Annotated in this window: 103 protein-coding genes (2 of these 103 running past the window's edge); 47 read left to right on the top strand and 56 right to left on the bottom strand. The window is 72.1% G+C overall.

Annotated elements, in window-relative coordinates; genetic code table 11:
• The 5 genes in view from ACZ6YG_RS21095 to ACZ6YG_RS21075 are tightly spaced (at most 45 nt apart) and all read left to right on the top strand, a layout consistent with a single transcriptional unit that may run on beyond the window.
• Window positions 1-4018, top strand: the 3' portion of a protein-coding gene (locus ACZ6YG_RS21095) for a type I polyketide synthase (RefSeq protein ID WP_466018957.1). The gene continues 1190 nt to the left of window position 1, outside the view; only the last 4018 of its 5208 coding nucleotides appear in the window; its start codon lies beyond the left edge, outside the window; its stop codon occupies window positions 4016-4018.
• The gene (locus ACZ6YG_RS21090) at window positions 4015-4455 is read left to right on the top strand and encodes an acyl-CoA thioesterase (RefSeq protein ID WP_466018956.1); all 441 of its coding nucleotides are present in this window, start codon (window positions 4015-4017) and stop codon (window positions 4453-4455) included. Before ACZ6YG_RS21095 ends, ACZ6YG_RS21090 begins: the two co-directional genes overlap by 4 nt.
• 12 nt (window positions 4456-4467) lie before the next feature.
• A complete protein-coding gene (locus tag ACZ6YG_RS21085; RefSeq protein WP_271278816.1) occupies window positions 4468-5079 on the top strand; it encodes an NADPH-dependent F420 reductase in 612 nt (203 codons plus the stop codon).
• A gap of 45 nt (window positions 5080-5124) precedes the next feature.
• Window positions 5125-5667: a hypothetical protein gene (locus ACZ6YG_RS21080; RefSeq protein ID WP_148030981.1), complete on the top strand. Its 543-nt coding sequence runs from the start codon at window positions 5125-5127 to the stop codon at window positions 5665-5667.
• Window positions 5664-6167: a hypothetical protein gene (locus ACZ6YG_RS21075; RefSeq protein ID WP_219548111.1), complete on the top strand. Its 504-nt coding sequence runs from the start codon at window positions 5664-5666 to the stop codon at window positions 6165-6167. The genes ACZ6YG_RS21080 and ACZ6YG_RS21075 overlap by 4 nt, the downstream gene beginning before the upstream one ends.
• Here the strand turns inward: ACZ6YG_RS21075 and ACZ6YG_RS21070 are convergent.
• Window positions 6123-7145 carry an LLM class flavin-dependent oxidoreductase gene (locus ACZ6YG_RS21070; protein WP_148030979.1) on the bottom strand — a complete coding sequence of 341 codons (1023 nt, stop codon included), beginning with the start codon at window positions 7143-7145 and terminating at the stop codon, window positions 6123-6125. The genes ACZ6YG_RS21075 and ACZ6YG_RS21070 overlap by 45 nt on opposite strands.
• Window positions 7146-7195: 50 nt before the next feature.
• Window positions 7196-7324, bottom strand: coding sequence for a hypothetical protein (locus tag ACZ6YG_RS21065; RefSeq protein ID WP_261808479.1), 129 nt, complete (start codon window positions 7322-7324; stop codon window positions 7196-7198).
• On the opposite strand from ACZ6YG_RS21065, the gene ACZ6YG_RS21060 reads away from it, so the two are divergent.
• Window positions 7323-8039 (top strand): helix-turn-helix transcriptional regulator, encoded by a 717-nt coding sequence (locus ACZ6YG_RS21060; protein ID WP_148030978.1) that lies wholly within the window; start codon window positions 7323-7325, stop codon window positions 8037-8039. The two genes, ACZ6YG_RS21065 and ACZ6YG_RS21060, sit on opposite strands and share 2 nt — an antisense overlap.
• Window positions 8040-8320: 281 nt before the next feature.
• On the opposite strand, the gene ACZ6YG_RS21055 is transcribed toward ACZ6YG_RS21060, so the two are convergent.
• Window positions 8321-9727, bottom strand: a complete 1407-nt coding sequence (locus ACZ6YG_RS21055) for an MFS transporter (protein ID WP_466018955.1) — start codon at window positions 9725-9727, stop codon at window positions 8321-8323.
• Window positions 9728-9816: 89 nt separating this feature from the next.
• Between ACZ6YG_RS21055 and ACZ6YG_RS21050 the strand changes: the two genes are divergently transcribed.
• Window positions 9817-10410 (top strand): TetR/AcrR family transcriptional regulator, encoded by a 594-nt coding sequence (locus ACZ6YG_RS21050; protein ID WP_466018954.1) that lies wholly within the window; start codon window positions 9817-9819, stop codon window positions 10408-10410.
• A 172-nt stretch (window positions 10411-10582) separates the two neighbouring features.
• On the top strand, window positions 10583-11482 hold the full coding sequence (locus ACZ6YG_RS21045) for an SDR family NAD(P)-dependent oxidoreductase (RefSeq protein WP_466018953.1): 900 nt from the start codon (window positions 10583-10585) through the stop codon (window positions 11480-11482).
• 162 nt (window positions 11483-11644) lie between these two features.
• On the opposite strand, the gene ACZ6YG_RS21040 is transcribed toward ACZ6YG_RS21045, so the two are convergent.
• From ACZ6YG_RS21040 to ACZ6YG_RS21010, 7 genes are all read right to left on the bottom strand, one after another.
• Window positions 11645-12523 (bottom strand): ABC transporter ATP-binding protein, encoded by an 879-nt coding sequence (locus ACZ6YG_RS21040; RefSeq protein ID WP_466018952.1) that lies wholly within the window; start codon window positions 12521-12523, stop codon window positions 11645-11647.
• A 52-nt stretch (window positions 12524-12575) separates the two neighbouring features.
• On the bottom strand, window positions 12576-13343 hold the full coding sequence (locus ACZ6YG_RS21035; RefSeq protein WP_466018951.1) for an enoyl-CoA hydratase/isomerase family protein: 768 nt from the start codon (window positions 13341-13343) through the stop codon (window positions 12576-12578).
• Window positions 13340-13951 carry a carboxymuconolactone decarboxylase family protein gene (locus ACZ6YG_RS21030; protein WP_466018950.1) on the bottom strand — a complete coding sequence of 204 codons (612 nt, stop codon included), beginning with the start codon at window positions 13949-13951 and terminating at the stop codon, window positions 13340-13342. Before ACZ6YG_RS21030 ends, ACZ6YG_RS21035 begins: the two co-directional genes overlap by 4 nt.
• Window positions 13952-13980: 29 nt before the next feature.
• A complete protein-coding gene (locus tag ACZ6YG_RS21025; protein ID WP_466018949.1) occupies window positions 13981-14823 on the bottom strand; it encodes an ABC transporter permease in 843 nt (280 codons plus the stop codon).
• On the bottom strand, window positions 14820-15884 hold the full coding sequence (locus ACZ6YG_RS21020) for an ABC transporter substrate-binding protein (RefSeq protein WP_466018948.1): 1065 nt from the start codon (window positions 15882-15884) through the stop codon (window positions 14820-14822). The genes ACZ6YG_RS21025 and ACZ6YG_RS21020 overlap by 4 nt, the downstream gene beginning before the upstream one ends.
• Before the next feature lie 217 nt (window positions 15885-16101).
• Complete coding sequence (locus tag ACZ6YG_RS21015; RefSeq protein WP_466018947.1) at window positions 16102-17865, bottom strand: CocE/NonD family hydrolase; 1764 nt, start codon at window positions 17863-17865, stop codon at window positions 16102-16104.
• Window positions 17865-18881, bottom strand: a complete 1017-nt coding sequence (locus ACZ6YG_RS21010; RefSeq protein ID WP_271279434.1) for a fumarylacetoacetate hydrolase family protein — start codon at window positions 18879-18881, stop codon at window positions 17865-17867. Before ACZ6YG_RS21010 ends, ACZ6YG_RS21015 begins: the two co-directional genes overlap by 1 nt.
• Window positions 18882-19048: 167 nt before the next feature.
• On the opposite strand from ACZ6YG_RS21010, the gene ACZ6YG_RS21005 reads away from it, so the two are divergent.
• The gene (locus ACZ6YG_RS21005) at window positions 19049-20293 is read left to right on the top strand and encodes an LLM class flavin-dependent oxidoreductase (RefSeq protein ID WP_187281101.1); all 1245 of its coding nucleotides are present in this window, start codon (window positions 19049-19051) and stop codon (window positions 20291-20293) included.
• Window positions 20294-20441: 148 nt separating this feature from the next.
• On the top strand, window positions 20442-21587 hold the full coding sequence (locus ACZ6YG_RS21000; protein WP_148030967.1) for an alpha/beta hydrolase family protein: 1146 nt from the start codon (window positions 20442-20444) through the stop codon (window positions 21585-21587).
• A 66-nt stretch (window positions 21588-21653) separates the two neighbouring features.
• On the opposite strand, the gene ACZ6YG_RS20995 is transcribed toward ACZ6YG_RS21000, so the two are convergent.
• The 5 genes from ACZ6YG_RS20995 to ACZ6YG_RS20975 form a co-directional block, all read right to left on the bottom strand.
• Window positions 21654-22082, bottom strand: a complete 429-nt coding sequence (locus ACZ6YG_RS20995; protein WP_148030966.1) for a Zn-ribbon domain-containing OB-fold protein — start codon at window positions 22080-22082, stop codon at window positions 21654-21656.
• Window positions 22079-23248, bottom strand: a complete 1170-nt coding sequence (locus ACZ6YG_RS20990) for an acetyl-CoA acetyltransferase (protein ID WP_148030965.1) — start codon at window positions 23246-23248, stop codon at window positions 22079-22081. The genes ACZ6YG_RS20995 and ACZ6YG_RS20990 overlap by 4 nt, the downstream gene beginning before the upstream one ends.
• 66 nt (window positions 23249-23314) lie before the next feature.
• Window positions 23315-24532, bottom strand: a complete 1218-nt coding sequence (locus tag ACZ6YG_RS20985) for an acyl-CoA dehydrogenase family protein (RefSeq protein WP_187281100.1) — start codon at window positions 24530-24532, stop codon at window positions 23315-23317.
• Window positions 24529-26109, bottom strand: a complete 1581-nt coding sequence (locus ACZ6YG_RS20980) for a class I adenylate-forming enzyme family protein (RefSeq protein WP_466018946.1) — start codon at window positions 26107-26109, stop codon at window positions 24529-24531. Before ACZ6YG_RS20980 ends, ACZ6YG_RS20985 begins: the two co-directional genes overlap by 4 nt.
• A gap of 1 nt (window position 26110) precedes the next feature.
• Complete coding sequence (locus ACZ6YG_RS20975) at window positions 26111-27004, bottom strand: SDR family NAD(P)-dependent oxidoreductase (RefSeq protein ID WP_148030962.1); 894 nt, start codon at window positions 27002-27004, stop codon at window positions 26111-26113.
• A gap of 138 nt (window positions 27005-27142) precedes the next feature.
• Here ACZ6YG_RS20975 and ACZ6YG_RS20970 point away from each other — a divergent pair, with 138 nt between their 5' ends.
• The 4 genes from ACZ6YG_RS20970 to ACZ6YG_RS20955 all read left to right on the top strand — a co-directional run bounded on the left by ACZ6YG_RS20970 (window position 27143) and on the right by ACZ6YG_RS20955 (window position 31241).
• Window positions 27143-28294, top strand: a complete 1152-nt coding sequence (locus ACZ6YG_RS20970; protein WP_148030961.1) for an acyl-CoA dehydrogenase family protein — start codon at window positions 27143-27145, stop codon at window positions 28292-28294.
• The gene (locus ACZ6YG_RS20965) at window positions 28291-28773 is read left to right on the top strand and encodes a flavin reductase family protein (protein ID WP_261808478.1); all 483 of its coding nucleotides are present in this window, start codon (window positions 28291-28293) and stop codon (window positions 28771-28773) included. The genes ACZ6YG_RS20970 and ACZ6YG_RS20965 overlap by 4 nt, the downstream gene beginning before the upstream one ends.
• A gap of 44 nt (window positions 28774-28817) precedes the next feature.
• Complete coding sequence (locus tag ACZ6YG_RS20960) at window positions 28818-30005, top strand: alpha/beta hydrolase family protein (protein ID WP_397197265.1); 1188 nt, start codon at window positions 28818-28820, stop codon at window positions 30003-30005.
• Window positions 30006-30092: 87 nt separating this feature from the next.
• Window positions 30093-31241, top strand: a complete 1149-nt coding sequence (locus ACZ6YG_RS20955; RefSeq protein ID WP_466018945.1) for an amidohydrolase family protein — start codon at window positions 30093-30095, stop codon at window positions 31239-31241.
• Window positions 31242-31310: 69 nt separating this feature from the next.
• Here the strand turns inward: ACZ6YG_RS20955 and ACZ6YG_RS20950 are convergent, their stop codons facing one another.
• Window positions 31311-34307, bottom strand: a complete 2997-nt coding sequence (locus ACZ6YG_RS20950; protein ID WP_466018944.1) for a winged helix-turn-helix domain-containing protein — start codon at window positions 34305-34307, stop codon at window positions 31311-31313.
• Between the two features lie 327 nt (window positions 34308-34634).
• Between ACZ6YG_RS20950 and ACZ6YG_RS20945 the strand changes: the two genes are divergently transcribed.
• From ACZ6YG_RS20945 to ACZ6YG_RS20935, 3 genes are read left to right on the top strand one after another with little or no spacing between them, the layout of a single operon-like run.
• Complete coding sequence (locus ACZ6YG_RS20945) at window positions 34635-35768, top strand: alpha/beta hydrolase family protein (protein WP_271279670.1); 1134 nt, start codon at window positions 34635-34637, stop codon at window positions 35766-35768.
• Between the two features lie 32 nt (window positions 35769-35800).
• The gene (locus tag ACZ6YG_RS20940) at window positions 35801-36814 is read left to right on the top strand and encodes a cyclase family protein (RefSeq protein ID WP_466018943.1); all 1014 of its coding nucleotides are present in this window, start codon (window positions 35801-35803) and stop codon (window positions 36812-36814) included.
• A 25-nt stretch (window positions 36815-36839) separates the two neighbouring features.
• A complete protein-coding gene (locus ACZ6YG_RS20935) occupies window positions 36840-38798 on the top strand; it encodes an AMP-binding protein (protein WP_466018942.1) in 1959 nt (652 codons plus the stop codon).
• Between the two features lie 66 nt (window positions 38799-38864).
• Here ACZ6YG_RS20935 and ACZ6YG_RS20930 read toward each other — a convergent pair whose 3' ends face one another.
• The 3 genes from ACZ6YG_RS20930 to ACZ6YG_RS20920 are packed head-to-tail and all read right to left on the bottom strand — an operon-like array spanning window position 38865 to window position 41628.
• Window positions 38865-39797, bottom strand: a complete 933-nt coding sequence (locus ACZ6YG_RS20930; RefSeq protein WP_466018941.1) for an NAD-dependent epimerase/dehydratase family protein — start codon at window positions 39795-39797, stop codon at window positions 38865-38867.
• A 56-nt stretch (window positions 39798-39853) separates the two neighbouring features.
• A complete protein-coding gene (locus tag ACZ6YG_RS20925) occupies window positions 39854-40630 on the bottom strand; it encodes an SDR family NAD(P)-dependent oxidoreductase (RefSeq protein ID WP_466018940.1) in 777 nt (258 codons plus the stop codon).
• Window positions 40627-41628 (bottom strand): alpha/beta hydrolase, encoded by a 1002-nt coding sequence (locus tag ACZ6YG_RS20920; protein ID WP_466018939.1) that lies wholly within the window; start codon window positions 41626-41628, stop codon window positions 40627-40629. Before ACZ6YG_RS20920 ends, ACZ6YG_RS20925 begins: the two co-directional genes overlap by 4 nt.
• Before the next feature lie 175 nt (window positions 41629-41803).
• Here ACZ6YG_RS20920 and ACZ6YG_RS20915 point away from each other — a divergent pair, with 175 nt between their 5' ends.
• Window positions 41804-42265 carry a pyridoxamine 5'-phosphate oxidase family protein gene (locus ACZ6YG_RS20915; RefSeq protein WP_466018938.1) on the top strand — a complete coding sequence of 154 codons (462 nt, stop codon included), beginning with the start codon at window positions 41804-41806 and terminating at the stop codon, window positions 42263-42265.
• Here the strand turns inward: ACZ6YG_RS20915 and ACZ6YG_RS20910 are convergent.
• Window positions 42262-43200: an LLM class flavin-dependent oxidoreductase gene (locus ACZ6YG_RS20910; RefSeq protein ID WP_466018937.1), complete on the bottom strand. Its 939-nt coding sequence runs from the start codon at window positions 43198-43200 to the stop codon at window positions 42262-42264. The two genes, ACZ6YG_RS20915 and ACZ6YG_RS20910, sit on opposite strands and share 4 nt — an antisense overlap.
• Window positions 43201-43352: 152 nt before the next feature.
• Here ACZ6YG_RS20910 and ACZ6YG_RS20905 point away from each other — a divergent pair, with 152 nt between their 5' ends.
• The 9 genes from ACZ6YG_RS20905 to ACZ6YG_RS20865 all read left to right on the top strand — a co-directional run bounded on the left by ACZ6YG_RS20905 (window position 43353) and on the right by ACZ6YG_RS20865 (window position 50485).
• Window positions 43353-43823 carry an FAS1-like dehydratase domain-containing protein gene (locus tag ACZ6YG_RS20905; RefSeq protein WP_271279677.1) on the top strand — a complete coding sequence of 157 codons (471 nt, stop codon included), beginning with the start codon at window positions 43353-43355 and terminating at the stop codon, window positions 43821-43823.
• Window positions 43820-44230 carry a MaoC/PaaZ C-terminal domain-containing protein gene (locus tag ACZ6YG_RS20900; RefSeq protein ID WP_219548170.1) on the top strand — a complete coding sequence of 137 codons (411 nt, stop codon included), beginning with the start codon at window positions 43820-43822 and terminating at the stop codon, window positions 44228-44230. Before ACZ6YG_RS20905 ends, ACZ6YG_RS20900 begins: the two co-directional genes overlap by 4 nt.
• 26 nt (window positions 44231-44256) lie before the next feature.
• Window positions 44257-45246, top strand: coding sequence for an aldo/keto reductase (locus ACZ6YG_RS20895; protein ID WP_466018936.1), 990 nt, complete (start codon window positions 44257-44259; stop codon window positions 45244-45246).
• A gap of 127 nt (window positions 45247-45373) precedes the next feature.
• Window positions 45374-46555, top strand: coding sequence for an ABC transporter substrate-binding protein (locus ACZ6YG_RS20890; protein ID WP_148030947.1), 1182 nt, complete (start codon window positions 45374-45376; stop codon window positions 46553-46555).
• 87 nt (window positions 46556-46642) lie between these two features.
• The gene (locus tag ACZ6YG_RS20885; protein WP_271280498.1) at window positions 46643-47128 is read left to right on the top strand and encodes a VOC family protein; all 486 of its coding nucleotides are present in this window, start codon (window positions 46643-46645) and stop codon (window positions 47126-47128) included.
• Window positions 47129-47265: 137 nt separating this feature from the next.
• Window positions 47266-48117: a branched-chain amino acid ABC transporter permease gene (locus ACZ6YG_RS20880; RefSeq protein ID WP_271280497.1), complete on the top strand. Its 852-nt coding sequence runs from the start codon at window positions 47266-47268 to the stop codon at window positions 48115-48117.
• Window positions 48110-49018 carry a branched-chain amino acid ABC transporter permease gene (locus ACZ6YG_RS20875; RefSeq protein ID WP_219547143.1) on the top strand — a complete coding sequence of 303 codons (909 nt, stop codon included), beginning with the start codon at window positions 48110-48112 and terminating at the stop codon, window positions 49016-49018. The genes ACZ6YG_RS20880 and ACZ6YG_RS20875 overlap by 8 nt, the downstream gene beginning before the upstream one ends.
• The gene (locus tag ACZ6YG_RS20870; RefSeq protein ID WP_148030943.1) at window positions 49015-49803 is read left to right on the top strand and encodes an ABC transporter ATP-binding protein; all 789 of its coding nucleotides are present in this window, start codon (window positions 49015-49017) and stop codon (window positions 49801-49803) included. Before ACZ6YG_RS20875 ends, ACZ6YG_RS20870 begins: the two co-directional genes overlap by 4 nt.
• Window positions 49790-50485 carry an ABC transporter ATP-binding protein gene (locus ACZ6YG_RS20865; RefSeq protein WP_148030942.1) on the top strand — a complete coding sequence of 232 codons (696 nt, stop codon included), beginning with the start codon at window positions 49790-49792 and terminating at the stop codon, window positions 50483-50485. Before ACZ6YG_RS20870 ends, ACZ6YG_RS20865 begins: the two co-directional genes overlap by 14 nt.
• 80 nt (window positions 50486-50565) lie before the next feature.
• On the opposite strand, the gene ACZ6YG_RS20860 is transcribed toward ACZ6YG_RS20865, so the two are convergent.
• The 8 genes from ACZ6YG_RS20860 to ACZ6YG_RS20825 all read right to left on the bottom strand — a co-directional run bounded on the left by ACZ6YG_RS20860 (window position 50566) and on the right by ACZ6YG_RS20825 (window position 58238).
• Window positions 50566-51714, bottom strand: coding sequence for an acetyl-CoA C-acetyltransferase (locus ACZ6YG_RS20860; protein WP_148030941.1), 1149 nt, complete (start codon window positions 51712-51714; stop codon window positions 50566-50568).
• Between the two features lie 81 nt (window positions 51715-51795).
• Complete coding sequence (locus ACZ6YG_RS20855) at window positions 51796-52950, bottom strand: acyl-CoA dehydrogenase family protein (RefSeq protein WP_466018935.1); 1155 nt, start codon at window positions 52948-52950, stop codon at window positions 51796-51798.
• Between the two features lie 29 nt (window positions 52951-52979).
• Entirely contained in the window at window positions 52980-54158 is a 1179-nt protein-coding gene (locus tag ACZ6YG_RS20850) for a CaiB/BaiF CoA transferase family protein (protein WP_466018934.1), read from the bottom strand.
• Window positions 54159-54306: 148 nt separating this feature from the next.
• On the bottom strand, window positions 54307-54990 hold the full coding sequence (locus tag ACZ6YG_RS20845; protein WP_148030938.1) for a GntR family transcriptional regulator: 684 nt from the start codon (window positions 54988-54990) through the stop codon (window positions 54307-54309).
• Between the two features lie 186 nt (window positions 54991-55176).
• Window positions 55177-55920, bottom strand: coding sequence for a sulfite exporter TauE/SafE family protein (locus ACZ6YG_RS20840; protein WP_148030937.1), 744 nt, complete (start codon window positions 55918-55920; stop codon window positions 55177-55179).
• Between the two features lie 43 nt (window positions 55921-55963).
• Window positions 55964-56533, bottom strand: a complete 570-nt coding sequence (locus ACZ6YG_RS20835) for a rhodanese-like domain-containing protein (RefSeq protein ID WP_271280314.1) — start codon at window positions 56531-56533, stop codon at window positions 55964-55966.
• 24 nt (window positions 56534-56557) lie between these two features.
• Window positions 56558-57892, bottom strand: coding sequence for an MBL fold metallo-hydrolase (locus ACZ6YG_RS20830; protein WP_271280315.1), 1335 nt, complete (start codon window positions 57890-57892; stop codon window positions 56558-56560).
• Between the two features lie 76 nt (window positions 57893-57968).
• A complete protein-coding gene (locus ACZ6YG_RS20825; RefSeq protein WP_148030934.1) occupies window positions 57969-58238 on the bottom strand; it encodes a metal-sensitive transcriptional regulator in 270 nt (89 codons plus the stop codon).
• A gap of 179 nt (window positions 58239-58417) precedes the next feature.
• Between ACZ6YG_RS20825 and ACZ6YG_RS20820 the strand changes: the two genes are divergently transcribed.
• Window positions 58418-60931 carry a cation-translocating P-type ATPase gene (locus ACZ6YG_RS20820; protein ID WP_466018933.1) on the top strand — a complete coding sequence of 838 codons (2514 nt, stop codon included), beginning with the start codon at window positions 58418-58420 and terminating at the stop codon, window positions 60929-60931.
• A gap of 820 nt (window positions 60932-61751) precedes the next feature.
• On the opposite strand, the gene ACZ6YG_RS20815 is transcribed toward ACZ6YG_RS20820, so the two are convergent.
• Window positions 61752-62600, bottom strand: a complete 849-nt coding sequence (locus tag ACZ6YG_RS20815; protein WP_466018932.1) for a universal stress protein — start codon at window positions 62598-62600, stop codon at window positions 61752-61754.
• A gap of 187 nt (window positions 62601-62787) precedes the next feature.
• On the opposite strand from ACZ6YG_RS20815, the gene ACZ6YG_RS20810 reads away from it, so the two are divergent.
• From ACZ6YG_RS20810 to ACZ6YG_RS20795, 4 genes are all read left to right on the top strand, one after another.
• Window positions 62788-65511 carry a cation-translocating P-type ATPase gene (locus ACZ6YG_RS20810; protein ID WP_466018931.1) on the top strand — a complete coding sequence of 908 codons (2724 nt, stop codon included), beginning with the start codon at window positions 62788-62790 and terminating at the stop codon, window positions 65509-65511.
• 155 nt (window positions 65512-65666) lie between these two features.
• A complete protein-coding gene (locus tag ACZ6YG_RS20805) occupies window positions 65667-67274 on the top strand; it encodes an NAD(P)H-dependent oxidoreductase subunit E (RefSeq protein WP_466018930.1) in 1608 nt (535 codons plus the stop codon).
• Entirely contained in the window at window positions 67271-69967 is a 2697-nt protein-coding gene (fdhF, locus tag ACZ6YG_RS20800; protein ID WP_466018929.1) for a formate dehydrogenase subunit alpha, read from the top strand. The genes ACZ6YG_RS20805 and fdhF overlap by 4 nt, the downstream gene beginning before the upstream one ends.
• Entirely contained in the window at window positions 69964-70842 is an 879-nt protein-coding gene (locus tag ACZ6YG_RS20795) for a universal stress protein (RefSeq protein WP_148030927.1), read from the top strand. Before fdhF ends, ACZ6YG_RS20795 begins: the two co-directional genes overlap by 4 nt.
• 80 nt (window positions 70843-70922) lie before the next feature.
• Here ACZ6YG_RS20795 and ACZ6YG_RS20790 read toward each other — a convergent pair whose 3' ends face one another.
• Window positions 70923-72233, bottom strand: coding sequence for an aminotransferase class V-fold PLP-dependent enzyme (locus ACZ6YG_RS20790; RefSeq protein ID WP_466018928.1), 1311 nt, complete (start codon window positions 72231-72233; stop codon window positions 70923-70925).
• Between the two features lie 242 nt (window positions 72234-72475).
• On the opposite strand from ACZ6YG_RS20790, the gene ACZ6YG_RS20785 reads away from it, so the two are divergent.
• From ACZ6YG_RS20785 to ACZ6YG_RS20770, 4 genes are all read left to right on the top strand, one after another.
• Window positions 72476-72913: a hypothetical protein gene (locus tag ACZ6YG_RS20785; RefSeq protein ID WP_219547172.1), complete on the top strand. Its 438-nt coding sequence runs from the start codon at window positions 72476-72478 to the stop codon at window positions 72911-72913.
• A 56-nt stretch (window positions 72914-72969) separates the two neighbouring features.
• Window positions 72970-74061 (top strand): PLP-dependent cysteine synthase family protein, encoded by a 1092-nt coding sequence (locus ACZ6YG_RS20780; RefSeq protein ID WP_271275124.1) that lies wholly within the window; start codon window positions 72970-72972, stop codon window positions 74059-74061.
• Entirely contained in the window at window positions 74058-75299 is a 1242-nt protein-coding gene (locus tag ACZ6YG_RS20775) for an MFS transporter (protein WP_397197277.1), read from the top strand. The genes ACZ6YG_RS20780 and ACZ6YG_RS20775 overlap by 4 nt, the downstream gene beginning before the upstream one ends.
• A gap of 103 nt (window positions 75300-75402) precedes the next feature.
• Window positions 75403-76206, top strand: a complete 804-nt coding sequence (locus tag ACZ6YG_RS20770) for a hemerythrin domain-containing protein (protein WP_466018927.1) — start codon at window positions 75403-75405, stop codon at window positions 76204-76206.
• Window positions 76207-76288: 82 nt separating this feature from the next.
• Here ACZ6YG_RS20770 and ACZ6YG_RS20765 read toward each other — a convergent pair whose 3' ends face one another.
• Genes ACZ6YG_RS20765 through ACZ6YG_RS20750 form a run of 4 tightly spaced genes read right to left on the bottom strand, consistent with a single transcriptional unit; the run spans window position 76289 to window position 79371 of the window.
• Window positions 76289-77320 carry an ABC transporter ATP-binding protein gene (locus ACZ6YG_RS20765; protein ID WP_466018926.1) on the bottom strand — a complete coding sequence of 344 codons (1032 nt, stop codon included), beginning with the start codon at window positions 77318-77320 and terminating at the stop codon, window positions 76289-76291.
• On the bottom strand, window positions 77317-78150 hold the full coding sequence (locus ACZ6YG_RS20760) for an ABC transporter permease (RefSeq protein WP_148030922.1): 834 nt from the start codon (window positions 78148-78150) through the stop codon (window positions 77317-77319). Before ACZ6YG_RS20760 ends, ACZ6YG_RS20765 begins: the two co-directional genes overlap by 4 nt.
• Before the next feature lie 6 nt (window positions 78151-78156).
• Window positions 78157-78948, bottom strand: coding sequence for a molybdate ABC transporter substrate-binding protein (gene modA, locus ACZ6YG_RS20755; protein ID WP_397197279.1), 792 nt, complete (start codon window positions 78946-78948; stop codon window positions 78157-78159).
• Window positions 78949-78957: 9 nt separating this feature from the next.
• A complete protein-coding gene (locus tag ACZ6YG_RS20750) occupies window positions 78958-79371 on the bottom strand; it encodes a TOBE domain-containing protein (protein ID WP_148030920.1) in 414 nt (137 codons plus the stop codon).
• A gap of 218 nt (window positions 79372-79589) precedes the next feature.
• Here ACZ6YG_RS20750 and ACZ6YG_RS20745 point away from each other — a divergent pair, with 218 nt between their 5' ends.
• Window positions 79590-81419 carry a glycoside hydrolase family 15 protein gene (locus ACZ6YG_RS20745; protein WP_364235552.1) on the top strand — a complete coding sequence of 610 codons (1830 nt, stop codon included), beginning with the start codon at window positions 79590-79592 and terminating at the stop codon, window positions 81417-81419.
• Window positions 81420-81427: 8 nt separating this feature from the next.
• Here ACZ6YG_RS20745 and ACZ6YG_RS20740 read toward each other — a convergent pair whose 3' ends face one another.
• Together ACZ6YG_RS20740 and ACZ6YG_RS20735 are read right to left on the bottom strand one after the other, a co-directional pair.
• The gene (locus ACZ6YG_RS20740; protein WP_466018925.1) at window positions 81428-82018 is read right to left on the bottom strand and encodes an HD domain-containing protein; all 591 of its coding nucleotides are present in this window, start codon (window positions 82016-82018) and stop codon (window positions 81428-81430) included.
• A 111-nt stretch (window positions 82019-82129) separates the two neighbouring features.
• The gene (locus ACZ6YG_RS20735; protein WP_466018924.1) at window positions 82130-82687 is read right to left on the bottom strand and encodes a cupin domain-containing protein; all 558 of its coding nucleotides are present in this window, start codon (window positions 82685-82687) and stop codon (window positions 82130-82132) included.
• Between the two features lie 34 nt (window positions 82688-82721).
• Here ACZ6YG_RS20735 and nhaA point away from each other — a divergent pair, with 34 nt between their 5' ends.
• The gene (nhaA, locus tag ACZ6YG_RS20730) at window positions 82722-84038 is read left to right on the top strand and encodes a Na+/H+ antiporter NhaA (protein WP_466018923.1); all 1317 of its coding nucleotides are present in this window, start codon (window positions 82722-82724) and stop codon (window positions 84036-84038) included.
• 6 nt (window positions 84039-84044) lie between these two features.
• Here the strand turns inward: nhaA and ACZ6YG_RS20725 are convergent, their stop codons facing one another.
• Window positions 84045-84488, bottom strand: coding sequence for a CBS domain-containing protein (locus ACZ6YG_RS20725; RefSeq protein WP_466018922.1), 444 nt, complete (start codon window positions 84486-84488; stop codon window positions 84045-84047).
• Window positions 84489-84631: 143 nt separating this feature from the next.
• Here ACZ6YG_RS20725 and ACZ6YG_RS20720 point away from each other — a divergent pair, with 143 nt between their 5' ends.
• Window positions 84632-84802, top strand: coding sequence for a hypothetical protein (locus tag ACZ6YG_RS20720; protein ID WP_271275112.1), 171 nt, complete (start codon window positions 84632-84634; stop codon window positions 84800-84802).
• Window positions 84803-84851: 49 nt separating this feature from the next.
• On the opposite strand, the gene ACZ6YG_RS20715 is transcribed toward ACZ6YG_RS20720, so the two are convergent.
• From ACZ6YG_RS20715 to ACZ6YG_RS20660, 12 genes are all read right to left on the bottom strand, one after another.
• Window positions 84852-86165 carry a M24 family metallopeptidase gene (locus tag ACZ6YG_RS20715; protein WP_466018921.1) on the bottom strand — a complete coding sequence of 438 codons (1314 nt, stop codon included), beginning with the start codon at window positions 86163-86165 and terminating at the stop codon, window positions 84852-84854.
• 33 nt (window positions 86166-86198) lie between these two features.
• Window positions 86199-86915: an ABC transporter ATP-binding protein gene (locus tag ACZ6YG_RS20710; RefSeq protein WP_187281094.1), complete on the bottom strand. Its 717-nt coding sequence runs from the start codon at window positions 86913-86915 to the stop codon at window positions 86199-86201.
• A complete protein-coding gene (locus ACZ6YG_RS20705) occupies window positions 86912-87682 on the bottom strand; it encodes an ABC transporter ATP-binding protein (protein ID WP_148030913.1) in 771 nt (256 codons plus the stop codon). Before ACZ6YG_RS20705 ends, ACZ6YG_RS20710 begins: the two co-directional genes overlap by 4 nt.
• Window positions 87682-88638: a branched-chain amino acid ABC transporter permease gene (locus ACZ6YG_RS20700; RefSeq protein WP_466018920.1), complete on the bottom strand. Its 957-nt coding sequence runs from the start codon at window positions 88636-88638 to the stop codon at window positions 87682-87684. Before ACZ6YG_RS20700 ends, ACZ6YG_RS20705 begins: the two co-directional genes overlap by 1 nt.
• 32 nt (window positions 88639-88670) lie before the next feature.
• Window positions 88671-89552, bottom strand: coding sequence for a branched-chain amino acid ABC transporter permease (locus ACZ6YG_RS20695; RefSeq protein WP_271275109.1), 882 nt, complete (start codon window positions 89550-89552; stop codon window positions 88671-88673).
• Window positions 89553-89567: 15 nt separating this feature from the next.
• Window positions 89568-90743 (bottom strand): ABC transporter substrate-binding protein, encoded by a 1176-nt coding sequence (locus tag ACZ6YG_RS20690; protein ID WP_271275108.1) that lies wholly within the window; start codon window positions 90741-90743, stop codon window positions 89568-89570.
• Window positions 90744-90780: 37 nt separating this feature from the next.
• The gene (locus ACZ6YG_RS20685; RefSeq protein WP_148030909.1) at window positions 90781-92067 is read right to left on the bottom strand and encodes an Nramp family divalent metal transporter; all 1287 of its coding nucleotides are present in this window, start codon (window positions 92065-92067) and stop codon (window positions 90781-90783) included.
• A gap of 2 nt (window positions 92068-92069) precedes the next feature.
• Complete coding sequence (locus ACZ6YG_RS20680) at window positions 92070-93302, bottom strand: M24 family metallopeptidase (RefSeq protein ID WP_466018919.1); 1233 nt, start codon at window positions 93300-93302, stop codon at window positions 92070-92072.
• A 410-nt stretch (window positions 93303-93712) separates the two neighbouring features.
• On the bottom strand, window positions 93713-94684 hold the full coding sequence (locus tag ACZ6YG_RS20675) for an LLM class flavin-dependent oxidoreductase (RefSeq protein ID WP_466018918.1): 972 nt from the start codon (window positions 94682-94684) through the stop codon (window positions 93713-93715).
• 39 nt (window positions 94685-94723) lie between these two features.
• The gene (locus ACZ6YG_RS20670) at window positions 94724-96034 is read right to left on the bottom strand and encodes a M24 family metallopeptidase (protein ID WP_466018917.1); all 1311 of its coding nucleotides are present in this window, start codon (window positions 96032-96034) and stop codon (window positions 94724-94726) included.
• 28 nt (window positions 96035-96062) lie between these two features.
• A complete protein-coding gene (locus ACZ6YG_RS20665; RefSeq protein WP_466018916.1) occupies window positions 96063-98144 on the bottom strand; it encodes an acetate--CoA ligase family protein in 2082 nt (693 codons plus the stop codon).
• Window positions 98141-99817 carry a thiamine pyrophosphate-binding protein gene (locus ACZ6YG_RS20660; protein ID WP_466018915.1) on the bottom strand — a complete coding sequence of 559 codons (1677 nt, stop codon included), beginning with the start codon at window positions 99815-99817 and terminating at the stop codon, window positions 98141-98143. The genes ACZ6YG_RS20665 and ACZ6YG_RS20660 overlap by 4 nt, the downstream gene beginning before the upstream one ends.
• Window positions 99818-100082: 265 nt before the next feature.
• Between ACZ6YG_RS20660 and ACZ6YG_RS20655 the strand changes: the two genes are divergently transcribed.
• From ACZ6YG_RS20655 to ACZ6YG_RS20630, 6 genes are all read left to right on the top strand, one after another.
• The gene (locus tag ACZ6YG_RS20655; RefSeq protein WP_148030903.1) at window positions 100083-101255 is read left to right on the top strand and encodes an FAS1-like dehydratase domain-containing protein; all 1173 of its coding nucleotides are present in this window, start codon (window positions 100083-100085) and stop codon (window positions 101253-101255) included.
• Window positions 101252-101818: an SRPBCC domain-containing protein gene (locus ACZ6YG_RS20650; RefSeq protein WP_364235592.1), complete on the top strand. Its 567-nt coding sequence runs from the start codon at window positions 101252-101254 to the stop codon at window positions 101816-101818. Before ACZ6YG_RS20655 ends, ACZ6YG_RS20650 begins: the two co-directional genes overlap by 4 nt.
• A gap of 119 nt (window positions 101819-101937) precedes the next feature.
• Window positions 101938-102234: an AMP-binding enzyme gene (locus tag ACZ6YG_RS20645; protein ID WP_466018914.1), complete on the top strand. Its 297-nt coding sequence runs from the start codon at window positions 101938-101940 to the stop codon at window positions 102232-102234.
• Window positions 102235-102275: 41 nt separating this feature from the next.
• Window positions 102276-102881: a helix-turn-helix domain-containing protein gene (locus ACZ6YG_RS20640; protein WP_271275098.1), complete on the top strand. Its 606-nt coding sequence runs from the start codon at window positions 102276-102278 to the stop codon at window positions 102879-102881.
• Between the two features lie 121 nt (window positions 102882-103002).
• Window positions 103003-103362, top strand: a complete 360-nt coding sequence (locus ACZ6YG_RS20635) for a DoxX family protein (RefSeq protein WP_148030899.1) — start codon at window positions 103003-103005, stop codon at window positions 103360-103362.
• 47 nt (window positions 103363-103409) lie between these two features.
• Window positions 103410-103982 (top strand): TetR/AcrR family transcriptional regulator, encoded by a 573-nt coding sequence (locus ACZ6YG_RS20630; RefSeq protein ID WP_466018913.1) that lies wholly within the window; start codon window positions 103410-103412, stop codon window positions 103980-103982.
• Between the two features lie 10 nt (window positions 103983-103992).
• Here ACZ6YG_RS20630 and ACZ6YG_RS20625 read toward each other — a convergent pair whose 3' ends face one another.
• The 3 genes from ACZ6YG_RS20625 to ACZ6YG_RS20615 form a co-directional block, all read right to left on the bottom strand.
• Complete coding sequence (locus ACZ6YG_RS20625; protein ID WP_466018912.1) at window positions 103993-105162, bottom strand: ArgE/DapE family deacylase; 1170 nt, start codon at window positions 105160-105162, stop codon at window positions 103993-103995.
• Window positions 105163-105275: 113 nt separating this feature from the next.
• Window positions 105276-106175, bottom strand: a complete 900-nt coding sequence (locus ACZ6YG_RS20620) for a dioxygenase family protein (RefSeq protein ID WP_466018911.1) — start codon at window positions 106173-106175, stop codon at window positions 105276-105278.
• A 98-nt stretch (window positions 106176-106273) separates the two neighbouring features.
• Complete coding sequence (locus ACZ6YG_RS20615; RefSeq protein ID WP_219547208.1) at window positions 106274-106849, bottom strand: NADPH-dependent F420 reductase; 576 nt, start codon at window positions 106847-106849, stop codon at window positions 106274-106276.
• 89 nt (window positions 106850-106938) lie between these two features.
• Here ACZ6YG_RS20615 and ACZ6YG_RS20610 point away from each other — a divergent pair, with 89 nt between their 5' ends.
• On the top strand, window positions 106939-107508 hold the full coding sequence (locus tag ACZ6YG_RS20610; RefSeq protein ID WP_466018910.1) for a MarR family winged helix-turn-helix transcriptional regulator: 570 nt from the start codon (window positions 106939-106941) through the stop codon (window positions 107506-107508).
• A gap of 69 nt (window positions 107509-107577) precedes the next feature.
• Here the strand turns inward: ACZ6YG_RS20610 and ACZ6YG_RS20605 are convergent, their stop codons facing one another.
• A complete protein-coding gene (locus ACZ6YG_RS20605; protein ID WP_466018909.1) occupies window positions 107578-108732 on the bottom strand; it encodes a hypothetical protein in 1155 nt (384 codons plus the stop codon).
• Window positions 108729-109202, bottom strand: a complete 474-nt coding sequence (locus ACZ6YG_RS20600) for a SigE family RNA polymerase sigma factor (RefSeq protein ID WP_261808476.1) — start codon at window positions 109200-109202, stop codon at window positions 108729-108731. The genes ACZ6YG_RS20605 and ACZ6YG_RS20600 overlap by 4 nt, the downstream gene beginning before the upstream one ends.
• A 359-nt stretch (window positions 109203-109561) precedes the next feature.
• On the opposite strand from ACZ6YG_RS20600, the gene ACZ6YG_RS20595 reads away from it, so the two are divergent.
• Window positions 109562-111190, top strand: coding sequence for an ABC-F family ATP-binding cassette domain-containing protein (locus ACZ6YG_RS20595; protein WP_222708895.1), 1629 nt, complete (start codon window positions 109562-109564; stop codon window positions 111188-111190).
• A gap of 26 nt (window positions 111191-111216) precedes the next feature.
• Here the strand turns inward: ACZ6YG_RS20595 and ACZ6YG_RS20590 are convergent, their stop codons facing one another.
• The gene (locus ACZ6YG_RS20590) at window positions 111217-113421 is read right to left on the bottom strand and encodes a xanthine dehydrogenase family protein molybdopterin-binding subunit (protein WP_466018908.1); all 2205 of its coding nucleotides are present in this window, start codon (window positions 113419-113421) and stop codon (window positions 111217-111219) included.
• Window positions 113418-113665, bottom strand: partial view of an FAD binding domain-containing protein gene (locus ACZ6YG_RS20585; RefSeq protein ID WP_148030889.1) — the final stretch only. It continues 742 nt past the right edge of the window; the window shows 248 of its 990 coding nt (coding positions 743-990); its start codon lies beyond the right edge, outside the window — the gene reads right to left on this strand; its stop codon occupies window positions 113418-113420. The genes ACZ6YG_RS20590 and ACZ6YG_RS20585 overlap by 4 nt, the downstream gene beginning before the upstream one ends.

The raw sequence follows: 113665 nt of genomic DNA, 5'->3' as shown, positions 1-113665 counted from the left end.
TCAGATCGTCCCGCCGACCACCGGTTCGCACACGCCGCACGAACTCCTCGGGGACGGGCTCACCGTCGCGGAGGGGCCCGTCCCCTGGCCCTCGGCCCCCGTACGGGCAGCGGTCAGCGCGATGGGGTTCGGCGGGATCAACACCCATCTGGTGGTGGAGAGGGCGGGATCGGCCCGTCGAACCCGGTTGTCCGCCGTACAGGAGCGGATGGCGCGCACGCCGACGGACACGGAGGTCTTCGCCGTGACGGCGGACAACACCGCCGCGCTCACCGGGAAGCTCCGGCACGTCGCCCGGCTGGCGGAGACCCTGTCCTTCTCCGAACTCACCGACCTGGCCGCCCGGCTGGCCGGCGAGCCGCAGGGGAGCCACCGGGTCGCCTTCACGGCCCACCATCCGGGTCAGCTGGCCCGCCGGGCCGAGCGGGCCGCCGCCCTGGCGGGCCGCGCCGCCGCCGAGTCCGGCGTCTTCAGCGGGGTGGGCCCGCCCGGGAAGGTCGGCCTGCTGTTCACCGGCCAGGGCGGACCGGCCCGCGGCGACGCCGGCGCCCTGGGCCAGCTGTACGACGGGGCGCGGGCGTACTTCACCGGGGAAGAAGGCATCGACACGGCGATCGTGCAGCCGGCCGTCTTCCGGGCCTCCATGGCCGCGCTGCGGTGGCTGGACAGCCTCGGGGTGGCCGCCGTCGCCGCGCTCGGCCACAGCGTCGGCGAGATAGCGGCGTTGACCTGGTCCGGGGCCATCGACGAGGAAGCCGCGCTGGAGCTGGTGACCGAGCGCGGCCGGATCATGGGCGAGGTGGGCGCGCCAGGCACCGGCATGGCCTCCGTCTCCGCCCCCGCGAGCCGGGCCGCCGCCCTGATCGAAGGGCTGGACCTGGTCGTCGCGGCTGACAACGGCGCCTCCACGGTCGTCGCCGGGCCGTGGACCGAGGTCGAGACCCTGGTGCGGCGGGCCGGCGCGGACGGTGTCACGGCGACGCGACTGGAGGTGAGCCACGCCTTCCACTCCCCCGCCGTGCGGCAGGCCGTCGCGCCGTTCACCATCTGCCTGGACAAGGCGCCGTTCACCGTGCCGGTGGGACCGGTCTACTCGACGGTCACCGGCACTGAGCTGAGCGCGGGCACCGATCTGCGCCGGCACCTGGCCGCCCAGATCACCGATCCGGTGCGGTTCCGTGAGGCGCTGGATCTGCTCGCCGCCGAGTGCGACCTGCTGGTCGAAGCCGGTCCTGGACATTCGCTGGCGACCCTGGCCACCGCCCACCTCGGCGGCTCGCCTCCGGCCGTCTCCGTCGACGCCGGCGCGGCCGGCGCGCGGGGCCCGCTGGAGACCGCCGCCGCCCTGTTCGCGGCAGGCGCGACCGACTCGTTGCGCACCCTGTTCGACCAGCGCTTCCACCGGCCCTTCGAGCTGGACCGGGAGCCCGTGTTCCTGACGAATCCCTGCGAGACGGCGCCGGAGCCCGCCCCGTCCGCCGCGCCGGAACGGCCGCGGCCGGAAGGCGGCGGCGTGGCCGAGATCGTGCGCGAGCTGGTCGGTGCAGCCCTGGAGCTGGAGCCTGACGCGATCGCGGACGACGACCACCTCCTGGCCGACCTGCACATGAACTCTCTGCAGGTCGTCCAGCTCGCCGCCGAGTCGGCGTCGGCTTGCGGGAAGGCGCTGCCGCCGGTCCTGCCCTCGATCGCCGAGGCCACGGTCGGTGACCTGATCGCCGCCGTCGAGGCGTTCCCCCGGGCCGAGGAGCACACGCTGGACCTGCCCGACTGGTTCCGCCTGTTCACCGAGCACCAGGAGCCCGTCCAGCCGCCCGAGCCGGAAGGCGCGCTGCGCGCGCACGTCCCCGCCGCGCCCACGGACGCCGACCTGGCCGCCTTGGTCGCCACGGCGCGCCGGGCGATCGCCGGTGGGCTGCCCCTCGTCGTCACCGACGAGGCCGACTGCGCCTCCGGGTTCGTCGCCGCCCTGCGCCAGGAGCATCCGGACGCCGACGTCCATTGGCTCGGCGTGGACCGCGCGGGCCGGACCTACGAAGTCCGGCACTCGCCCATGGCCCGCCCGCGCAGCGATCCACCGCTGCGGCGGGACGACGTGGTCGTCATCACCGGCGGAGGCAAGGGGATCGGGCTGGAAGCCGGGCTCACCCTCGCGAAGGCGTACGGGGTCCGGCTGGCGCTGATCGGCCGGTCGGATCCCGGCACGGACCTCGAACTGGCCGGCGGCCTGGAGAGGCTGCGGGCCGCCGGGGTGGTGGCCGCCTACCGCAGGGCGGACGTCACCGACGCCGCCGCTGTCACGCGGGCCATGGCGGAGCTGTCCGAGCTCGGCCCGATCGCCGGGGTGGTGCATGCCAGCGGGATCAACCGGCCCGCCCTCTTCGGCGAGCTCACGGACGAGGACTTCGCCGAGCACGCCCGTACGAAATGTGCCGGTCTGGCCAACGTGCTCGCCGCCGTCGATCTCGGCGGGCTGCGGCTCCTCCTCGCGTACGGCTCCGTGATCGGGCGGTTCGGGCTGGCCGGCGAGACGCACTACGCCCTGGCCAACGGACGGCTCCAGGCCATGGTGCGCGCCCTCGCGCCCCGGCTGCCCGACGGCTGCGTCAGCGCGACGCTGGCCTGGACCGTGTGGTCCGGGGCGGGGATGGCCGAACGGCTCGGCGTGGTCGATCACCTCGCCGGCGCCGGGATCGGCACCCTGCCCGCGGAACGGGGCGCCGAGCTGCTGCTGGACGCCATAGCGGCAGGTCCGGCCGGGGAGACCATCGTCATCAGCGGCCGGCTTCCCCAGCTCGACCGCGCGCAGGTCACCGCGCCGCGGCATCCGCTCCTGCACCGCCTGCTCAGGTTCGTCCCGGGGGTCGAGCTGGCGGCCGAATGCGAGCTGGACGCGTCGCGCGCGTTCCTGGCCGACCACCAGCTCCACGGGGTGCGGCTGCTGCCCGCCGTCTGCGCTCTGGAGGCCATGGCCCAGGCCGCGGAGATGCTCGGCACTCCCGCTCGCACGATCACGGACGCCCGGTTCGAACGACCGGTCATCGTGCCCGCCGACGGGACGCGGACCATCCGGATCCACGCCCTGCGCCACCCCGACGGCAGCGTGGCGGTCACCGTCCGCAGCGCGGAGACCGACTTCTCCGCCGACCACTTCGCCGGCCGGGTCGGCCCCGGGCCGGCCGATCCCCCGGACGTCGCGGTCCCCGCCGGTGACCCGCCCGGCCACGAACCGGCCGAGCTGTACGAATCGCTGTTCTTCCACGGGCCGGCGTTCCGGCGCCTGACCCGTTTCGAGTCCCTCTTCCCCACCGGCTGCCGGGCGGTGCTGTCCGGGGCCGGCGAGGACCTGGGGCTGGGCGAGCCGGTCCTGGGGGACGCCGCCCTGCACGACGCGGCCATCCACGTCCTGCAGGCGTGCGTGCCCCACCGGCGCCTCCTGCCGGTCGCCTGCGATCGCTTCGAGGTGCACGACGGCGCCCGGTCCGCCGACGTGGTCGTCGAGGCGGTCGAACGGGAGCACCAGGGCGTCGACTACACCTACGACGTCCTGGCCCGGTCCGTGGACGGGCGTCCCCTGTTCAGCTGGTCGGGGTTGCGGCTGCGCGACACCGGGCCGCTGCGCCTGGACGCCGTCCCGCCGCTGCTGACCGGCCCGTACCTCGAACGCGTGGTGGGGGACCTGTGCCCGGGGGCGGCCGCCGTGACCCAGGAGTGGGTGGAGCTGGACGGCCCGCCGCTCCCGCTCGGTCCCGAGTGGACGGATCAGGCCGAGCAGCTGGCGCGCCTGACCGGCGAGTCCCGCACCTCTCTGAACTCGCGGCTGAGTGCGGTGCTCAAGTGTCTGCCCGAAGCGGGCCAGGCCAGGTCGCTCCAGGTCGAGGCCGCGTACGAGCACGGCTGGATCAAACTCAGCGGCCCCTCCGGGTCGGCCGTCCTGTCCGGCCTGCTCACCCTGAACGATTCCGGCGGCCCGCCACGACCCATGGTCGTCGCCGTGCTCACCCAGGAGAGGCGATGAATCCTTTCTACGAACACCGCCAGGTGGTGACCTTCGCGGACACCAACGTGATCGGGAACGTGTACTTCACCCATTACTTCGAGTGGCAGGGCCGCTGCCGGGAACGGTTTCTCGCCGACCAGGCGCCGGAGGTCCTCCAGGAGCTCACCCGCGACCTCGCCCTGGTGACGGCCGACTGCGCGTGCGAGTTCTTCGCCGAGCTGTACGCGCTCGACGAGGTGTCGATCCGCATGTCGCTGGGCGGCATCGAGGCCAACCGGGTGACCATGGAGTTCCACTACTACCGGCTGGGCGCCGGTCCGGCTCTGCTCGTCGCCCGGGGACGGCAGACGATCGCGTGCATGCGCCGCGGCTCCGGCGGCGCCCTCCACCCGACGGAGATCCCCGGCCCGCTCAGGCGGGCGCTCGACCCTTACCGTCCCGTCCCGGCAGCCTAGGAGGACCGCCCCGTGGATCCGCGGATCGGCATCATCGGGTGCGGGCGGATGGGCACGGCCCTGGCCCGGCTCATCGACCTGCACCGGATACCGCTGCTGCTGGCCAACCGGACGCCCGGACGGGCCGCCGCGCTCGCCGCCGAGCTGTCGTGCGCGCGGGCCGTGCCGCCGCAGGAGGCCGCCGCCGAATCCGATCTGACCATCCTGGCCACGCCCATCGACGCCACCTGCCGTGACGTGGCGCCCCAGCTGCGGCGGACTCGGTCCGTCATCGTCGACGTGTCCAACCCGTGCTTCGGTGAGCCGGCCGCGCCGCCCTACGCCTCGGCGGCGCAGCGGATCGCCGCGGCGCTGCCCGGTTGCGCCGTGGTGAAGGCGTTCAACTGCCTGTCGGCACGATGGATCAGCGCCTACATCCGCGCGCCCGGCCTGGTCACGATCCCCATCGCGGGCGACGACCCCGATGCCAAGCTGCTCGTCACCCGGTTCTGCAAGCAGCTGGGATTCGACATCGCCGACGCCGGGCCCCTGGCCAACAGCCGGTGCATCGAAAGCCTGACCGAGCTGCTGCTGTGCCTCGACGCCGACTCGATCGGCGTGAAGCTCGTGCCGGCCCTCCCCTGACCGCGGCCGCGCCGTCCCCCCACGAAACCGATCCCAGGAGTCGTCATGTCCGCTCCCGCCATCAGCCGTTCGACGCTCAACGAGCGACACCACAAGACGGCTCTCGGTGTCTTCCTCGTGATCGTCCTCGCGCACTGGGCGGAACACGTCGTCCAGGCGATCCAGATCTACGCGCTGGGCTGGCCGGTCCCCGAGGCGCGCGGACTGCTCGGGCTGCCGTTCCCCTGGCTCGTCACCTCGGAATGGATGCACTACGGCTACGCCCTGGTCATGCTCGTGGGGCTGATCCTGCTGCGCCCGGGCTTCACCGGCCGTTCCAGGACCTGGTGGACCGTCGCGCTGGCCATCCAGTTCTGGCATCACATCGAGCACCTGCTCCTGCTGATCCAGGCGCTGTCGGGGACGTACCTGGCCGGGCGGGCCGCGCCCACCAGCGTCATCCAGCTCGTGATCCCCCGCGTCGAGCTGCATCTGTTCTACAACGCCGTGGTCTTCGCGCCGATGGTGGTGGCCATGGTGCTGCACCGGCGTCCGCGCCTGGAAGAACGCGCCGTCATGCGGTGCGACTGCGCGCTCCAGCCCGCATGAGGTTCCGCCCCTCCCCGCCGATGGCCGTCGTCCTGCTGCTGGTCGCCGCGCTCGCGCTGTCCTGGACGCTGCCCGGGATCGGCCCGGCGCTACGGCTCGCCACCGGCCACGGCCTGCGGGGCACCTTCACCGCGCAGCGCCTGGACTGCCTGCGCCATCCCGGGCACGAGAGCTGCGCCTGGACCGGCGCGTTCCGCTCCCGCGACGGCCTCGTCCAGCGCACGGAGGTCACCCTCGCGGGCAGCGACCGGGGCACCCATCGAGCGGGCCAGCGGGTCGAGGCGGTCGACGTGGGGCTGACCAACCGCGTCTACGGTCCGGGCGGCTCCGCCGAATGGGTCTTCACCGTACTGCTGGCCCTGGCCGAGCTGGCGCTCCTGGCCTTCGCCCTCATGGCGATCGCCGGAGCAATCCGGCGCGGTGAAGGGACGCGTTCCGCCGCCGGGGCGTCGCCGTCAGCGCCAGCCGAGTGCGGGGGCGACGTGGGTCAGGACCGATGAGAGCAGGTGGGCGTTGTAGTCCACGCCGAGCTGGCTGGGCACCGTCAGCAGGAGCGTGTCGGCCGCGGCTATCGCCTCGTCGGCGGCCAGCTCCTTGACGAGCACGTCGGGCTCGGCGGCGTACGTGCGCCCGAAAACCGCCCTGGTGGTGGCGTCGATGAAGCCGACCTGGTCGGAGCTGGTGCGCTCGTGGCCGAAGTACGCGCGGTCGGTCTCGTTGACGATCGGCATGATCGAGCGGCTCACCGACACCCGCGGCTCGCCCTCGTGGCCGGCCTCCTTCCACGCCTCCCGGTAGGCCGCGATCTGCTCGGCCTGCTGCACGTGGAACGGCTTGCCGTTCTCGTCGTCCTTGAGCGTGGAGCTCATCAGGTGCATGCCGAGCCCGGCGGCCCACTTCGCGGTGGCGTTCGAGCCGGAACCCCACCAGACGCGCCGGCGCAGCCCTTCCGAGTGCGGTTCGAGACGGAGCAGTCCGGGCGGGTTGGGGAACATCGGCCGCGGGTTCGGCTGGGCGAACCCCTCGCCCTCCAGCACCTTGAGGAAGACCTCCGCGTGCCTGCGCGCCATGTCCGCCTCGGTCTCGCCCTCGGCCGGCTCGTAGCCGAAGTAGCGCCAGCCGTCGATCACCTGCTCGGGTGATCCGCGGCTGATGCCGAGCTGGAGCCGCCCGCCCGCGATGAGGTCGGCCGCGCCGGCGTCCTCGGCCATGTAGAGGGCGTTCTCGTACCGCATGTCGATGACGCCCGTGCCGATCTCGATCCGGCTGGTCCGCGCGCCGACGGCCGCCAGCAGCGGGAACGGGCTCGCGAGCTGCCGGGCGAAGTGGTGGACGCGGAAGTAGGCGCCGTCGGCCCCGAGCTCCTCGGCGGCGACCGCCAGCTCGATCGACTGCAGCAGGGTGTCGGACGCGCTGCGCGCCTTGGAGTACGGCGAGGACGACCAGTGCCCGAAGCTCAGAAAACCGATCTTCTTCATACGCACTTCAACATTCCGCACGTCAAAGAGATTCCATCACCGCCCGGCGGTCAGTCGCCGTATTTCTTCACAGCCTCGTAGGACGCGTAGTAGCCCCGGCTGAACGTGGAGTCGTACCACCAGGCCCGCCCGTCGGCGCCGAACGCCATCAGCTGGTTGTACATCTGACGCTTCGGCATGAGCAGCATCGCCGTCCGGACGACGCTGTCGCGCTACGCCTCGGCTCTGGACCGGCTGACCGGCGGCTGGTCGGGCAGCTCGCTCATCGCCGCCTACCTCTCGGCCCCCGACCAGGTCGAGGCCGCGGTGCGCTGCGCCCAGCCGGAGAGGGCTCGCGCGACGTTCCACCGCTTCGACGCCTGGGCCGCCCAGACCGGCCGGCCCACCCCCGAAGCGCTCGCCCACCGCTGCCGGGCGCTCCTCATGCCTCCGGGCTCCCCGGACGACGACCGCCAGGCCTGCTTCGAAGCCGCCCTGCGCGCTCATCACCGCGACCCGCAACCGTACGAACAGGCCAGGACCGAGCTCGTCTACGGCCAGTGGCTGCGCCGCACCCGCCGCAAGCGCGCGGCGCGCGAGTTGCTGGAAGCCTCCCGCGAACGTTTCGACCAGCTCGGCGCCCGTCCTTGGGCCCGCCGCGCCGCCGCCGAGCTGCGCGCCACCGGCGACCCGCGTCACGGCCGCGCGGCCGGGCACGTCCCCCGGAACCTGCTCACCGCCCAGGAACGCCAGATCGCCAGGCTCGCCTCGCGCGGCGTCCGCAACCGCGACATCGCCGCCCAGCTCTTCCTCAGCCCTCGCACGGTCGGCAACCACCTGTACAACGTCTTCCGCAAGCTCGGCATCACCTCCCGCCGCGACCTCGGCACCGCTCTCGGCCTCGACACGCCCTGACAGGCGCCGAACACGCCGGCGCCCTCGCCGCGCAGGCCGGGTACGCGCCGGCGCCCTCGCCGCGCAAGCCGGGTACGCACCGGCGCCCTCGCCGCGCAAGCCGGGTACGCGCCGACGCCCCTCGCCGCGCAAGCCGGGTACGCGCCGACGCCCCTCGCCGCGCAAGCCGGGTACGCGCCGACGCCCCTCGCCGCGCAAGCCGGGTACGCACCGGCGCCCTCGCCGCGCAGGCCGGGTACGCGCCGAGCGGTCTTCCCGGCCTGATCCGCGTCATCACGTGCCTAGTTCGGCGTGGAGGGGATGGGATCTCCTTGTCTCGACCGGCCGGGTGTCACCAGGGCGGCGACGACGACGGCGGCGCCCGCCGCGACGGCGGCCACGGTGAACCCGCCGGCGAAGCCGCTCAGCGTGGTTCCCGCCAGGCTCGCGGCGGCGACGCTGGAGACGACCGCGGCGCCGAGTGAGGCGCCGAACTCGTGGAAGGTGCTCACGATGCCGGACGCGATCCCGGCCTCATGGGGCGCCACCTGGCCGAGCGCGGTCGCCGAGGCGACGACGAACAGCGCGCCGGTGCCCGCGGCGGCGACGGAGACGCCGACCACGACGACGGCGGGATGCATCGACACGGCCGGTGCGGCCAGGCCGAGAGCCGCGACCGCCAGTCCGGCGACGGCCGGCGCGCGTCCGCCCCAGCGGCCGATCACGCGGCCGGTCAGGTTGGCCCCGAGCATCGTGGCCACCGCCACGGGGAGGAACAACAGGCCCGTGTGCAGCGCGCCGTATCCCTGCGCCTGCTGGAAATAGAAGGTGCCCAGGAAGAACACGGCGATCATCAGGGCCGTCGCCATCAGGATGAGGAACGCGCCCGCCGCCACGGGCCGCCGCGCGAGCAACCGGACGTCCATCAGGGGCGACCGCGCCCGCCGCTGCCACACGACGAACAGGACGTAACCCACCGCGGCGGCCAGGACGAGCCAGCCGGTGAACGGCGTGAGCCAGCCCTGCTCGCCGGCGGCGATGAAAGCGTAGATCAGCGAGGCGGTGGAGGCCGTCACCAGGATCGCGCCGAGGACGTCCAGCCGTGACCGTTCGGCCCCCCAGGTCGGCAGCCGCGGCACGAGGGCGGCGAGCACCACGGCGATCACCAGCCCGATGGGCACGTTGACGTAGAAGACCCACGACCATCCCGGGCCCGCCGTGAGGAGGCCGCCGACCAGGACGCCGAGTGCGGCTCCGCCTCCACCGAGCGCGGACCAGACGCCCAGGGCCTTGTTCCGCTCCTCTCCGTCGAACAGGGCGACCACCAAGGACAGCGCCGAGGGTGACAACAGGGCCGCGCCGACCCCCTGGGCGATGCGGCCGCCCACGAGCATGGCCGCGGATTCCGCCAGTCCGGTGACCAGCGACGCCGCGGTGAAGAGAAGAAGTCCGGTGAGCATGACGCGCTTGGCGCCCACCAGGTCCGAGATCCGCCCGCCGAGCAGCATGAGTCCGCCGAAGGTGAGCGTGTAGGCGCTGACGGTCCAGGTCAGCGCCTCGCGGGTGAGCCCGAGGTCGGTCTCGATGTGGGGCAGGGCGATGGCGACGACGGTGACGTCGAGGATCAGCATGAGCTGCGCCACGCCGAGAAGGCCGAGAACGCGCCAGCGCGCCGGGTGTGCGCCCGGCTGGGCGATCTGTTGGTTCATGAGGTCTCCATGGCAAGAACTCGTACTTCCATGTACGAGCTTTGCCCTGACTATAACTCGTATGTGTGCGTACGCGTTAGAGTGCCGACATGGCTGAGCCGTCCATACGCCCCAAGCGCCGCGCCGATGCCGAGCGCAGCATCGCCCGCATCGTGTCCGCGGCCCGCGCCCTGCTGAGCTCTGACCCCAACGCGAAGACGGACGACATCGCGAAGGCGGCGGGCGTGGGGCGGATGACCCTGTACGGACACTTCGGCACCCGCGCCGAACTCGTCGAAGCGGCGCTCGTGGACGCGTTGAAGGCCGGTGACGAGACCCTGTCGGCCGTCGACCTGACGGGGAACGCCCGCGAGGCCATGACCCGCCTGCTGGCGTCGAGCTGGCAGATCGTGGCCGAGTCCGCGGCCCTGCTCGCCGCGGCCGAGGAGGTCCTCCCCGCGGGACGGATCAGGGAGCTGCACGAGCGACCGGTCCGGCGCATGACCGAGCTCGTCAGCCGCGGCCAGGACCAGGGCGTCTTCCGCGCCGACCTGCCCACCACCTGGCTGGTCAGCGTCGTCCAGTACATTCTGCACGGGGCGGCGACCGAAATACGGGCGGGGCGCCTCGCCCCTCACGACGCCGCGGAAGTGGTGACGAAGTCCGTGGAGTCGGTGCTGACCGGCCAGGCCGCCAAGAGATGAATTCGACCAGGTGAACAAAAGAAAGAAACAGCAGGTCAAAGGCCAGATTCCCGTCATTCGAGAGAATCTCTGTCCGTTCTATTCGTGACCTATGTCATTGCATTTATCGCCTTAAATGCTCCTATAATCGGAGACAAAGGCGGGATTCGATGAACAGCGCATGGAGAACGGCATGATGATTTCACCCGGCCCGTACGACGAGTTCGATCTGACGGGACACGCGTGCGTCGTCACCGGGGCCGCGCAGGGCATCGGCGCCGCCGAGGCGCGGCTGCTCGCGCGGCGCGGTGCGGCGGTGCTGTGCGCGGACCTGGCGGACACCGGGCCGTTGGTGGAGGAGATCCGCGACGAGGGCGGCATCGCCCTCTCCTGGCAGGGGGACCTCACCGAGCGGGGAGCGGCTGAGGACGTCCTGGCCGCCGCGGAGGGTTCCGGGCGGCCGGTCTCGGTTCTGGTCAACAACGCCGGCATCGTCCGTGACCGGATGGTCTTCAACCTGGACGACGCCGACTGGGACGCGGTGCTCGCGGTGAACCTGACCGCGCCCTTCCGGCTGTGCCGTGCCCTGGCCCGGCACTGGCGCGGGCAGCCGCGGCGCGCGGGACGGCGGATCATCAACACGAGCAGCGAGTCGGGGCTCTACGGCAACGCCGGGCAGAGCAACTACGCGGCGGCCAAGGCCGGTCTCGCCACGCTGACCTTGACCCTCGCCGCCGAGCTCTCCCGCTACGGGGTCCGCGTCAACGCGATCGCCCCCAGGGCACGCACCCCGATGAGCGAGGCCGCGTTCGGCACACTGCCCGGCGGCGCGCTGCCGCCCGACCGCGTCGCGGCCCTGGTCGCCTGGCTCGCCGGCCCGTCCGGCGAGGACGTCACCGGGCAGGTCTTCGTCGTCGCCGGGGACACCGTGCGGCGGATGCGCACGTGGTCGCCGGTGCGCGCGGCCCGGCAGCCGGAGGAGTGGTCGCCGGATACGAGCAAGCGCTTCCTGGCGGAGCTCTTCGACGGCGACGCCACACGTCACGAGCCCGCTCCGATCAGCGCCCTGTTCACCGGCGAAGCCACCGGGTAGCGCCCCGGCGGACCGACCGCCGGGATCGGCGATGGTGTGGCGGGGGGGGGGGGGGGGGGGGGGGCCCCCCCCCCCCCCCCCCCCCCCCCCCCGCCGATGCGAGGGACCGAACCCACCGCACCAGGCCCGCCGGCACGGAGGGGCCGGGACGGACGTACGTGATCAGGCACCGGTCCGCGTGTCCTGGGCCGTGCCGGGGATGAGGGACCGGCGGACTTCTTCCTCGATGAGGTTCCAGATGTGGTCGACATAGCCGGTGAACCTCTCGCCGCGCTTGGTGTGCAGATCGCGGGGGCGGGGGATGTCGATGCGGATCTCCTCACGGATGCGCCCGGGGTGGGCGGCCATCACGATCACCCGGTCGGCGAGCAGCACGGCCTCGTCGAGCTGGTGCGTGATGAACACCACGGTCTTGCGCTGCTTCGTCCAGATGTCGAGCAGCTCGGTCTGCATCACCTCGCGGGTCTGCGCGTCGAGGGCGGCGAAGGGCTCGTCCATCAGCAGCAGGGTCGGGTCCACCGCGAGGGCGCGGGCCAGGTTGACCCGCTGGCGCATGCCGCCGGAGAGCTGGTGCGGGTAGTGGTTCTCGAACCCGCGCAGCCCGACGAGCTCGATGCACTCCCTGCTCCGCGCGTCCGTCTCCGCCGAGCGACGGCCGCGGACGTCCAGGCCGAAGCGGACGTTCGCGAGCACGGTCCGCCACGGGTAGAGGGAGTCCTGCTGGAACACCACCGCCATGTCGCCGTGGCGGGGATGCGCCGTACGCCCGGACACGCGCACCTCGCCGGCCGACGGCGCGATCAGCCCGTCGATGGTCTTGAGCAGCGTGGTCTTGCCGCAGCCGCTCGCGCCGACGACGCAGACGAACTCCCCGTCCTCGACGGTGAGGCTGACACCGTCGAGGACCGTGGTGAAGGCGCCGCCGACCTCGTAGCCGACCGACAGCCCGTCGATCTCCAGCAGCGGCGACGCCCCCGGCGGGACGGGAGCGTCGATGGGGTTCTGGCCGCCGGCGGGGCGACGGCGGAAGGACCGGAGCATACGGCTTCCTCTCTCGAACTCGGCTCCCCGGAGCGGCCGGGCACGGCCGATGTCAGTCGCGGGCATCCTGGGAGAAAGAGCGGGCGTCGACGGCGGCGAGGGATTCCAGGGCCAGTCCGTGGGCGAGACCGAACTGCAGCTCGCGGCGGATCAGCATGGTGATGCACGCGCGGGTGTAGCGGAGCATGAGCGTGGTGTTGGCGGCGAGCTCGCGGGCGAGCTCCCAGGCCCGGTCGAGCAGCCGGTCCGGTGGCAGCACCTCCGCCACCAGGCCGAGTTCCAGGGCTTCGCGGGCGCCGATGGTGCGCCCGGTGAGCAGGAAGTGCCGGGCCCTGTTCATGCCCAGGAGCCACGGCCAGACGACGTGGACGCCGTCGCCGGGCACCACCCCGGCGACGACGTGCTGGTGGTCGGCGAAGACGGCGGTCTCCGAGGCGAGGACGATGTCGGAGAGGAGGGCGAGCTCGGCGTGCTCGGTGGCCGGGCCGTTCACCGCGGCGATGATCGGCACCTCGATGTCGAGCAGGTCGAAGAGCATGTGCCGCCCCTCGTGCGCCACCCGGTCCCAGCCCTGCGGGGTGGTGTTGCGCTTCTCGAACGCCATCTCGGTGAGGAAGTCGGGGCCGCTGCCGGTGAGGATGACGACGCGGTTGTCCGGGTCGGTGGCGATCTGCCGGAACGCCTCGGGCAGTTCGCGGTGCGCCCGCTCCGACCACTTCAGCGATCCGCCGTCGGTGTGCAGGGTCACCTGGAGGATGCCGTCCTCCCGCGCCATCCGCACGTCGCCGAAGCGGTCCCGGTACTCCTCGAACCTGCTCACCGCCCCTCCTCCCCGGGCCGCCGGCCGTCGGGCGCCCACGGCTGGTAGCCGGGTTCCAGCGGCACCTGGAAGGTGTCCATCAGCATGGTCAGCGCCCGCCAGATCGCGATGACGTAGCAGATCTCGACCACCTCGCCGTCGTTCGCGAGCACCTCCTTCAGGTCGCCCAGGGTCTTCTCGGAGACCCGGTCGTCGCGGGCCATCTCGTCGACCGCGCGCATCACGGCGCGTTCTGCGGGCCCGAATCCTTCGTACGCCGCGCCCTCGCGCACGCCGAGCACGTCGGCGGGCCGCTTGCCCGGCAGGTCGACGTCGACGGTCGGCGCGTAGTGGTGCGCCCACAGGTACGTGGAGCCGGTCACCCAGGCCACGCGCATGATCGCGAGCTCGCGCAGCCGGGTCGCCTCGGGCCTGCGGGTCAGTCTCCCTTCCCAGAGGATGCGGTCGTTGATCTCGTTCTCGACGCGGGCGGACTGCGGCGAGTTCAGCAGCAGCCGGTAGAAGAAGATGCTCGACATCTCCTCGCGCATGCCCGCCTCGACGGCGATCCGCGCCGCCTCCTCGACGGGGAGCATCGGGATCAGGCCCTGGGGTTCGTCGGTCGGCATAGCCGTGGTCTCCCTGTCGTGGGTGCGGGTCATCCCTGGCCTGACTGCCAGGGGGCGACCCGCCGTTCCAACCATTCGAAGATCTTGACGAGCAGCACGCCGGTGACGGAGAAGATGAGCACCCCGGCGAGCAGCACGTCGGTCTGGAAGTACTGAGAGGACACGAGGATCCGGTAGCCGAGGCCGCTCTGGGAGCCGAAGAGCTCGCCGACGACGACGCCGATGAGCCCGCGCCCGATGCCCATGCGGATGCCGGCGACCAGGAACGAGACGGAGGTCGGGAACCGGACCATGGTGAACAGCTGCAGGCGGCTCGCGCCGAACGACCGGGCCGCCTCCAGGTGCTGCGGGTCCGTCGCCCGGATCCCGGCGTCGGTGTTGATCGCGATGGGCAGGACGACGAGCATGAACACCAGGAGCACGGTCTTGGTCTCGCCGATGCCGAACCAGAGGATGAACAGCGGCGCGAGCGCGACGAGCGGGGTCGCGTACAGCCCGTTGATGAGCGGGTCGATGTAGTCCTTGGCGCGGCGGCTGGTGCCGAGGAGCAGCCCGAGCAGCACCCCGGCCACGAGCCCGGCGCCGAACCCCTTGAGGAACTCGTCCGCGCTGACGAGCAGGTCCTGCTGGAGCGTCCCGTCCGCCCACATCGTGCCGACCGCCTGGACGGTGCTGATCGGTCCGGCCAGGAAGAGCGGGTTGGCGACGAGATACTCGGCCGCGACATGCCAGACCACGAGGAAGCCGGCGAAGCTGACGATGGCCCGGTAGCCGCGCCATCGGCGGCCGGAGCCCTTCCGCCGGCGCGGCCCCGGCGCGGGGGGCGTGGTGGTGTGCCGCGCCCGCCGCTCGCGGGAGGTCACCCCGCTCATGCCGCCGTCTGGCCCGCGGGAAGCAGGCCCTTGGGGCCCGGGCCGTTCTTCACCGAGTCGGGGAGTTCGTCGAAGGCGGCCTTGACGTGGGAGTTCTCGATCAGTCCCGCGATGTCGGACGGCACGGAGGCGTCCAGGGAGCCGCCGGACTTCATCAAGGAGATCGTCCGGGGGATCACCTCGTCGGCGATGACGCCGTCGCGCGGGTACGCCCCGGAGGTCACCCAGGTGTAGGAGGCTTCGGCCACGTCCGGCTCGACCTGCGCGTTCCTGGCCAGCAGGTCGATCACCCGGTCCTTGTTCGCCGGGTCGTAGAGGAAGGCGATGGAGGCGAGATAGCCCTTGAGGAAGGCGCGCGTGGCGTTGGGGTGCTCGGCGACCCAGTTCTTCAGGGCGATGATGCCGAAGAAGGACAGGTCCTGGTATTCGGGCACCTGCTGCAGGTCGTACAGGATCTTGTAGCCCTGCCGTTCCAGCAGCGTGGACGTGGGCGGCAGCACCGCGATGCACTTGATCTGGCCGGACTGCAGGGCGGCGAGGGCGGGGCCGGCGTTGAGGTTGACGTTCGTGAGCTTGAAGTCGGCGCCCACCTTCAGCTTGCCGCCGTGCTCCATCATCTTCGACAGGTAGAGGGCGTCGCCGATCCCCTCCGGGTTCTGCGCGCCGCACGTCGCGCCCCTGAGGTCCTCGAAGGACCGGACCTCCTTGGGCACGACCAGATACTCGGGGTACGACCGGTAGCCCTCGGCGACGGCGATGACGCGCGGGTCCTTCTGGTGGGCGAGGACGACGGCGTCGTACACGGTGGAGGTGAACTGCACCGAGCCGCCGATCATGGCGGCGAGCGCGTTCGGGCTGGACTGCGAGTAGATCATCGACACGTCCAGGCCGTGCTCCCTGAAGATGCCGAACTCGACGCCGACCTGGATGGCCCAGTTGCCGGCGTTGGCGGTGACGCCGCTGAAGGTCACCTTGTCCACCTCGGGCCCGGCGGCGCCCGCCGTGCTCGTCTCGGGCGTGACGGCGGGGGGTTCGCCGGCGCCGCACGCTCCGGCTGTCACCAACAGGACTGTCGCGGCGAGGATCCGAAGGGCACGGGCGGCACGGGTGGCACAGGTGGGGGGCATCGAAACTCCTAGGCGGGATTCGCGTGCGTTGCTCGACCTCACCCGAACGCCGTTATCGGCATCGTTACCGGCGCGCGGGCGGGGGCGGACGATCGGGGCGGCCACGGCGGAGTGGCCTGCGGCGACTCCGTTACCGGGCCGCCGCTACAGGTCACGGGGCGGGTTCCTCGGCGGGTTCCTCGGCCGGGTCCTCGGCGGGGACGAGAGGGAGGACGAGCGCCGACGGGTGGCGGTCGTCGTGGACGACGGTCTGCCGCGCGGGGCGCAGGTCCTCGGGCGCGGTGGCGGTGCCGTCCTCGGTGCCGGCGTGGCGGTCGTACTTGGGGAACGAGCTGCTGGAGACCTCCAGCCGGATGCGGTGGCCCGGCAGGAAGACGTTGCCGGTGGCGATCAGGTCGACTTCGACGCGGACCGGCCCGGACGCGGCGGCGGCGACCTCCGCCGCGGTCACCCGCCGGATGCCGTCGCAGAGCAGGAACGCCCGGCCGTCGGGGTGGACGTCGACGAGCTTCGCCGTCACGTCCGTGGCGGGAGCGTCGGTGACCAGGTGCAGGACGGCGTGGACGGGGCCGATCACCTCGACCGGGCCGGTCAGCGGGTCGCTGCTGTAGACGAGGACGTCGTCGCGGTCCTCGATCGCGCTCTGGTCCATCGGGCCGGAGTTCGCCGCCGGGTTGGGCAGGTAGGTCGCGCCGCCGCGGGTGGGCACGGGGTCGCGGGGGTCGTACCGGAACGTGTCGGGCGGCTGCGGCCCCTCGGGGGGTGTGCGGGACAGGCGGCCGTCGCCGTGGCGGGAGTTGGCGGCTCCCCCGCTGTGCAGGTACCAGGGGGTGGCGCGGGCGCGGGCGAGCGGCCACTCCCGCTCGTCGCGCCACTCGTCCACGCCCATGACGAACACGCGCACCGGCGGCAGCTCGGGACCGCCGGCGCCGGACAGATGCTGGGCGAACCAGGCGAGCTGCAGTCCTTCCATGTCGATCGCGGCGGGGAAGCGCCGCTCGGGGCCGCAGGCGTCGCCGAACAGGGCGGGCGACCACTGCGTCCACGGGCCGATGATCAGGCGCTGCCGTTCGGCCGCCGGGCCGCCCGCGGCCTTGATCGTCTCGTACGCGGCCAGGTTGCCGTCAAGGTGGACGTTGTACCAGCCGGCGACGTGCAGCACGGGCAGGTCGGTCGCGGCGAGCGCGTCACGGGCGCTGAGCGCGTGCCAGTACGGGTCGCCGGGCGGGTGGGTGAGCCATTCGCGGTAGTGCGGTGCGATGCCGTCCAGGGCGGGCGCGTCCGTCAGCGGCAGCCTCCCGAAGGCGGCGTCCGGGTCGCGCAGGGCGCCGGCGAGCGCCCGCGCCGTGTCCTGGTGCGCGGCGGCGCCGTCGCGGGCTGCCGCGCGGCGGAGCTGGTCAGGGGCGAGGTTCGCCAGGCTCCACCACAGGTTGAAGCCGAGCTGGAACGCGCCGCCGCGCCAGACCCAGCCGCTGTCGTACTCGGACGCGGTGAAGTGCGGCACGATCGTGCGCAGCGCGGGCGGCCGGCGGCGCAGCGCCTGCCACTGCGGGACGCCGTTGTTCGACGCCCCGTACATGCCGACCTGGCCGCTCGACCACGGTTGCGCGGCGGCCCAGCCGACGCACGCGGCGGCGTCCTCGCCGGAGCCGGCGAACGGGCGGAACGGCTCGTCGCCGCCTGAGCGGAACCGGCCGCGGGCGTCCGCCACGACGACCACGAAGCCGTGGTCGACCGCCCGCTCGGGGTTGATCACGCCGTAGACGGAGGCCCAGTTCGCCTTGTCGTAGGCGGTGTACTGGAGCAGCACCGGCCGCGGTCCCGCCGCCGGGTCGCGGTACACGTCGGCCCGGAGCACGACGCCGTCGGGGAGCGGGATCGGCACGTCCCGCTCGCGCAGGATCGCCGGGCGCATCAGGATTCCCCCGCGCGCTCCACGCGGGTCTCCAGCGCGCCGAGCCCGTCGATCTCCAGCCGGATGACGTCGCCCGGCTTGATCCAGCGGTCGATCTCGATCCCGGCGCCGGTGCCGACCGTCCCGGAGCCGAGCATGTCGCCGGGCAGCAGCGTCTCCCCCGCCGAGGCGTGCGCCACGATCTGCTCGATGGACCAGTGGATCGACCCGGCGGAGCCCCGCGACCACAGCTCGCCGTTGACGAAGGCCCGCATGCCGGCCTCGAAGGGGCGGGGGATCTCGTCGGCGGTGACGAGGTACGGCCCAGTGGCGCAGCCGCGGTCGAAGCCCTTGGTCTTGGCCGGGCCGACCGCGGTGCCCATCTCGCGGCGCTGGACGTCGCGGCAGGACAGGTCGTTGAAGATGGTGAGCCCGGCGATGTGGTCCCAGGCCCGCTCGGGCGGGATGTCCCGGCCGCTCCTGCCGATGACGATCGCGAACTCCAGCTCGTAGTCGAGCTTCTCGGTGTACGCCGGCCACTGTCCGACCTCGTCAGGGCCGAACACCGACGCGCTGCGGGTCACGTAGTGGGAGGGCGCCTCGTACCACGCCGGCGGGACCTCCCTGCCCAGGTTGCGCAGGGCGTTGACCATGTGGTCCTCGAAGGCGAAGAAGTCGCGCAGCGCCGGCGGGCGGTCGACGGGGGCGAGCAGGCGGACCGCCTCGCGCGCGTGGGCGTGCGGGCCGAGCGGGCCGGTCTCCCGCCGCGCGGCCTCAGGGTCGCCGAGCGCGCCGAGGAGCCGCTCCGCCTCACGCTGGGCGCGTCCGCCGGAGCCGAGCAGGGCGACCGTGCTCCCCGGGAAGGTGGCGCGGGCGAGCTCCGCGGCGCGGCCGGGCTCGCCGCCGTCGGCGACGATCTCGGAGGCCAGCAGCGCGGCCAGGTCGACGATGACCGGCGCGTCGAGCGCCCCCACCGCGGCCCCCGCGCGCACCTCCGCGTCCGGCCAGCCGTGCGGCGTGAAGCGGCAAATCCTCATCTGGAACCCTCCGTAGATCATGGCCGGCTGCCGGGTTTGTCGTGCGGCAGGTTCTATTTCCGAGGCCGTTACTCCCTCATTAACGGCGGCGCGGAACGGCCCGGTAACTGCGCGCCCGTTGGATGACGGCGAAGGATTCTGTCAGCCAGCTGCTGAGGAGCGAGATTTTGAGTGTCAAGGCGATCGTGCAGCTCTATCCGGTCATTCCGGCCGAAGGCGGTGCCGCGGGGCGTGCCGCCCGGCGCCCGCTCGGGCGGGATCGGGACGAGTTCCAGAAGGTGATGCGGGACTGGGCGAGGATCGCCAAGGCCGCCGAGGACCTGGGTTACTGGGGCATCGCCGGGATCGAGCATCATTTCCACTCCGAGGGCTACGAGGTGGCCCCGTCGCCCGGCGTGGTGAACGCGTGGCTCGCGGCGCACACGAGCCGGATCAACGTCGGCACCAACGGCTACGTGCTCGGCACCCATGACGCGATCCGCGTCGCCGAGGAGTGCGCGATGCTCGACCACATGCTCGAAGGCCGGTTCTGGGCCGGGGTCAGCCGCGGCTACCAGTCCCGCTGGACCGACGTGCTGGGCCAGCACCTGGGCACCCCGGCGACGCTCTCCGACGGCGGCTCCGCCGACAAGGAGAACCGCGTCATCTTCGAGGAGCAGGTCGAGCTGATGCTCAAGGCCTGGACCGAGGACTCCTTCGACTTCAACGGCGCCAAGTACCAGGTCCCGTTCCCGTACGACGCCGGCATCACCACCTATCCGGCCACCGACACCGCGTCGCTGATGGGCGCGGTGGACGAGGTCGACGAGAACGGCGTCATCCGGAAGATCTCGGTCACGCCGCCGCCGTACCAGCGGCCGCACCCGCCGGTGTTCGTGGCGTCGTCGAGCTCGGAGGAGTCGATCCGGTACTGCGCGCGCAACGGCTTCGTCGTGACCAGCTTCTCCCCCGCGGCGAAGACCGAGGAGTTCGCGAAGATCTACGCCGAAGAGGCCGCCAAGGTGGGCCACCCGGTGCCGCTCGGCGCGAACCAGGCGCCCGTGCGCTGGCCGCACGTCACCGAGTCCGCGGCGGCGTACGACCAGGCCCTGCGCGACTACGACGCGGACATGTTCGAGAACTTCTACGCGAAGTTCTTCAAGAAGAAGATGCCGGTGAACGGGGACGTCGTGCAGGCCATCAAGGACTCCGGCCTGTTCCTCGGCGGCACCGTCGACCAGGCGAAGGCGCAGTTCGCCGCCGAGTGGGAGCAGGTCCCGTACGAGTACTCCGTGCTGATCTGGCACTGGGCGCAGCAGCCGACCGACGACCTGATCCGCGAGATGGAGCTGATGGCCACCAAGGTCTACCCGGAGATCGGCGGCCTGTCCGGCCCGCAGGAGCGTCCGCGGGCGCAGTGGGCCACCACCTGACCCGCCCGGCGCGCCGGCCCGCGCCTGCCGCGCGGCGGCGGGCGCGCCGGGTAACGCCATCCGTAATGCAACCGCTTGTACTGTACTGACCAGAGAGAACCGCACGGCCCCGGCCGCGCGTTGTCATACCGTTCCATGAGGAGTCGCCGTGTTCGAGTTCTTCCCGGGCGACCACGTCCGGTCGTCGAGCGTGAACCTGGCCCTGATGGCCGGCGGCTCGCTCGCCGACATCGGGCGCTGGCTCGGCCCGCTCCGGGACACGCCGGAGGCGGGCCTGGACGCCTGGGCGGCCGCCTGGGCGGGCATGGCGCACCAGCAGGAGGCGCTCGCCGCGGGCGACGTCCGCGCCGGATACCTGGCGGCGGCCGGCCGGCGGTATCTGCGCGCGTCGGTGTACCACGCGACCGCCCAGCGGCAGATCCCGCCGGGGCCGACGAAGTCGGAGAGCTACGCCGCGTCCCTGCAGGCCTTCGGGAACGCCATGGACTGTGGGGCCCTGCCGCTGGTGCGCGTCCACGTCGACTCCCCCGACGGCACGCTGCCCGGCTACCTGATCGCGCCGGACGCCGCCGACCCGCGGCCGGTGGTCATCGTGTACGGCGGGCTCGACCTGACCAAGGAGATGCTCTACGCCACCGTGGGCGCCGCGTTCGCCCGCCGGGGCATCACCTGCCTGGTCATCGACACCCCGGGCACCGGGGAGCTGATCCGGCTGCGCGGCGTGCCGTCCCGCCCCGACTACGAGGTGCCGACCGCGGCCATCATCGACCACCTCCAGGCCCGCCACGACGTGGACGCGCGGCATGTCGCCGTGCTCGGCGTCAGCTTCGGCGGCTACTACGCGGCCCGCTCGGCGGCGTTCGAGCCGCGGGTCTCGGCCTGCGTCTCGTGGGCGGGCAGCTGGGACTGCGGCGCGCTGTGGCGGCGGCGCTGGGACGAGGCCGAGGCCGAGCCGACGTCGTGGTTCCTGCCCTGGGTGACGGGCACCGGCACGATCGAGGAGGCCCTGGAGCGGCTGGAACTGTGGACGCTGGCCGACGTCTGGCCTCGCGTGACGCAGCCGCTGCTGATCGTGCACGGCGAGAACGACCGGGAGATCCCGGTCGCGGACGCGCGCCGCGCCTTCGAGGCCGCGGGCTCCGCCGACAAGCGGCTGCACGTCTTCGCCGCCGCCGACGGGGGCGCCGAGCACATCCAGTCGGACGACCCCGCCCCCGCCCTCGACCTGATCGCCGAGTGGCTCTCCCTGCGCATGCCGGTGCTGCCGGAGCCGCCGGTGCCCGCGCTCGCCTGAGCGCCCCGGACACGAGGAAGCCGGGAGGGGAATCCCCTCCCGGCTTCCGCGTTGCCGGGGAGCGGCTCAGGTGGCCGCCGGTCGCCAGAACGGCAGCGACGCCTCCTCGTTCAGCGGGACGAACTCGACCTCGACCCGCATCCCGATGCGCACCTCGTCGACCTCGCAGCCGATCACGTTGCCCATGATGCGGGGGCCCTCGTCGAGCTCGACGACGGCGACCGCGTACGGGGTCCACTGGTTGAACGGGTAGGCCCCCTGCTGGCGCACCACCGAGAAGGTGTGCACGGTGCCCCGGCCCTCCGTGGTGAGCCAGCCGGGCGTGTCACCGCACTCGACGCAGATCTGGCGAGGGTAGAACTGGCGGTGGCCGCAGCCGGGGCATTCCTGGACGAGCAGCTCGCCGCGGAGGGTGGCCTCCCAGTACGGGCGGCCGGCCGCGTCGAGCAGCGGGACCGGCCGGCCCTCCGTCGGCGGGGTGGTCACGTTCGTCATGCCTTGTCCTTTCCGAGTATCACGGTGCCCATCGCCGACAGCCAGCCGCCCGAGCCGCACGCGAGGGCCACCTCGGCGCCCGCCACCTGGGCGTCGCCGGCCTGGCCGCGCAGCTGCCTGGTGGCCTCGATGAGCAGGAAGATGCCGCGCATGCCGGGGTGGCAGGAGCTGAGCGCGCCGCCGTCGGTGTTCATCGGGAGGCTGCCGCCGAGCTGGAGCGCCCCGGAGGCGGCGAACGGGCCGCCCTCGCCCTTCTTGCAGAAGCCCAGGTCCTCCAGCATGAGCAGCGCGGTGATGGTGAAGCTGTCGTAGAGCTGTACGGTGTCGACGTCGTCGGGGGTGAGACCGGCCTGCGCGAACGCCTCCTTGCCGCTGCGCTCGGCCGCGGTGCGGGTGTAGTCGGGCATCTGGCTGATGTTCCAGTGGGTCTGGGCCGACGCCGCGCCGAGGATGTGGACCGGGGGCTGGCGCAGGTCGCGGGCGCGCTCGGCGGTGGTGACGATCACCGCGCCGCCGCCGTCGGAGACGACGCAGCAGTCGAACAGGTGCAGCGGGTCGGCGATCATGCGGGAGTTGACGACGTCCTCGACCGTCAGCGGCTTGCGGTACTGGGCGTTGGGGTTGAGCCCGGCGTGCGTGCGGCAGGCCACGGCGATCGCGGCCAGCTGCTCGGAGGTGGTCCCGTACTCGTGCATGTGCCGCTGGGCGGCCATCGCGTACGCGCCGATCAGGGTGTTGCCCCAGGGCGCCTCGTACTGCAGCACGCCCGCGACCTGCTCGCCCGGCTTCTTGGCGCCGAAGCCGGGGTTGGTGCCCGACTTGGTGTACAGGTCGGAGCCGTAGACGATGAGCACGGTCTCGCACAGGCCGGCTTCGATCGCCGCCTTGGCGTGCTGGACGTGCAGCTCGAAGCTGGAGCCGCCGACGGCGGTGCCGTCGAAGTACCGGGGGTTGATGCCCAGGATCTCCGCCATGGTGCCGGCGTTGTCCGGCTGGGCGAAGTCGCCCTGGGCGCACATGAACCCGTCGATGTCGCTCTTGCGCAGGCCGCTGTCGGCGAGCGCCCGCTGGGTGGCGAGCACGTGGTGCCCGACCGCGTCGAGGTGCGGTGCCTTGGGGTAATCGCTCAGGCCGATGCCGGCGATCACTGGCGTACGGTCAGCCATGGATGTGTTGTCTCCTCGGATGCGCGAAGGGATGGCGCGCCGCCTGCGGGCGGCGCGCCCGCGGTGTCAGGTCGAAGGGCGGGGTTCGCGGGGCAGGCCCAGGATGCGCTCGGCCATGATGTTGCGCATGATCTCGTCAGTGCCGCCGGCGATGCGCCGGGACGGCGCGCTGAGCGCGAGCTCGGCCCAGACGTAGGTGCCCCACTCGCCGGTGTCGGCCGTCATGCGCGGGCCGAGCACGCGGCCGGCGAGCTCGCCGATGGCGCGGACGTTCTCCGAGTCCATCAGCTTGATGATCGAGGCCTCGGCCCCCGGCTCGCCGCGGCCGGCGGCGCGGGCGGCGGTCCACCGGATCACGTCCCGCCGGATCGCGATCCGCGCGAACTCCTGGCGGATGTGCGGGTCGCCGTCGAGGCCGAAGTGCTGGATGAGACCGAGCAGCCGCTCGACCGGGTCGGTGGCGGGCGAGGCGGTGCGGTAGCCCATCGACGCCCGCTCGTTGCCGAGCGTGGTCATCGCCACCTTCCAGCCGTCGCCCGGCTTGCCGAGCACGTGGCTGTCGGGCACGAAGACGTCGTCGACGAACACCTCGTTGAACGCCTCGCCGCCGGTGAGCTGGCGCAGCGGGCGGACCTCGACCCCCGGATCGTGCATGTCGACCATCAGCATGGTGAGCCCGGCGTGCTTGGGCGCGTCCGGGTCGGTGCGGACGAGCATCTCGCCGATGTCGCTGTAGTGACCGCCGGAGGTCCACACCTTCTGCCCGGAGACCCGCCAGCCGTCGCCGTCGCGGACTCCCCTGCTCTTCACGCCGGCGAGGTCGGAGCCGGCCTCGGGCTCGGAGAAGAGCTGGCAGGCGAGGAGGTCCGCCCGGTACAGCGCCCGCAGGTACCTCTCCTTCACCTCGGGCGTGCCCCAGGCGAGCAGCGTCGGGGCGACGATGTGGTGGCCGACGATGAAGCAGGCCTCGGACGGCAGTTCGTAGTCGGCCGCGACCTCGTCGAACAGCTCCTGGTAGCGCTGGTCCCGGCCGGCCCCGCCGTACGCCACGGGGCCGGTGAGCCAGCCGAAGCCGGCGTCGAACAGCTCGCGGCGGAAGGCCACCGCGGCCGCGACCATGCTCAGCTCCTCCTCGCGGGTCGGTTCCGCGCCCGCGCTGAGCTCGTCGGGACCGTTGCCCCAGCCCTCCTCCCATTCCGGCAGGGGCTTGGCGTGGGTGTCGAGGAAGGCCCGGACGGCGTCCTGGAACGCGGTCTCGTCCGGGTTCCGGCGCTGGTCGTTCACGATTGCTCCCGAAGCAGGCGGTGGAGCACCTTGCCGCTGGCGTTCTTGGGCAGGGTCTCGGTGTGGACGCGGATGTGGTCGGGCACCTTGTACTTGGCCAGGCGCTCGCGGCAGAACCGCTGGAGGTCCTCCGGCGTGGCCTCGGTCCCCTCGGCGAGCACGACGTGGGCCCGCACGGTCTCGCCCCAGTGCGGGTCGGGGACGCCGACCACGGCGCACTCCACCACACCGGGGTAGGCGAACAGGGTGGTCTCGATCTCCAGCGGGTAGACGTTCTCGCCACCCCGGATGATCATGTCGTCCTTGCGGCCGGCGAGGTAGAGATAGCCGTCCTCGTCGAGGTAGCCGAGGTCGCCGCCCTTGAACCAGCCGCCGGAGACGACCTGGGCGGTCTTCTCCGGCTGCCCGTGATAGCCGCTCATCACCATGTCGCTGCGGGTGACGATCTCGCCGACCTCGCCCACCGGCACCTCGTTGCCGGCGGCGTCCCAGATCTGCAGGTCGATGTTGAAGCCGGGGCGGCCGACCGACCCGAGCAGGTGCGGGTGGCCGTCGAGGGCGCGCACGTGGTCCTCGGGGGTGAGCACGGTCTGCATGCCCGCCTCGGTGCCGGCGCCGAAGCCGTTGTAGAAGTCGCACCGCATGATCGACATGGCCTGGGTGAGCAGGCCGGGCGACATCGGCGCGGCGCCGTAGAAGACGGAACGCAGCGTGGCGAAGTCGTCCGGTCTCACATCCGGCTGCCGGAGCAGGGCGCTGATCATGGTGGGGACGAGGAACACGTCGGTGAGCCCTTCGCGGCACCACCGCAGCAGTTCCGCCGGATCCCACTGGGGGACGATCAGGGACGCCGAGCTGCGGCAGATCGCGTTGAGCACGAGGCTGAGCCCGGCGACGTGGTAGAGCGGGGACGCCGAGTAGCGGAACTCGTCCCGCAGGAAGCGGTACTCCAGGACCGCGTTGGAGACCATCGTCTTCCACATGCGGTGCGACTGCATGACGCCCTTGGGCAGGCCGGTCGTGCCGCTGGTGTAGGCGAGCGCGACGATGTCCTCGTCGTCGACGACCGCCTCCCGCGGCGCGCCTCCGGCCCCGCGCCGGAGCACCTCCTCGAAGGGCGTCGTGCCCTCGCTCCCGCCGAAGCCCACGACGTGGTCGAGATGCTCCAGGTCGTCCCTGGCCGCCAGCACGTCCGGCGCGTACCGGTCCCCGACGAAGATCCAGGACGCCTCGGAGCTGCGCAGCAGCGTCGTGACCTCCGCGGGTGACAGCCGGAAGTTGAGCGGGACCGCGACCGCCCCGAGCTTGAACAGGGCGAGGAAGGTCTCCACGTACTCCGGCGAGTCGGTGTCGAGCACGGCGACCCGGTCCCCCTGCGCCAGGCCCATCGCCTGCAGACCGGAGGCGAGCCGGTGCACCCGGTCGCGCACCTCGGCGAACGTGCGCGTGCCTGACGGGGTGACGAAGCAGTCCCGGTTCGGCGAGCGCTTGGCCGCCATGTCGATCCACTCGCCGATCTGCGTCCTCGACAGGCGCCGCCCGGTCAGGGAGGCCGGGCGGAGGCGCTGCGCGGTCATCTCACTTCCCCAGCATCTTGGCGAGCAGGGTCATCTCGGCCATGCTGTTCTCCGGCACCACGTAGCCGGCGTCGTCGAAGATCTCGGTCAGGTTGTCGCGGACGTCCTCGGCGGTCAGGTCGCCGTTCAGGTATCCGCGGGTGACGCCGACGAACACGCGCGCCACGCGCCCGCCTCCCGCGCTGAGGATCTCGCCGGACGGCTCGCAGGAGTCGTGGCACAGGTACGCGACCACCGCCGAGACCAGCGCGGGGTCCAGGTGGTCCGCGAGCGGGTTGTCGAAGCCCTCGGTCATGCGGGTCTGCGCCACCGGGCCGATCGCGTTCGCCTTGATGTCGTACTTGCGGCCCTCGATCGCGAGCACCTTGATCAGGCCGACCAGGGCGAGCTTCGCCGCGGCGTACGACGACTGGCCGAAGTTGCCGAAGAACCCGGCCGACGACGAGGTCACCACGACCCGCCCGAACCCCTGCTCCCTGAAGTGCGCCCAGGCCGGGCGGGTGACGTTGAACGCGCCCTTCAGGTGCACGTCGAGCACCGGGTCCACGTCGTCGGGGCTGGTGTTGTGGAAGGTCTTGTCGCGCAGGATGCCCGCGTTGTTCACGATGACGTCGACCCGGCCGAACGCGGACAGCGCCGTGTCGATCACGGCCTGGCCGCCGGCCACGGTGGCGACCGAGTTCGTGTCGGCCACCGCGATGCCGCCGAGCTCCTCGATCTCCTTGACCACGATCGCCGCGCGGTCCTGCTCCACCCCGTCCCCGGACAGGGACGTGCCCATGTCGTTGACGACCACCTTCGCACCGCGGCGCCCGAGTTCGAGAGCGTGGGCCCGGCCGAGCCCTCCACCTGCTCCCGTGATGACGGCGACACGACCGTCGAAGCTGAGATCCACGGCAATTTCCTCCTTCTCGGGGCGGGGTACGCACCGGCGTCGGCACCAGCCGCACTCTTGCGCGCGAGGAGTTACTGCGGGCGTTACGGCTTCCGCCGCTCATGGCCGGTGCACGCCCGCGGCCTACCGTCCCCTGACATGAGCGGACTTCAACAGCTAGCCGACGCGACCGCGTCGTTCACCGGCCTCGCCGAGGAGCACGAGGACTTCCGGGAGAGCGTGCGGTCGTTCGTTGAGCACGTCTCACCGGAGACACAGGTACGCCGCCTCATGGAGGACGAGCGGGGTTACGACCCGCTGGTGTGGCGGCAGATGGCCGAGCAGCTCGGCCTGCAGGGGCTCGCCCTGCCCGAGCGCTTCGGCGGCTCGGGGGCGACCTTCCTCGAACTCGGCGTGGTGCTGGAGGAGATGGGCCGGGCGGTGATGTGCGCCCCGTTCTTCTCCACCGTGGTGCTCGCCGCCAACGCGCTGCTGCACTCCGGTGACGAGCAGGCGAAGGACGATTTCCTGCCGGGCATCGCGGCCGGCGAGACGATCGCCACGGTGGCGCTCGCCGAGCGCTCCGGGTCGTGGTGGGGCGAGGACGTCGAGGCGCGCGCGGCCGTGGAGGACGGCATCTGGCGGCTGACGGGCGTCAAGTCGTTCGTCCTGGACGGGCACGTGGCCGACCTGCTGCTGGTCTTCGCCAGGACCGGCGCCGGCCTGTCGCTGTTCGCGGTCTTCGGGGAGGCCGCCGGGGTGACCCGGAAGCCGCTGCCCACCATGGACCAGACCCGCAGGCAGGCGGTGCTGGAGTTCGACCGCAGCCCGGCCAGGCTGATCGGGCCCGAGGGCGGCGCGGGGCCCGTGCTGGAGCGGGTGCTCGACCTGGCCGCCGCCGGTCTCGCCGCCGAGCAGGTCGGCGGGGCGCAGCGGTGCCTGGAGATGGCGGTCGAGTACGCGAAGGTGCGCAGCCAGTTCGGCCGGCTGATCGGGTCGTTCCAGGCGATCAAGCACAAGTGCGCCGACATGCTCATGGCGGTCGAAACAGCTCGGTCCGCGGCGCACTACGCGATGTACGCCGCCGGCGAGGACCTGCCGGAGCTGCCCGTGATCGCCAGCCTGGCCAAGGCGTACTGCTCGGAGGCCTACACGATGGTCGCGGGGGAGAACGTGCACGTCCACGGCGGCATCGGATTCACCTGGGAGCACCCGGCGCACCTGTACGTCAAGCGGGCGATGTCGTCGGCGCTGCTGTTCGGCGACCCCGACCGGCACCGGGCCCGGTACGCGGACGGGGTGGGACTGTGAGCACGCTCCCGGGCATCGCCCGCGACGACCTGCGCGGGGTGATGGCCTGCTTCGCGACCGGCGTCGCCGTGATCACCGCCGCCCAGCCCGGCCGGCCGCCGGTGGGCATGGCGGTCAACTCGTTCGTGTCGGTGTCGCTGGACCCGCCGCTGGTGCTGTTCTGCGCCGCACACACCTCGTCCACGTGGCCGGCGATCCGCGCCGCCGGGCACTTCTGCGCGAACGTGCTCGCGGCCGGCCAGGAGGAGCTGGCCCGGGCGTTCGCCCGCAAGGGCGACCGGTTCGCGGGCGTGACGCACACCCCCGGCATCACCGGCGCGCCCGTGCTGCGCGACGTGCACGCGCACATCGAATGCAAGATCGTCGAGACGTACGAGGCCGGCGACCACACGGTGGTGCTCGGCCGCGTGCTCGATCTCGACGCCGACACCGAGGCCGCGCCGCTGCTGTTCTACCGCAGCGCCTACCGGCTGTTCTGACGCCCACCCGCGATCTCTGACCCGGAACGTACAGGAGGACACACGTGGTAGCCGCGATCCGCCAGGCCGAATGGCACGCGCAGTTTCCCGAGGACTACCGATGGTCGTACAACGTCATGCTCGTGCTCGCCGTGATCCCGGCCGGCGGCGCCGAGGTCGGCGAGGTCGACAGGGTATGCCGGCGGCTCGCCGGGCACGTGGGGGACGACGAGCGCTGGTTCCGCGAGTGGCGCGCCATGGGCGACCAGGTCCGGGCGCTCGCCGAGGAGGCGCGGGAGCTCGGCGACCGGCGCGCCGCCATGGCGCACTACCGGCGGGCGACCAGTTACTACTTCGCCGCCGAGCGGTTCCGCTTCCCCAAGGACGACGAGGCGCTCGACGCCTACCGCGCGATGGTCGACTGCTTCCGGCTGTCCGCCGAGCTCGACGACCGGTACCGGGTCGAGTACGTGGACGTCCCGTACGAGGACACGGCGCTGCCCGGCTTCTTCGTCTCCGCCGCGCGCTCGCCCGGCGAGCGGACGCCCGCCGTGCTGTTCATGAGCGGCTTCGACGGCAACAAGGAGCACAACTGGTTCCTCGGCGTCGAGGACCTGCTCGCCCGGGGCGTCTCGGTGCTGTCGCTGGACAGCCCCGGCGTCGGTGAGGCCGTGCGCTTCCGCGGCGTCTCCCTGCGGCACGACTACGAGGTGGCCGGCAGCGCGGCCGCCGACTGGCTGCAGGGCCGCGACGACGTGGACCCGGAGCGGATCGGCGTGCTCGCGCTGAGCCTCGGCGGCTACTACTCCTCGCGCAGCGCGAGCATGGACCCCCGGTTCAAGGCGTGCGCCGCCTGGGGCGCGATCTGGGACTACCACCGGGTCTGGAGCGAGCGCATCGAGGCCGCGTTCGCCAAGCAGCTCCCGGTGCCCGGCGAGCACCTGGTGTGGTCCACCGGGACCGGCTCCACGCAGGAGGCGCTGAAGGTCCTGGAGGGCTTCCGGCTGGCCGACGTGGTGCCCCGGATGAAGGGCGCGTTCCTGCTCGTGCACGGCGAGGACGACCAGCAGGTGCCGGTGTCCGATGCCCACCTGCTCTTCGAGGCGTGCGGCTCGCCGGACAAGACGCTGCGGATCTTCACCGCCGAGGAGGGCGGCGCGCAGCACTGCCAGATGGACAACCTGTCGATCGCCGTACCCGAGATCAACCGGTGGCTGGCCGACCGGCTCGGCGCGTCCGCCACCTCCCGATAACGACCGGCTTAACGGTGCGCCGCCTAGCGTGCCCCGCACCAGCCGGAACAGATCCGACGACCGCCCACCACCTGGAGAGAGCTCACGATGTCTACCGGTAACCCCCGTCCGCTGATCTCGGTCGACTCCCATGTCGTGGAGCCGAAGGACCTCTGGCTCAAGAGGCTGCCGCAACGCTTCCAGCACCAGGCCCCGCAGGTGCAGTCCACCGAGCAGGGCGACTACTTCATCGTGCCGAACACGGGGATGTCGCCGAAGCCGGTCGGCACCGAGGGCGCGATGATCAACACCAAGATCAACGGCGTGATCACCAAGCCCACCGGCTACCGTTTCGAGGACCAGCGGGCGGGCGCGTACGACCCGGTCGCGCGCCTGGAGGACCAGGACAGCCAGGGCGTCCGGGCCGAGGTCGTCTATCCGGGCTGGCTGATCGTGCACAGCATCCCGGACTTCGACCTCAAGGTCGCCTGCGTCCGCGCCTACAACGACTGGCTGTTCGAGGAGTTCTGCTCGCACGCCCCCGACCGGCTGATCGGCGCCGTCGCGCTCCCCGTGGGCAACGGCCCGGTCGAGCCCGCGATCGAGGAGGCGAAGCGCTGGGCCGCGCGCGGCGCCAAGACCTTCCTCCTCCCCCAGGCGGTCCCCGGCATGGCCTGGGGCGACGCCCACTGGGAGCCGCTGTGGGCGGTGCTGGAGGAGATCGGGGTGCCCGTCGGGTTCCACCAGGCCGCCGGTCAGGTCGCCATCTTCAACGACAAGACCACGCCCGGCGTGTTCTGGACCACCGCCATCGGCAACAAGATCAGCCTGGGCTGGGTGTTCATGCAGCTCGTCTACGGGGCCGTGCCGGAGCGGCATCCGAACCTGCGGTTCATCCTCGTGGAGGGCGGCATCGGCTGGATCGCCTTCCAGCTCAACACGATGGACCACATGTTCACCGACCACCACCGCTGGACCGTGCCCGAGCTGTCGATGAAGCCCAGCGAGTACTTCAACCGCAACTTCTGGGCCACCTTCGAGGACGACCGCCCCGGCATCCTCACCCTGCCCATGCTCGACGAGAAGCGCCTGATGTGGGCCGGCGACTACCCGCACACCGAGGGCAACTTCCCCTTCGCCCAGGAGCAGGTCGCCCACGACTTCCAGGACGTGGACGACGCCGTCGTGTCCGCGATCACCCACGACAACGCGATCGACCTGTTCGGCCTCGACATCCCCCGCCTCGTCACCTCCTGACGGCGAACGGTGCGGCGGCGGCCCCCTCCGGCCACCGCCGCACCGTTTTCGCGCGGGTCGGGCCCGCGGTCAGGTCGCCCGAAGCTCGCGGACGAGCTGCCGGGTCGCCGGGGTCGGCTCGACCCCGAGTTCGGCCAGAGCCGTGGTGAGCCGCTGGAACTCGGCCAGGACCGCGTGCGGTGAGCCCAGGGCCCCCTCCACCCGCATCCGCACGCAGTAGGCGGACTCGCAGAACGGGTCGCGGTTGATCGCGAACGTGGCGGCCTGCCTGGCACGCTCCAAATAGCCCAGGGACACCGCCACCTGGGCCGCGTCCACCGCCGCGTTCACGATCATCACCTCCAGCTCGTGACGGCGCTCCTCGGCCCACTCCAGCTCGCTCTCGGGCAGGTAAGGTCCCTCGACCATCTCCAGCGTGGACTCGATGCAGTCCAGCCGCTCCTCGCCCCGCAGCCGGTACGCCTCGCCGATCATCCGCTCGAAGCGCAGGTCGGTGCTGTCCACGTACAGGCCGTCCGCCCAGCGGACGTGACCGTGCGCGGTCCTGGACAGGTTCACCCCCGTCGCCTGGCGCAGCTTGTGCACCACCTGGCGGAAGTAGTTGCCGCCGCGGCGCGGGTCCGCGTCGGGGAACAGGCGCTCCTGCAGCCGGTGCCGCTCCACGCCCTCCGGGTGCAGCGCGAGATAGGCGGCCAGCTCCAGCACCTTGGTGCGGCGCGAGCAGCGGGGCACGCCGTCCACGATCAGGTCGACCACCGGGCCGTGCGTGTGCACGTCCACGACGATCACCCGCTCGGAGGGGACGGCCGGCTGCCGCTTGCGCACCTCCGGCGGCTGCTGCCCGACGAGCTGACGCCAGCGGGTGCCGCCGGCGTCGTTCTCGATCTGGCGGCGCAGCACGCCCGGTACGTCGTTCAGCGCGTTCTTGAGCACGAACAGGCAGCCGATCGAGCTGGCGGTCGCGTAGGCGAGCTCGACCGCGGCCGACGCCGCCTCGGCACGCCCCAGCCGGGCCTCGGCCTCGGCGAGGTAGGCCGCGGCGAACGGCAGCATGAGCGTGCGGCCGGCCGCCCGCATCGCCTCGGTGGCGGTGCGCAGCACCCGGGCGGCGTCCTCCGGCCGGTCGATGCGCAGGTAGGCGAGCCCCTGGAAGGTCTGGCCCCACTCGGCGTAGCAGCGGTTGCCGCTCGCCGCCGAACGGCTGATCGCGTCGGCGAGCGTCATGCGGGCGTCGTCCACCCGGCCCAGCGCGAGCTGCAGGACGCCGACCACGACCTCGAAGCAGGGCTCCCAGCCGAACAGGGTCCTGCGGCTGTGGTCGACCGCGGCCTCGGCGGCCGCCAGCGCCTCCTCGACGTGCCCCTCGGCCCACAGCAGCCATGCCTCGTGGAAGAACCACAGGTCGGTGTGGGCGCCGAACTTGATCGCCTCGGGCACCTCGTCGAGCAGCTCGCGGGCGAGTGCCAGTTCGCCCCGCCACACCAGGGCGAGCAGCGGGTGGGGGGTGCGGAAGAAGGAGCGCGGCGGCCAGTCCCCCTCGTCGGGGAGCATCCGCAGGAGCTGGTCGAGCCGCCCCTGCACGAGCAGTCCCCACGAGTAGACGCGCTCGCTGTCCACCCAGTCGCGGCCGGGCGGCGGCGGCACCGGCTCGCGGCCCGCCACCGCCTCCAGCTCGTAGCGGACCGCCTCGGCCCGGAAGTCGCCCTCGTAGCCGCGCACCAGCTCCAGGGCATCGGCCGGGCGCCACTGCATGGCGTAACCGACGAACGCCACCGCACCGGGGTCGGCCTTGGCGACGTCGCTGAGCACGCCTTCCTGGTGCAGCCGGAGGATGAGCGCCTGGGCCTCGGGGATGCGCCGCACCCCGTACAGCGCCCGCAGCGCGGCGCCGAGCAGGACCGGACGGGACTCGACCGCCGCCGGGCCGAACGCCTCCAGCCAGCGCAGCAGCACCTGCCAGTCCGCGCGCGCGGCCAGCGCGGCCACGGCGCGCTCGGCCGCGTCCGCGCCCTTCTCCAGCTCTCCCGCCTCCAGGTAGGTCTCGACGGCGTCCTCGTGCATGCCGCACTGTTCCAGCAGGCGGGCGTAGCGGCTCTGCAGCTCGGGCAGCTCCCCGGGCAGGCGGGCCTGCAACTGCTCACGCAGATGCTGCCGGAACCGGGGGTGGTAGACGAGCGCCCGGTCGACCTTGGTCGCCGGCAGGTGCCGCGAGCCCAGCGACTGCCACAGCCGGTAGCCCTTCTCGCCGCAGAGTGCGACGGCGGCCCTTGCGGTGACGCCGGCCGGGATCGACGTACGCAGCAGGAAGTCCTGCTCCTCCTCAGGGAGGCGGGCGAGGATCTCCCGGGAGACGAAGCCGGCCAGCACGTCCGGCCCGTTCCCCGACTGCAGCCCGGGGACGATGTCGAAGGCCACCGCGGCGATCCAGCCCTTCGTGGCCTCCATCAGCGGCGCCGGGTCCCGGCCGCCCTGGCCGTGCGCGGCGAGCAGGGTGCGCGCCTCGTCCATGCTCAGCGCCAGGTCCTCGCCGCTCACCCGGGCGATCCGGCCCTGCAGCATCATGCGGCCGATCGGGCCGCCCAGGTCCTCGCGGCTGAGGATGATCGTGCGGACGTTCGGCGGCAGGTAGTCGAGGAAGACGCCGAGCGCGTCGACCGCCTCGTCCGCCTCCACCAGCCATTCGCAGTCGTCCAGGACGAGCAGCAGGGACGTGTCGTGGATGCCCTCGGCGAGCATCGCCGCGACCTCGGCCGCGGGGAAGCCCTCCTCCAGCGCGGTCTCCACCGTGCGCGGCGCCTCGGGGTTCACCTCGGCGAGGGCCTTGGCCAGGTAGGTCATCAGCCGGGACGGGCTGCGGTCGCCGGCGTCGAGCGTCAGCCAGGCGAGCGGCCAGCCGAACCGCGCGGCGAACATCCGGGTCTGGACGGTCTTGCCGGACCCTGCCGCGGCGAAGATCACGATGGTCTCGTAGACATCGAGGAGGGTGGCGAACTGCTCGTCAAGGCGGTCTCGGGCGATGGTGCCACGTGGTAGTCCCGGGGGGAGGACCTTGTGACTCAAGATCATGCCGACCTCAGTTCACGGAAGTGTAACGTCACGCAAGGCCGCCGAAATCCCCGCGTTACGGCGGTGTGGTCTCTCCATAAAGTGGTACGGGACGACCAAAGTCAAGACTTCTTGGCCATTTAATGTCATTTGGGCGATATATCCCCATAGAGATCACTTAGGGCGGTCGTTCGCCAGGCACCGATCGTGCCACCCGGGCATTCTCCGGGCGTCACCCGGGCCGCCTCCGCGGATCCCGGCAGGGCCATAACGACGGTGGTAACGCGGGCCGGATGAGGTGGCTCGTGGAGCCCTCTGCCCCCACCGCACGTGAACGGAGCCCGCACGGTGTTCTATTACTTCCCGGACAACTACATGTGGTCATCGGCCTTCAACCTCGCCCTCATGGCGGGCGGCTCGCTCGGTGAGATGCACCGCTGGCTCGCGCCGCTGCGCGACGGCGAGCCCGAGCCCGAGGCCTGGGGCAAGGCGTGGGCGGGCATGGCCGGCCAGCAGGAGGAGCAGGCCGAGAAGGACCTCCAGGCGGGGCTGCGCCGCAGCGCGGGCCTGCGCTATCTGCGCGCCTCGGTCTACCACGCCAGCGGCGAGCGGCAGATCGCCCCCGGCCCCGAGAAGACGGCCAGCTACCGCGCCGCGCTCGACGCGTTCGAGAAGGCCGTCGAGCTGGCGCCGCTGAACGTGGAGCGCATCGAGGTCCCCTCCCCCGACGGCGTCCTGCCCGGCTACCTCATCCCCGCCCGCACCGCCGAGCCCGCCCCCGTCGTGATCTTCTACGGCGGCTTCGACGTCACCAAGGAGATCCTGTACGGCTTCGTCGAGGAGGAGTTCGTCCGCCGCGGCATCACCTGCCTGGTGATGGACAGCCCCGGCGTGGGCGAGCCGCTCCGGCTGCGGAACGTGCCCTCCCGGCCCGACTACGAGGTCCCCACCGGGGCCGTCATCGACTACCTGGAGACCCGCGCGGACGTGGACGCCGACCGCATCGGCGTCATGGGCATCAGCCTCGGCGGCTACTACGCGCCGCGGTCGGCCGCGTTCGAACCGCGGATCAAGGCGTGCGCGGCCTGGGGCGGCATCTGGGACTGGGGCGCCACCTGGGAGAAGCGCTGGGCCACCCGGTCCAAGACGGTCTCGGTGCCGTGGTTCCAGCTCCCCTGGGTGATGGGCACCGACACGATGGAGGCCGGCCTGGAGCGGGTGCGGCAGTGGACGCTCGTGGACGTGCTGCCCAAGCTCACACAGCCGCTGCTGATCGTGCACGGCGAGAACGACCGCCAGGTCGCCGTCGAAGACGCGCACAAGGCGTACGAGGCGGCTGGCTCGGCCGACAAGACCCTGCGGATCTTCACCGTCGCGGAAGGCGGCGCCGAGCACTGCCAGACCGACGAGCCCGACCCCGCCCGGCAGCTCATCGCCGACTGGTTCGCCCAGCGCTTCGGCACGCTGCCCGCGCAGTCCTGAGTCCCGTTCCGCGACGATGGGGAGACATTGACGTGAGCACCGACACTGACGTGAGCACCGGCACTGACGTGAGCACCGGCACCGCCGGGGACGGCCGCGGAAAGGTGACGCTGGACGACGTCCACGCCCTGTGCGAGCGATACCGCAACTGGGGCAAGTGGGGCCCCGACGACCAGATCGGCACGCTCAACTACATCGAGCCGGAGATGGTCGTCGCCGCCTCCGCGCTCGTCCGCCAGGGCAAGGTGATCTCCTGCGCGCTGCCGTACGACGGCGACGGCCCGCAGAACGGCTGGGGCGGCCGGGTGAACCCGATCCACCTCATGCTGCAGGACGGCGGCGACGCCGCCATCGGCGCCCAGGACCACATGGCCAGGCTCCGCTACGCCGACGACGCCGTCTACATGCCGTTGCAGTCAGGCACCCAGTGGGACGCCCTGTCGCACGTGTTCTACGAGGGCAAGATGTACAACGGCTTCGGTCAGGAGCACGTCTCCAGCACCGGAGCGGGCAAGTGCGGCATCGAGCTGACCACCGAGAAGGTCGTCGGCCGGGGGGTGCTGCTCGACATCCCCCGCCACCGCGGCGTGCCGTGGCTGGAGCCCGGTCAGGGCATCGACAGCGCCGAACTCGCCGCCTGCGCCGAGGCGCAGGGCGTCACCGTCGGCCGCGGCGACTTCGTCCTGGTCCGCACCGGGCACATCGCCATGTGCCGGGCGCGGGGCTCGTGGGGCGACTACGCGGCCGGCGACGCCCCCGGCCTCTCGCTCGACTCCGCGCACTGGATCTGCGGCAACGAGATCGCCGGCGTCGCCACCGACACCTGGGGCATGGAGGTCCGGCCCAACGAGACGGACGAGATCTTCCAGCCGGTGCACATCGTGCTGCTCGTCAACGCCGGCCTGCTGATCGGCGAGATCTTCGACCTGGAGAAGCTCGCCGACGACTGCGCCGCCGACGGCGTCTACGAGTTCATGTTCGCCGCCGGGCCGCTGCCGTTCACCAAGGCGGTCGGGTCCCCGCTGAACCCGCTGGCGATCAAATGACCCCGCCCGCCTTCCGGAGATTCCCGTGAACGTCGACGAGCTGAACCGGCTCCCCATCGCGTGGGAGCCCGACCCCGCCGCCTTCCCCGGCACCCCGCTCGGCCGGATGGCCGCCCGGCACGGCCTCACCTCGGTCGACGAGGTCGCCGACCGCGCCGCGGCCGACCCAGGATGGTTCTGGGCCGCCGCCGCGGACGACGTCGGGCTGCGCTGGCGGCGCCCGTACGAGAAGGTCCTCGACCTGTCCGACGGCCCCGAGTTCCCGCACTGGTTCAAGGGCGGCGGACTCAACTGGGCGGACTACGCCGTCGACCGCTGGATCGACGAGGGCCGCGCCGGGGCCGAGGCGATCGTCTGGGAGGGCGACGACGGCGCGGTGCGCACCCTCACCTACGGCGAGCTGAAGGAGCAGATCGACCGCGCCGCCGGCGCGTTCGCCGCGCGCGGGGTCGGCGCCGGCGACGTGGTCGCGCTGTTCCTGCCGATGGTGCCGGAGGCCGCCGTCGTCATGCTCGCCGCCGCGAAGATCGGCGCCGTCGTGGCCCCGTTCTTCAGCGGGTTCGGCCCCGGACCCGTCCGCGAGCGGCTGCTCGACTCGGGGGCGAAGCTCATGGTCACGGCCGACGGGTTCGAGCGGCGCGGCAAGCTCGTGCCGCTCAAGGAGACCGCCGACGAGGCCGCCGCCGACGCCCCCGGCCTGCGCACCGTGCTCGTGGTCCGCCGTCTCGGCCGCGACATCCCGCTCGTGCCCGGCCGCGACGAGTGGTGGGACGAGGCGACGGCCGCCGCCGAGCCGATGACCGAGACCCCGGTCTTCGACGCCGAGACCCCCTGCGTCCTGCTGTACTCGTCCGGCAGCACCGGCCGGCCCAAGGGCTGCCTGCACACCCACGCCGGGCTGCCGTTCAAGTTCGCGCAGGAGGCCAGGCACGGCTTCGGCATGGACGTCGGCGAGCGCCTCATGTGGGTCACCGACATGGGCTGGGTCATGGGGGCCTACGTGGTGACGGCCGCGTTCACCAACGGCGGCACCGCCGTCCTGTACGAGGGCACGCCCGACCATCCCACCCCCGACCGCCTCTGGTCGGTCGTCGAGCGTCACCGCGTCACCGCGCTCGGCGTCTCCCCCACCCTCATCCGGGTCCTCGCCGGTCTCGGTGACCGGTGGCCGGACGCCCACGCGCTCCCCGACCTGCGGGTCATCTGCAGCACCGGGGAGCCGTGGAACCTGGAGCCCTGGTGGTGGTGCTTCCGCCACGTCGGCAAGGGCCGCACTCCCATCGTCAACATGAGCGGCGGCACCGAATGCGGCGCCTCCATCGTGAGCGGCTCCGTGCACCGCCCGATCAAGCCGGCGGGCTTCTCCGCCCCCTCGCTCGGCATGGCCGCCGACGTCTTCGACCCCGACGGCCGCCCCGTCCGCGGCCAGGTCGGCGAACTCGTCGTCCGCGCCCCCTGGCCCGGCATGACCAAGGGCCTGTGGGACGGCCCGGAACGCTACCTGTCCACCTACTGGAGCCGCTTCCCCGGCAACTGGCAGCAGGGCGACTTCGCCTACGTCGACCCCGACGGCCACTGGTTCCTGCTCGGCCGCTCCGACGACACCATCATGCTCGCCGGCAAGCGCGTGGGCCCCGCCGAGATCGAGTCCCTCCTCGTCGACGACCCCGCCGTCGTGGAGGCCGCCGCGGTGGGCGTCCCCGACGACCTCAAGGGCGAGGCCCTCGTCTGCTTCGTCGTCCTCACCGGGGACGCCGACCCGGCCGAGGTCCTCCCGCGCCTGGAGCAGTCGATCGTGGCCCGCGAGGGCAAGGCCACCCGTCCCAAGGCCGTCCACGCGGTCGCGGCCCTGCCGAAGACCCGCAACGGCAAGGTGATGCGCCGCGTCGCCCGCGCCGTCTACATCGGCGCCGATCCCGGCGACGTCACCGCCCTGGAGAGCCGGGAACCGCTGACCGGCTTCCCGCGCCGGGACAGCGTCTGAACAGGGCCTGATCCTCGACAACGAACCCCGCGCCGCCGTTCGGGCGACGCGGGGTTCGTCTCGTGGTCAGGCGGTCTCGGAGCGCTTCTCCTTGACGATGTCGGCGAGCGCGTCCTCCAGGGACCAGCGGGTCGTGTAGCCGTACTCCCGGCGGAAGAGGGAGTCGTCGAAGTTCATGGGCCAGCGGTGGTCGGCGTCGCCGGGTTCGATGGTGGCGCCGGGGATGAGCTTGCGTGCGACCTCCACCATGTCGCCGATGCTGCGGTAGTCGCCGCGTACGTGGTAGACGTGGCTCGACGGGACCGGGCCCTCGCTCGCGCGGACGAACGCGTCGGCGGTGTCATGGATGTAGACCATGTTCATCATCGAGCCGCCGTGGTAGGCGGGCCTGCCCGGCTCGCCGGCGAGCGGCTTGGTGACCAGTTCGTCGATGAGCCGGCGGGCGGTGCCGATGAGGCAGGCGGCGCCGTACGCGAGGCCGATGCGGATGGAGGTGTTCGTGACGCCGAGGGCGCGCAGGTAGTACTCGCCCATGGTCTCGCCGAAGATCTTGCTGCCTTCGTACACGTCGCCCCCGTGGATGCGGGCGTCCTCGGCGATGGGGCGGGCGGGGTCGTGGTGTGCCGGGCTGAAGAGGGCCGCGCTGCTCGCCAGGACGGTGCGTGACACGCCTAGCAGGCGGGCGGCTTCCAGGACGTTGTAGGTGCCGACGACGTTGGACTGGATGCACTGGCCGCGCTGGCTGGCGGAGCGGTCGTGGAGTTCGGCGGCCAGGTGGATGATCCGGTCCACGCGGTGGGTGCTCACCAGGTCGGCGACGAGGGAGAAGTCGGTGACGTCGCCTTCGACGAAGGTGAGAGCGGACGGGTCGGGGGCGGCCGGCTCGCGGGCCCAGTCGGGGCGGCGGTCGAGCGCGATCACCGGGTGGCCGTCGCGCAGCAGCCGGTCGACGACGTACGAGCCGATGAATCCGGTGGCGCCGGTGACCAGATAGGTCATTGCGGGTCTCCTGATGGGTGAGGCGGGGGAACGCGGGATGCTGGGGTGGCCGGGCGTCAGCCGCCGGGCCGGAAACCGCCGTCGATCTGCAGGGCGGCGCCGGTGACCGACCGCGCCGCGTCGGAGGCGAGGTAGGCGAAGGCGGACGCGGTCTCTTCCGGCTCGATCATGCGGCCGAGCGACATCGTCGCGGTGTACCGCTGTTCCAGGTCCGCCAGGTCCGCCATGTCAAGGCCGCCGGTCGCGGCGGCGAAGATGCCGGTGCGGGTGGGGCCGGGCAGGACGGCGTTGACGCGGATGCCGTCGCGGCCGTACGCGGCGGCGAGTGAGCGGGTCAGGTGGACGACCGCGGCCTTGGCCAGGCCGTACGCGGGGAAGGCCGGGGTGGGCCAGAGCGCGGCCGTCGACGCGGTGTTGAGGATGACGCCGCCGCCGTTGGGGCGCATGCGGGCCACGGCGGACCGGCAGCCGTGCCAGACGCCGGCGACGCAGACGCGCCAGACCTGGTCGAACTCGTCGTCGGCGTCGTCCTCGTGGAGGGATCCGCCGGCGATCACGCCGGCGTTGTTCACCGCGATGTCGCAGCGGCCGAAGCGGTCCATCGCGACCTGGAACGCGCGGTCCACCTGGCCGGCGTGGCGGACGTCGGTGCGCTGGAAGACCACCCGCGCACCGGAGGGGTCGATCTCGGCGGCCGCTCCGGCCGCGGAGTCCGCGTAATCGGCGAGCACCACGCGCGCGCCGTCGGCCACGAAGCGTTCGACGGTGGCGCGGCCGATGCCGGAGCCGCCGCCGGTGACCACAGCCACCCGGCCGTCGAGGGGGTCGGTCATGACGCCGCCCCGGGCGGCAGGTGCTCGGCGAGGAACGCGCCGGCCAGGTCGGCGGTGGTGTCGACCAGTTCGCCCATGGGGCCGCCGTGACCGCCGTGCGGCAGCAGGTGCAGCGCCTTGGGCTCGCCGGAGCGGGCGTGCAGGGCGAGGGAGTGCTCGGCCGGGATGACCGTGTCGTCGCCGGGGGTGATCAGGCACAGGGCGCGGGGGGCGATCGCGGAGACCAGCTGCTCGGGAGAGAAGCCGAGGGCGAGCCGGGCGTTCTCCAGCGGGTAGCCCTCGGGATAGGCGGTGGCGATGAGCGCGGCCTCGGCGTCGGCGGCCGGGCTCGGCGGCAGCGGCATGAGCGTGCCGAGCGGCACCCGCTCGCCGAGGCCGGTGCGCACCCGTTCCGCCTCGTCCCGGGCGACCCGGTCCAGGAAGGCGGGCCAGGATCCCGGGCCGTGCGGGCCGCCGTGCGGGCCGCCGTTCAGGTCGCCGTGCGGGCCGCCATGCGGGCCCGCGTGCAGGTCGCGTAGCCAGCGGCGGCCGTCGGCGAGCGGGACGAGGGCGACGCAGGCGCGGAGGCGTTCGTCGGCGGCCGCGGCGGCGACCGCGATGGCCCCTCCGAAGCTGGCGCCGATCACGCCCAGCGCCGAGCCGTCGATCTCCGGCCGGCCCGCCAGGTAGGTGGCGGCGTTGGAGACGTCGCGGACCTGCTCGTACGGGTCGCAGCGCAGCCGGGCGCCTTCGCTGCGGCCGAAGCCGCGATGGTCGAGGGCGAGCACGGCGTAGCCGCGCCGCGCGAGGCGGCCGGCGAGCGGCAGGACGCGGAAGTTGACCGCGCCGCTCCAGCCGTGGCTGGCGATGAGGGCGGGCATGGCCCCCGCCCGCTCCCGGGGCGTGACCAGGACGCCGTTCAGCCGCAGGCCGTCGCTGTAGAAGTGCACGATCTCGGTGTCGACCCGCGGACCGTCCGGAAGGTCGAGCCGGATCTCGTTGTCGGCCGGGACGATCATCGTGGCAGGGCTCCCGTCCGGGTCAGAGCGGGGCTGATCAACATGGGGCTCATGGATTCGGGGCTCACCGCTGACACGTAACGCGGTCCCCCATTACCTCCCGCGTTACGCCGTGCGCCGCCGCCCCGGGGTATGCCCTGGCGGCTGTAGTGGGCGCGGGAGAAAGGAGCCCGCCATGGGTGACAGGCCGCTGCCGATCGAGCCGGGTGAACGGCTGGACTACCTGCTGTCGCGTAAGAGTCTGCAGCTCGCGACGCTGGATCCGGACGGGGCGCCGCATCTGGCCACGATGTGGTTCGGGGTGCTCGACGGCGAGATCGTGATGTGGACGCAGCGTACGTCGGTGAAGGCGCGCAACCTGCGCAACGACCCGCGCGTGGCGTGCCTGGTGGATTCGGGAGAGGATTACGGCAGCCTGAAGGGCCTGTCGGTGACCGGCCGTGCGGAGCTCGTCGAGGACGACGAGGGGATGCTGCGCATCGGTGAGGCGATCGTCTCGCGCAACTTCCCGGAGCCGGGCCGGCCGGACTACCGGGAGATGGCGCTGTCGGGCGCGCGGGTCGGCATCGTCGTGCATGCCGACCGCTGGGCGAGCTGGGACTTCGCCCGTTCGGCGGCGCGCCGGCCAGCCGGTTAGCCGGTCGAGGCCGCCGTGATCGCGGGCAGGAGCCCGCCGAGCACGGCGGCCTGGTGCCGCGGCGACTCGTCCAGCGGGTGCAGGATCAGGTCGGTGACGCCGAGGCCGGCCAGCTCGGCGAGTTGTTCCGCGCAGGTCGCCACGTCGCCGTGGACAGTGGCCTCGCGGCCGTGGTCGGGGGTGCCGTAGAAGGCGCCGAACCAGGCGTCGATCGTCCGGTGGGCGCGGGCCCGGTCGGGCTCGACCAGCAGGTACACGCGCTTGGCGACGCTGAAGGAGTCGCGGGCTCGGCCTTCCTGCTCGGCGACCTCGTCCAGGCGGACGGCCAGCTCCGCGAAGCGGGCGGTGGGCTGCCGACCTGCCGCCACCCAGCCGGACCCGAGGCGCAGCGCCCGGCGCAGCGCCGGGACCGAACCGCCGCCGACCCACAGCGGGGGCGGCGCGACCGGGCGCGGGGTCACCGTGACGTCGGCGAAGGGCCAGATGGGGCCGTCGTGGGTGACGCCGGTCCCGGTCCACAGGCGGTGCACCGCCGTCAGGAACTCGTCCAGGACCGCGCCCGGCCGGTCCTCCCAGTCGCCCAGCCGGAGCGCGGGGAACAGGCGGCGGTCACCGCTGCCGACGCCGACCACGAGCCGGCCGCCGGTGAGGCGGTCGAGCGAGGCGAGCTGCTTGGCCGCCGCGATCGGGCCCCGGCCGGGGGCGACGAGGACGGCGATGCCGAGCCGGACGCGGGTCGTGTGCGCGGCGGCGAAGCCCAGCAGCGCGATCGGCTCAGGAGTGGGCATGCGCCCGGCGAGCTGGTCGAGGGTCCACAGCGCGTCGACGGACGTGGCCTCGACGCCGCCGAACCAGGCGGCGATGGCGGCGGGGGCGGCGCCGGCGAAGCTCAGCGGCAGGTTGAGCCCGATGCGCGGGCGTGGGGCGGCGGGCACGTGGACCTCCTCGGCGAGGGCGTCGCCGTCGCGGACAGAGGGCCGCCAGCGTGCCGGGCGCGCCGTTACCTGCGACGTTACGAACCGGGCTCGTAACCCCGGGGCGAACGGCGAGGCGGGAGAGTCACGGCCGACAACCAGGAGGCACGAGCATGGCAGTCGAGCGGTTCCCGGTCGAGGGGGGCCACATCATGATGTTCGCGCGGGCCGTCGGGGATCCCCACCCGGCCTACCACGGCGCGATCACCGGCACTCCGGCGATCGCCCCGCCCACGTTCGTCTGGGCGGCCGACCACTACGACCCGGACAGCGCCGTCCGGCCGAAGCCTGACGAGCCCTGGCTGGGCTCGGGCGCGACGCCCTCCGGAGCGCCCCCCGCCGACGGCGCGGGTCTCGGCCTCCACGCCGAGCAGCGGTACGAGTACCACCGGCCGGTGCGCGAGGGCGACGTGCTCAGCGCGGTGGACCGTCCGGGCAGGACCTGGCGGAAGGAGGGACGGCGGGGCGGCGCGCTCACCTTCACCGAGAAGATCACGGAGTACCGCGACCAGGAGGGCGAGCCGGTCGTCACCGCGACGATGGTGACGGTGACCACCTCCACCACGGTGGGGGCGGGCGGATGACGGCCGTGACGGCGGGCGACACCAGGGAGCTGGTGCTCGTCCGCGATCTGACGAGGACACGGATAGTCCAGTACGCGGGAGCTTCGGGCGACTTCAACCCGGTGCACACCGACGAGCGGTTCGCGGTGGAGGCCGCCGGTTACCCGTCGGTGTTCGCGCACGGGATGCTCACGATGGGCATGGCGGGCCGGGTGCTGACCGACTGGTTCGGGCCCGAGTCGCTGCTGCGGTACGAGGCGCGGTTCCGCGCCCAGGTGTTCCCGGGGGCGACGCTCACCGCCCGCGCCCGGGTGGAGTCGGTGCACGGCGACGGGACGGCCGCGGTCGCGCTGACCGTGACCGACGGGCAGGACGCGGTGGTGATGACGGGGAACGCCGTCGTGCGCGCGTCCGCAGAAGCGAAATGACCTCCGCGGATCGAGGAGACGTTGTCATGCCGGATGGAAACCCGCTGATCGGCCGTGTCGGATTCGGCAGCGGCACCATGATCGCGCAAGGGTACGGACAGGTGGACGAGGACGCGGCCCGGGGCGCGGTCGAGGCCTCCTACCAGGCGGGGGTGCGCTTCTACGACACGGCGCACTTCTACGGCTCGGGCCGGTCGGAGGCGATCGTCGGCGAGATCCTCCAGGGCCGGCGCGACGAGGTGCGGCTGTGCACCAAGGGCGGCGTGCGCTACACCGACCCGACGAACCTGCTGACCCTGGTCTGCGACTCCTCCTACGACGCGCTGCGCCGGTTCATGGAGGAGTCGCTGACCCGGCTGCGCACCGACCACGTCGACGTCTACCTGCTGCACCAGTTCGATCCGGCCCTCACCCCCGAGCAGCAGATGGAGAACCTGCTGCGCCTCAAGGAGGAGGGGCTCGCCCGCGACGTCGGCTTCTGCAACTTCGGCGCCGAGGCGGCCAGGCGGGCGCTGGCCACCGGCATCCCGACCGCCGTCGAGTACAGCTTCAGCCTGCTCGACCACCGTTACCTGAACGAGCTCGCCGCCTCGGGCGAGCGCGGCGGCCTGCGCATCACCTATGGCTCGTACGTGCACGGCCTGCTGTCGGAGGACTTCACCGACGACCACGAGTTCGACCCCGACGACTGGCGGGGCCGCAGCCGCCGCGAGGGGCGTTCCGGCACGTCGGGCAACGTGTTCTTCGCCGGTGACGCGTTCGCCGCCAATCTGGCGATCGCCCGGCGGCTGCGCGCGCTCGCCGACCCGCTGGGGCTCTCGCTCGCCGCGTTCGTCCTGGCCCTGACGGTGCGCCAGCCGTACTCCGATGTCGCGCTGTTCGGCTGCCGCGACGCGGCGGAGGTGGCGGACGGCCTCAGCGGGTTGTCCGCCGACCTGGACGACGAGACCCTCGCCCGCGCCGCGGAGATCCTGGCGACCGCGAACCGACCGGCCGAGAACCTGCTCGGCCTGTGAACCCGCCCTGCGGCGACCGAGCGTAACGGACCCGTTAACGAGGTCTCCGCAGGATCAGGTCCCCCTGACGCATCGCCGTCACATGCTGGTGACTCCGCCGGAGTCGTCGACCCCCCGGAAGGTTGATATGCGAAAGAGCAAACTCGGGATAATCCTCTGTGCGGCACTGCTGGCGGCGGCCTGCGGCTCCGGCGGTGACGAGGGCGGCGACACCGCGCAGGCGGCCGGGCTGCCCTCCACCATCAAGATCGGCGTCCCGCTCGACCTGAGCGGTGCGGCCGGCATCGCGGGCGTGGGGACCAGCGAGCGCGACGGCGTGCGGCTCGCCGCCAAGGAGATCAACGACACCGGCTTCCTCGGCGGCTCGAAGATCGAGCTCGTGGAGATCGACACCAAGGCGGACAAGCAGGAGGCCGTGCAGGCAGTGCTCAAGCTCGCGGCGGACAAGGTCGACGCGGTCGTGGGCTTCACCCTCACCCCGTCGTTCCTCGCCGCGGGGCCGCAGCTCCAGCAGAACGGCATCCCGACGATGGCGGTCGGGCTCTCCGCGGCCGGCGTCACCGAGGTCGGCGACTACATGTTCCGTCTCTATCCGGACATGGCGAACGTGATGCCGCCCGCCGACAAGGAGTTCGCCGAGACGTTCACCGGGCTCAAGACCGCGGCGTACCTGTACCAGAGCGACTCCGAGGCGGCCAAGATCGTCATCGGCAAGCGCAAGGAGACGCTGGAGGCCGCGGGCATCACCACCGTCGGCGAGGAGACCTTCGTCGGCACCGACACCGACGTGCGGGCCCAGCTCACCAAGCTCAAGCAGGCGAACCCTGACGTGCTGGTGACCATGCCCCTGCCCGGCATGATGAGCACGATCTACCTGCAGCTCGACGAGATCGGCTACGACGGCCCGGTGTTCATGGCGCCGGACGTGAGCGACGCCACCATGGAGCAGGCGGGCCAGGCCATGCAGTGCTTCGTGTACGTGACCGCCTGGAACGGCCAGAGCACCGAGGGGAACAACGCGCACTTCCTCGACTACTGGAAGCAGCACGGCGAGAAGCGCTCCGCCACCGTGTTCGAGGCGGCCGGCTACGCGTCGCTCTGGTCGATGGCGCACGCATTCAAGGAGGCGGGCACCACGGACAAGAAGACCGTCCGGGACACGCTCGCCGGGCTGAGCGACATCGACACGCCGTTCGGCAAGATCGGCTTCACCGACAACCGCACCGCCAGCGTCAAGGGCACCAAGCTGCAGATCGTGGACAGCAAGATCACGCTCTTCGACCCGCAGACGGCCGCCGCCTGCAAATAACCCGTCCCTTCAGAGAAGCCGCCGCCCCGGCACGCCACCAGCGTGCCGGGGCGGCGTCGTCACTCGCACGGAGAGAGGACCTCCACCATGACCCTGGGCATCACCCACCTCGTCCACGCCAACGTGGTCTGCGCGGACTTCGACCGGTCGTTCGACTTCTACACCCGCGTGCTCGGCGCCCGCCTGATCGGGCAGGTCTTCGAGTTCGACGCCGCCGCGGACTTCCAGGCGATCCTCGACGTCACGGGCTCGGTGCGCTGCAAGGCCGCGCTGCTGACCTGGAGCGACGACGACGCCGCGACCTACCTCGACCTGCTGTGCTTCGCCGACGAGCGCGGCGAGCCCGTCCCCCGTACGGCCAAGCAGCCCGGCCTGGCCCGGCTGGGCCTGCGCGTCCGCGACATGACGGCCACCCTCGCCCGGATCCGCGAGCACGACGTGCCCGTGGTGGCCGGGCCGGTCACGCTCACCCCCATGCCGGGCCGGCACCGCCACGTGCTCACGATCCGCGACCCGGACGGGACCATGCTGAACCTCATGGAGTTCCCGGAGCTCGGATCCGGCCGTGGTTAACGCCCGTATCGGGACGTAACGGTGGCGTTAACGAGCTGACGGAACGCTGGGCACCTATCTCGTCACACCGAAGTCAGCCTGGTCCCCCAAGGCTGTGAGAGGGAGCGGAGGATGGTGTGCAGCAGACCATTAACGGCTTGGCCTTGGGAAGTACCTACGCCCTGCTGGGCGTAGGCGTCACCTTGGTGTGGGGTGTCCTCGGCATCCTGAATTTCGCGCATGCGCAGATCCTGACCTGGGGCAGCTTCGCCGCCCTGGCGGCCCTGCACCTGGGAGTGCCGGTGCCGCTCGCCATCCTGGTGGGCATGGTGGCGGCCGGCGTGCTGTCGGTGCTCCTCGACCTGGCCGTCCTCGCCCCGCTCCGGGCCCGCAAGGCGCCCGAGTTCTCCTTCGTCGTCGCGACGATCGGCGTCTCGCTCGTGCTCACCACGATCCTGCGCACCTACACCGACGCGCAGACCGAGGCGTTCCCCCGGCAGGGCTTCCCGGTGGGGGCCTTCGAGGTGGCGGGGCAGAACGTGCCGCGGCTCCAGGTCGTCATGCTGGCGATCGCGATCGTGGCGATGGCCGGCCTCGCCTTCTGGCTGAACCGCACCAAGTCGGGGCGGGCGGTGCGGGCGGTCGCCCACAACCGGGAGACCGCCGAACTGCTCGGCGTGAACAGCCAGCTCGTCTTCTCGATCTGCTTCTTCGTCGCCGGCGGCCTCGCCGCCGTGGCCGGCATCTTCGTGGCGGCGTCGGCGGCTCAGGTGTCCTACTCATCGGGTGACGGCCTCCTGCTGGTCGCCTTCGCGGTGATCATCCTCGGCGGCATGGGCTCGGTGAAGGGCGCGATCGTCGGCGGCCTGGTGCTCGGCGTCATCGAGGTGTACGCGACCTCGTACGTGTCCAGCGTGTTCCGGGAGATCATCGCGTTCGCGACCATCCTCGCGGTGCTGGTCGCGCGGCCGTCCGGGTTCTTCGGCAAGAAGGAGGCCGCACGTGTTTGACTGGCTCGAACCGCTCCAGCTCTTCCGGCTGGACACCGCGCTCATCCTCACCCTGCTCGTGGTGAGCGTGCACGTCACGTTCCGGGTCGGCATCATGTCGCTGGCCCCGATGGGATTCGCCGCCGTCGGCGGCTACACGGCCGCCCTCGTCTCCACCAAGACCGAGCTGCCGTTCGCCGTCGGGCTCCTCGCCGCGACGCTGCTCGCGGGGGCGATCGGCGCGCTGTTCGCGCCGCCGGTGCTGCGGCTGCGCGGCATCTACATGGCGCTCGGGAGCCTCGCGCTCGCGCAGGCCATCGTCGTGCTGATCCGGATCAGCGACTTCACCAACGGGCCGAACGGCATCGCCGGCATCCCGGTCGAGGTGAAAACGGAGTACCTCATCATCGCCCTGGCCGTGGCCTTCCTCGTGCTGGAGCTCGGTCACCGCTCCCACTTCGGCCGGGCCGCCAAGGCGGTGCGGCTGGACGAGCGCACCGCCGAGGGCCTGGGCATCAACGTGTTCCGGGTGCGGTTCGTGGCCTTCACCGCCGCCGGCGCGATCGCCGGCTGCGCGGGGGCGCTGGAGGCGCACCGGACCATGGTGATCAGCCCCGACCAGTACGGCTTCGCCACGCTGGTGATCGTGTTCACGTACGTGCTCGTCGGCGGCAACGGGCACTGGGCAGGGCCGGTCCTGCTGACCTGGGGGCTGACGATCCTGCGCGACCTGTTGCAGGTCGCCGGCGGCCACTGGGAGGACATCGTCTACGGCGTGCTGCTCGTGGTGGTGCTGCTGGTGGCGCCGAACGGCCTGTCCGACCGGTCGCTCTACCGGGGGTTGCGACGACGATGGCGGGACCGTGGGAACCCGCCGTCTCCCAAGATCGACGAACCTGCGGAGAAGGTGGCGAGCCCATGACCGCACTCCTGGAACTGTCCGGGGTCAGCAAGCACTTCGGCGGCATGAAGGCCGTGGACGACGTCTCGTTCACCGTGCGGCAGGGCGCCATCTGCGGCCTCATCGGGCCCAACGGCGCTGGCAAGACGACCGTCGTCAACCTCATCAGCGGCTATCTCAAGCCGACGACCGGGACCATCCGGCTCGCCGGGGCGGACGTGGCCGACCTGCGCCCGCACCGCCTCGCCGCCGCGGGCGTCGCCCGCACGTACCAGAACCTGCAGCTCTTCGAGGAGAGCACGGTCCTGGAGAACGTCCTCATCGGCCGTCACCTGTCCTTCAAGGGCCGCCGCTGGCAGATGGGCAGGACCCGCAGGCGGGAGGAGGCCGAGCAGCACGAGGTGGCCCGGCGGCTCATCGACCGCGTCGGACTCACCGGCGTGATCGACGCCGACGTGGCCGAGCTCTCCTACGGCATGCGGCGGCGCGTCGAGATCGCCCGCGCGATGGCCACCGAACCCCGGCTGCTGCTGCTCGACGAGCCCACCGCCGGGATGAACCGCACCGAGTCCGACGAGATCGGCGAGCTCATCCGCTCGATCAACGACGAGGGCGTGACCGTACTGCTCGTCGACCACAACGTCCGGCTCGTCACCGAGGTCTGCCACCGCGTCGTCGTGCTCGACTGGGGCCGCGTCCTCACCGAGGCCGGGCCCACCGAGGTGTGGCAGGACCAACGGGTCAAGACGGCCTATCTCGGCACCCACGACCGTAACGCAGTGGAGGCACCCGATGCTGGTCGTTGAATCCCTCGTCACCCGCTACGGCGCGGTGGAGGCGCTGCACGGGGTGAGCCTCACGGTCGGCACCGGCGAGGCCGTCGCCATCGTCGGCCCGAACGGAGCCGGCAAGACCACCCTGCTGCGGACCATCTCCGGCCTGGTACGGCCCGCCGCCGGCACCGTCGAGATCGACGGCCGCGTGATGGGGCGCACGGCCGCGCACCGGATCGCCCGGCTCGGCGTCAGCCACGTGCCCGAGGGACGGGCCATCCTGTCCACGCTCACCGTGCGGGACAACCTGCTGATGGGCGGCTACCGGCTGCCCGGCGGCGGGGTCGAGGAGCGCATGGCCGAGATGATCGACCTGTTCCCGGTGCTCGGGCGCAAGCTCGACGACCTCGGCGGCGTGCTCTCCGGCGGCGAGCAGCAGATGCTGGCGATCGCGCGCGGGCTCATGGCCAAGCCGCGCCTGCTCATGATCGACGAGCCGTCGATGGGGCTCGCTCCGCGCATCGTCGGGGACGTGCTGGAGGCGCTGAAGCGGGTGGTGGCCACCGGCACCGCCGTGCTGGTAGCGGAGCAGAACGCCGGGCTGGCGCTGGAGGTGGCGGACCGGGCCTACGTGATGGTCGTCGGTGACGTCGTGACCTCCGGCAACAGCGCCGACCTCGACGAGAACCGGCTGCTGGAGACCTACCTGGCCTGACGCGACCTCAGGTGGCCAGGTGGGAACGGCCGGGCCGGCGGTGATCCCGCCGGCCCGGCCGTTTCGTTCCTCGCTCTGCCTCAGAGGCGTTCGATGATGGTGACGTTGGCCTGGCCGCCGCCCTCGCACATCGTCTGCAGGCCGTAGCGGCCGCCGGTGCGCTCCAGGTGGTTGAGCAGCGTCGTCATCAGCCGCGCGCCGGTCGCGCCGAGCGGGTGGCCCAGCGCGATCGCCCCGCCGTTGGGGTTGACCCTGGCCGGGTCGAAGCCGGTCTCCTTCAGCCAGGCGAGCACCACGGGCGCGAACGCCTCGTTGATCTCGACGGCGTCGATGTCGTCCGGCGTCATCTTGGCCCGCCGCAGTGCCCGCTCCGTCGCGGGGATCGGGGCGGACAGCATCATGATCGGATCGTCGGCCATCACGCTCATGTGGTGGATGCGCGCCCGGGGGGTCAGCCCGAGGTGCTTCACCGCGCGCTCGCCGGCGATCAGCAGGGCCGCGGAGCCGTCGCTGATCTGGCTCGCGCAGGCCGCGGTGATGCGCCCGCCGGGCAGCAGCGTGGGCAGCGACCTGATCTTCTCCCAGTTCGGCTCGCGCGGGCCGTCGTCGGCGCCGACGCCGTCGAGCGGCGCGATCTCCGGTTCGAAGAGCTTGTCGGCGTTCGCCCGCAGCGCCCGCTCGTGCGACTCGACGGCGAACTCCTCCATCTGCTCGCGGGAGATGTCCCAGTGGGTGGCCATCATCTCCGCGCCCCGGAACTGGCTGACCTCGCCGTCCCCGAACCGGCCGGTCCACGCCGGCGAGGTGGAGAACGGGTCGTCGAAGCCGAGCGCCCGGCCCGCGTTCGCCGCCGACATCAGCGGCACCATGCTCATGTTCTGCACGCCGCCGGCGACGACGAGGTCCATCGTGCCGCTCATCACGGCCTGCGCGGCGAAGTGCACGGCCTGCTGGGCCGACCCGCACTGCCGGTCGATCGTCACTCCCGGCACGTGCAGCGGGAACCCCGCCGCGAGCCAGCAGGTGCGGGCGATGTCGAACGACTGCGGACCCACCGAGTCCACGTTGCCGAACACGACGTCGTCGACGAGTCCCGGGTCGATCCCGGTCCGCTCGACCAGGGCGCGGATGCTGTGGGCGCCGAGGTCGGCGGGATGGACGGTGCTCAGCGGCCCGCCCCGCTTGGTCACCGGGGTACGGACGGCATCGATGATGAAAGCTTCAGCCATGCCGGGAGGCTACGAGCGCGGCGTTATCCCGGCGTGCGCCGGATGACTGCCCGGCGTTACCCGGCCCGTGCGACCCCGCCGTCAGAAGGGCAGGCCGCCGCGCTCGACGAGTTGCCGGGCGATGACGTCGCGCTGGATCTCGTTGGTGCCCTCGCCCACGATCATCAGCGGGGCGTCGCGGAAGTAGCGCTCGACGTCGAACTCGGTGGAGTAGCCGTAGCCGCCGTGCACCCGGATCGCGTTGAGGGCGATCTCCATCGCGACCTCCGAGCAGAACAGCTTCGCCATGCCCGCCTCCATGTCGCTGCGCTCACCCGAGTCGTAGCGCTCGGCCGCGTACAGCAGCAGACGTCGGGCGGCGGTCAGCTTGGTGCCCATCTCGGCGAGGTGGTTGCCGACGGCCTGGTGCCGCCAGATCGGCCTGCCGAACGACTCCCGCTGCTGGGCGTAGGCGAGCGCGTCGTCGAACGCGGCCCTGGCCACCCCGGTCGCCCGCGCCGCCACCTGGATGCGGCCGATCTCCAGGCCGCGCATCATCTGCGTGAACCCGGCGCCCTCCACGCCGCCGAGCAGCGCGTCCGCCGGGACCCGCGCGCCGTCGAAGACCACCTCACAGCTCTCCACGCCCTTGTAGCCGAGCTTGGGCAGGTCGGCGGTGACGGTGACCCCTGGCACCTTCTCCACCAGCAGGACGGAAAAGCCGCGGTGCCGGGGCTCGGCCGCGGGGTCGGTCTTGCACAGCAGCGCCACCAGACCCGACATGCGGGCGTTGCTGATCCAGGTCTTGGTGCCGTCGATCACGTACCCGTCGCCGTCACGCCTGGCCACGGTGCGCATCGCCTGCAGGTCGGAGCCGCCGCCGGGCTCGGTGAGCGCCATCGTGGCGCGCAGCTCGCCCGTCGCCATCCGCGGCAGGTAGCGGTCCTTCTGCTCCTGGGTGCCGTACGCGAGGATGAGCCTGGCCACCACGGTGTGCCCGCCCATGGCCCCGGCGAGGCTCATCCATCCTCGTGCCAGCTCCTCGGTGATCATCGCGAAGCACGGGGTGGAGACCTGGACGTCGCCGTACGGCTCGGGGATGGCGAGACCGTAGACGCCCATCCGCTTCATCTGGTCGATGAGATCGCCCGGATAGGCGTTGGCGTGCTCCAGCTCCCTCGCGACCGGCCGTACCTCGCGGTCGACGAAGTCGCGCACCGCCTCGACCATGGCCGTCTCTTCGGCGTTCAACGTCATCGGAACTCCTTCGCCGCCCGTGGGGCCGGTCAGATGATCTTCTTGTCGGCGAGGTCGGCGATCTCCCCCGGTGAGCGGCCCAGCTCGGCGAGGACGGCGGCGGTGTGCTCGCCGACGGCCGGCACCGGGTCCATCCGCGGCTCCTCGTCGCCGAGGGAGATCGGGGGGAGCAGCGCGCGGATGGCGCCGCCGGGGGTGTCGACGTCCCGCCACCGCTTGCGCTCCCGCAGCACCGGGTGGTCCAGGAAGTCGCCGACCGTGTTGACGCCGGCGTTCGCGATCCCGGCCCGGTCGAGCAGGGCGGAGGCCTCGGCCGCGCCGAAAGCGGCGAAGCGGGCGTCCACGATCGCCTCCAGGGCGTCGCGGTTGGCCACGCGCAGCGTGTTGGTGGCGAAGCGCGTGTCGGTGGCGAGCTCGGGCGCGCCGAGGAACTCCGCGCAGAACCGCACCCACTCGGTCTCGTTCTGGATCGAGATCAGGACCGTGCGCCCGTCTCCTGCGGTGAACGGCCCGTACGGGGCGATGGTGGCGTGCCGGGCGCCCGCGCGCGGTTGCTGGCGGCCGCTCCCGGCGGTGTAGTGGGCCGGCTGGCCCATCCACTCGGCCAGGGCCTCGAACAGCGAGACCTCCAGGGTGGCGCCCTCGCCCGTGAGCCGCCGCTGGTAGAGGGCGGCGAGGACGGCGCTGAAGCCGTACATCCCGGCGGCGATGTCGGCGACCGAGATGCCGACCCGCGCGGGCTCGTCCGCCGACCCGGTCAGCGAGACCAGGCCGGCCTCGCACTGGGCGAGCAGGTCGTACGCCTTGCGGCCGGCCCACGGGCCGTCGCTGCCCCACCCGGTGATGCCGAGCACGATCTTGCGGGGGTCCCGTGCCCGCACGGCGGCGGCCGACAGGCCGAGCCGGTCGGCCGCGCCCGGCCCGAGGTTCTGCACCAGCACGTCGGACCGGCCGACCAGCTCGTGCAGGATCTCCCGGCCGCGCGGCGACTTCACGTCCAGCGTCACCGATTCTTTGGAACGGTTGAGCCAGACGAAGTAGCTGGACTGTCCGTTGATCGACTCGTCGTAGCGCCGGGCGAAGTCGCCGGAGCCGGGCCGCTCGATCTTGATCACCCGGGCGCCGAGGTCGGCGAGCTGGCGCGTCGCGAACGGCGCGGCCACCGCGTGTTCGAGCGCGACCACGGTGATCCCTGTAAGTGGCAGCACGTCTCCCCTTTCGTCCCGATATAAAATATATTATTGATGCTCGAATCACCAGATGTCTCATGAATCTCGTAGCTGAGCAGGACTTCCCTCCGCACACGGGAGCGCGAAACTCTATAGAGACCGGCCGGCACCTGGCTCCATGAACGGGCTAGGCGGGGTCCTGCTCGCCCGCCGCGCGCTTGTCGAACTGCCTGGCCAGCAGATCCCCGGCGTTGGCGATGTGATCGTGCATCGCCGCCCGCGCCGCCTCCGCGTCCCGGGCGCGCAGGCCCTCCAGGATCTTCGAATGGTCGTGCAGGGTGGCCTGCGGCCACCCCTCGATCTCGGAGTAGAAGCGGGTGGGGATGTACCGCCCGGTCAGGGTCAGCACCCACGTGATCTTGCGGGCGTCCGCGACCAGGTTGATCAGGCGGTGGAAGGCGTGGTTCTTCTCCTCCAGCAGCGCCAGGTCCTTGCGGTACGCCGCCGCGAGCAGCTCGTGATGCAGGGCGTCGAGCTCGTCGAGCTCGTCAGGGGTCGCCCGGACCGCCGCCCGGGCGGCCAGCTCCCCCGAGATCAGCGCGTGCGCCTCGAACAGGTCGCGGATGTCCTGCCCCGTCAGCCGCGCCACCTGGAACCCACGCCGGGGCAGCAGCTCCAGGAAGCCCTCCACGCGCAGCACGTGCAGCGCCTCGCGGGCCGGGGTGGCGGAGATGCTCAGCGCCTGGCCGACCGCCTCAGGCCGGACGGAGTCGCCCGGGCGCCACTGCCCCGACATGATCATGCTTCGCACGTAGGCGGCGGCGTCGTCGCTGAGCTGCGGCCGCCCCGCCTCTGCCGCCCTGGCGCCCATCGCACCACCTCTCGTCTCGGCTCCCCCGGCGCGTGTCGCGCTGAAGATCCTAGACGCGCAGCATCCCGCACGACACCCCGATCGGCTATATTATCCGGCCGATCCGAGCGGATACGGTCGCCGTACCAGGGGTTTCGTCTCTATAGAAGCAGCCACCCGGTGCCGGCGCCAGGGTGCTCCATCCGCCTACAGCGGCGCCTGCTGGACGAGGACGACGACGCCCGTCACCAGGACGAACCAGCCGAACCCGCTGCGCAGCCGGTCGGCGTCGAGGCGGCCCGCGAGGGCGCCGCCGACGAGCCCGCCGGCCACGGCCGCCGCGGTCACCGACAGCGCCAGGGACCAGTCGACGGGCGTGGAGTGCAGGTATCCGGCCAGGCCGGCCAGCGACTTCATGGCGATGACGACCAGTGAGGTGCCCACCGCCGCGCCCATGGGCAGGCCGCCGAGCAGCACCAGCGCGGGCACGACCAGGAAGCCGCCGCCCGCGCCGACGAGCCCGGTCACCAGGCCGACCACGGCGCCTTCGGCGACCACGTGCGGGACGGGCAGCTCTCGCGGGACCGCACGGGTGACACGACGGCCACGGATCATGGCGACGGCGGTGGCGAGCATCATGGCCGCGAAGGCCACCATGAGCAGCGTCTCGGGCAGGTGCGGGCCGATCAGGCCGCCCCCGTACGCGCCCGCCATGCCCGCGGCGCCGAAGATCAGCCCGGTGCGCCAGCGGACGCGCCCGGCCCTGGCGTGGCCGACGGCGCTGACGGCGCTGGTGACGGCCACGACGAACAGCGACATGGCGATGGCCTGCTTGACCGGCACACCTGCCAGGTAGACCAGCAGGGGAACGGTGAGGATGGACCCTCCGCCGCCGAAGAGTCCGAGCGTCATGCCCACCACGACGGCGGCGGCGAGAGTCAAGGCGATCACAGATACCCCCGGGGGTATGTAAAGGACATGAGAAAGCGCCTGGTCAAGGGGCCGAAGGCCCGCGCAGACGGGCGACGGCGGCTTCGACGTCCACCTCGCCGGCGCGGTTGTAGGGCAGTTTGGCCAGCAGCATGCCCATGGCGCAGGTGTCGGTGAGCGCCGCGACCGTCAGGCCCGCGCCGACGAACGCGGCGACGAACACGGCGGCCGGGACCCACAGGCTGGTCACGGCCGAGACGAGCACGATGCTCCCGGCGACGAGCCGGACCTGCCGCTCCAGCGGCCAGCGCGGCCGGCCGCGGTTGACGGGTGCTCCGGAGGCGATCCAGGCGTTCATGCCGCCGTCCAGCACCGCCACGCCGGGCAGTCCGGCCTCGCTGAGCGCTTTGCGGGCCCGCTCGGCCCGGCCGCCGGACTGGCAGACGAGCACCATGCGGCCGCCGGCGTCCTGGACGATGCGTCGCAGGTGGGCGTCCACCTGGTCGAGCGGCAGGTTGACGGCGCCGTCGATGTGGGCGGACTCGAACTCGGACGGGGTGCGGACGTCCACGACGAGGACGCCGGGGTCGGTCGTGATCAGTGCGCGGGCGGTGGCGGTGTCGATGTGGGACACGAAGGTTCTCTCCTGGGAAGGTTGTCAGGCGGTGTGGTGCTGGCGGAGGGCGTCGGCGACCTCGGCGATGCCCGCGCCGTTGAGCGCGACCGGCCGGTAGCCACGGCCGGCGAGGAAGCCGGCGGCGATGGCCGCGCGGCGCCCGGAGGCGCAGGCGACGAGTACGGGTCGCTCCGGGTCGAGCTCGGCGGGCACGCCCTGGACGAACAGGTCGGGCAGGAAGCGCTCCACCGTGCCCGGCAGCCGGACCTGCTCCCGCTCGCTGGGCATCCGGACGTCCAGCAGCTGCGCGCGCGGCTGGGCGAGCCGCTTGACGAAGACGTCGAGCCCGGCGAGCTCGTAGGTCTGCGTGGCGTCCGGGCCGGGATGCCGGACGACGCCCCGCACGGTGTCGATGCCGATCTGGGCGAGCTGCGTGACGGCTTCGGTGACGTCCTGGCCGGGCTCGGCGACCAGCGTGATCGGCTCGGCGTACGGCAGCAGCCAGCCGGTCCAGCTGCCGAAGTCCTCGTCCAGCTCGATGCCGGCCGAGCCGGGCAGCATGCCGCGGGCCTGCACCCCGCGCGGGCGGATGTCCACGACGTGGGAGCCCTCCGGCGCGGCGTCGAGCTCGGGGACGCGCACGGCGGGCATGGGCGGGGCGCCGAGCGTGTTGGCCGGGCCCATGTGCCGGTAGAAGGCCGGGATGGGCATGGGAGCGGTGAGCATGGCGTCGGCGAACTCCTCCGGGTCGTCGATGGCCAGCATCGGGTTGCCCTCGCGCTCGGCTCCGATGGTGGACGTCAACCGGCCGGCGCCGCTGGCGGTGCAGAACGAGCCCTCGCCATGGGTCGGGTACAGCCCGACGCCGGGGGGCAGCGCGGCCAGGCGGTGCAGCGAGCCGTGCTGCAGGCGGGCCAGGGAGCGGGCGCGCTCGGGGCCGAGCAGGTCGGGCCGGCCCGCCGAGGCGACCAGCAGGCTGCCGCCGGAGAAGAGCGCCACCGGCTCGCCGTCGACGAGCACCAGGTAGCTGGTGTGCTCGGGCGTGTGGCCGGGCGTGTGGATGGGCCGGAGGGTCAGGCCGGCGCCGCCGTCGATGTCCTCCAGGTGGAAGGCGGGCGTGTGCCGGTAGGCGGGCGTCGCGGCGGCCGGCAGCACCAGCTCGGCGCCGGTGCGCAGCGCGGCCTGCTCGCCGCCGGAGACGTAGTCGTTGTGGATGTGGGTTTCCAGCACGAACCGCAGCTCGACGTCGCGCTCGGCGGCGGCGTCCAGGAAGCGGCCGATGTCGCGCTGCGGGTCGACGAGGACGCCCTTGCCCTCGTACGTCAGCAGGTAGGTCTGGTCGCCCAGGCCGGGCGTCCGGAAAGAGGTGATGTCCATCGTGCGTCCATTCCCTCAAATACCCCTGGGGGTATAGGAGAGTCAGAAAAACGCGGCCACGACGTGGCCGCGGGTCTCAGGCGAGGGCGAGGAAGAGCTTCTCCAGCTCCGCCACGCTCATGGGCGGCTGGTCGCCGCGGTTCTGCGCGTCCTGGCAGTGCCGCAGACCGGAGGCGACGATCTTGAACCCGGCGCGGTCGAGCGCCTTGGAAACGGCGGCGAGCTGGGTGAGCACCTTCGTGCAGTCCTCCCCCGCCTCGATCATCGCGATCACCCCGGCGAGCTGGCCGTGCGCCCGCTTCAGTCGAGTCAGCGCGTCGCCCACCATGCTCTCGTTCAGCTCCATGACCGCAGCATACCCCTAGGGGTACCCTTCTCCGCAAATCGGGCTCGGGCACGTAGGTCCCGGGGGTCCTGGGAATAGGTCATCGAGGCCGGACTGTGTGACCTTCGGCCCTGGCCACCCGACTGTGACCAGCGAAGATGAGGGAGAGGTCGTGCGAGCCGGGAGAGATGGGTGAACCGATGACGCTGGCATCACCGGGGCTGACGTCGGAGGAGGCGGCCGTACGGCTGGACCGCGACGGGCCCAACCTGCTGCCCGCCAAGCCGCCCACGCCGCTGTGGCGGCGGGTGGCCGGGCAGCTCCGTGACCCGCTGATCGTCGTGCTGCTGGTGGCCACCGCGCTGACCGCGTTCACCGGCGACTGGACGGACATGACCGTCATCCTCCTGGTGATCGTCGTCAACACCGGCGTCGGCGTCACCCAGGAGGTGCGCGCCGACAGGGCCATAACCGCGCTGTCCACGCTCACCGCGCCCACGGCCCGGGTCGTCAGGGACGGCGCCCAGCGGGAGGTGCCCGCGGCCGAGGTCGTCCAGGGCGACGTGCTGGTGCTGGCCGAAGGCGACATCGTCCCGGCCGACGCCCGCCTGGGAGAGGCCGCGGCCCTGCTGATCGACGAGTCCGCGCTGACCGGCGAGTCGGTGCCGGTGGACAAGAACCCCGGTGACGAGATCGCCGCGGGCACGGTGGTGCTGCGCGGGCGCGGCCGGGGCGAGGTGAGCGCGACCGGCGCGGCCAGCGCGACCGGGCGGATCGCGGCGTTGATGGTGGCGGCGGCCGGGCTGACGCCCCTGCAGCGGCGGCTGGTCGGGGTGGGGCGGCTGCTGGCCGGGGTGACGGTGTTCCTGTGCGTGGTGGTCGGGGCGCTGGGCCTGGTGCGCGGGCAGCCGCTGGAGCTGATGGTGATCACCGCGATCAGCCTGGTGGTGGCGGCCGTGCCGGAGTCGCTGCCCGCCGTGGTCACTCTCAGCCTGGCGCTGGGTGCCCGGCGGATGGCCGCGCGGCGCGCCCTCGTACGCCGCCTGCACGCCGTCGAGACGCTCGGCTCGGTCACCGTCCTGGCCACCGACAAGACCGGCACCCTCACCGAGGGACAGATGGTCGTGCGCCGGCTGTGGACACCCGCCGCGCGCGCGGCGCTCACCGGGACCGGCTACGGGCCGGACGGGGAGGTCGAGGGCGACGCGGCGCCCGAGGCGTTCGCCGGCCTGCTGACGGCCGCCGCGCTGTGCAACGACGCGCGGCTGATCCGGGGCGACGGCGAGGAGTGGCGGGCCCTGGGCGACCCGACCGAGGCCGCGCTGCTGACCGCGGCCACCAAGCTCGGCCTGGACCGCGGCGAGCTGAACCGCCGTTATCCCCGCCTCGCCGAACGGCCCTTCGACAGCGCCCGCAAGCGGATGAGCACCCTGCACCGGCTGCCCGAGGGCCGGTCGAAGGTGATCTGCAAGGGCGCGCCTGAGGTGCTGCTGCGCGCGCCGGCCCTCGCCGACGACCGTGCGCTCCTGGACGACGCCGCCGCCGAGGCGGCGCGCCTCGCCCTCGAGGGTTACCGGGTCCTGGCCGTGGCCGAGGCCGACCTGCCCGGCATCCCCGAGGAGGTGCCGGAGGAAGGGCTGCGGCTCCTCGGCCTGGTCGCCATCCTCGACCCGCCCCGCCGGGCCGCCGCCGGCACCATGGCCGCCTGCCGCCGCGCCGGCATCCGGCCGATCCTGATCACCGGCGACCATCCGGGCACCGCCCGCGCCATCGCCACCGAACTCGGCATCATCACACCCGGCGAGCCGGTCGTCGACTGCCGCGCCCTCGCCACCTCCGACGGACACTCCGGCGCCTCCGTGTACGCGCGCGCCACCCCCGAGCAGAAGCTCGCCCTCATCGAGGACATGCGGGCGGACGGCGAGGTGGTCGCGATGACCGGCGACGGCGTCAACGACGGCCCCGCCCTGCGCCGCGCCGACATCGGCGTCGCCATGGGGGGACGCGGCACCGAGGTCGCCCGCCAGGCCGCGGATCTGGTCCTGGCCGACGACGACCTGGACACCGTGGTCGCCGCCGTCGACGAGGGCCGCCGCGTCTACGCCAACATCCGCCGCTTCCTGGTCTACGGCCTGTCCGGTGGTGCCACCGAGATCGCCGTCATGCTGATCGGCCCGGCGTTCGGGCTCGCGCTGCCGCTGCTGCCCGCCCAGATCCTCTGGGTCAACCTGCTCACCCACGGCCTGCCCGGCGTCGCGCTCGGCGGCGAGCCCGCCGAACCGGCCGCGATGCGCCGCCCGCCGCGCCCGCCGGACCAGAGCATCCTCGGCGCGGGCCTGTGGCAGCGGGTGATCCGCATCGCGGTCGTCCTGACCGTCGTCACGCTCGGCGTCGCCGTCTGGGCCCTGCACACCGGACGTCCCTGGCAGAGCATGGCGTTCTTCACCCTGGGCGCCGTCCAGCTCGGCGTCGCGCTCGGGTCCCGCGCGCGCCCCGGCTCCCTCGCCAACCCGGCGCTGCTGGTCGCCGTGGCCGGAGCGCTGCTGCTGCAGCTCGCCGGCCTGTACGTGCCGCTGCTCCGCGACCTGCTCAGCACCGAACCCCTCGCCGCCGGAGACCTGCTCGTCGTGACCGTGCTGTCGGTCCTCGGTTACGCCGCCGCCCGGCTGGACCGCATCCTGCACCGCGAGCCCGTGCCCGAAGCCGTCCGCTGACTGCCACCGGAGTCAGGGAAGGGCGAACCGCGCGGCGTGCCCGAAGGCGATGGCGGGCACCGTGTGGTGCGCGTCGTAGGGGGCTCGGCCTGAGCGCCGCGTCGCAGGACCTGCGCGGCGAGGAACGCCAGGTGATCTACGGCAGCCTGATCCACAAGCTCAAGCCGTTCGAGCTGTTCGAGAACCAGTATCTGGGGTCGGAGCTGCTCCGGCAGATCTTCGACGTGGACGAGATGCTGTACTTCGTGGCCCCGGGCTGGTACTCCCACACCGACCGCACCAACGCGATCGATCCGGGCGGCCACGCCACCGACGAGTGGCGGGTCGACTACCTCATCACCGAGCAGACACAGCCCGCGCCCCTGGGGAGCTCACTCGGCTGGCTGATCCAGATCGACGGCGACGCCCGCCGCAACGAGTTCCTCAACGCCGCGTGGGCCAAGGCGGTCCTGCCCGTACGGCCCGGACGCGATAGCGCCGCACTGGAGTGGCTCCGGCAGGCGAACGTCGAGGGAGAGGCGGCACTCGACCTCCCGTACGAGTTCCAGGAAGGCGACCCCCCGGCCTATCAGGGCAAGAAGGTGGGAGAAGTCCTGGACATCCTCGCGTCCCAGTTGCAGCAGTCCAACACGCTCATCGGCAACACCCTCGCCGCGGAGGAGGTCTTCGAGACCGGTTTCGACCTCCTCGCCGGCGGCTTCCGCCGGCGAAGCCGTACGAGGTCTTCGACCAGTGGGTCGAGGTGCTGCCCACCGACCAGGTGGTGGCGGTGGAGGTGCAGTACGACCCGAAGACCGGTCAGCAGTTGTGACCGGCCGGGTCACCTGTCGTCCGCCGCCGAGGGCCGGACGACCGCCACCGGGCAGGTGACGTGGTTCAGCACGCCGCGGCTGACCGAGCCGAGCACGGCCGAGGCGAAGCCGCCCATGCCACGCGAGCCCACCACGACCAGATCGGCCGAAGCCGAGGCCTTCATGAGGGCGGCGACGGGATGCTCGCACACCTGCTCGTCGGTGATCTCGACGTCCGGGTTCTCCTCCCGCCACGGCGTCACCGCTTCGCGGGCCTCGCGCTGCTGCTCCTCGAACGCGCTGTCCAGGACACCGACGTAGGCGGCGGCGTACGGCACGGACATCGGCACCTGCCAGGCGAACACCGCGTGGACACGGGCCCGGCGGGCGCGCGCCTGCTCGATGGCGTACCTCATCGCCGTCCGCGAGCACTTCGAGCCGTCGTAGCCGACCACGACCCGCCCGTACGTCGCCTCGGCCCTGCCGCGCACGACGACGACGGGCACGGCGGCGTATCCCGCCACGGCCGCGCTGACCGAGCCGAGCAACATCGCGGCGAAGCCGCCCCGTCCCCGGCTGCCCAGGACCACGCACTCGGCCGAGGCCGACTCGGTGATCAGCTGCTCGACGACGTTGCCGCTCCGCACCTCCGTGGTCACCTCCACGTCTGACGCCACCTCGTGTGCCCGGGCGGCGGCGGCCCGCAGCGCATCGGCGCCGTACCGCGACTCGGCCTCGTCCAGGACGAGCGGCCAGTGCTCGTGCACGTGCACGAGGTGGAGCGAGCGCCCGCGGCGGTGCGCGTCGGCGGCCGCCCACTCGACGGCCGCGGTCGCCGGTACGGAACCGTCCACTCCGGCCATGATCTTTCCCGCCATGACACGCCCTCCCCTTCAGCCGGCCACCGTGCTGCCCCTCTCCGTATCTCCCCAGGTTGATGCGGTTGATTCCGTCCCAAGGGCCGCCCCGCGGATTGCCTTCTCCAGACCCCCGCCACGCACGTTCTGGGTATCAACCGCCCCTGGAAGGAGCCGGGAAGGCGATCCAGTGCGGGGGATGTGATCGATGAGCCAGGCGGAGCAGCCGGCCCAGGGCCGGGAGGTCGATCCGACTGAGCGGCTGGAGCTGCTGCTGCGTGATCTGCGCAGCGCCCGGTCCGGTCTGACCTCGCGGGAGGCGGCGCGGCGGCTGGTCCAGTACGGCCCGAACGAGCTCCACCGCCGTGGTGGTCATCGGTGGCCTGGGGAGCTGGTGCGGCAGTTCACCCACCCGCTGGCGCTGCTGCTCTGGGCGGCCGCGGCTCTGGCGTGGGTGGCGGGGATCATCCCGGTGGCGGTGGCGATCGTGGTGGTGATCGTCATCAACGCGGCGTTCGCGTTCGTCCAGGAGTTGCAGGCCGAGCGGGCGGTCGAGGCGCTGGCCGCGTACCTGCCGGTGCAGGCGAAAGTGCTGCGCGACGGGCGTCCGGCGGTGGTGCCCGCCGCCGAGCTGGTGCCCGGCGACGTCCTGGTGATCGACGAGGGGGACCGGATCTCGGCGGACGCCCGGTTGGTCGAGGGCGGCGTAGAGATCGACCTGTCGATGCTGACCGGCGAGGCCATGCCGGTGTTCCGCTCAGCGGAGCTGCTGGATACCGGAGTGAGCCTGCTGCGGGCTCGCGACCTGGTGTTCTCCGGGACGATGTGCACCGAGGGCCGGGCGCGGGCCGTGGTGTTCGCCACCGGGATGCGGACCGAGCTGGGGCGGATCGCGGCGCTGTCGGAACGCGTCCAGCGTGAGGAGAGCCCGCTGGAGCGGCAGGTCCGCAAGGTGGCGTGGCTGATCGCGGCGATCGCGGTGGTCACCGGTGCGGCCTTCATCCCGCTGGCGACCTTCGGCGCGCACCTGCCGGTGCCGGAGGCCGCGGTGTTCGCCGTGGGGCTGCTGGTGGGCAACGTGCCGGAGGGCCTGCTGCCGGTGATCACCCTGGCGCTGGCCCTGGGCGTGCGCGACCTGGCGCGGCGGGGAGCGGTGGTCAAGCGGCTGAGCGCGGTGGAGACGCTGGGGGCGACGGGGGTGATCTGCACCGACAAGACCGGCACGCTCACGGAGAACCGCATGCGCGTCACCGTGATCTGGACCGCCGCCGGGACCTACGAGCCGGAGGACGGCCCGGCGGCCGGGGACGCCCGAGACCCGGCGCTCGGAGGGCTGCTCTCCGTCATGGTGGCGTGCAACAACGCCCAGCGCGACCTCGCCGGGACCCTGACGGGCGACCCGACCGAGATGGCGATGCTCGCCGCCGCCGACCGGCTCGGCGCACCCGGCCGGTCCGGCGGGCGGCTGCGCCTGTTCCACTTCGACCCGGTGCTGAAGCGGATGTCGACCGTCGACGAACGTGACGGCGGCACGTGGGTGGACACCAAGGGAGCTCCCGAGACGGTCCTGCCGCTCTGCACCGCGATCATGGAAGGCGGCGAGGTCCGGCCTCTCACCGCGGCCCGGCGCCACGACGTCGAACAGGTCGTGGATGCCCACGCCCGCCGGGGCCTGCGCGTGCTCGCCCTGGCCGCACGCCGCCTCGATCCTGCAGGGCCCGCGCCCCGGGACCGTGCGGACGCCGAACGCGAACTGACCCTGCTGGGCCTGGTGGCGATGCACGACCCGCCGCGCGCCGAAGTCGCCGAGGCCGTCGCGTACTGCCATGCCGCCGGCATCCGCATCATCGTGGTCACCGGTGACCACGCGCTGACCGCGGCGGCGATCGCCCAGCAGGTGGGCATCGCCGGCGAGCACCCGGTGGTCGTCACCGGTGAGCGGCTCGACGCCATGAGCGAGCACGACCTCGACGCGCTGCTGCGCGAGCACCGTCAGCTGATCTTCGCGCGCAGCTCGCCCGAGGCCAAGCTGCGGATCGCCGATGCGCTGCGCGCCGAGGGGCACGTGGTGGCGATGACCGGCGACGGGGTCAACGACGCGCCGGCGCTGCGCCGCGCCGACATCGGCGTCGCCATGGGGCGTTCGGGCACCGACGTGGCCAAGGAAGCCGCCACGATGGTGCTCACCGACGACAACTTCGCCACCATCGTGGCCGCCATCAGGTCAGGCCGGCAGGTCTACGACAACATCCGCAAGTTCATCTGTTACATCTTCGCCCACACCACCCCCGAGATCGTCCCGTTTCTGGTGTTCGCCCTGGCGGGCGGGGCCGTCCCGCTCCCGCTCACGGTGCTGCAGCTGCTCGCCTTCGACGTCGGCACCGAGACCCTGCCCGCGCTCGCGCTCGGCCGCGAACCCGCCGAGCCCGGTCTCATGCGGCGCCCGCCGCGCGAGCGCTCGGAGAGCGTGATCCGCACCTCGATGCTGCTGCGCGCCTGGCTGTTCCTCGGCGTGATCTGCGCCGTCCTGTCCATGTCCGGGTTCTTCTACGTACTCCTGAAAGCCGGTTGGCACCCGGGCGATCCGACCGGTCCCGGGAGCCCGCTGCACCATGCCTACCGGCAGGCGACCACCATGACCTTCCTCGGCATGATCACGTGCCAGATCGGCACCGCGTTCGCGGCCCGCACCGAACGCGCCTCCCTGCGCTCGGTCGGCGTCACCTCCAACCCCTTGCTGCTGTGGGGCATCGCCTTCGAGCTGGCCCTGGCCGCCGTGCTCATCTACACCCCGCCGTTCCAGGCGCTGCTGGGCACCGCCGCCCTGACAGTGGACATGCTCGCCTTCGTGGCCCCGTTCCCGTTGATCGTCTGGGGCGCCGACGAGATCCGCCGGTGGCTGCTGCGCCGCCGGGAGGCCCAGCCGCTGTGATCGGCCTCGCGGCGGTTCCGTGAATGTGCCCTTGCCCAATGATGACCAGCGCCTTCGTAGGACAGTCACCGGCACGGGTTCATGATGGGAATGTGGGTTCAACCAGCAGATTCGACGCTTTTCGCGCGCTGGCCGAGCGTCGCGGGCGTCCGCGGATGCTGGATTCCCTGTCGGAGGCGGCGAGAGCCGGACAAGGATCCGCCGAGGAGCGGGCGCCCGAGGTGGCCCGGCGACTCGGCCTGCCGGCCGCGGCGGGGCTCGGACCGGCCACCTTCTACGCCGATCTGGCCGCTCCCCGCGGTCGCCGTCACGTCCGGGTCTGCACCGCCGCCGCCTGCTTCGCGGCCGGGTCGGGCCGCCACGTCCAGGAGGTGGAGGAGGCGCTCGGCGTCGCGGCGGACCACGTGGACGCGCAGGCGCGGGTCTCGCTGCAGAGCGTCCGGTGCCTCGGCTACTGCTACGCGGGCCCGGCCTGCCTCGACGGCGACACGCCGTGCACCGGCCCGGATCCGGCCGCCCAGCTCTCCGGCCGCGCGCGGGCCCACGCTCCCCCGATACCCGCCGCCGACGCCACCGGAGCTCCGGTGGTGCTGGCCGGCGTCGTCGGGAGAGAGGATCCCTGGGAGGTGTGGCCCCGCGTGGTGCGGACGCTCGCCCCGGACCGGGTCCTCGCCGAGGTGGCGGCCTCCGGGCTGCGCGGGCGCGGAGGAGCCGGCTTCCCGGTGGCCGCCAAGTGGGCCGCCGCCCAGGGCTCGCCCGACACCGTGGTGGTGGCCAACGGCGACGAGGGCGACCCGGGCTCGTACGCCGACCGGCTGCTGATGGAGGCCGATCCGGGACGGGTGCTGGAAGGGCTGGCGCTGGCTTGTCACGCGGCCGGAGGCCGCCGCGGCGTGGTGCTGGTCCGGTCGGAGTATCCGCGGGCGCTGGCCCGCATGCGGGCCGCGGTGGAGCGGGCACGCGCCGACGGGCATCTGGGACGGCGGATCCACGGCACCGGCGTCGATCTCGACATCGAGGTGGCCGAGGGCGCGGGCTCCTATGTCGCGGGCGAGGAGACCGCCCTCGTCGCGGGGCTCGAAGGCGGGCGTGGCTGCGCCCGGCCGCGCCCGCCGTACCCGACCAGGCAGGGTCTGTGGGACGCCCCGACCGTGGTGAACAACGTGGAGACGCTGGCCGCGGTCCCGTGGATCGTCCAGCGGGGCGGAGACGCCTACGCCGCGCGCGGCACGTCCTCGGAGACAGGCACGAAGCTGGTCTGCCTGTCCGAGCGGTTCGCCCGGCCGGGCTGCTACGAGGTCGAACTCGGCACGTCCGTGCTCGCGATCGTCGAGGAGCTGGGCGGCGGCCTGCGCGAGGGCTCGGAGCTGGCCGTGGTGCAGGTCGGCGGGCCTCTCGGCGGCTTCCTCGCCGCCGGCGAACTCGACGTGCCGCTGTCGGAGGCGGCCCTGGCCGGTCGCGGCGCGGCGCTCGGACACGCCGGGCTCGTCGCCTTCGACCAGCACGTCGAGCCCGAGGACGTGCTGCGGCACGTGTGGGAGTTCGCCGCCGCGGAGAGCTGCGGGGCGTGCTCGCCGTGCCGGGTGGGGTCCCGCCGGGGTCTGGAGATCGCCCGGACCGCCGCGCGGGCGGGCGACGAGTACGCGCGGCTGCTGCGCGTCATGGGCGAGGCCAGCCTGTGTGCTTTCGGACGTCGCGTGCCGGCGGCGGTGCGCAGCCTCGCCCGCGCCTACGGCGACCGGCTGGCGGGGTGGGACCGGTGAGGGTTCTGGTCGACGGGGTGACCGCGCACGTGGCGGACGGCGCCTCGATGCTCGACGCCGTGCGCGCGGCCGGCGGCGAGCTGCCCACGTTGTGCGACGACGACCGGCTGACCTCGGTGGGCTCCTGCCGCACCTGCCTGGTCAGATCCGGCGGCTCGGTGGTGGCCGCCTGCGTCACTCCGGCCGCCGACGGCGCCCGCATCGAGGTCGCCGCCGAGGATCTGCGGACGTCGCGCCGCGAGGCGGTCGAACTGATCGTCTCGGCGCTGCCGCCGTACGCTCTCGACGGCGGCAGCGAGCTGGCCACACTCTGTCACTCGCTGGGGATAGCCCCGGACCTGGCCCGGGGAACCGGCGGCCGGGGACGTGACGACAGCCACCCGTACGTCCACCTCGACCGCGACCTGTGCATCGCCTGCGGCCGGTGCGTGCGCATGTGCGCCGAGGTGCAGGGCACCTTCGCCCTCACCCTGACCGGACGGGGCTCCGACACGGTGGTGGCGCCCGGCACGGGAGGGCCGTGGGCGGAGTCCGACTGCGTCTCCTGCGGCGGCTGCGTCGACACCTGCCCCACCGGGGCGCTCACCGAGCCCGGCCTGCCCGGCGGCGGCCGAGCGCCGGAGGCGGCCCGCACCCGCACCACGTGCGGCTACTGCGGGGTGGGCTGCTCGCTGGACGTGCTCACGCGCGACGGCGAGGTGATCGCGGTGTCGCCCGCCCACGACGGCCCGGTCAACCGCGGGCACGCGTGCGTCAAAGGACGTTTCGCCCACGGCTTCCTCCGCTCGCCCGAGCGTCTCACCGGGCCGCTGCTGCGCCACGCCGGCCGGCTGCGGCCGGTGAGCTGGCGCGAGGCGCTCGACCACGTCGCCCGGGGGCTACGGGCCGCGGTCGCCGCGGGCGGCCCCGGCGCGGTGGCGGCGATCTCCTCGGCCAGGGCGACCAACGAGGAGAACTACCTGCTCCAGAAGTTCATGCGGGTCGTGATCGGCACCAGCAACGTCGACAACTGCTCAAGGCTGTGCCACTCCCCCTCGGCCGCCGGGCTGACCGCGACGTTCGGCCTGTCCGGCGGCACCGACGGCTTCGAAGACGTGGAGACCGCGGACTGCCTGCTGCTGGTGGGCGCCAACCCGGCCGAGGCGCATCCGGTGGTCGGCGCGCGGCTGCTCCAGCGGACCCTGCGCGGGGCGCGGCTCGTCGTGGCGGACCCCCGGGCGGTCGGCCTGGCCCGCTACGCCGATGTGCACCTGCGGCCCCGGCCCGGCACCAACGTCGCGCTCTTCCACGGGCTGGCCCACGTCTTGCTCGCCGAGGGCCTGGTCGACGAGGAGTTCCTGCGCCATCGGGCGAGCGGCCTGCCCGAGCTCACCGCGCTGCTGGAGGACTACTCGCCGGAGCGGGCCGCCGCCGTCACCGGCGTCCCCGCCGGCGACATCGTCGCGGCCGCCCGCCTCTTCGGCCGGGCGGAGCGGCCGGCGATCGTCTACGGGCTGGGCGTCACCGAGCACCTGCACGGCACCGACGGCGTGCGCACCCTGTCCAACCTCGCGATCCTGCGCGGAGCGGTCGGGACCGGCCGCGGCTTCGGGGTGAACCCGCTGCGCGGCCAGAACAACGTCCAGGGCGCTTCCGACATGGGCGCGCTGCCGGACCTCCTGCCCGGGTACGGGAAGGTGACCGACCCCGCCGCGCGGGCCAGGGCCGAGGAGGTGTGGGGCGCCCCGGTTCCCCCGCGGCCGGGGCTGCGCATCCCGCAGATGTTCGCCGCCGCCCGGTCGGGAGAGCTCCGCGCGCTGTGGGTCATCGGCGAGGACGTCTGCGCCACCGATCCCGACAGCACCCTCGTCGCCGAGGCGCTCGACGCCTGCCCGCTCGTCGTCTGCAGCGAGCTGTTCCTGTCCGAGACCGCCCGCAGGGCCGACGTCGTGTTCCCGGTCGCGTCCTGGCTGGAGAAGGAAGGCACCTTCGTCAACTTCGACCGCCGCTTCCAGCGGGTGCGCGCCGCCCTCCGCCCGCCGGAAGGGGTGCTCACCGATTTCGAGGTCATCCACGCGCTCGCCGCGACGCTCGGCGCCGACCTGGGGTGCCCCACCCCGGCTGACGCTCTGGACGAGTGCGCCCGTCTGGTCCCCGCCTTCGCGGGGCTGTCGCACGTACGGCTCGACCGCGAAGGCGCGGTCTGCTGGCCGTGCCCGGACCCCGACCGGCCCGGCGAGTCCTCGCTCTACCGGGAACGGTTCGCGACCCCCGACGGGCTCGCCCACCTCAGCGCCGCGCCCTATCTGCCGCCGGGCGAGCAGCCCGACGACCGTTACCCTCTGGTCCTGGTCACCGGACGGCGCTGGGCGCACTACAACTCCGGCGGGATGACCCGTCGTACGGACAATCTGCGGCTCGACCCCGTCGACCGGGTCGACGTCCATCCGGACGACGCGGCCCGGCACGGCCTGCGCGACGGCGACCGGGTCAGGGTGGAGAGCCGCCACGGCGGCGCCTCCCTGATCGCCCGCCTCAGCGACGACGTGGCTCCGGGCCAGGTCTTCTGCGCTTTCCACTTCCCCTCCAGCGGGGTCAACGCCCTCACCTCCGACCGGGCGGACACCGTGACCTCCTGCCCTGAATACAAGGTCACCGCCGTGCGGCTGACGGCGCTGACGAAGGACACAGAACTTCTCCGGAGGCGGCGATGAGCGATGGATACGCCGGTCGGCCCGTACTGGTCGGCTACGACGACTCGCCGGGGAGCCACCAGGCGCTGAGCTGGGCGCTCGACGCGGCGCGCATCCGAGGGCTGCCGGTGCTGGTCTGCCATGCCCTGCACTGGCCCTACGCCTTCCGGCCCGTCACCCACGAGATCATGGCGCAGATCGAGCACGTCGCCCTGACCGTCGTGGAGGAGGGCGTCCGCCGTGCCCGGGAGCTGGCTCCCGACGTGAATGTCCTGCAACTGCTCGGCAAGGGCACGCCGGCGGCGGTGATCCTGGAGGCCGGGCGCGACGCGGAGCTGACGGTGCTCGGGTCCCGCGGGCAGGGCGGGTTCGACAGCTTGCAGGTGGGGTCGGCCGCCGTGCAGGTGCCCGCGCACAGCGCGCGGCCGGTCGTCATCGTACGGCCCGTCCCGCCGCCGAGCAGCCCGGAGGTCCGGATCGTGGTCGGGCTCGACGGCTCGCCCCCGAGCCTGGCGGCCTTCGACTTCGCCCTGGACGAGGCCGCCCTGCGCGGCGGCACGGTGCAGGCACTCTGCTGCTGGACCGAGTGCGGCTCGTCGGCCTGGCAGGATCCGCTGCCCTTCGTGGATTCGCACGCGCTGCGCAGGGGGGCGGAGGCCCGCTTCCGCGAGGTCGCGTCGGAGCTGGCCCGCAGGCACCCCGAGGTGCCGGTCATGACCGCCTTCGTGGCCGAGCGACCCCAGCGCGCACTGATCGAGACGGCCCAGGACGCGACGCTCCTCGTGCTGGGGAGCCGCGGCAACGAGTCACCCGCCTGCCTGCTGCTGGGACCGGTGACCCAGACCGCGCTGCGCGAGGCCAGGTGCCCGGTCGCGGTGGTCCCACCGGCCCCGTGACCCTGCCGTCACCTGGGGTATCTGTCAGGCACGCTGCCTGGCCGTACGGCTCGCGCTGACGCCCTGACCTGCGGAGGCGTTCACCGAGGCCGGGTGACGAGGTCGCTCAGGGCCGCTGCCAGGCGGTCGACGTCGTCGGTGGAGGTGAACAGGGCGGGGGTGACCCTGACGGCGTCGCCGCCGCTCATGCCGCTGCGGGCGACGGTGAAGATCCGGTGCTTGGTCATGAGCTCGTCCGCGATCGCGACGTTGTCAGCCTCCGAGTCGCGGCCGGGCAGCCGGAACGCGGTGATGCCGCCGTACATGCCGGGCTCGTCCGGGGTGAGGACCCGCGCGCCGAGCTCGTGCGCCCGGCGGACCCAGCGGTCGCGCAGGAAACGCAGGCGGGCCTGCTTGACCTTCGCGCCCAGGGTCTCGTGGAAGTCCAGGGCGGCGTCCGCGGTCAGGAACGGGGCCACGTTCATGGTGCCCGAGTGCACCCGTGAGCGGATGTCGGACGCCGGGTAGGTCTCGTCGTCGTACAGAAGATCGATGTCGGCCAGGCGATCCGCGCGGATGTAGAGGAACCCCGCGCCCAGCGGCACGCCCATCCACTTGTGCAGCGAGAACACCCCGAAGTCGGCGTCGAGGTCGGCGATGCTGAAGTCGAGCTGGCCCCAGGAGTGGGCGGCGTCCACGATCACGTCCACGCCGCGCTCACGCGCCATGGCCATGATCTGGCGTACCGGGGTGACCAGGCCGGTGCGGTTGTTCATGTGGCTGAGCAGGAGGAGCCGCACCTTCGGGTGCAGGCGCAGGGCTCGCTCGTAGGTGTCGAGCACCGCCTGACGGGTGGCGGGCTCGGGCATGACGATGCGCTCGACGGTGACGCCGCGCCGGGCTCGCAGCCAGTTCATGGCGTACTGCCCGCTGTGGTAGTCGAGGTCGGCGTACATGACGGCGTCGCCCGGGCGCAGGCGGCGGTAGCCGGAGATCAGGTTCTGCAGGGCCTCGGTGCCGCCCCGGGTGAGCGCGATCTCGTTCCTCGTCACGCCGAGCAGGGCGGCGATCCGGTCGCGGACCTCGTCGGCCCGCGGCTTGTAGGTGGTCCGCAGCAGGTGGGAGCTGTGCTGGTTGAGATGGTCGACGTTGTGGTGGTACGCCCGCCGGACCGGCTCCGGCATGACCCCGTAGTAGCCGTTCTCCAGGTTCACGAAGTCCGGGCTCACCCGGAACTGCCGCGCGACGGTCGCCCAGAAGCGCTCGTCGCGCGCGAGCCGCTCGGGGGCGACGCCGGTCGGCACGGCCAGGGTCGCCGGCGCGTACGCGCGCTCCCGGTCATAGGGGCATGCCACGGCACCGACCGCCATGGCGCCGAAGCCGGCGACGATCCGTCGTCTGGACAGGGCCATGGCGCACTCCTGATATCAGCGGGAATTGACGGACGGCGGACGAGAAGGACCGCCGCGCTGTCCAGTGTGGCCGATATTCGGGTGGACAGGGCAAACCTTCGGCGCCGTGTCGCGCAGATAAGACGAATGACCGGTCGCTCTCGGCGAGAAAGCCCGCCATAACCTGTGACCGGCGGTAGCTTTACCGGAAAGTTTGCTCCTGCCGAGCGCGCCCGGCCGCCTTCCGGGCACTATTTCAGGTGATGTCAGCGACACGGACGACCCTTTCGCGCCGCCCGGCCGGATCTCGCGCCGGGCGGCTCGTGTCGCACGCGCTGCTGGCGGTCGTCTGGCTGATCGTCGCGGTCTTCGCCCACGGCGGCGCCTGCGCCGCCCTGGAGCTGTCGGAGCAGGCCAGCCACAGCGCCCAGCTCGGCGACGGCGGTCACGCCGCGGACCAGGGGCACGTCGCCGCAGCTCAGCACCGTGCGCACTGCTGGCATCACCAGCTGCCCGAGAGACACAGGCACAGCACGGAGCAGGACGGCTCGGCGACCCATCCGGCCGGCCCGCCGACCGGCGCGCCCATGCCGGCCGCGATCGTCGTCTCCCCTCCCGCCGCCGTGGGCGGCACGGCCCCGGCGGCCGTGGCGGGCCGCCCCACGTCCTGTCAGGAAGATCTCTGTGTGATGCGCATATAGGACGCGCGGCCTTTTCATGAGCCGTCAACCGTCCATTCATTTCGGGGATCTCCATCATGTCATCGCAAGCTGTTTCCGCGCGCCTGAAAGAGGCGCCGTCCGGTAGATATTCGACGCTGCCGCTCTCGGTCGGCAATACGCCGTTGACTTTCATATCCGAGCCGTTCGTGCCGGGCGGCGGAGGATTCTGGGCCAAACTCGAAGGCTTCAACCCGGGCGGCATCAAGGACCGCCCGGCGCTGCACATGGTGCGCCGGGCACGGGCGCGCGGCGACCTCCAGCCGGGCGCGACCGTCGTCGAGTCGACCAGCGGCACGCTCGGGCTCGGCCTGGCGCTGGCCGGCATCGTCTTCGGCCATCCGGTCGTGCTCGTGGCCGACCCCGGCATGGAGCCGCTCATGTGCCGGCTGCTGGCTTCCTACGGGGTACGGCTGGAGATGGTCACCGAGCCCTGCGCCGTCGGCGGCTGGCAGCAGGCCCGCCGCGAACGGGTGCGGCAGCTCCTCGCGGAGAGCCCCGGCGCCTACTGTCCCGACCAGTACAACAACCCCGACAACGTGGACGCCTACGCCGGGCTGGCCCACGAACTGCTGAACCAGGTCCCCCAGATCGACACGCTGGTGTGCTCGGTCGGCACGGGCGGGCACAGCGCGGGCATCTCCAGCGTGCTGCGCCGCCACTTCCCCGGCCTGAGCCTCGTCGGCGTGGACACCGTGGGCTCGACCATCTTCGGCCAGCCCGCCAGGCCGCGGCTGATGCGCGGGCTCGGCTCCAGCATCTACCCGCGCAACGTCGCCTACGACGCCTTCGACGAGGTCCACTGGGTCGCCCCCGCCGAAGCGGTCTGGGCCTGCCGCACCCTGGCCGCCCTGCACTACGTCTCCGGCGGCTGGAGCACCGGCGCCGTCGCCCTCGTGGCCCGGTGGCTGGCCCGTGCGCAGCCCGGCCGGACCATCGTCGCGATCTTCCCGGACGGGCCGTGGCGTTACTGGGAGAGCATCTACGACGACGACTACTGCCGGGCCCACGGCCTGCTCGGCGCCGTCCCGGCCGGCGAGCCGGACCTGCTGCTCGCTCCGGACGAGCGGGAAGTCCACCGCTGGACGCGCTGCACAGGCGTGCGCGCCCCGCTGGCAGCCGGGCGATGAGGCGCACCCTGGCCGAGTTCCGCTCCTTCGACCGGCCCATCCAGCTCCTGCAGATCAACCAGGCGGGCATCAACCTCGGCTTCTACATGCTCATGCCCTACCTCGCCCAGCATCTGTCGACCGGAGCCGGTCTGGCCGCCTGGACGATCGGGCTCGTCCTGGGCCTGCGGAACCTGAGCCAGCAGGGCCTGTTCCTGATCGGCGGCACCCTGGCCGACCGGCTGGGCTACAAGCCGCTGATCATGCTGGGGTGCGCGCTCCGTACGATCGGGTTCGCCCTGTTCGGGCTGACCACTTCGCTGCCGTGGCTCCTCGTGGCGGCCGCCGTGACCGGAGTCGCCGGGGCGCTGTTCAACCCGGCGGCCCGCGCCTACCTGGCGTGCGAGGCGGGTGAGCGCAAGGTGGCCGCGTTCGCCGTGTTCAACGTGTTCTACCAGGGCGGCATCCTGCTCGGCCCGCTGGTCGGCATCGCCCTGCTGAACGCCGGTTTCGCCGCCGTGTGCCTGTCCGCCGCGGGGGTCTTCGCGGTGCTGACCGTCATGCAGGGCCTGTGGCTGCCGGCCCGGCGTGGGCCCGCCGGTGAGCAGCAGCCGGTGCTGAGCGACTGGCGGCGGGCGTTCGGCGACCGGGCCTTCGTCTCCTTCGCCGCGGCGATGATCGCCTCCTACGCGCTGTCGTTCCAGATGTACCTGGCGCTGCCGCTGGAGGTGGAGCGGGTCGGCGGCGGCGAGAGCGGCGTGATGGCGTTGTACGCGCTGTCGGCGCTGCTCGGCATCGCCGGGCAGGTACGGCTGACCGCCTGGTGCTCGGCCCGGTGGAGCCGGGGACAGGCGATCAGCCGGGGCCTGGCCCTCATGGGGGTCGCGTTCCTGCCCCCGGCGGCGACGGCGCACCTGGCCCTGCCCCCGGGCTGGGCGCTGCTGCCTCTGGTGGCGTGCACGCTGCTGCTCACCCTGGGGACGCTGGCCGCCTTCCCGTTCGAGATGGCCACCATCGCCGACCTGGCGGGAGACCGGCTGATCGGCACCTACTACGGCGTGTACAACCTGCTGTCCGGCATCGGGATCCTGGCCGGCAACCTGCTGGCGGGCGCCCTGGTCGACGCGGGCCGCTCCAACGGCATGGCAGCTCTGCCGTGGGCGCTGCTGGCCGCCGCGGGATTGGCCTCCGCGGCGGCCGTCAGGCGGCTGGACCGGAGGGAGCGGCTACCGGTCGCCGGTCGGGTCCCGGCCGGCTGACCACGACCGCCGGCGGGGAGCGCCGGGCGGCCGGCCCGGACAGAGGGAAGCATTACCTCCGTTGTCACGTCGGATCACCGGTGGCTGGGCAGCATCTGGGGTGATGCGGTCCAGCCGGCCGTATCGGCTGGTTGGGGGGCCGGGACCGAAGATGAGCGACGAAGCGTGGGACGACCGCGAAACACCGAGCGTGCGCCGCCGCGAGATGCTCAGCCTGCCCGTCGCCCTGGCCTGTGGCTCGGCGGTGCTGACCGCGTGCGGGACGATCCGGCAAGCCGGCGGCGCCGCGACATCCACCCCTGCCCCCAGCACGGAGCAGACCCAAGAGGTGCCGGTCACGCCACCAGAAGACCTCATGCGCGAGCACGGGGTACTCAAACGCATCCTGCTGATCTACCGGGAGGGCATCCGGCGGATCAACGCCGGCGAGCCGGTGCCCGCCCAGCCCTTGCATGCCGGGGCCGGCATCATCCGCACCTTCATCGAGGAGTACCACGAGCAACTTGAAGAACGTTACGTCTTCCCGCGCCTGGTCAAGGCCGGCAAACTGACCGACACCGTGCCCATCCTGGTCCGGCAGCACCAGCGCGGCCGCGTGCTGACCGGCCGCATCCTGGACGTCACCGCCAAACCTGCCCCCCAGCGGGCCCGCCGGGACCTGACCGCCGACATGGCCGCCTTCATCCGCATGTACGAGCCCCACGAGGCACGCGAGGACACCGTGGTCTTCCCCGCCATGCGCGAGGTCATCCCGCCCAGGGAATTCACCGAGATGGCCGAGACCTTCGAAGACGAGGAGCACCGCCGTTTCGGCGCGGCCGGCTTCACCGGCGTCGTCGGGCAGGTGGCCGACATCGAGAAGACGCTCGGGATCTATGACCTGAACCAGTTCACGCCTCGCGTATGACCCTGCTGAGAGCGACATGCTCCGGCACAGGCAGGACTGAGTCGGCACGCCCGTGAGGGCGAACCCCCGTCGCAGTCGTCGTTCATGCCGGGTAGGCGTGGGTCTCGGTGGCCTTGACCGAGGCCCAGATCCGCTGGCCCGGGGTCAGGTCCAGGTCGGCCACGGCCGCGGGGGTGATGTCGGCGAACGCGGTGACGGGCCCGTCGAGGTGCACCCGGACGTTGTCGCCGTGCCGTTCGATGCCGTCGATGGTGGCCCGCCACAGGTTGCGCGGGCTGCCGTCCGGGCGGGAGCGGTAGAGCGCCACGGCGGCGGGCGGGAAGGCCACGAACGCGGGCCCGTCGAGCTGCTCGCAGGTGTGCAGCAGCAGCTCGCCGACCTTGACCCGGCCCGCGTCGGCGGTGCCGCGATACAGGTTGAGCCCGACCAGCCGGGCCACGTAGTCGGTGCGCGGACGCCGGGCGACCTCGCCCGGCGCGCCCTGCTGGACGATCGCGCCGTGCTCGATCACGATCAGCCGGTCGGCCAGCACCATCGCGTCGAGCGGGTCGTGAGTGACCAGGACCGTCGCGCCGTCGAAGTCGGCCAGGTGGCGGCGGAGCCGGGAGCGGACCTCCAGCCGGGTGTGGGCGTCGAGCGCGGCCAGCGGCTCGTCCAGCAGCAGCAGCTCCGGCCGCACGGCCAGCGCCCGCGCCAGCGCGACCCGCTGGGCCTGCCCGCCGGACAGCTGCGCCGGTCTGGCGCTCGCTCGGTCGGCCAGGCCGACCCGCTCCAGCAGGGCGGCGGCGGCACGGCGGGACTCGGCCTTGGAGACGCCCTGGCAGCGCGGCCCGAAGGCGACGTTGTCCAGCGCCGACAGATGGGGGAAGAGCAGGTAGTCCTGGAAGACCATGCCGATCGGGCGGCTCTCGGCGGGCAGACTGTGCAGCGGGCGGCCGCGCAGGCTGATCTGCCCGCCGGACATGCGGGTGAGCCCGGCCAGGGCGCGCAGCGCGGTGGTCTTGCCCGCGCCGTTGGGGCCGAGCAGCGCGACCACCTCCCCGGCGGCGACATGGAGGTCGAGGTCGAGGGTGAACGCGGGCCGGTTGACGACCAGGCGGGCGCGCAGAGTCATGGCGCGCTCACCCACCGGTCGCGCAGGCTGGCCAGGATGACCACGGAGACGGCCAGCAGCACGAGACTGAGCACGATCGCGGCCTCCGGCTCGGTCTCCAGGGCCAGGTAGACGGCCAGCGGCATGGTGCGGGTGGTGCCGGGGAAGTTGCCGGCGAACGTGATCGTCGCGCCGAACTCGCCCAGCGCCCGCGCCCAGCACAGCACCGCCCCTGCCACCACCCCCGGCATGACCATGGGCAGCGTCACCCGCCGGAACACCGTCCAGCGGGAGGCGCCGAGCGTGGCGGCGGCCTCCTCGAAGCGCCGGTCGGCGCCGCGCAACGCGCCCTCGACACTGATCACCAGGAACGGCATGGCGACGAACGCCTCGGCCACGATCACCCCCGCGGTGGTGAACGGCAGCGTGATCCCGAAGCTCGCCTCCAGCCACTGCCCGACCAGCCCGCGCCGCCCCAGCACCAGCAGCAACGCGACACCGCCGACCACCGGCGGCAGCACCAGCGGCACGGTGACCAGCGCCCGCACCAGCCTCCGGCCCGGGAACTCCACCCGGGCCAGCAGCCAGGCCAGCGGCACCCCGAGCAGCAGGCACACGACGGTGGCGACGGTGGCCGACACCAGCGACAGCCGCAGCGCCTCCAGCACCTGCGGCTCGGCCAGCCGCTCCAGCAGCGTCGGCCACGGGGCACGGATCAGCAGCCCGGCCAGCGGCAGCACCAGGAAGACCAGCCCCACCACGGCGGGCAGCACCAGCATCCACGGCAGCCGCCCGGAGACCTCACGGCGCGGGCCCGGCAGGTCGAGGCGCTCCGGCGCGGAAGAACTCATCCTTGATCAGGGCGCCTCGAAGCCGGCCTTGGTCAGCACGTCCCTGCCCTGCCGCGACAGCACCAGGTCGACGAACTGCCGGGCCGCCTCACCGGCCGGCGCCTTGGCCAGGGTGGCGATCGGATAGTCGTTGATCGCCTGGTCCGCTTCCGGGAACTCGATGCCGGTCACCTTGCCGTCCGAGGCGATCACGTCGGTCGCGTAGACCAGCGCCGCGTCCACCTCACCCAGCCGCACCTTGGTCAGCGTGGCCTTGACGTCCTGCTCCAGGGTGACGGGGGTGACCTTCAGCCCGGCCGCGTCCAGCGCCTTGGCGGCCGCCGCCCCGCACGGCACCTGCTCGGCGCAGAGCGCCACCTTCACCTCGGGGCCGGCCAGGTCCTTGAGCTCGTCCACCTGCGCGGGGTTGTCGGCGGGGACGGCGATCCGCAGCTTGTTGCGTACGAACGTGACCGGCGCACCGGCCAGCGCGGCGTCGGTGACGGTCTTCATCGTGGCCGGGCTCGCCGCCGCGAACACGTCGGCCGGGGCGCCCTGGACGAGCTGCTGGGCCAGCGTGGCGCTGGAGCCGAAGTTGAACCGGACCGTCGTGCCCGGATGCGCGGCCTCGAAGGCCTTGCCCAGCTCGGTGAACGTCCCGGTCAGCGACGCCGCCGCGAACACCGTCACCTCTTTCGCGTCGCCGCCGGCGGACGCCGCCTCCGAAGCGGAGGACGTGGCGCCGGAGCCGCACCCCGACAACCCCAGCGCGAGCGCGACGGGCAGGGCGACCGCCCACCGGGAAAGACGAAAGACCAAGGGGGCTCCTCACAAATGGCTGGCCACGCGCTCGTGACCGGGGATCTCCACGACGACGTTGGTGGACTTGATCACGGCGACCGCCACCACCCCCGGCTCCAGGCCCAGCTCGTCGGCGGCCTGGCGGCTCATCAGCGACACCACCCGGAACGGCCCCGCGGCGATCTCCACCTGCGCCATCACCGCGTCGCGGATCACCTCGGTGACGATCCCGCGGAAACGGTTGCGCGCCGACGTGCGGCCGCCGTCGCCGACCGACTCGACCTGGGCACGGGCGAAGGCGGCCAGATCGGCGCCGTTCACCCTCCGGTGGCCGTGCTCGTCGCGCTCCGCCCGCAGCCGGCCCGCGTCCACCCACCGGCGGACCGTGTCGGAGCTGACCCCGAGCAGCGCCGCGGCCTCACTGATCCGGAACGTCGTCACAGCCCTCACCATACCCTTCGCACATGCCAACCTGAATACCGGTCTTCCCCCGCAACAGCGGCGCTCCCTACGGATCTGCCATGGCATCCACGAGATCCCCGGCGTGACCGGGCCGGCGAGAACACCCGAGGAAGATCTGCCGCCCCTTGGCGAACCTCAGAGGCTGTCACGAACCCAACATGTCTACCTTGAGGGACAGACAGGGAGAAAGGGCGGCCATGACTGCTGGAGAACCCGGTCACTCAGGCGACTCCCGCTACCTGCCGATCGGAGACCACGGTCTCATCGGCGACCTGCGGACGGTCGCGCTCGTGGGCACCAACGGCACCATCGACTGGTACTGCTGCCCGCGCTTCGACGCGCCCAGCGTGTTCGCCGCGATCCTCGACGCCGACCGGGGCGGCTCGTTCGAGCTGGCCGCCGACACCCCGGCCAGGACCAAACAGTTCTACTTCCCCGACACCAACGTCCTCATCACCCGCTTCTTCGCGGACGACGGGGTGGGCGAGATCCAGGACTTCATGCCCATAGCGGACGACTCGCGCGAGGCCGACCGGCACCGGATGATCCGCCGGGTGTCCTGCGTCCGCGGCTCGCTCCCGTTCCGCGCCCGGGTCGCGCCCCGCTTCGACTACGCGAGGCAGCCGCACACCGTGATCCCGCAGGAGGATCGCGTGCTGTTCGAGTCGGCGTCGCTGTCGCTGTCCCTGACCGCCAGCGTGCCGATGGAGACCGACGGGCAGGACGCGTGGGCGAAGTTCGAGCTCAGCGAGGGAGAGCAGGCGGTGTTCGCGCTCGACCGGGTCGGCGGCGACCTGGCGGCGCGCGGCTGCCCGATCGCGGAGGCCGAGGACGAGTTCACCGCCACGGTCCGCTACTGGCGGCGCTGGCTGTCGTCCTCGCGCTACCGCGGCCGGTGGCGCGAGGTGGTCCACCGCTCGGCGCTCACGCTCAAGCTGCTCACCTACGCCCCGACCGGCGGGATCGTCGCCGCGCCGACGACCAGCCTGCCCGAGCAGCTCGGCGGCGAGCGCAACTGGGACTACCGCTACGTGTGGATCCGCGACGCCGCGTTCTGCGTGTACGCGCTGCTCAGGCTGGGCTTCACCAAGGAGGCGGAGGCCTTCATGGGCTTCCTGTCCACGCACGTGCCGCTCAGCAGCGACAGCGGCACCGGCCCGCTGCAGATCATGTACGGCATAGACGGGCGCAGCGACCTGCCCGAGCACGAACTCGGCCATCTGGAGGGCTATCGGGGCTCCGCCCCGGTGCGGATCGGCAACGCCGCCGCCGACCAGCTCCAGCTCGACATCTACGGAGCGCTCATCGACTCCATCTACCTCTACAACAAGTGGGGCGACCCGATCGCCAGCGACCGCTGGGACGAGCTCTGCACCCTGGTCGACTGGGTCTGCCTGCACTGGGACCAGCCCGACGAGGGCATCTGGGAGACCCGCGGCGGCCGTAAGAACTTCGTCTACTCACGGCTGATGTGCTGGGTGGCCATCGAGCGCGCCATGCGGGTGGCGATCCAGCGCGGGCTGCCCGCCGACATCCCGCGCTGGCGCGAGGCACGCGACGCGATCTACCAGGAGATCATGCGGCGCGGCTGGTCGGCCAAGCTGCGGGCGTTCGTCCAGCACTTCGACGAGGACGTGCTGGACGCCTCCCTGCTGATGATGCCGCTGGCCAAGTTCGTCTCCCCGACCGACCCCAAGTGGCTGTCCACCCTCGACGTGCTCGGCGACGGGCTGGTCTCCGACTCTCTGGTATACCGCTACGACCCCGCGGTCAGCTCCGACGGGTTGCGGGGCTCGGAGGGCACGTTCTCCATCTGCTCCTTCTGGTACGTCGAGGCCCTGGCCCGCGCCGGCCGCGTCGACGAGGCCCGCCTGGCCTTCGAGAAGATGCTCACGTACGCCAACCATCTGGGCCTGTACGCCGAGGAGATCGGCCACACCGGCGAGCAGCTCGGCAACTTCCCGCAGGCCATCACCCACCTCGCGCTCATCAGCGCGGCCTTCAACCTCGACCACGCCCTCGGCTGACGGCGAGGTCAGGCGGGCCGGCGGTCTTCGAGGGGGTTGGCGGCGATCCGCCCCGCGACGTCGTTCCCGACCGACGCGGCGGTGGCGCTGTCCGGCTTGCGCCTCGCCTGGTCCTCGAAGCACGCCAGGAACTCCGCGCCGAATCCCAGCCGGGGATGGCGGGCGAGCATCTCCGCCCTGGCCTCCGGCGAGAACTCCTCCGGCCGCCGTCCCACCACCTCCCAGCTCGTGGCGACCTGCAGCAGGTGGGACTCGGGGTCGGTGGCCGGGGACACGTCGTCGCGCATGTGCAGCACGATGATCTCGCCGACCCTGGCGGCCCGCTCCGCCGGCCAGCCGGCCGCCACGCCGAAGACCCAGGCCAGTTGTCCCCCGGCCTCCTCGAACGGCGCCCTGTGGCTGTCGAAAGGCTCCGTCAGCCCGATGTCGTGGAGCAGGGCCGAGACGTAGTAGAGCTCGTCGTCGAAGGCGATCCCGTGCGCCGTGCCGTACATCGTCCCCCAGAGGTAGGAGCGGACGCAGTGGTTGAGCAGCGCGGGCGAGTAGAAGCGCCTGGCCACCGACAGCGCCGCCGCGGCGGCGGGAGTCTCCGGGAACATGGGCCCAGCTTGTCATCCGGTCGTCAGGCCGCCGAGGTCCGGCCTCGGCCGCATGCGGCGGTCGGTACGCGATGCGGGGACCGCGCTGACCGAGCCCGCCCGGCCGATGGCCTATCTTGGCGGGTCGTCGACCTTGAGCTTGTCTCCCGTGTCGGAGACGAAGACGACCAGCAGCTTCGCCGGCCGCGTCCGGCTGGTGTTCTCCGTGAGCACATGGTGGGCGCCCGGCGGCTCGACCCAGTTCTCGCCCCGGCGGTACGTACGCACCGGCTCGCCGCCGAGCCGGCTGCGCACCGTGCCCTCGAGTACGTACGCGTAGACGAAAGCCTGGCCGTGCCGATGCGGCGCCGCGCGTGCGGCGGGCGGGAAGTCCACGATCGCCGAGGTGAACGTCTTGCCCTCGACGTTGGGCAGCGGCTGCTCCAGGAGGGGCGACAGCGTCTCGGACGGCGGCGCGGTCTCGAACGGTGATGGCCCGCATGACGGCTCCTCGCTCGTGGTGGAGACATCGAACAGGACGAACGTACAGGCGTTCCCCTCCCGGACCCGGCCCCGCCACGACGTGCCGCGCGGATCCGCGCGCGATGGCTCCGGGCCCCCTCCGCTCGACAGGCACTCCCGGCCGGTCGGTACAGTGGGATGAGGTGCGCCGGGAAGTCTGGTCGGCAAATGACCGACCCGTACCCGAATCCCGGAGCGCCTCATGACCAACCCTGTCCCGCCCCGCAAGCCTGCCCTGCTCGGCCGGGGGTCCTGGGGCGAGACACTGAGGATCGGCGCCATCCTCCGCAAGGAGACCGTCGGCGGGGCGTTGCTCCTGGTCGGCGCGGTGGTGGCGATGGTCTGGGCCAACTCCCCCTGGGCGGACGCCTACGAGACGCTGCGCGGCGTCACGTTCGGGCCCGAAGCGCTCCATCTGAACCTGAGCCTGGCCACCTGGGCCGCCGACGGCCTGCTGGCGATCTTCTTCTTCGTGGCCGGGCTGGAGCTCAAACGCGAGTTCGTCGCCGGTGACCTGCGCGACGCGCGGCGGGCCGCGGTCCCGATCGCGGCCGCGCTGGGCGGGGTGATCGTCCCCGCTCTGCTGTATCTGCTCTTCGCCGGGGGCGTGGAAGGCGCGGCCCGCGGCTGGGCGATCCCGACGGCCACCGACATCGCTTTCGCCCTGGCGGTGCTGGCGGTCATCGGCCGGTTCCTGCCCACGGCGCTGCGCACCTTCCTGCTCACCCTGGCCGTGGTCGACGACCTGGTGGCCATCGTCATCATCGCGCTGTTCTACACCGACCACCTCTCGCCGGTCCCGCTGCTGGCGGCGCTGGCACCGCTGGCGCTGTTCACCGTGCTGGTGCAGCGCCGCGTGCGCTCATGGTGGCTGCTGCTTCCGCTGGCCGCCATCACGTGGGCGCTGGTGCACGCTTCGGGCGTGCACGCCACCGTCGCCGGCGTCCTGCTCGGCTTCGCCGTACCCGTCCTGCGCAGCCCCAAGTCCGGCGGCCCGGACGCGGGCCCCGGCCTGGCCGAGCACTTCGAGCACCGCTTCCGTCCCCTCTCGGCCGGGGTGGCCGTGCCCGTGTTCGCGTTCCTGTCCGCGGGAGTGACCCTCGGCGGAGCGGACGGCCTGATGAGCGCCTTCCGCGACCCGGTGGTGCTGGGCGTCGTCGTGGGCCTGATCGCGGGCAAGCCGATCGGCATCATGACGGCGACCTGGCTCATGGCCCGCTTCACCCACGCCGACCTGGACGAGAACCTGTCCTGGGTCGACATGCTGGGACTGTCGCTGCTGGCCGGGATCGGGTTCACCGTCTCCCTGCTGATCGGCGAACTGGCCTTCGGCGTGGGTGACGACGCGCACGTCAAGGTGGCGGTGCTGGCCGCATCGGTCACCGCCGCGCTCCTGGCGACGGTGGTCCTTCGCCTGCGCAACCGCGCCTACCGGCGCATCCACGAGATCGAGACCGCCGACCTCGACCAGGACGGCGTCCCGGACGTGTACGAGCCCGACCAGGCCCGGCAGAACTGACCGCCGTCACGCGGCGAGGGTCCCCTCCAGCAGGGTGTTGAGCGTGAGCGCGCCCAGGAGACGACCCCCTTCCACGACCGCGACCAGCGGGCTGCGCGTGCGCGTCATCAGGACCGCCAGTTGCAGCGTGGTGGCGTCGGGGCCGCAGATCGGCAGATTCCCGGGGCGGGCGGTAAGGCAGGCGCGCAGGGGCCGGCCGCTCATCCGATGCGGGAAATCGTCAGAGCCCGCCTCGTCCACCACCCGGACCAGGTTCGGATCAACTTGGAAGTGGTGCGGGACGGCCAGCCGCAGAACCTCGGTGCCCGGCAGGACCGTGTACGGCGATCCGTCGTCGCCGACCACGATGAGTCCGGGCAGATCCCGCTCGGCGAGCAGCCGCACGGCGTCGCCGACGGATGCGTTCAGGTCGAGCACGGGAAGGTCGATGATCAGGTCACGAGCGCGCACAGTGCATCCTCAAGCCTCGACAGCATGACGCGCCGACCAGACTTCCCGGCTCACCTGACACGACCCTATCCACAAATTCGCCGAGCTGTACCCCTGGACGTAACGGATCGACGGGCGCACGACTTCGTTCACGAGCACGTCCCGTGAACGAAGGGAGGTTCCGGCGCGCCCAGCAGGACGGCGTGGTGGCCGCCGACGCCGACCTGGACGTGCTGATCGACCTGATGGCCGGCGCGGTGACGTACCGCGACCCGCAGCCGGACCCGCCGGACGCCGCCGAGATGCTGCGCTACCTCACCGCCAGGCCGGCCTGACCGGCGCCCGCGGGTCGGCGGCGGAACCACGAGCCGAAGCCGCCCGGGTTCACCGGGTGAGCGGCTGGAAACCCCAGTCGTAGATCGATCGGGCGCCGTCGTCGTGCACGATCGCCACGTCCTCCAGCCAGTACCGTTCGCGTACGGAGCCGCCGTAGTAGAGGTGGGTGGAGATGACCATCCCCTCGGTCACCGACCAGTCGGCGAGCCTCTGGTTCTCCCCCTCGGCCGGCAGCTCGATCTCGCCGTGCTCCAGGCCGACGCCGTGGAAGAAGAACAGTGCCCGCTCCGGGTCGGCGAGACCGTGGCGCCGCAGCACGGCGCGTGCGGTTCCCTGCAGCTCGCTGATCTTGGTGCCGGGGACCATGCGGGCCTCCATCTCCTGCAGGGCCTCGGAGAACGCGTTCGCGGTCCGTACGGAAGCCGGATCGTCGCCGCCGTCCACGATCCAGGTCTTCCCGCCGTCCCAGCCGTACTCCTTGAAGGTGCCGTGGCAGTCGAACATGATCCGCATGCCGGGTTCGATCGCGTAGTCGGGGTCGAGGCCCGCGTGGACCAGGAAGGCCGGGTCACCGTGCGGCGGGTTCGACACGACGAAGGGGTAGGGGTCACGGCACAGTCCGCTGCGTGCGGTGACGTTGCGCGCGTACTCCCTGGCGAGGTCGCGCCAGGTCATGCCCCGGGTCCAGCTGTCCACGGTGGCCTGCAGCGCGCGCTGGTTGATGTCGGCCGCGGTCTTGAGGATCTCCAGCTCCTGCGGGGTCTTCACCAGCCGCACGTGCTTCATCAGACCGTACCCGTCTACTTCCTCGACGTCGTCGAGACGCAGTTGCCGGGCCAGTCTCGGGTTGTCGAAGGCGACGCGGGCGTGGGACAGGCCGAGGTCGCCGACGGCCTTGCGGACGCCGAGCACGAGGCTGGGGGTGAGGTTCTCCCGCATCCTGCGCGCCCAGTCGGTGTTCAGCGCCTCCTGCGGGAGGAAGTTGTCGATGAAGTCGGGGTCGTCCGGCAGGTCGAGCTGGCGGACCAGGCTGCTGAACGGCCGGATGTCGGACACCCAGCTCGGCTGGTGGCGGAAGAACGCCAGCTCGGTGTCCTGGACGACCAGGATGGGGTGGTCGGGGTGGTGCCGGGAGAAGACGAAGGCGGCCAGGCCGTTGGCCTCCAGGTGGGCGTGGCCTCCGGCGGCGTAGAAGCTGCTCAGGTAGAGGACGTTGGGCACGTAGTAGGAGACGAGGCCGTCGATGTCGCGGGCCTCCATGGTCGCCAGCAGCCGTTCGAGGTTGCACAGCCGTTCGGGGAGCAGGGACTCCCGTTCGGTGCGCGCGTGGTCCAGTCGGATGGCCGGGATCGCATCGGTCATGGTCAGCCTCCGGGTGTGGGTTGGAGGACGAGGTCAGAGGATCTCGTCGAGGCTCGTGATGTCGGTGCGGTCGTCGATGGTGTGGCTGAGCCCACCTCGTCGGACGACCTTGGTCTCGGTGGCGAGGGCTCGCACGGCTGTCAGGCTCGACTCGGTGATGACGAGGGCGACGCCGGTCTCCTCCTGGATCCGCCGGACGACTTCGACCATGGATTCGGCGGTGGCCGGGGCGAGGCCCAGGGTCGGCTCGTCCAGCAGCATGACGGCGGGTTTCCGGATGAGCCCGAGGGAGATCGCGAGCATCCGGTTCTCGCCGCCCGACAGGGCTCGTGCCGGGCTGTCGCGGCGCTCGTGGATGCGCGGGAACCAGTCGTAGACGCGGGTGAACGCCTCGGACCGCTGTGCCCTGCTCAGTTTTCCGGACAGGCCTATGATCACTTCCAGGTTCTCCTGGACGGTCATGCCGCGGAAGGTGCCATGCTCCTGCATGACATAGGACAGACCGTCACGCGCGCGCTCGGCAGGAGAACGCCGGTCCAGCGAGGCGCCGGTGACTTCCACGCTTCCGGCGCTGACCGCGCAGAGCCCCATGATCGCCCTGAATATCGTGGTCTTGCCCGCACCGTTGTGGCCGACGAGCAGCAGGCTGCCGCCCCTGGGCACGGCGAAGGTGATGTCCTTGACGACGTCGCCGCGCCCGTATCCGGCGGCCAGACCCGTCACGCGCAGAGCCGTCGCCGTGCCGCTCACGCCCGCCACCCCTTCCCGAAGTACATGTCGATCAGTTCGTCCCTGCGGAACAGGTCCTCGGGGGTGCCCCGGGCGACGACCTCTCCGTTGCTCATGAAGACGCAGGAGTCGGCGAGGGAGCGCACCACGGACAGGCTGTGCTCGACGATGACCACCGGGAGGCCCCCGGCGGCGATGTCGCGGACGATCCCCACGACGCGGTCGATGCTCTCGCCGTCCAGCCCCGCCGCGGGCTCGTCGAGGAGGAGGAGCCTCGGCCGCCGGATCAGCAGCCGGCCGATGCCGACCAGGCGCTGCTCCGCGTAGCCGATGTCGCCCGCTCTGTGGTCCCGGAACGCCGACAGGCCGAGCGTCTCGAGAACCTCGTCGGCCTGCCGTACGAGGCCGGCCTCCAGGCGGGCCGCCCGGCGCGGGCGGGCCAGCCGCCAGAACGGGCTCTCCGCGCGTGGACACCGCACCGCCACGACGAGGTTCTCCAGGACCGTCATGTCCAGGAAGGCACGGCCGTCCTGCCAGGAGCGGGCCAGACCCCGGCCGGCCAGACCCGCCGGGCCGAGAGCCGAGGCGGCGGTCCCGAACACCTCGACGGTGCCCGACCTCGGCCGTATGTGACCCGAGAGCACGTTGAACGCCGTGGTCTTGCCCGCGCCGTTCGGGCCGATGAGCGCCATGATCCCGGTCGACGGGACGTCGAACGAGACGTCGTTCATGGCCACGATGCCGCCGAAGGCGACCGTCACCCCGGACAAGCTGGCGATGGTCGCCATCAGGACCTCCCTTCGGCCGCCGCCACGCGGTCACGGTCGATGCCGGGGGCGGGGGGCGGTGACGGGGGCGGGCGGCTCGTGCGCGCCGCCCGCAGGGCCGGCGTGGGAGGCGCGACGATGCCCTCGGGCCGGAACAGGAGAAAGAGCAGAAGAAGCAGCCCGAACAGGATCTGCAGCAGATCCGCGGCCTCGGCGGCCTGGATCTCCAGATACTGCAGGAGCTGCGGGATGAGCTGGTAGAACAGCGCGCCGACCGCGGGCCCGAGCACCGCCCGCGATCCCCCGACGATGAGCATGGACAACAGGGTGATCGACACGTGGATGCTGAAGGCGTTCGCGTCGACGTACGACAGGTACTGTGCGTACAGAACGCCCCCCAGGGCGGCTGTGCCCCCGCTCAGGCAGATGATTTTGATCTTGAGTACGGCGGGCCGCACCCCCAGTCCTTCCAGGACCTGCGGGTCCTCCCCCAGCGCCCGCACGGTGAGGCCGAAGGCGCTGCCGTGCAGCACCCGGTAGGCCAGCACGACGACCGCGCAGGCGGCGACGGCGACGAGCAGCGCCGACTCGGTCTCGGTCAGCGGCCCGATGGAGGACATCCCGCGGATGCCGGCGAGCCCGCTCTGCCCTCCCGTGATCTCCAGGTTCTGCAGCACCGTGACGAACACGATCTGGAAGGCGAACGAGACGATCGCCAGGTAGATGCCGCTGACCCGCAGTGCCGTCAGCGCGATGACCGCGCTCGCGACGACGCCTCCCGCCACGCCGAGCAGGGCGCAGACCGCGGTGGGCCAGTCCGTCTCGAGCGAGAGGATGCCGTAGACGTACGCGCCGACACCCCACATGGCCGCCTGCGAGATGAGGAACTGTTTGCCGAGACCGGCGCTGAGGCCGTACCCGGTGACCACGATGATGTAGACCGCGGCGAACATCGCCAGGCTGATGACGTATTCCATAGCCGGTTTCCCTTCCTCTCGTGAACCCGGGGTCAGGTCTCCATCGCCGTGCGCGCGTTGCCGAACAGTCCGTGCGGGCGCAGAAGCAGGACGAGGAAGAGGATGCCGAACAGGATGGCCGTCTCCCAGATCGACTCCACGCGCCAGAGCGCGACGCTCTGGACGATGCCGAGGAAGATGCCGACCAGGAAGTTGGGTACGGGCCGCCCGGTGCCGCCGAAGATGACGGCGACCGCGCCCACCAGGGTGGGCTGGAGGCCCAGGAACGGGGTGATCGTCCGTCCCGACGAGAACAGGATCGCCGCGACCGCGGCGACGAGCGATCCGATGGCGAACGCCCACAGGTAGGAGCGCTGGACGGAGATGCCCGCCGCGCCCGCGAGCACGGGGTTGTCGGAGACCGCCCGCATCTTGCGTCCTTCGGCGGTGCCGTTCATGAAGGCCGCGACGCCGACGGTGGCCAGCACGCCGCAGGCGACGATGATGATCTGCCGCAGGGTGATGTTCACACCGCCGAACGTGTACGACGTTCCGTCGCCGAACCCCGGCACGGGCAGCGGCGTGTGTCCCCAGACCAGGGCGATGGTGGAGGAGACGATGGCCATCACGGCCAGTGATCCGACGAGGAGCATCATCTCGTCGCCGCCCCGGCGGCGCAGCGTACGGTAGACCACGCCTTCGCAGAACAGCCCGGTCACCAGGGCGGCCGCCGCCGCGGCGAAGACCGCCGCGGCGGCTGGAAGTCCTGCTGCCAGCGCGGTCTGGTAGGCGAACGCCGCTGTGGCGAACACCGCGGCCAGCGCGACGTGGAAGACCTTGGCCACCAGGTAGGTCGTGCCGAAGGCCACGGCGAACAGGCCGTACACCGCTCCGACGGCGATGCCGTTGACCAGCAGTTGCAGGAGGAGTTCCACTTTCCCTCACCTGACTCAGGAAACGGGTTCGAGCGTCTCGACACGGACGAACGCTCCGTCGCGGGCCTCGAAGAGCGCGAAGGGCTTCTTCACCGTGCCCCGCTCGGGTCCGCTGTTCAGGAACCGGGTGGTGCCCGTGTAGGGAGCCTCGAACGCCTGGGAGTCGAACAGCTTCTTGACGTCCTCGCCGGTGGGCGCCGCCTTCGTCTCCCCCGCGATGGCGTCGATGGCGCTCAGCGCGACCCAGGTCGCGTCGTACATCGAGGTGAAGAAGGCGCCCGGGTCCTTGCCCGCGTGCTTCTCGCGGTATTTCCGCGTGGCCGCGGCCGCTTCCGGGGTGCCGTCGAGTGAGTAGCTCGGGTCGGAGTACTTGGTTCCCTCGACGGCCTCCTTGGCTATCGTGAAGATCGTCGGCTCGCCGAACCCGCGGTAGCTCCACAGGGGTACGTCGACTCCGGCCTCCCTGATCTGCTTGGCGACCTGGGCGAAGACGCTGTAGGCGGCGAAACCGAAGATCGCGTCGGGATCGGCGTCCTTCAGCTTGGCCACCTGGGAGGAGAAGTCCACCGCGTCGGCGGCGACGCTCTGGCGTTCCGCCACCGTGCCGCCGAGGCGGGTGAACGTCTCGGCCAGCACGTCGGTGGCCGATCCGCCGTCGATGTCGGGGGCGAAGACGACCCCGATCTTCCGGTGCCCGGCATCCCACATCGCCTTGGCGACGGTGCGCATCTCCTCCGAGGTCATCGGCAGGGTGTTGAAGAGGTACTCGTGGCCGGCCAGCTTGTCGGTCGGGGCGAGCGGGTTGATGTAGACGGTCCTGGTGCGGTCGGCCACGGGGGCCACCGCGATGGACGGCCCGGCGAAGCCGCCGAGCACCACCGGCACCTTCGCCTGGGAGGCGAACTTCGTGAAGACCTGGACGGCCGCGCCGTTGTCGAGCCGGTTGTCCTCGTAGGTCATCTCGGGTTTGAAGTTCTTGTACGGATAGGCGTCGACGGCGTGCTCGATGGCCTCGCGGAACGACTGTCCGACGGAGGCGTACTGGCCGCTGAGCGCCAGCGACACTCCGATGGGGACGGTGATCTTGCCGTCCGCGTCCTGCGTGCCGCCGGACGTGCCGCCGGACCCGCAGGCGGCCGTCAGGGCGAGCATGGCGGCGACCGCGCCGGCACGCCTCGTGATGGTTCTCACGGCGTGGCTCCCTTCTCGGTTGGGGGTGGTCGGCCGGTTACCCGAACATCGACAGGAGGGACTGTCCGCCCAGCACGGCGAACAGCAGGATCGCGCCGCCGAGCACGAGGTTCGACACGGACAGCGGGCGGTTGCGGTACACGGCGTCGATCCGGCGGGAGTTGAGCAGCCACAGGAGGGTCGCGCACAGGAACGGCGCGAAGACCGCGGCGAGGACCCCGGTGAGGATGACCAGGAACACCGGCTGCCCGACCGCGGCGAGGATCATCGGCGGGAACGTGATGAGGACCAGGAAGACGCGGAAGGCGGGGCTGCGGGTCGAGGTGTGCTGTTCGGACTCTTCCTCCGGCACTCCCCGGAAGGCCCGCACGGCGTCGGCGAAGAGGTAGCCGAATCCGTTCCAGACGCCCAGGACCGAGCTCGCGACCACCGCCCAGAAGCCGAGGAGGAACAGCCACTCGACCGGGGCGCCGTAGCTCTGCCCGAGCAGGTTCGCCACGCCGACCAGGTCGGCGTTGCCCTCGATGCCGAACTTGGCGATCGTCAGGAACTCCGCGCCCACGATGAGCATCGCGACCGCGAAGATGCCGGCGAGGACGTAGCTGATGATCACGTCCACGCGCATCACCCGCACCCACGGCGGCGAGCGCCAGCCCTTCTCCCGTGCCCAGTAGCCGTAGGCGATGATCGAGAGGGTGCCGCCGAACCCGCCGATGATGGAGACGACGTAGAGCAGCGAGCCGTCGGGCAGCGACGGGATCGATCCCGACAGCAGGTTGCCCACGTTGGGCCGGATCGCGACGGCGACCGCGACCGCGCAGACGAACATCATGCCGACGAGGATCTTCATCACCAGCTCGAAAAGCCGGTAGCGGCCGACGAGCACGACGATGAACGCCACGACGGCGTGCACGATGGCCCAGGCGGTCGGCGACAGCCCGGGGACCATGGCGTTGGCCGCCAGCCCGGCCGCGCTCGGACCGGCCGCGCCGAACACCATCGCCAGCACCAGGACATAGGCGGCGAACGGCACCAGCACCCAGCGGGACAGCGACTGCCACGCGGTGATGAGGGTGGTGCCCGAGCTCAGCGTCCACCGCGCGATGCCCTCGGTCATGAAGAACTTGAGCACGACGGCGAGCAGGATGGCCCACAGCAGGCCCATGCCGTACTGTCCGCCCGCCACCAGCGCCGTGATCATGTCACCGGATCCGACCGCCGCGGCGGCCAGCACCAGGCCGGGGCCGATCGTCCGCAACCAGGCCCCGGTCGAAGCGGGGATCCGCGGTTCCTCGGCGGCGCGCACTTCCCTGGACGTGTCCATGTCTACACCTCGATCTCGTCGACGTGGTCGCTCATGGCCACGTAGTAGGGGTGGCGGCGGGTGAGCAGCCGGATGCCGTTCCGGACCACGAGGAAGGTGAGTTCGTGCTGGTAGCCGCCCTCACCGAGGATGCCGAAAGGCACCTCCACGTTGAGGACCATGTCTTCGCGCAGCGTGAGGTCCCGTTCCCCGGGCCGGAACCGGGGCATCCAGGGCTGGGCCGGGGCGAGCAGCGGCGCGTCCCGGGCCTCGACGCCGATCCCGTGCCCCACGTGCGAGTGCCGGAAGCGGGTGATTCCGGCGGCGTGCATCGTGTCCCGCGCGAGCGTGTAGAGAGCGGACGCCGTCACGCCGGGCCGCGCGGCCGCCAGCACGGCGTCGACGGCGGCGGTGACGGCCCGGTAGTCGTCCAGCTCGGACGGCGACGGCTCGGCGAGGACCTGCACGACGCCGCCCGTGTCGGCACAGTAGCCGTCCACGACGAGGCCGCAGTCCCAGCGGAACCGTTCGCCGGGGCTCGCCCGCCGGCGGCCGGGGCGGCGGAAGACCGCGCTGCGGTCGCCGCTTCCGGCCATGAAGAACGTCGGCAGGGCTCGTCGCCTGGAGATCGCCTGCCGCCAGGCGAGTTCCACGTCCACGTCGGTGCCGCCCGTCCCGAGCACGGCGAACGCCTCGGTCAGCGCCTGCTGGCTGATCTCGCCGGCCTTGCGCAACGCCTCGACCTCGGCCGGCGTCTTGATGATCCGCGTCCACTGCAGGATGTCCGCGCCGCCGTCGCTCCAGCGTGCGGCGACGTCCTCCTCCTGGAGGCGGCGCCATGCCACTCCGCCGTCGTCGGTGTCGACCCAGATCGCGGCCCGCTCCAGGCCGAGCTCGGTCAGCAGCGCGCGCAGCGCGGAGACCGGGTCGGCGTGCAGCCGCCCCTCGACCTCCAGGATGCCGGCGTCGGGGCCGGGACCGGAGTCGGCCACGGCGAGGATCGGACGCCCGTAGACGTGCATCCGGTCGGTGCCGATGCCGGCGTCGACCATGTCGGCGATCTCGGCGGAGGGCATCACGAAGTGCGGGCGCTCGGGGTCGTCGGCGGTGACGAGACCCCAGTAGGAGTTCTGCGGGTACAGCCTCCCCGTCGCGGACGCGAAGCCCCCGGCGTATCGGACGTTCGGATAGCTGGTGGCGAGGACGGCGTCCGCGCCGACCTCCTTCATGGTCGCGAGTAGGCGGTCGATGTTCAACGCGCGCTCCTTGGTGGTGTCTCCCGTGGCTACGGCTGATTGCTTCGAGCCCGCGGGCCCGGCACGGCCGCGGCGGGACCTCGGTGGGGGGTGGGCGGGGAACGGTGTCAGGGCTGTGCGCTGGACACCGGATGGAGATGCGCTCGGGGGCGAGGACATCTCATCGACACATAATTTTTACTGGTACCTAACATTGGGCGGCTGGGCCATGAGTGTCAATAGCTGTCGCGTATTGACATATCGGCATCGGCGAGGGTCTACTGCCTGGCAAATTCCGGGAAATCAGGCACGACGAAGCACACCGCCGGCGCTGTTCGCGGTGCGCCCACCCCTCCACGCTTTCATCTGACAGATGAATTTCCTGGGAACGGGTGACTCTATAGTCGTTTACGGCCTCGCCCGGGAAGCGCTCAGCGGGAGCGACGGCCGAAGGAACGGATCGCGGCCCGGACGGCGTCATGACCGGGGCCGGTGGGGAAGCCGAGGCGGATGACGACCTCGGCCGCGTCGAGCCGTGCCGCGGCCGCGCACGCCTCCTTCACGAGCTGTTCCGGAGGGCCGCAGAGGAGCCTGTCGCGGAAGTCGGACCAGCCGATCCGCACGCCCGGCTCCTCTCTCAGCCGGCCGGCGCCCACGCTGAACTCCACCAAGGAGCGCTCGACATGCGGCCACCAGATCCGCTCGGACTCGTGGTCGGCGGCCGGCCAGGCGTTGCGCATGAGGATCACCTCGCCCTCCGATCCGGCGGCGGACCAGTAGATCTCGGCGAGACGCTCCAGGGTCGTCAGCGAATGGGAGGGGTCGGTGATCCAGGGCAGGCCGAGCAGGCCGGCGCGGCGCACGCTCGGCTCGGCCATCGCGCCCACGGCGAGAGGGAGCGGCCGGGACGGCCGCGGGTACAGCCGCGCCTCGGCCAGGCGCAGCGAACCGACGTCGGCGGTGACGGTCTCACCTGCCCACAGCCGCCGGATCACCGCGAGGGAGTCGGCGAACCTGCGTCTCATCTCCGCGCGGGGCACGCCCATGGCGGCGTAGTCGCCGTCCAGGCCTCCCATCCCGACGCCGACCCGGTGCAGGCGGTCACCCACGAGCGCGTCGAGAGTGCTCATCTGTTCGGCGAAGGCCAGCGGGTTGTGCAGCGGCAGCAGGGCGACACCGGTGCCGATCCCGATGCGCGGCGTCCGGCCGGCCACATAGGCGGCCAGCGTGAGCGGCGCAGACGGGTAGTCGTCGTCCCTGCCGTGGTGTTCAGGGAAATAGCAGGCGTCGAAGCCCGCCTGGCCGGCCGCCTCCGCCAGTTCGACGGCGCGCGCCAGGCTGTCGCGATGCTCGTCCTGCTCACGGAGCATCTGGGGGACGACGAGCAGGCTCAGTCGTGTCATGGGGTCCCACCTCCTGGGGGGATGGACGGTGGGACGCCGCTAGATGAAGTCGGTGCCCCAGGTGAAGAAGGTCTCGCCTCCGTGGTCGGTGACCAGGGTGATGTCCTCCAGCCAGTGACGGGTGCGGATGTCCCCGGGGTAGAAGATGTGCGTCGCGACGACCATCCCCTTCTCCATCCGCCAGTCGAGGGCGCCGCCGGTGGTGTAGCCGCCCCCTCGCGGAGCCTCCAGCTCGCCGTGTTCCAGACCCATCCCGTGGAAGTAGATGAACGCGGCCTCGGGACGCGGCAGCCCGTGCCGCCGCAGCACGTCACGGCCCAGGGCCTGCAGACCGCTCACCGTGCTTCCCGGCACCAGCGCCGCGTTGATCTCCTCCAGGGCCGCGCCGCAGGCGTCCGCCACCCGTTGTCCCTCTCGGGTCGGCTCGTTGCCGGCGATCCAGGTCTTGCCACCGTCCCAGCAGTACTCCAGCCACTCGCCGTGACCGTCGATGACGATGTGCGCCCCCTCGGGGATCACGTAGTCCATCTCACGCAGGCTCTGCATCAGCAGCGCGTCGGGCTCTCCCGGCAGGGGGTTGGCGACGGCCAGCGGGGAGGGACCGCGGACGAATCCGCCCAGCTCGACCGCATGGCGGAAGTAGGAGTGGTTGATCTCCTGCCAGGTCTGGCCCTGCTCCCAGCCGGCCGCCGTCCGCTCGATGGCGAGCTGGTTGATCCGGGTGGCCTGGCGGAGCATGGTGAGCTCCTCGGCGGTCTTCACCGACCGTACGAACTTCATCATCCCGTAGCCGTCGACGATCTCGGCGTCGGGCAGGTCGAGCGAGCCGGCGAAGGACAGGTTGTCCGTGGCGACCCGGCCCCGCCCCAGCCCGAGGTCGGTGATCGCCGACATCACGGCGGCCTTGAGCCCGATGTAGTAGTTCGCGGCGGCGTGCTTGCCGGCCTCGGTCTCCGCCCAGGCCTTCGGGAGGAACCGGTGCAGCCCGTTGTGCTCGTCCGGCAGGTCGAGCTGGCGGATGCCGCCCGCGTACGCACGGATGTCGGTGATCCAGGTGGGCTGGTTCAGGAAGAAGGGGAACTGCTGGTCACCGACCAGCATGACCGGGTGGTCGGGGGCGTGCCGCGACAGCACGATCGCGGCCAGGCCGTTGGCCTCCTGGAGCGCGTGCCTCGCGGACGGGGTGAAGCCGGAGAAGTAGTAGATGTTGGTGTCGTAGTAGCTGACGAATCCGTCGATCCCCCGCTGTTCCATGACCTCGAACATGCGGTCGGTGTTGCAGAACTTCGCCGGCCGGACGGGGTGCCCGAACTCCGGCAGGTTCCGCCGCTTGACCTGGGCAGGTTCCATGCTGTTCTCCTCGGCTGATCTCCTGGGGTCACGCCTGACCGGCGACCACGTCGACGGTGGCGGCGCCGGATTCGTAAAGGAAGACGGGGTTGAGCTCCACGAAGCCCAGCCGGCCGGCGGCCACCGCGTCGAGCGCCGTGGCGACGACGTCGAGCAACGCGTCGACGTCCAGGACGGGCCGGCCCCGGTATCCGTCGCACAGCCGCCCCACCGGTGAGTCGAGCAGCCGGCGCCGGCGGGTGGGAGCGTTCCATCGGTGCGAGATGATCGCTTGGCCGGGGATCAGCTCGGTGAGCAGACCTCCCGGTCGTACGAGCGCGAACGGCCCGACTTCGGGGTGTTCCATCGCCGAGACGAAGAACTCCGTCCCGCCCGGCGGCGCCATGCGCTGCACCAGCACGTCGTCGTCGTGCTCCCGGCAGGCGGCGGCGACTCTCGCGAACGCCTCCCACAGCTCGTCCTCGCCCGTCACCACGGCGACCGCGCCCAGCTCGGACCGGTGGACGATGCCGCGGCCGGCGGCCTTGACGACGGCCGGGAAGCCGAACCGGCGGGCGGCCTCCACCGTCGGCGCGGGCGCCCAGTCCACCCAGGGCAGGCCCGGCAGGACGGCACGCGCCTCGTCCAGTCCGAGACCTCCGCCGCGGCTCGGGACATGTGCGCCCGAGCCGCCGTCCGGCGCTCGCGTGCGAGGGGCGGAGGTGAGGGCGAGTGCGGCGACGGCCCGCTCGACCGTGGGGACCACCGCGACTCCCGCGGCGGCGAGCCTGGCCGTCTCCTCCTCCCCGAGCCGGTCGTCCTCGGACAGGTGGCACAGGACGAGCGGCGCCACGGGCGCGGACGGCCCGCGATCCTGGGCCACCAGATCGGAGACGAGCGTCGCGGGATCGTGAGCCAGACCGGAGGTCACCGCCACGGTGACGTCGAAGATCCCGGAGGCGCGGTAGGCGCCTATGGCGGAGGTGAACACGCCGGTCTCGTTCAGGAAGGGGATGTCGAGCGGGTTGGCGGACTCCAGCCGCGGGTCGAGCCGTACGGCCTGCTGGTCTCGGCCGGGTTCGGCGAGCCTCAGGCCGGGCGCCTCGTGGACCCGGTCGGCGCCGATCACGCCGCTCGCGCCCGAGACGGTGACGATGCCCACGGCCGCGTCGCGGTGCCCGGTCCCGCACGCCGCGGAGACGACCAGGCAGTCGGCGAGGGTCGCGAGATCGTCCACCTCGGTGAATCCCGCCTCCGCCAGGACGGCCGTGGTGGCGTCGTTGGGGCCGACGAGCCGCCCGGTGTGTCCGCCCGCCGCCGCGCGACCGGCCGCCGTACGCGCGGCCTTGTAGACGAACAGCCGCTTGCCGCAGGCGTGGGCCGCTGCTGACACGCGGTCGAACCAGTCGATGTCGGTCAGGCCCTCCAGGAAGATCCCGACGACGTCGACGTCGTCGCGGGCCAGCAGGCCGGCGGTCAGCTCCATGGCGCCGGTGTCCATCTCGTTGCCGGTGCTGAACCAGTGGGCGATCCCGGCCCCGCGCCGGAGCAGGCCCATCAGCAGGCCGTTGCCCAGCGCGCCGCTCTGGGTCACCAGGCCGATCCGGCCCAGGCGGGGGGCTCGCCGCGTCAGCACGGTCGAGAAGTTGAGGTGCGCTCCCGAGCCGACCGACATGGTGCCCACGCAGTTCGGGCCGATGACCCGCATCCGGAAGCCGGGCCGCCGGATCACCTCCTCCAGTTCCCGCCGTGGCCGGCTGGACGGCGATTCGAAGCCGCTGCCGATCACGACCGCGGCGCCCGCGCCGGCCTCGTCGAGGTCCGAGACGGCCGCGGGGACCAGGTGCGCGGGGAGGTTGACGATCGCGACGGCGCGTTCGAGCCGGGGCAGCGCCTTGATCCTGGGCACGCACGGCACTCCCAGGATCGACTCGTGCCGCGGGTGCACGACGTGCAGTCCGCCGCGGTAGCCGTACCGCAGCAGGAAGGCCAGCGCGCGGCTGGAGAGCTTCGACTCGTCGGCGGAGGCGCCCACCACGACCACCTCGGAGGGCGCGCACATCAGGTCCACCAGCCCGGCGCCGTCGAGACGCGAGCTCCCGGCGGTTTCGCGGGCGCCGGTCACGCTCATTCGTCACCCCCGAAGGAGACGGTTCCGGTCCCGTAGTGCAGGCGGCGGTACTGGACGCTCACGGCGCGATGGTCGATGGGGACGTCGACGAGGGTGGGCGCCGGCTCGGCGACGAAGGCGGCGACGGCCGCGCGGAGTTCCTCGTCGGAGTCGCAACGCTCGGCCCGCAGTCCGAAGGACCGCGCGGTGCGGGCCAGGTCGGTCCGGCCGAACACCGCCTGCTCGCCGCTGATGCCGCGGGCGGCGAGCTTGTGGTACTCCGCGCCGTACGCGCCGTCGTTCATGACGATGACCAGCAGCGGGATGTCGTGCCTTGCGATGGTCTCCAGTTCCTGCACGTTCATCAGCAGGCTGCCGTCGCCCTCGATCACCGCGCTGGGAGTGTCGATCCCGGCGGATCTCCGGGCGACGGCCACGCCGATGGCCGTGGGCACCGCCTGCCCGATCGCGCCGAAGTCGTAGGTGAAGTGGTAGCTCGCCGGGCCCCGGCCGGTCATCCCGGGCACCACGTAGTTCCAGAAGTGGCCCACCCCGACGGTGATCGACGCGTCCTTCGGCAGGGCCCGGTCGATCGTCGCGACTGCGGCTTCGGGATGGTGCGTGCCGGGCGCCGGGCCGTCCGGCTGATCGTCCGCCCGGTCGGGCCGGGGCCGCCCGGAGGGGGCGTCACGGGCCGCGCCGCGTGGTGGCATCAGTTTGAGTATCTCGGCGACGGCTTCGGCCGCGTCGGCCCGCGTGTAGGAGTCCGCGACCCGCTGACCGTCGAGGTAGCCGGCCGGATCGGTGTCGATCTGGACGACGCGGGCGGCGGGGAAGAGGTATCCGCCCTCGGTGGTGTAGTAGCCCATGCGGGCCCCCACGCCGAGCACGAGATCCGCTCCGGCGAAGATCTCCCTGGCCGCCTCGGACGCGAAGGCGCCCGCGAGTCCCACGTCACGCGGCTCCCCTTCGAACCAGTCCTTGGCCCGCAGGGTGGTGGCGACGCGCGCGCCCGCCCGTTCGGCGAGTTCGAGGATGTCGGCCCGGCAGCCGGCCCGGACCGCTCCGGCGCCCGCCACGATGACGGGAGAGGTCGCGGCGCCGAGCAGGTGGGCGATCTCGGCCGCGGACTCGGGTGACGGCCGGAGCGGTGCCTGCTCAGGCACCAGCGCGGCGGAGGTGGTGATGACCTCGGTCCAGGGCTGGTCGGTCTCCTGGAGGTCGTACGGCACGCTGAGCACGACCGGCGCCCGGTGCGTGCGGGCGGTGAAGAAGGCCCGCGCGACCGCGTCGAGGGCCTGGTTGACGGTGGAGACCCTGATGAACTCCGCGCCCGCGGCGCGCACCAGGGGTTCCTGTTCGAGTTCCTGCAGGTGGAAGGCGGCCTCGACCGGTGTCTGCCCGGTCAGGATCACCATCGGGGTGCGGTGCCGTACCGACGCCGTGAGCGAGGTGAGAACCTGCGTGAGACCGGGGCCGCAGGTCACCGTGGCGACGCCCACGCGTCCGGTGGCTCTGGCGTAACCGTCCGCCATGGCGACCGCCGCGTTCTCGTGACGGGCGTGGATGACGGTGACGCCGGGCCGCTCGGCCATGGCGGTCATCCAGAACATGTTGCCGTCGCCCATGAGCCCGAAGAGTGTGTCGACGCCCTCGGCTTCGAAGGCGGATGCCAGGTAGTCGTACAGGAGCACGAGTCCTCCCGGTGCCCGTCGAGGTACGGGCCTCGACGTGTTTGCTAGCAGCAAATATTGAGTCAGAGGAAACACCGCGTCAAGAGGCAGCGGAGATCTCCTGCCGATAACGCCTCGAAGAGCAGGGAAAACGTGGCGAGCCGACGAAAGTTCTAGCTTGACTCTTCGCTCAGAGAAAATATGTTGCTATACAAGACTCCGTCGAGGACCCCTCGACCCGTGCCGGCGGAGACCGGCCGGTCTCCGCCCCAGGAGGTAGCAGGCGATGGCATCCAGACTCGGACTCGCGCCCCAGATCGATCCAGAGCAGTTCGCCCACATCGAAAGCCTGGTCGGCACACCGATCCGCATCGAGCCCTTCAACCACGAGGCGACCCGGGACACCATCCGCCACTACGCGCTGGGCATCGGGGACGACAACCCCCTGTGGTGCGACCCCGCCTACGCAGCCGCCGGGCCGCACGGCGACCTGCTCGCCCCGCCGACGTTCCTCTATTCGGCCTTCGACGGCGCGATCGGCGCAGGCCTGCCCGGCGTGCAGCCGGTGTACGCGGGAACCGAGTGGGTGTTCCATCGGCGCGTACGCCGCGGTGACGAGGTCGATCCGAGTGCCGTCTTCAGCGGTGTCCGCCGGCTGAGCGGCTCCACGAGCAGCGACATGGTCCTGCAGAGCTGCGACATCGGGTACCGCGTAGCCGGTTCGCCCGTCGCGACCGCCCGCGCCCACACCTTCCGCCTGCCGCGCCGGGACGCCTCCGGAGGAGGGCTGGCCTACGAGCCCCGCGAGGAGTACGTCTACTCCGACGCGGAGCTCGACCGGATCCGCGAGCACGCGCTGTCGGAGTACCGGCGGGGCTCCGCGCCCCTGGTCTTCGGCGAGCTCGCGCCCGGCACACCGATCCCGTCCGTGGTCAAGGGGCCGATCGACCGCATCACGATGACCTCCTACTACGCCGGATGCATCGGATCGCCCGGCTACAAGGCGTGCGAGGTCGCCTGGAAGTACCGCGACTGGGCGCTCAACGACCCCTCCCGGCTGCCGTCCAACTACGACCCGAGCTACTTCGCCGAGACCGTGCTGCCCAGCCTCGGTCACCAGGACGCCGACGTCGCGCGCGAGATCGGCATGCCCAACGCCTACGACAACGGCCCTCAGCGGTGCGGGTGGTTCTCCCACGCCGTCACCAACTGGATGGGAGACACCGCCTTCCTGCGGACGCTGTCGATCCGGCTCCGGCGGCCCGACATCCTGGGGGACACCGTCTGGATCGGCGGGGAGGTCGAGACGCTCACCGAGCAGGACGGCCTGGGAGTGATCGGCATCCGGCTGGAAGCCGTCAACCAGCTCCGGCAGGTCGTCGCCACCGGCGCCGCCGAGGTGCTCTGCTCCCTGACCCCGTCGGATGTGCCCGTCGAGCCGGCGGACGAGACGCGGTGAAGCTGGAGCAGTCCGTCGTCATCGACGCCGACGCGGCCCGCGTCTGGGCCCTGCTGTGCGAACCCGAGTCGGCCGCCGGCTGCGTGCCGGGAGTCCGGCTCGACGGGCGCGACGACGACGGACACCACCGGGGCGAGCTCACCGTGAGCTTCGGGCCGACGCGGGTGGCGTTCTCCGGCGTGGCGGAGATCGTCATGGCTCCGGAGGACATGAGCGGGACCATCGTCGCGCGGGGCGCCGACCGGCAGGGCCGCAGCAGGGCGTCGGGCACGCTGCGGTTCCATCTCATCCCCGGCGACGGTTCGGTACGGCTCGTCTCCTCGGCGGACGTCACCATCAGCGGGCCGCTGGCCGGTTTCGCCGAAAGCGGCGGGCGGCACGTGGTCGAGCAGCTGCTCGCGGGGATGGCGGCCAACGTCTCCGCCCGGCTGCGGGACGAGCGTCCGGCTCCCGGCACCGTACGGCTGTCGCTGCGCGAGGTCCTGGCCGCCTGGCTCGCCCGCTTCTCGCGGTGGCCGTGGCGGCGCGGCGGCGGAGACTCCCCGACCCCCGAGGGGCGATGAATGGCCGGATACACGTTCACCCCCCTGACGCCGACCGCGTTCCTGGAGCGCTCGGCCGTGGTTCACGGTCACCGGACGGCGATCGTCGACGGCGACCGCCGTTTCACCTACCGGGAGGTTTGCTGGAGAGCCATCCCGCGGTGCTGGAGTGCGCGGTCGTGGGCCGCCCGGACAGCACGTGGGGCGAGGTGCCCGTCGCCTATGTGACGATCCGGCCCGGACAGGCGGCGACGGAGGCTGAACTGGTGCGGTACGTCCGAGCGAGAACGGCACATTTCAAGGCCCCGAAGACCGTACTCTTCGGGCAGTTGCCGAAGACCTCCACCGGTAAGATCCAAAAAGGACTGCTCCGTGAGAACCTCCGCCGGTCGGCGTCCGCCGGCCTCGCGACATCCGATGGCCCGCCGGGTGATTGAACCTCCGGTTGTCCGGGCGCCGAACGCAATACGACCATGACATGCTCGGGGGCAAGGCGATGAAGGAAGAGCCGGGAAGTCTGGAGTCCATCCAGATCGGGTCCAGGCTGCGCAGCTGGCGGCTGGCCTCGGGCCTTTCTCTGCACAAGGTGGCTGACACGTCGGGCCTCTCCCCCGGCTACATCAGCCAGGTCGAGCGGGGCCTGGCCAACCCGTCCCTCGAGTCGCTCAAGAGGCTGGCCGACGCCGTGGGCATGCGGATCGGCGACCTGTTCGTCGATGAGGGCGACGGGTCCCCGGAGAGCTCCCGCTTCTTCGTGACCAAGCGGGGCATGCGCAAGCAGATCCGCTATCCGGGGTCCGGCATCCTCAACGAACTGCTCACGCCGGACCTGCAACGCCAGTTCGAGGCGATCTGGGTGGAGGCGCAGCCGGGGGCGACGAGCGGCGGTCATCCCCACTCGCACGCGGGAGAGGAGTGCGGTGTCGTCATCTTCGGTTCGATGCGGTTCTGGGTGGGCAACGCCGATCTGGAACTCGCCGCCGGAGACTCCATCTATCTCGACTCCACCGTGCCCCACCGCTGGGTCGCCACCGGCACCGAGCCCCTGGTCGCCGTCTGGATGATCACACCGCCGACCTTCTAGAGGAGCCTTCACCGGCTCGGAGCGTCAAGATCGCCCACGTCTGATCCGGGACATCGGCTCGTACCGAGACCGTACTATACGGTATGGTACGGTGCAGGTATCCATCGACCGAGGGACAGACGTGTCAGCATTGCCCGATCCGGTCTGGCCGGTCGTCGTCCTGGCGATCATCCAGGCCGGGGACGCCGTCATGTGCGTCAAGCCCGTTCCGTTCATCGCCCGGTGCTTCGAGGATGTGAACTGGCCGCGGCGCTACTGGTGGATCATGCCGCCGCTGAAGTTCGCCGCCGCGGCGGGGCTGATCCTGGGCATCTGGCTGCCTTACCTCGCCGCCGTGACCTGTGCCGCGCTCGTCCTCTACTTCCTGGTCGCCATCGCGATGCACATCGCGGCCCGGGACTTCGGCCGCAACCTCTTCCTCAACGCCACCGGGATGCTGCTGATCTGCGTCGCCGTGGGCGTCTACAGCTTCATGACGTGACTCTCCGCGAGCGCGGAGCGTTCCATACCAGATGGTACGTTGATCCGATGAGCACGGCACGAGACCGGTGGCTGGACGAAGGCCTGAAGATCCTCGCAGAAGAAGGTGCGGCGGGGATTCGCATCGACCGGATCGCCGCTCGGCTCAACCTGTCGAAAGGGTCGTTCCACCATCACTTCGATGGCGCCGAGGGATACAAGAAGGCGCTTCTCGCCCATGTCGAGCGCCTGTCGGTCGAAGCGCTCAACAGCGCGATTTCCGAGATCGGGGAATCGGCCGGTGCCCGGGCGATCCTCACCCGGCTGACGGAGCTCGTCCGCCCCGGGAACACGGGGCTCTATCGGCCGGAGATCGACACCGCCCTGCGGGCGTGGGCGACGTGGGACGCGGATGTGCGGGTCGTGCAGACCCGCCTGGACGAGGCCAGACTGTCCGCGCTCCAGCGGGTGTGGCGATCAGCCGTCGCCAGCGACGAGGAGGCCCGGACCGCGGCCCTGTTGCCCTACCTGCTCGCGGTCGGAGCGAGCGTCGTCTACCCTCCTGTCGACGCCGACCGGCTTCGCGAGCTCTACGAGATCCTCCTGCCCCTCGTACCGGACGGCACGACGCCGCTGCCGTGACCCGCATCGGTCAGGAACAGAAGTCCGTGATGGTGTCGGTGAGAATGCGGGTGAGACGGTCCAGCGAGGCCAGGTCCGCCCACTCGCGGGCCGCGTGCGCGCCCTCGCCGTCGGCGCCGAACAGCAGACAGGGGATGCCGGCGCGGTCCAGCAGGGCCGCGTCCGTCCAGAAGGGCTCGCCGCGCACCACCGGCGGATGCCCGAGGACCGCCTCCGCATGGCGGGTCAGCGTACGGACGATCCGCGCCTCCGGGTCGGCCTGGAACGGTTCGCGGTGCAGTCCTCGCGTGAGGCGGTAGCGGAAGCCGGGCACGGCGGCGGCCAGGCGATCCAGCACGGCCGTCAGCTCCGCCTCCACCGTGTCGGCGTTCTCGCCCGGTACGGTGCGCCGCTCCAGGGTGATGCGGCAGTGCGCCGGGTAAGTGGAGGGCTCCTGGCCTCCGGCGATGACCGAGGCGTGCACGGTGCCGGTGCCGAGCAGGGGGTGCGCCGGGCCCTGAGCGAGACGCGTCCCCAGCTCCTCCAGCGCGACCAGGAAGTGCCCGGCCTTGGCGATGGCGTCCACGCCCAGGTCGGGCCTCGAACCATGGGCCGCACGACCCTCGATCACCACGTCGAACCAGGCGAAGCCCTTGTGCGCCAGGGTGACTTCGAGATGACTCGGCTCGGTGACGATCGCCGCGTCCGCGGTGAAGGACTCCAGCACCTCCTCCGTACCGGTGCTGCCGTGCTCCTCGTCCGCGACGCACGCGAGGAGCACATCGCCGCGCAACGGCCCGCCGGCCGTGGCCCGGACGGCGGCGATCATCATCGCCGCGAGACCGCCCTTCATGTCGAAGGACCCGCGGCCGTACATCCGCCCGTCACGGATCTCCGGATCGAACGGGTCACCGTCGTAGCCGGCCACGCCCACCGTGTCCAGATGACCGTTGAGCATCAGCGACCGGCCGCCACCGGCCCCGCGAGCGATCGCGACCACCGACGGCCGGCCGCCGCGCTTGTCCAGACGGTGCACCTCGAAACCGCGGGCGGCCAGCCACTCGCCGCAGAAATCGGCGATGGCGCTCTCGCCCGCGCCGTCGGCCGCGAGGTCCGGGTTGACGGAGTCGATGGCGATCAGCCTGGCCAGCAGGCCACGGGGGTCGAAGGGGTCAGCGGCGGAGGGAGGGGCAGGGGGCATGCGGACCTTCCGAAGGGCGGTGCGGTGGATCGACCCTTCGATTATCGGCGTCTCCGGCGTCTCGGGGATCTTCGTGGGAGGCGTCAGGCGGGCTCCGGCGATCACACGGGCGCTCAGGCCGCCTGGAAGGAACGCCGCGACAGGCCGACGCCGTAGCCGTCGAGTGTGGTCACCACCGGGGCGGTGGGGTCGGTGGCCGCGCCGAGGGCGACGAACAGCGGGGTGAAGTGCTCCACGGTCGGGTGCGCGTACGGCATGCCGGGGGCGGCGGTGCGGAAGCGGGCGAGCTCGGCGACGTCACCGCGGGCCAGCGCGTCGGCGGCCCAGGCGTCGAAGTCGGACGACCAGCCGGGCACCTTGTTCTCCAGGAACATCTCCCTGGTCAGGAACGGCAGGCCGTGCGTCATGTGCCCCGAGCCGATCACCAGCACGCCCTGCTCGCGCAGCGGCCGCAGCCGCTCGCCGATGGACAGCAGCCGATCGGGGTCCTCGGTGGGCAGGCTCAGCTGCAGCACCGGGATGTCGGCGGCCGGGTACATGATCTTCAACGGGACCCAGGCGCCGTGGTCCAGCCCGCGGCTGGTGTGCCGGTGCACCTGCCCGGTGTCCGGCATGACCCCCACGACCTGCCGCGCCAGCTCCCCGGCGTCGGGCGTGTCGTAGCGGAAGGTGTAGTACAACGCGTCGAAGCCGCCGAAGTCGTACACCAGCTCGCTGGGTCGTTCGGCGCTCACCGACAGCGGCGCTGACTCCCAGTGCGCGGAGACGACCAGGATCGCCTTCGGCTTGGGCAGGGCCCTGGCCCAGCCGTGCAGCGGAGTGAGCCACTCGGGGCTCTCGAAGGGCATGGGTCCGCCGCCGTGGGACAGGTAGAGGCTGGGCAGCGGCCCGTCCTGGGCCGTCCACGGCCGGTGCGGTTCGGCGGCCTCGAGGGCGGCGGCGCGCTTCAGGTGCGTGGCGAACGGGTGCGCGGCGGGTATGCGGGCGTCGGCGGCGGTCGTGGTGGTGGTCATCGGGGCTCCTCGTCGGGGAGATCATGGGTGTCTCATCGGGCCGAGGGCCGCCGGGGGCGCGGCCGTCGGTGATCCCGCGCTGGGTCGCGGGGCGGCTGTCAGGCGACGACGGCGAACCCGCCGGTCCAGGCGATCTTCTCGCCGGCCGCGAGGCCGATCTGCAGGAAGCCGAGGGCCTCCAGCTCGCGGGCCCGGCTCAGCGGGCCGGTGTCGACGGCGCGCAGGCCAGCGTCGGTGACGATCTGGGCGAGCGCGGCCTTGGCGCCGGCGTCGTCGCCGGCGATCAGCACGGTCGTGGGCTGCTCGCCGACGCTGCCCTGGGACAGGGTGGCGGCGAAGTTGGTGTTGAACGCCTTGACCACCTGGGAGCGGGGCAGCGCCTCGGCGATCTCGGCGGTGGCCGAGCCGTCGGCCGCGACCGTCAGGGAGTCCATCGTGGAGAAGTCCACCGGGTTGGTGATGTCGACGACGACCTTGCCGTCGAACTGTCCTTCACGCTGGGCGATGACGCCGGCCACCCCTCCGTACGGGACGGCGAGGACGACGATGTCACCGGTGACGGGCTTGCCTGTGTCGTCCCGGCCGAGAAGTTCGACGGTGTTGCCGCTTCTGCGGACCAGGTCGGCGATGGCCGAACCCATGGCGCCGGGGCCGATGATGCTCACCTGTGTCATGTCGGTGCTCCTTGTAGTGGTTGTTGCACGACTGGTACCCATGAGAGCAAACTTGTCGCTACAACTATTCCTGGACGAGGGACCTGACCGTGGACACTCCGTGGCTCGACCGGCGGCAGCTACGCGCCTGGATCCGCCTGCGGGCGGTGCTCGAACTGCTCCCCGGGGTCCTGGACGCGCAACTCCGCCGTGACTCCGGGCTGACCGAGTTCGAGTACTACACGCTGGCGATGCTGTCCGAGGCGCCCGGCCGGACGCTGCGCATGACCGAGCTGGCCCAGCAGACCAACGCGACGCTCCCCCGGCTCTCGCACGTGGTGACCCGCCTGGAGGGCCGCGGCCTGCTGGAGCGCGTCCCCTGCCCGGAGGACCGCCGGGCGATCAACGCCCGGCTCACCGACCACGGGTGGGCGAAGGTGCGGCAGGCCGCGCCCGGGCACGTGGCCACCGTCCGGCACCACATCGTCGACGTGCTCACCGACGAGCAGCTCGACCAGGTCACCGCCATCAGCGACGCCATCCTGGCCGAGCTGGACCCGTCGCGGGCCGTGGCCGCGCTCTACACCCGCTACGACGAGGCCTCAGACGGGGATGACGGCCCACCAGACGACGCCGAAGCGCGGCGCGGCGACGGCAGGACGGACAGCTCGCAGGCGTAGGAATCGGCCGGCCCGTCCAGCCGTCCGACATCGCGCCCCGCCGAACGGGAACGGGTCGTCGAGGGCCGGTTACCAGGCCGCCTCGATCACCGGGCGGGACCCCAAGAGCTCGGGATCGGGAGATCCGGGGTGGACCAAGGACGTGACGTGTCCCTCGTCGACTCTGCTCAGTGGATGGAAGTTGCCCGCGAGCAGCAGGTGGCGCCCGGTGCCGTCGTAACGGATCAGGTTCCAGCGCGCGATGCTCTCGCCCTCGTGGTCCCTGCTCAACAGGGTGCGGATCTTGCGTCCGTCTGTGACGGAGTACTCGTCCACGGTGTAGCGGTGCGGTCGCCGGCCGTCGGACAGCCGGCTGTGGCCGATCAGCATGCTGCGGCCGTCCGGGTTGATCGTCGAGGCCGTGACCTCCTGCCCTGGCGCTACGACGCGACTGGCCGCGAGTGTGGTGCCGGAGGCGGCCGTGTCCAGGACCCGGGCCTCGGATCCGACCACGAGACCGAGGGTGCGGCGATCGGCCGCCCATGACAGGCTCTCGATCTGTCCCGCGACGTTCGTCGTCCACGTGCGTGTCGTACCCGTGGGCAGATCGACGACCGTGAGCTGGGCCCCGGGGCAGAAGCGCAACGTCTCCCCCTTACCGCACACCTTGCCGTCGAGGCTGTAGGAGAGCCGGGTGCCGTCGCCGGTGACAGCAAGGGAGCTCGCCGTCGTACCGAGCACCTTGGGGATCACGTCGTGAACCAGCTCGGCCGGCCTCCCTTGTCCGTCGACCCGCGCTCGGTGGAACCTTGTGCTGCTCACCTGCGTCTCGCGCGACTGGACGCTCTGGGCGATGTAGAAGGTCTCACCGTCGCCGGCGCCCGCGAGCAGATATCCACCGGGCTCCCGGAAGCTTCCCTCAGGGGTGGGGGGCAGCCCGAGCCGGCTCGTGACCTTCCCGGTACGGGCGTCGTGGACCGTCACGCCGTCAGCGCTCGCCATCAGCAGGAAACGCGGGCCGGTGAGAGCGTGCGTCGCGGGCGCGGTGGGCGCGCCTCCTGTCCCGGCCACCATGGCGGCGACCGCGCCGATGACCACGACGACGAGCGCGGCCGCGAGCGGGACCGCCAGGGCGAGCCGGCGCGCGGGAAGGGCCCGCGCCGCCGGGCGCAGGGTTTCCGGGCGGATCCGCTCGGCGTCGGCGGTGAGGGCGTCCTTGAGCTGATCTTCGAGCCAGGAAGTCATCGGTTTCCCTCCAGTTTGACGGTGAGTGCCTTCAGGGCTCGAAAGACGGTCGATTTCACTGTTCCGCGGCTGACTCCCATGGCTTCGGCGATCTCGGCCTCGGACAGGTCGAGGTAGTAACGCAACACCACGGCTTCTCGCTGGCGGCGGGGTAAGGCGCGTACCGCGTCGGACACCTCCCGGCGCGTCTCCCCCAGCAGCGTGACAGCCTCCGCCGACCGGAACGGCTTCTGCCGATCGCCGGTGAACCTGCTCATGATGGACCGGCGGCGGTGGACCATGCGGCATCCGTTCACCACACTCGCCCGCAGGTAGGGCAGCGCCCGATCACGGTCGGTCAACCGGCTCCATCGGCGGTGCAGCGCCGCGAAGGCGTCCTGGACGACGTCCTCGGCCGTCTCCTGATCGCCCACCAGCAAGTACGCCAACCGGACCAGGCCCAGCCGCTGAGTCAGGAAGAGTTCGGCCACGACAGCCTCGTCCATGGCCGGGGCAGGCGGTGGCTCCGGCTCCTCCACCGTTCGTTGAATCGCGAATCGCATACCTCTTCCATGCACAGTCGCCGTCCAGGTTGCCTCGTGAGACGGAAGTCACCATCATGCGCCCCGGGCGAAATCCGGATGAGTGTGGCGCCTCAAGGCTGCTAACGTGGCCGTCATGGCACGAGGTATCTGGTCGCAGAAGATCCGCTCCGCCCGCTGACGGCGGCGCCTTCTTCCTGCTGAATCCGCGCTCGCCGTCCCGGTTCCCGCCGGGCGGCCCTTTGCTGTTGCCCGGCTCCACTGCGAGCTGCGGAGCACCGTTGAACCTCATCCCCAATACCGAAACCATGTCCCTGCCCGTCGAGGCGGGCGACAGCGCACACGTACGCGCCACGGGCGTCACCGTCACCCGCGGGTCCCGGCGTGTCCTGAACGACGTCTCGATCACCGTCTCCGCCCGGTCGCGGGTCGCCGTCGTCGGCGAGAACGGCCGCGGCAAGACGACGCTGCTGCACGTCCTCGCCGGACTGATCACACCGGACGACGGCGCCGTGCACCGTGCCGGCACGATCGGACTGGCCCGCCAGGAGCTGTCCGCGCGAGCGGGCGAGACCGTCGGCACCCTGACGTCCGAGGCGCTGGCCGCGTCGCTCGCGGCCCTCGACGCGCTGGAGGAGGCGACCCTCGCCATGACCGAGGGCGACCCCGCCGCCGACGACCGCTACGCCGCCGCGCTCGACGCCGCCACCCGGCTCGACGCGTGGGACGCCGAACGCCGCGTCGACGTCGCCCTGGAAGCCCTCGGCGCCTGCACCGACCGCGACCGTCCGCTGGCGACGCTGTCGGTCGGTCAGCGCTACCGGGTGCGGCTGGCCTGCCTGCTCGGCGCGCGGCACGACGTACTGCTGCTCGACGAGCCGACCAACCACCTCGACGCGGGCGGGCTGGACTTCCTGACCCGCAGGCTGCGCGAGCACGACGGCGGCCTCGCCGTCGTCAGCCACGACCGGGCGCTGCTGCGCGACGTCGCGGACCGGTTCCTCGACCTCGACCCGGCCCGTGACGGGAAGCCGCGGCTGTACGCCGGCGGCTATGACGCCTGGCAGGACGCCCGGCGTCGCGAGCGTGAGCGCTGGGAGCAGGACCACGAGCAGCAGCAGGCCGAGCACCGGCGGCTGCAGGACGCGGTGTCGAAGGCCCGCGACCGGCTCTCCACCGGCTGGCGGCCGGACAAGGGGACCGGCAAGCACCAGCGCCAGTCCCGCGCGCCGGGCGTCGTGCAGGCCCTGAACCGTCAGCGGGAAGCCCTGCTGGCGCACCGGATCGACGTGCCCGAACCGCCGCCGTCGTTGCGGTGGCCGGACCTGGGCGTCCGGCCGGGGGCGCCGCAGCTGCGCGCGCATGGCGTCGCCGTCGGCGGGCGGCTGGCCGGGCCGGTCGATCTCACCCTCGACGGAGGCGACCGGCTGCTCGTCACCGGGCCGAACGGCGCCGGGAAGTCCACGCTGCTCGCGGTGCTGGCCGGTGCGCTCCAACCCACCGACGGGCACGTCTGGACGGCGCAGGGGGCACGGATCGCCCAGGTCACCCAGGAAACCGCCGGGCAGGACCCCGCGCTCACCGCCCGCGAGGTGTACGCACGCCACGTGGGGCGGCTGGTGGCCCACAAGGGACTGCGCGACGCCGACGCCGTCCCGCTGGGATCGCTCGGGCTGCTGGACTCCGAGGCGATGCGCACGCCGGTCGGGCGGATGTCCCAGGGACAGCAGCGGCGCCTCGACCTGGCGCTCGCGCTGGCCGGCCGGCCCGGCCTGATCCTGCTGGACGAGCCGACCAACCACCTGTCACCGGCGCTTGTCGACGAGCTGACCGACGCGATGCTCAAGACGAGCGCCGCCGTCGTCGTCGCCACGCACGACCGGCAGCTCCTGCGGGACCTCGCCGGCTGGCCGCGTCTGGAGATAGGCCCGCCGTAGCGAGGGCTGCCGCCGGGTCACGGTGCTCAGAGAAGATCGTCGATCGTGATGGGCACGGAGCGGATGCGCCTGCCCGTGGCGTGGAAGACGGCGTTGGCGATGGCGGCGGCCATCCCGACGAGCCCGATCTCGCCGACGCCCTTCACCCCGACCGGGTTGTACGCGTCCGGGACCCCGACGAAGGTCACGTCGAGGTCCGGGACGTCGGCGTTCACCGGCACGAGGTAGTCGCCCAGGGTGGCGTTGGCGATCCGGCCGGTTCCCCGATCGGTGACCGTCTCCTCGAACATCGCCATCCCGATCCCGCCGACCGTGCCGCCGATGATCTGACTCCTGGCCAGCTTCTCGTTGAGTATCAGGCCGCCGTCGATCACCGACACGACCCGCGCCACGCGCAGCCGCCCCAGCTCGGGATCCACCCGGACCTCCACGAACCGCGCGCCGAACGGCCCGGCGGGAGCCATCCCGGCCTCCTCCGCCCGGCGCGGCTCGCTGTCGCCGTCCGCGCTCAGCTCCTCCAGCCCGTGCGCGGCCAGGATGCCGGTGTAGGACTCGCCCTGCCCGGGCTCGCCGGCGCGGTGGATCCGCCCGTCCGTGACGGTGACGTCGTCGGCCCCGCAGCCGGCCAGCGGCGAGGCCGGGTCGGCGCCCGCCAGGTCGAGGAAGGCCCGCAGAAGGGCACGGCAGGCCGCGTACACGGCGTTGCCCAGGGCCGCGGTGAGTCCGGAGCCGCCCGCCTGGGGCCCCGGGGGCATGCCGGTGTCGCCGAGCCCGAACGTGACGCTCCCCGGCTCCAGGCCGAGCAGCTCGGCCGACAGCTGCGTCATGACCGTGTACGTGCCGGTGCCGATATCGGTCACCGCGCTGCGCACGTACGCCGTCCCGTCGCCGCGCACGGTCACCCTGGCCCGGCAGGGCGCCTGGTACCAGAAGTAGCTGACCCCGGCCAGGCCGTACCCGACGAGCCAGTCACCCTCGCGCATCGAGCCGGGTTCGGCCCCGCGCCGGGCCCAGCCGAAGCGGTCGGCGCCGACCTCGTAGCACTCGCGCAGCGCCTTGCTCGACCACGGCAGGCCGGAGCGCGGGTGGACCTCGGCGTAGTTGCGTAGCCGCAGCTCCAGCGGGTCGAGGCCGAGCATGTAGGACAGTTCGTCCATCGCCGACTCGAGCGCGAAGTTGCCCTGGGCCTCGCCCGGCGCGCGCATCGAGTTGGTCCACGGGATGTTCAGCCGGACCTGCTGGTCCCGGGAGGAGACGTTCGGGCAGGCGTACGCCGTCGTGGAGACGGACGAGCACGGCTCGATGTTGTCCCCCTCGATCGAGAGGGTCGACACGCTCTCGTGCTCGATCGCGGTCAGCCGGCCGTCGCGGGTGGCGCCGAGCCGGACGCGCTGCGCCGTGGCCGGGCGGTGGCCGATGCCCGTGAACATCTCCGGGCGGGCCAGTTCGAGCCTGACCGGCCGCCGGGTCCGCCGCGCCGCCATCGCGGCGAGCACGACGTGCGGCCAGACGCGCAGCCCCGCGCCGAAGCCACCGCCGACGTACGGGACCAGCACCCGCACTCCCGCCTCCGGCACGCCGAACATCCGCGCGAGCGTGGCCCGCACCAGGACGGGCCACTGGGTGGAGTCGTGCACGGTGAGCGCGTCGCCGTCCCACGCGGCCAGCGTGGTGAAGAGGCCGAGCGGGTTGTTGGTGTTCTCGGCGGTGGTGTACGACGCGTCGACGACGGCGTCCGCGCGGGCGAGCCCGGCGGCCACGTCACCCCATGAGGCGTCGCTGCCCCACGGGTCCGCCACCCGCTCCGCCCGCGGGTCGTCGAGATCCAGCAGCGGCTCGGCCCGCTCGTAGCCGACCTCGACCCGCCGCGCCCCCGCCCTGGCCTGCTCGGGCGTGTCCGCCACGACGACGGCGACGTACTGGCCGTAGTAGAGGATCCGGTCGTCCTGCAGCGGGGGCGGCGGCGTACGCAGGAGGGACTCCGGGCCGGAGCCGAGTCGCGGCGCGTTGAGGTGCGTGAGCACCGCCAGCACGCCCGGGGCGCTCTCGGCCGTGCCCGTGTCGAGCCGGGTGATCCGCCCTGAGGCGATCGTGGCCCGCACGACGGCGGCGTGGGCCATGCCGGGCAGGCTGACGTCGTTGGGGTACGGCGCCGCGCCGGTCACCTTGAGCGGGCCGTCCACCCGGTCCGTTCCGGCGCCGACGATCCGGGGCCGTTCGACGGTCGTCATGACGCCACCCCCGCGACGGTACGCAGCGCGCGCGTCAGCGTGCGCTTGGCCAGCTCCACCTTGAAAGCCGTGCCCGGCACGGTGAACGGGTCACGCACCGCCCGCTCGGCGGCCTCCCGGAACGCGGCCGGGCCCGCCGGCGCGCCGCGCAGGATCTCCTCCGCGTCGCGGGCCCGCCACGGTACGGTGCCGACCCCGCCGAGCGCGACCCGTGCCTCCCGGATCAGGCCGCCGTCGAGCAGCA

This window comes from Nonomuraea sp. NPDC054003 (assembly GCF_055585125.1).
This window is presented reverse-complemented; position numbering and strand designations above follow the sequence as displayed.

Coding starts and splice junctions, on each gene's coding strand:
- ACZ6YG_RS20620 (WP_466018911.1), bottom strand. CDS start 106,175: ATGACCACCACCACGACCGCCGCCGACGCCCGCATACCCGCCGCGCAC.
- ACZ6YG_RS21010 (WP_271279434.1), bottom strand. CDS start 18,881: ATGAGGATTTGCCGCTTCACGCCGCACGGCTGGCCGGACGCGGAGGTG.
- ACZ6YG_RS20795 (WP_148030927.1), top strand. CDS start 69,964: ATGAGCGATGGATACGCCGGTCGGCCCGTACTGGTCGGCTACGACGAC.
- ACZ6YG_RS20760 (WP_148030922.1), bottom strand. CDS start 78,150: ATGAGTTCTTCCGCGCCGGAGCGCCTCGACCTGCCGGGCCCGCGCCGT.
- ACZ6YG_RS20615 (WP_219547208.1), bottom strand. CDS start 106,849: ATGACACAGGTGAGCATCATCGGCCCCGGCGCCATGGGTTCGGCCATC.
- ACZ6YG_RS20810 (WP_466018931.1), top strand. CDS start 62,788: ATGAGCCAGGCGGAGCAGCCGGCCCAGGGCCGGGAGGTCGATCCGACT.
- ACZ6YG_RS20950 (WP_466018944.1), bottom strand. CDS start 34,307: ATGATCTTGAGTCACAAGGTCCTCCCCCCGGGACTACCACGTGGCACC.
- ACZ6YG_RS20770 (WP_466018927.1), top strand. CDS start 75,403: ATGCGGTCCAGCCGGCCGTATCGGCTGGTTGGGGGGCCGGGACCGAAG.
- ACZ6YG_RS20780 (WP_271275124.1), top strand. CDS start 72,970: ATGTCATCGCAAGCTGTTTCCGCGCGCCTGAAAGAGGCGCCGTCCGGT.
- ACZ6YG_RS20955 (WP_466018945.1), top strand. CDS start 30,093: ATGTCTACCGGTAACCCCCGTCCGCTGATCTCGGTCGACTCCCATGTC.
- ACZ6YG_RS20790 (WP_466018928.1), bottom strand. CDS start 72,233: ATGGCCCTGTCCAGACGACGGATCGTCGCCGGCTTCGGCGCCATGGCG.
- ACZ6YG_RS20970 (WP_148030961.1), top strand. CDS start 27,143: ATGAGCGGACTTCAACAGCTAGCCGACGCGACCGCGTCGTTCACCGGC.
- ACZ6YG_RS20895 (WP_466018936.1), top strand. CDS start 44,257: ATGCCGGATGGAAACCCGCTGATCGGCCGTGTCGGATTCGGCAGCGGC.
- ACZ6YG_RS20990 (WP_148030965.1), bottom strand. CDS start 23,248: ATGGCTGACCGTACGCCAGTGATCGCCGGCATCGGCCTGAGCGATTAC.
- ACZ6YG_RS21080 (WP_148030981.1), top strand. CDS start 5,125: ATGTCCGCTCCCGCCATCAGCCGTTCGACGCTCAACGAGCGACACCAC.
- ACZ6YG_RS20930 (WP_466018941.1), bottom strand. CDS start 39,797: ATGACCTATCTGGTCACCGGCGCCACCGGATTCATCGGCTCGTACGTC.
- ACZ6YG_RS20815 (WP_466018932.1), bottom strand. CDS start 62,600: ATGGCGGGAAAGATCATGGCCGGAGTGGACGGTTCCGTACCGGCGACC.
- ACZ6YG_RS20855 (WP_466018935.1), bottom strand. CDS start 52,950: ATGACGTTGAACGCCGAAGAGACGGCCATGGTCGAGGCGGTGCGCGAC.
- ACZ6YG_RS20640 (WP_271275098.1), top strand. CDS start 102,276: ATGCTCGGGGGCAAGGCGATGAAGGAAGAGCCGGGAAGTCTGGAGTCC.
- ACZ6YG_RS20675 (WP_466018918.1), bottom strand. CDS start 94,684: ATGACACGACTGAGCCTGCTCGTCGTCCCCCAGATGCTCCGTGAGCAG.
- ACZ6YG_RS20845 (WP_148030938.1), bottom strand. CDS start 54,990: ATGGGCGCCAGGGCGGCAGAGGCGGGGCGGCCGCAGCTCAGCGACGAC.
- nhaA (WP_466018923.1), top strand. CDS start 82,722: ATGACCAACCCTGTCCCGCCCCGCAAGCCTGCCCTGCTCGGCCGGGGG.
- ACZ6YG_RS20885 (WP_271280498.1), top strand. CDS start 46,643: ATGACCCTGGGCATCACCCACCTCGTCCACGCCAACGTGGTCTGCGCG.
- ACZ6YG_RS20865 (WP_148030942.1), top strand. CDS start 49,790: ATGCTGGTCGTTGAATCCCTCGTCACCCGCTACGGCGCGGTGGAGGCG.
- ACZ6YG_RS21090 (WP_466018956.1), top strand. CDS start 4,015: ATGAATCCTTTCTACGAACACCGCCAGGTGGTGACCTTCGCGGACACC.
- ACZ6YG_RS21025 (WP_466018949.1), bottom strand. CDS start 14,823: ATGAGCGGGGTGACCTCCCGCGAGCGGCGGGCGCGGCACACCACCACG.
- ACZ6YG_RS20980 (WP_466018946.1), bottom strand. CDS start 26,109: ATGACCGCGCAGCGCCTCCGCCCGGCCTCCCTGACCGGGCGGCGCCTG.
- ACZ6YG_RS20630 (WP_466018913.1), top strand. CDS start 103,410: ATGAGCACGGCACGAGACCGGTGGCTGGACGAAGGCCTGAAGATCCTC.
- ACZ6YG_RS20670 (WP_466018917.1), bottom strand. CDS start 96,034: ATGGAACCTGCCCAGGTCAAGCGGCGGAACCTGCCGGAGTTCGGGCAC.
- ACZ6YG_RS20655 (WP_148030903.1), top strand. CDS start 100,083: ATGGCATCCAGACTCGGACTCGCGCCCCAGATCGATCCAGAGCAGTTC.
- ACZ6YG_RS20705 (WP_148030913.1), bottom strand. CDS start 87,682: ATGGCGACCATCGCCAGCTTGTCCGGGGTGACGGTCGCCTTCGGCGGC.
- ACZ6YG_RS20900 (WP_219548170.1), top strand. CDS start 43,820: ATGACGGCCGTGACGGCGGGCGACACCAGGGAGCTGGTGCTCGTCCGC.
- ACZ6YG_RS20595 (WP_222708895.1), top strand. CDS start 109,562: ATGTCCCTGCCCGTCGAGGCGGGCGACAGCGCACACGTACGCGCCACG.
- ACZ6YG_RS21075 (WP_219548111.1), top strand. CDS start 5,664: ATGAGGTTCCGCCCCTCCCCGCCGATGGCCGTCGTCCTGCTGCTGGTC.
- ACZ6YG_RS21065 (WP_261808479.1), bottom strand. CDS start 7,324: ATGCCGAAGCGTCAGATGTACAACCAGCTGATGGCGTTCGGCGCCGAC.
- ACZ6YG_RS20700 (WP_466018920.1), bottom strand. CDS start 88,638: ATGGAATACGTCATCAGCCTGGCGATGTTCGCCGCGGTCTACATCATC.
- ACZ6YG_RS20625 (WP_466018912.1), bottom strand. CDS start 105,162: ATGCCCCCTGCCCCTCCCTCCGCCGCTGACCCCTTCGACCCCCGTGGC.
- ACZ6YG_RS20775 (WP_397197277.1), top strand. CDS start 74,058: ATGAGGCGCACCCTGGCCGAGTTCCGCTCCTTCGACCGGCCCATCCAG.
- ACZ6YG_RS20605 (WP_466018909.1), bottom strand. CDS start 108,732: ATGACTTCCTGGCTCGAAGATCAGCTCAAGGACGCCCTCACCGCCGAC.
- ACZ6YG_RS21060 (WP_148030978.1), top strand. CDS start 7,323: ATGAGCAGCATCGCCGTCCGGACGACGCTGTCGCGCTACGCCTCGGCT.
- ACZ6YG_RS21050 (WP_466018954.1), top strand. CDS start 9,817: ATGGCTGAGCCGTCCATACGCCCCAAGCGCCGCGCCGATGCCGAGCGC.
- ACZ6YG_RS21040 (WP_466018952.1), bottom strand. CDS start 12,523: ATGCTCCGGTCCTTCCGCCGTCGCCCCGCCGGCGGCCAGAACCCCATC.
- ACZ6YG_RS21055 (WP_466018955.1), bottom strand. CDS start 9,727: ATGAACCAACAGATCGCCCAGCCGGGCGCACACCCGGCGCGCTGGCGC.
- ACZ6YG_RS20765 (WP_466018926.1), bottom strand. CDS start 77,320: ATGACTCTGCGCGCCCGCCTGGTCGTCAACCGGCCCGCGTTCACCCTC.
- ACZ6YG_RS21045 (WP_466018953.1), top strand. CDS start 10,583: ATGATGATTTCACCCGGCCCGTACGACGAGTTCGATCTGACGGGACAC.
- ACZ6YG_RS20870 (WP_148030943.1), top strand. CDS start 49,015: ATGACCGCACTCCTGGAACTGTCCGGGGTCAGCAAGCACTTCGGCGGC.
- ACZ6YG_RS20905 (WP_271279677.1), top strand. CDS start 43,353: ATGGCAGTCGAGCGGTTCCCGGTCGAGGGGGGCCACATCATGATGTTC.
- ACZ6YG_RS21015 (WP_466018947.1), bottom strand. CDS start 17,865: ATGCGCCCGGCGATCCTGCGCGAGCGGGACGTGCCGATCCCGCTCCCC.
- ACZ6YG_RS20820 (WP_466018933.1), top strand. CDS start 58,418: ATGACGCTGGCATCACCGGGGCTGACGTCGGAGGAGGCGGCCGTACGG.
- ACZ6YG_RS20665 (WP_466018916.1), bottom strand. CDS start 98,144: ATGAGCGTGACCGGCGCCCGCGAAACCGCCGGGAGCTCGCGTCTCGAC.
- ACZ6YG_RS20740 (WP_466018925.1), bottom strand. CDS start 82,018: ATGTTCCCGGAGACTCCCGCCGCCGCGGCGGCGCTGTCGGTGGCCAGG.
- ACZ6YG_RS20995 (WP_148030966.1), bottom strand. CDS start 22,082: ATGACGAACGTGACCACCCCGCCGACGGAGGGCCGGCCGGTCCCGCTG.
- ACZ6YG_RS20860 (WP_148030941.1), bottom strand. CDS start 51,714: ATGGCTGAAGCTTTCATCATCGATGCCGTCCGTACCCCGGTGACCAAG.
- ACZ6YG_RS20920 (WP_466018939.1), bottom strand. CDS start 41,628: ATGATCGTCCCGGCCGACAACGAGATCCGGCTCGACCTTCCGGACGGT.
- ACZ6YG_RS20915 (WP_466018938.1), top strand. CDS start 41,804: ATGGGTGACAGGCCGCTGCCGATCGAGCCGGGTGAACGGCTGGACTAC.
- ACZ6YG_RS20825 (WP_148030934.1), bottom strand. CDS start 58,238: ATGGAGCTGAACGAGAGCATGGTGGGCGACGCGCTGACTCGACTGAAG.
- ACZ6YG_RS21070 (WP_148030979.1), bottom strand. CDS start 7,145: ATGAAGAAGATCGGTTTTCTGAGCTTCGGGCACTGGTCGTCCTCGCCG.
- ACZ6YG_RS20890 (WP_148030947.1), top strand. CDS start 45,374: ATGCGAAAGAGCAAACTCGGGATAATCCTCTGTGCGGCACTGCTGGCG.
- ACZ6YG_RS20685 (WP_148030909.1), bottom strand. CDS start 92,067: ATGGACACGTCCAGGGAAGTGCGCGCCGCCGAGGAACCGCGGATCCCC.
- ACZ6YG_RS20925 (WP_466018940.1), bottom strand. CDS start 40,630: ATGACCGACCCCCTCGACGGCCGGGTGGCTGTGGTCACCGGCGGCGGC.
- ACZ6YG_RS20805 (WP_466018930.1), top strand. CDS start 65,667: ATGCTGGATTCCCTGTCGGAGGCGGCGAGAGCCGGACAAGGATCCGCC.
- ACZ6YG_RS20830 (WP_271280315.1), bottom strand. CDS start 57,892: ATGGACATCACCTCTTTCCGGACGCCCGGCCTGGGCGACCAGACCTAC.
- ACZ6YG_RS20715 (WP_466018921.1), bottom strand. CDS start 86,165: ATGACCGATGCGATCCCGGCCATCCGACTGGACCACGCGCGCACCGAA.
- ACZ6YG_RS20745 (WP_364235552.1), top strand. CDS start 79,590: ATGACTGCTGGAGAACCCGGTCACTCAGGCGACTCCCGCTACCTGCCG.
- ACZ6YG_RS21030 (WP_466018950.1), bottom strand. CDS start 13,951: ATGCCGACCGACGAACCCCAGGGCCTGATCCCGATGCTCCCCGTCGAG.
- ACZ6YG_RS20785 (WP_219547172.1), top strand. CDS start 72,476: ATGTCAGCGACACGGACGACCCTTTCGCGCCGCCCGGCCGGATCTCGC.
- ACZ6YG_RS20590 (WP_466018908.1), bottom strand. CDS start 113,421: ATGACGACCGTCGAACGGCCCCGGATCGTCGGCGCCGGAACGGACCGG.